This is a genomic window from Aeromicrobium sp. UC242_57 (genome assembly GCF_044452305.1).
GTDB lineage: Bacteria > Actinomycetota > Actinomycetes > Propionibacteriales > Nocardioidaceae > Aeromicrobium.
Genome location: NZ_JBIOAM010000001.1, coordinates 1 through 111,455 on the forward strand (window position 1 = coordinate 1; position 111,455 = coordinate 111,455).

General features: G+C 67.6%; 110 protein-coding genes, 1 tRNA gene and 33 pseudogenes (1 of these 144 running past the window's edge). 88 read left to right on the plus strand and 56 right to left on the minus strand.

From position 1 onward, the window contains the following. Window positions 1–111: 111 nt before the first annotated feature. Both ACHMWU_RS00005 and murF read right to left on the minus strand, forming a co-directional pair. Window positions 112–618 (minus strand): acyltransferase family protein, encoded by a 507-nt coding sequence (locus ACHMWU_RS00005; protein ID WP_396041094.1) that lies wholly within the window; start codon window positions 616–618, stop codon window positions 112–114. A gap of 67 nt (window positions 619–685) precedes the next feature. After that, on the minus strand, window positions 686–2,527 hold the full coding sequence (murF, locus tag ACHMWU_RS00010) for a UDP-N-acetylmuramoyl-tripeptide--D-alanyl-D-alanine ligase (protein WP_396041095.1): 1,842 nt from the start codon (window positions 2,525–2,527) through the stop codon (window positions 686–688). 128 nt (window positions 2,528–2,655) lie between these two features. Here murF and ACHMWU_RS00015 point away from each other — a divergent pair. The 4 genes and pseudogenes from ACHMWU_RS00015 to ACHMWU_RS00030 all read left to right on the plus strand — a co-directional run. Next, window positions 2,656–3,321: pseudogene (locus tag ACHMWU_RS00015) on the plus strand (alanine racemase); the annotation flags it as partial. A 94-nt stretch (window positions 3,322–3,415) separates the two neighbouring features. Then, window positions 3,416–3,817 (plus strand): alanine racemase, encoded by a 402-nt coding sequence (locus ACHMWU_RS00020; RefSeq protein WP_396041097.1) that lies wholly within the window; start codon window positions 3,416–3,418, stop codon window positions 3,815–3,817. After that, window positions 3,814–3,936: pseudogene (locus ACHMWU_RS00025) on the plus strand (hypothetical protein); the annotation flags it as partial. The gene ACHMWU_RS00020 and the pseudogene ACHMWU_RS00025, both read left to right, overlap by 4 nt. A 124-nt stretch (window positions 3,937–4,060) precedes the next feature. Continuing rightward, window positions 4,061–4,762, plus strand: a complete 702-nt coding sequence (locus ACHMWU_RS00030; RefSeq protein ID WP_396041098.1) for an ATP-grasp domain-containing protein — start codon at window positions 4,061–4,063, stop codon at window positions 4,760–4,762. Here the strand turns inward: ACHMWU_RS00030 and ACHMWU_RS00035 are convergent. Then, the gene (locus ACHMWU_RS00035) at window positions 4,737–5,321 is read right to left on the minus strand and encodes a hypothetical protein (RefSeq protein ID WP_396041099.1); all 585 of its coding nucleotides are present in this window, start codon (window positions 5,319–5,321) and stop codon (window positions 4,737–4,739) included. The genes ACHMWU_RS00030 and ACHMWU_RS00035 overlap by 26 nt on opposite strands. A gap of 110 nt (window positions 5,322–5,431) precedes the next feature. Here ACHMWU_RS00035 and ACHMWU_RS00040 point away from each other — a divergent pair, with 110 nt between their 5' ends. The 8 genes and pseudogenes from ACHMWU_RS00040 to ACHMWU_RS00075 all read left to right on the plus strand — a co-directional run bounded on the left by ACHMWU_RS00040 (window position 5,432) and on the right by ACHMWU_RS00075 (window position 13,184). Beyond that, a complete protein-coding gene (locus tag ACHMWU_RS00040) occupies window positions 5,432–6,115 on the plus strand; it encodes a sensor histidine kinase (protein ID WP_396041101.1) in 684 nt (227 codons plus the stop codon). Then, a complete protein-coding gene (locus ACHMWU_RS00045) occupies window positions 6,112–6,774 on the plus strand; it encodes a response regulator (protein ID WP_396041102.1) in 663 nt (220 codons plus the stop codon). The genes ACHMWU_RS00040 and ACHMWU_RS00045 overlap by 4 nt, the downstream gene beginning before the upstream one ends. Before the next feature lie 131 nt (window positions 6,775–6,905). Next, window positions 6,906–8,350, plus strand: a pseudogene (locus ACHMWU_RS00050) (SulP family inorganic anion transporter). 141 nt (window positions 8,351–8,491) lie between these two features. Further along, window positions 8,492–10,033 (plus strand): annotated as a pseudogene (locus ACHMWU_RS00055) (phosphoenolpyruvate carboxykinase domain-containing protein); the annotation flags it as partial. A 98-nt stretch (window positions 10,034–10,131) separates the two neighbouring features. After that, window positions 10,132–10,326, plus strand: coding sequence for a phosphoenolpyruvate carboxykinase domain-containing protein (locus ACHMWU_RS00060; RefSeq protein ID WP_396041793.1), 195 nt, complete (start codon window positions 10,132–10,134; stop codon window positions 10,324–10,326). Window positions 10,327–10,458: 132 nt separating this feature from the next. Further along, window positions 10,459–10,964, plus strand: a pseudogene (locus ACHMWU_RS00065) (Fur family transcriptional regulator). After that, the gene (gene katG, locus ACHMWU_RS00070) at window positions 10,925–13,105 is read left to right on the plus strand and encodes a catalase/peroxidase HPI (RefSeq protein ID WP_396041103.1); all 2,181 of its coding nucleotides are present in this window, start codon (window positions 10,925–10,927) and stop codon (window positions 13,103–13,105) included. The pseudogene ACHMWU_RS00065 and the gene katG overlap by 40 nt, the downstream one beginning before the upstream one ends. Beyond that, a complete protein-coding gene (locus tag ACHMWU_RS00075; RefSeq protein WP_396041104.1) occupies window positions 13,050–13,184 on the plus strand; it encodes a hypothetical protein in 135 nt (44 codons plus the stop codon). Before katG ends, ACHMWU_RS00075 begins: the two co-directional genes overlap by 56 nt. Before the next feature lie 182 nt (window positions 13,185–13,366). Here the strand turns inward: ACHMWU_RS00075 and ACHMWU_RS00080 are convergent, their stop codons facing one another. Then, window positions 13,367–13,519, minus strand: a complete 153-nt coding sequence (locus tag ACHMWU_RS00080; RefSeq protein ID WP_396041794.1) for a helix-turn-helix domain-containing protein — start codon at window positions 13,517–13,519, stop codon at window positions 13,367–13,369. Window positions 13,520–13,577: 58 nt separating this feature from the next. Next, a complete protein-coding gene (locus ACHMWU_RS00085) occupies window positions 13,578–13,994 on the minus strand; it encodes a hypothetical protein (protein WP_396041795.1) in 417 nt (138 codons plus the stop codon). 104 nt (window positions 13,995–14,098) lie between these two features. Here ACHMWU_RS00085 and ACHMWU_RS00090 point away from each other — a divergent pair, with 104 nt between their 5' ends. Further along, entirely contained in the window at window positions 14,099–14,332 is a 234-nt protein-coding gene (locus ACHMWU_RS00090) for a hypothetical protein (protein WP_396041106.1), read from the plus strand. A 311-nt stretch (window positions 14,333–14,643) separates the two neighbouring features. Here the strand turns inward: ACHMWU_RS00090 and ACHMWU_RS00095 are convergent, their stop codons facing one another. After that, window positions 14,644–14,886: a hypothetical protein gene (locus ACHMWU_RS00095; protein ID WP_396041107.1), complete on the minus strand. Its 243-nt coding sequence runs from the start codon at window positions 14,884–14,886 to the stop codon at window positions 14,644–14,646. Window positions 14,887–15,013: 127 nt separating this feature from the next. Here ACHMWU_RS00095 and ACHMWU_RS00100 point away from each other — a divergent pair, with 127 nt between their 5' ends. The 13 genes and pseudogenes from ACHMWU_RS00100 to ACHMWU_RS00160 all read left to right on the plus strand — a co-directional run bounded on the left by ACHMWU_RS00100 (window position 15,014) and on the right by ACHMWU_RS00160 (window position 22,575). Beyond that, window positions 15,014–15,244, plus strand: a complete 231-nt coding sequence (locus tag ACHMWU_RS00100) for an aldehyde dehydrogenase family protein (RefSeq protein WP_396041108.1) — start codon at window positions 15,014–15,016, stop codon at window positions 15,242–15,244. Between the two features lie 168 nt (window positions 15,245–15,412). Next, a pseudogene (mmsA, locus tag ACHMWU_RS00105) lies at window positions 15,413–16,527 on the plus strand (CoA-acylating methylmalonate-semialdehyde dehydrogenase). A 62-nt stretch (window positions 16,528–16,589) separates the two neighbouring features. Beyond that, complete coding sequence (locus ACHMWU_RS00110) at window positions 16,590–17,576, plus strand: NAD(P)/FAD-dependent oxidoreductase (RefSeq protein WP_396041110.1); 987 nt, start codon at window positions 16,590–16,592, stop codon at window positions 17,574–17,576. 169 nt (window positions 17,577–17,745) lie between these two features. Continuing rightward, entirely contained in the window at window positions 17,746–17,952 is a 207-nt protein-coding gene (locus tag ACHMWU_RS00115) for a hypothetical protein (protein ID WP_396041111.1), read from the plus strand. Next, a complete protein-coding gene (locus ACHMWU_RS00120) occupies window positions 17,949–18,335 on the plus strand; it encodes a cupin domain-containing protein (RefSeq protein WP_396041112.1) in 387 nt (128 codons plus the stop codon). Before ACHMWU_RS00115 ends, ACHMWU_RS00120 begins: the two co-directional genes overlap by 4 nt. A 106-nt stretch (window positions 18,336–18,441) precedes the next feature. After that, window positions 18,442–18,519, plus strand: a pseudogene (locus ACHMWU_RS00125) (hypothetical protein); the annotation flags it as partial. Next, complete coding sequence (locus ACHMWU_RS00130) at window positions 18,501–18,773, plus strand: hypothetical protein (protein ID WP_396041114.1); 273 nt, start codon at window positions 18,501–18,503, stop codon at window positions 18,771–18,773. The pseudogene ACHMWU_RS00125 and the gene ACHMWU_RS00130, both read left to right, overlap by 19 nt. Further along, window positions 18,713–19,759 (plus strand): annotated as a pseudogene (locus ACHMWU_RS00135) (aldehyde dehydrogenase family protein); the annotation flags it as partial. The gene ACHMWU_RS00130 and the pseudogene ACHMWU_RS00135, both read left to right, overlap by 61 nt. Before the next feature lie 56 nt (window positions 19,760–19,815). Continuing rightward, a pseudogene (locus tag ACHMWU_RS00140) lies at window positions 19,816–20,631 on the plus strand (flavin monoamine oxidase family protein); the annotation flags it as partial. Between the two features lie 83 nt (window positions 20,632–20,714). Then, complete coding sequence (locus tag ACHMWU_RS00145) at window positions 20,715–21,107, plus strand: FAD-dependent oxidoreductase (protein WP_396041116.1); 393 nt, start codon at window positions 20,715–20,717, stop codon at window positions 21,105–21,107. A 79-nt stretch (window positions 21,108–21,186) separates the two neighbouring features. Next, window positions 21,187–21,621: pseudogene (locus ACHMWU_RS00150) on the plus strand (aminotransferase class III-fold pyridoxal phosphate-dependent enzyme); the annotation flags it as partial. A gap of 61 nt (window positions 21,622–21,682) precedes the next feature. Continuing rightward, window positions 21,683–21,907: an aminotransferase class III-fold pyridoxal phosphate-dependent enzyme gene (locus tag ACHMWU_RS00155; RefSeq protein ID WP_396041796.1), complete on the plus strand. Its 225-nt coding sequence runs from the start codon at window positions 21,683–21,685 to the stop codon at window positions 21,905–21,907. Beyond that, window positions 21,907–22,575 carry an aminotransferase class III-fold pyridoxal phosphate-dependent enzyme gene (locus tag ACHMWU_RS00160; protein WP_396041797.1) on the plus strand — a complete coding sequence of 223 codons (669 nt, stop codon included), beginning with the start codon at window positions 21,907–21,909 and terminating at the stop codon, window positions 22,573–22,575. Before ACHMWU_RS00155 ends, ACHMWU_RS00160 begins: the two co-directional genes overlap by 1 nt. A 109-nt stretch (window positions 22,576–22,684) precedes the next feature. Here ACHMWU_RS00160 and ACHMWU_RS00165 read toward each other — a convergent pair whose 3' ends face one another. Continuing rightward, window positions 22,685–23,308, minus strand: a complete 624-nt coding sequence (locus ACHMWU_RS00165) for a PhzF family phenazine biosynthesis protein (protein WP_396041117.1) — start codon at window positions 23,306–23,308, stop codon at window positions 22,685–22,687. A 344-nt stretch (window positions 23,309–23,652) separates the two neighbouring features. On the opposite strand from ACHMWU_RS00165, the gene ACHMWU_RS00170 reads away from it, so the two are divergent. From ACHMWU_RS00170 to ACHMWU_RS00185, 4 genes are all read left to right on the plus strand, one after another. Next, complete coding sequence (locus ACHMWU_RS00170; RefSeq protein ID WP_396041118.1) at window positions 23,653–24,054, plus strand: DUF222 domain-containing protein; 402 nt, start codon at window positions 23,653–23,655, stop codon at window positions 24,052–24,054. 76 nt (window positions 24,055–24,130) lie between these two features. Beyond that, on the plus strand, window positions 24,131–24,616 hold the full coding sequence (locus tag ACHMWU_RS00175; RefSeq protein ID WP_396041119.1) for an HNH endonuclease: 486 nt from the start codon (window positions 24,131–24,133) through the stop codon (window positions 24,614–24,616). Window positions 24,617–24,986: 370 nt separating this feature from the next. Next, window positions 24,987–25,217: a hypothetical protein gene (locus ACHMWU_RS00180; protein WP_396041120.1), complete on the plus strand. Its 231-nt coding sequence runs from the start codon at window positions 24,987–24,989 to the stop codon at window positions 25,215–25,217. A 903-nt stretch (window positions 25,218–26,120) separates the two neighbouring features. After that, window positions 26,121–26,537 carry a hypothetical protein gene (locus ACHMWU_RS00185; RefSeq protein WP_396041121.1) on the plus strand — a complete coding sequence of 139 codons (417 nt, stop codon included), beginning with the start codon at window positions 26,121–26,123 and terminating at the stop codon, window positions 26,535–26,537. Between the two features lie 1,278 nt (window positions 26,538–27,815). Here the strand turns inward: ACHMWU_RS00185 and ACHMWU_RS00190 are convergent. Both ACHMWU_RS00190 and ACHMWU_RS00195 read right to left on the minus strand, forming a co-directional pair. Then, window positions 27,816–28,151, minus strand: a complete 336-nt coding sequence (locus tag ACHMWU_RS00190; RefSeq protein WP_396041122.1) for a nuclear transport factor 2 family protein — start codon at window positions 28,149–28,151, stop codon at window positions 27,816–27,818. Window positions 28,152–28,498: 347 nt separating this feature from the next. Continuing rightward, entirely contained in the window at window positions 28,499–28,990 is a 492-nt protein-coding gene (locus ACHMWU_RS00195) for an Lrp/AsnC family transcriptional regulator (RefSeq protein WP_396041123.1), read from the minus strand. Between the two features lie 152 nt (window positions 28,991–29,142). Here ACHMWU_RS00195 and hppD point away from each other — a divergent pair, with 152 nt between their 5' ends. The 7 genes from hppD (at window position 29,143) to ACHMWU_RS00230 (ending at window position 34,243) form a co-directional block, all read left to right on the plus strand. Further along, window positions 29,143–30,312: a 4-hydroxyphenylpyruvate dioxygenase gene (hppD, locus tag ACHMWU_RS00200; RefSeq protein WP_396041124.1), complete on the plus strand. Its 1,170-nt coding sequence runs from the start codon at window positions 29,143–29,145 to the stop codon at window positions 30,310–30,312. 19 nt (window positions 30,313–30,331) lie between these two features. After that, the gene (locus ACHMWU_RS00205) at window positions 30,332–30,517 is read left to right on the plus strand and encodes a hypothetical protein (RefSeq protein ID WP_396041125.1); all 186 of its coding nucleotides are present in this window, start codon (window positions 30,332–30,334) and stop codon (window positions 30,515–30,517) included. Further along, window positions 30,471–31,511 (plus strand): homogentisate 1,2-dioxygenase, encoded by a 1,041-nt coding sequence (locus ACHMWU_RS00210; protein ID WP_396041127.1) that lies wholly within the window; start codon window positions 30,471–30,473, stop codon window positions 31,509–31,511. Before ACHMWU_RS00205 ends, ACHMWU_RS00210 begins: the two co-directional genes overlap by 47 nt. Before the next feature lie 229 nt (window positions 31,512–31,740). After that, on the plus strand, window positions 31,741–32,193 hold the full coding sequence (locus tag ACHMWU_RS00215; RefSeq protein ID WP_396041128.1) for a hypothetical protein: 453 nt from the start codon (window positions 31,741–31,743) through the stop codon (window positions 32,191–32,193). Next, window positions 32,190–32,756, plus strand: coding sequence for a hypothetical protein (locus ACHMWU_RS00220; RefSeq protein ID WP_396041129.1), 567 nt, complete (start codon window positions 32,190–32,192; stop codon window positions 32,754–32,756). Before ACHMWU_RS00215 ends, ACHMWU_RS00220 begins: the two co-directional genes overlap by 4 nt. Further along, a complete protein-coding gene (locus ACHMWU_RS00225) occupies window positions 32,651–33,337 on the plus strand; it encodes a fumarylacetoacetate hydrolase family protein (RefSeq protein ID WP_396041798.1) in 687 nt (228 codons plus the stop codon). The genes ACHMWU_RS00220 and ACHMWU_RS00225 overlap by 106 nt, the downstream gene beginning before the upstream one ends. 18 nt (window positions 33,338–33,355) lie before the next feature. Beyond that, window positions 33,356–34,243, plus strand: a complete 888-nt coding sequence (locus ACHMWU_RS00230) for a phenylalanine 4-monooxygenase (protein ID WP_396041131.1) — start codon at window positions 33,356–33,358, stop codon at window positions 34,241–34,243. Here the strand turns inward: ACHMWU_RS00230 and ACHMWU_RS00235 are convergent. After that, the gene (locus ACHMWU_RS00235; protein ID WP_396041132.1) at window positions 34,218–34,448 is read right to left on the minus strand and encodes a hypothetical protein; all 231 of its coding nucleotides are present in this window, start codon (window positions 34,446–34,448) and stop codon (window positions 34,218–34,220) included. The two genes, ACHMWU_RS00230 and ACHMWU_RS00235, sit on opposite strands and share 26 nt — an antisense overlap. Before the next feature lie 87 nt (window positions 34,449–34,535). On the opposite strand from ACHMWU_RS00235, the gene ACHMWU_RS00240 reads away from it, so the two are divergent. Together ACHMWU_RS00240 and ACHMWU_RS00245 are read left to right on the plus strand one after the other, a co-directional pair. After that, window positions 34,536–34,772 (plus strand): hypothetical protein, encoded by a 237-nt coding sequence (locus ACHMWU_RS00240; protein WP_396041133.1) that lies wholly within the window; start codon window positions 34,536–34,538, stop codon window positions 34,770–34,772. 27 nt (window positions 34,773–34,799) lie between these two features. Further along, window positions 34,800–34,979, plus strand: coding sequence for a hypothetical protein (locus ACHMWU_RS00245; RefSeq protein ID WP_396041134.1), 180 nt, complete (start codon window positions 34,800–34,802; stop codon window positions 34,977–34,979). 162 nt (window positions 34,980–35,141) lie between these two features. Here the strand turns inward: ACHMWU_RS00245 and ACHMWU_RS00250 are convergent, their stop codons facing one another. Both ACHMWU_RS00250 and ACHMWU_RS00255 read right to left on the minus strand, forming a co-directional pair. Further along, complete coding sequence (locus ACHMWU_RS00250) at window positions 35,142–36,710, minus strand: hypothetical protein (RefSeq protein ID WP_396041135.1); 1,569 nt, start codon at window positions 36,708–36,710, stop codon at window positions 35,142–35,144. An 8-nt stretch (window positions 36,711–36,718) separates the two neighbouring features. Next, window positions 36,719–37,204 (minus strand): hypothetical protein, encoded by a 486-nt coding sequence (locus ACHMWU_RS00255; RefSeq protein WP_396041137.1) that lies wholly within the window; start codon window positions 37,202–37,204, stop codon window positions 36,719–36,721. Window positions 37,205–37,264: 60 nt separating this feature from the next. Between ACHMWU_RS00255 and ACHMWU_RS00260 the strand changes: the two genes are divergently transcribed. Further along, the gene (locus ACHMWU_RS00260; RefSeq protein ID WP_396041138.1) at window positions 37,265–37,462 is read left to right on the plus strand and encodes a hypothetical protein; all 198 of its coding nucleotides are present in this window, start codon (window positions 37,265–37,267) and stop codon (window positions 37,460–37,462) included. Next, window positions 37,431–38,123, plus strand: coding sequence for a hypothetical protein (locus ACHMWU_RS00265; RefSeq protein WP_396041140.1), 693 nt, complete (start codon window positions 37,431–37,433; stop codon window positions 38,121–38,123). Before ACHMWU_RS00260 ends, ACHMWU_RS00265 begins: the two co-directional genes overlap by 32 nt. Before the next feature lie 12 nt (window positions 38,124–38,135). Here the strand turns inward: ACHMWU_RS00265 and ACHMWU_RS00270 are convergent, their stop codons facing one another. From ACHMWU_RS00270 to ACHMWU_RS00320, 11 genes and pseudogenes are all read right to left on the minus strand, one after another. Further along, complete coding sequence (locus ACHMWU_RS00270) at window positions 38,136–38,408, minus strand: hypothetical protein (protein ID WP_396041858.1); 273 nt, start codon at window positions 38,406–38,408, stop codon at window positions 38,136–38,138. 23 nt (window positions 38,409–38,431) lie between these two features. Next, a complete protein-coding gene (locus ACHMWU_RS00275; RefSeq protein WP_396041799.1) occupies window positions 38,432–38,545 on the minus strand; it encodes a peptide chain release factor-like protein in 114 nt (37 codons plus the stop codon). Further along, window positions 38,542–38,721: a hypothetical protein gene (locus ACHMWU_RS00280; protein WP_396041859.1), complete on the minus strand. Its 180-nt coding sequence runs from the start codon at window positions 38,719–38,721 to the stop codon at window positions 38,542–38,544. The genes ACHMWU_RS00275 and ACHMWU_RS00280 overlap by 4 nt, the downstream gene beginning before the upstream one ends. Before the next feature lie 119 nt (window positions 38,722–38,840). After that, window positions 38,841–39,176: pseudogene (locus tag ACHMWU_RS00285) on the minus strand (PadR family transcriptional regulator); the annotation flags it as partial. A gap of 155 nt (window positions 39,177–39,331) precedes the next feature. Then, entirely contained in the window at window positions 39,332–40,549 is a 1,218-nt protein-coding gene (locus ACHMWU_RS00290) for an IS30 family transposase (RefSeq protein ID WP_396041141.1), read from the minus strand. 92 nt (window positions 40,550–40,641) lie between these two features. Next, window positions 40,642–41,073, minus strand: coding sequence for a CBS domain-containing protein (locus ACHMWU_RS00295; protein ID WP_396041143.1), 432 nt, complete (start codon window positions 41,071–41,073; stop codon window positions 40,642–40,644). Between the two features lie 61 nt (window positions 41,074–41,134). Further along, a pseudogene (locus ACHMWU_RS00300) lies at window positions 41,135–42,032 on the minus strand (inositol monophosphatase family protein). 48 nt (window positions 42,033–42,080) lie between these two features. Then, the gene (gene rsgA / locus ACHMWU_RS00305) at window positions 42,081–43,082 is read right to left on the minus strand and encodes a ribosome small subunit-dependent GTPase A (RefSeq protein WP_396041145.1); all 1,002 of its coding nucleotides are present in this window, start codon (window positions 43,080–43,082) and stop codon (window positions 42,081–42,083) included. A gap of 10 nt (window positions 43,083–43,092) precedes the next feature. Continuing rightward, on the minus strand, window positions 43,093–44,370 hold the full coding sequence (gene aroA, locus ACHMWU_RS00310; RefSeq protein WP_396041800.1) for a 3-phosphoshikimate 1-carboxyvinyltransferase: 1,278 nt from the start codon (window positions 44,368–44,370) through the stop codon (window positions 43,093–43,095). A gap of 249 nt (window positions 44,371–44,619) precedes the next feature. Beyond that, a pseudogene (locus ACHMWU_RS00315) lies at window positions 44,620–44,892 on the minus strand (DoxX family membrane protein); the annotation flags it as partial. Window positions 44,893–45,012: 120 nt separating this feature from the next. Further along, the gene (locus ACHMWU_RS00320) at window positions 45,013–46,596 is read right to left on the minus strand and encodes a sigma-70 family RNA polymerase sigma factor (RefSeq protein WP_396041146.1); all 1,584 of its coding nucleotides are present in this window, start codon (window positions 46,594–46,596) and stop codon (window positions 45,013–45,015) included. A gap of 245 nt (window positions 46,597–46,841) precedes the next feature. On the opposite strand from ACHMWU_RS00320, the gene ACHMWU_RS00325 reads away from it, so the two are divergent. The 6 genes from ACHMWU_RS00325 to rsrA all read left to right on the plus strand — a co-directional run bounded on the left by ACHMWU_RS00325 (window position 46,842) and on the right by rsrA (window position 49,198). Next, window positions 46,842–47,186, plus strand: coding sequence for a hypothetical protein (locus ACHMWU_RS00325; RefSeq protein WP_396041147.1), 345 nt, complete (start codon window positions 46,842–46,844; stop codon window positions 47,184–47,186). A 1-nt stretch (window position 47,187) separates the two neighbouring features. Further along, window positions 47,188–47,412: a hypothetical protein gene (locus tag ACHMWU_RS00330; protein ID WP_396041149.1), complete on the plus strand. Its 225-nt coding sequence runs from the start codon at window positions 47,188–47,190 to the stop codon at window positions 47,410–47,412. A gap of 52 nt (window positions 47,413–47,464) precedes the next feature. Continuing rightward, window positions 47,465–47,956 carry an SOS response-associated peptidase gene (locus tag ACHMWU_RS00335; protein WP_396041150.1) on the plus strand — a complete coding sequence of 164 codons (492 nt, stop codon included), beginning with the start codon at window positions 47,465–47,467 and terminating at the stop codon, window positions 47,954–47,956. Further along, window positions 47,887–48,186 carry an SOS response-associated peptidase gene (locus tag ACHMWU_RS00340; protein ID WP_396041151.1) on the plus strand — a complete coding sequence of 100 codons (300 nt, stop codon included), beginning with the start codon at window positions 47,887–47,889 and terminating at the stop codon, window positions 48,184–48,186. Before ACHMWU_RS00335 ends, ACHMWU_RS00340 begins: the two co-directional genes overlap by 70 nt. A gap of 119 nt (window positions 48,187–48,305) precedes the next feature. Next, window positions 48,306–48,932, plus strand: a complete 627-nt coding sequence (locus ACHMWU_RS00345; RefSeq protein ID WP_396041801.1) for a sigma-70 family RNA polymerase sigma factor — start codon at window positions 48,306–48,308, stop codon at window positions 48,930–48,932. Continuing rightward, entirely contained in the window at window positions 48,929–49,198 is a 270-nt protein-coding gene (rsrA, locus tag ACHMWU_RS00350) for a mycothiol system anti-sigma-R factor (RefSeq protein WP_396041152.1), read from the plus strand. The genes ACHMWU_RS00345 and rsrA overlap by 4 nt, the downstream gene beginning before the upstream one ends. A 71-nt stretch (window positions 49,199–49,269) precedes the next feature. Here rsrA and ACHMWU_RS00355 read toward each other — a convergent pair whose 3' ends face one another. The 9 genes and pseudogenes from ACHMWU_RS00355 to ACHMWU_RS00395 form a co-directional block, all read right to left on the minus strand. Continuing rightward, window positions 49,270–49,344 carry a 50S ribosomal protein bL37 gene (locus ACHMWU_RS00355; RefSeq protein ID WP_369759046.1) on the minus strand — a complete coding sequence of 25 codons (75 nt, stop codon included), beginning with the start codon at window positions 49,342–49,344 and terminating at the stop codon, window positions 49,270–49,272. 26 nt (window positions 49,345–49,370) lie between these two features. Then, a complete protein-coding gene (locus tag ACHMWU_RS00360) occupies window positions 49,371–49,742 on the minus strand; it encodes a thioesterase family protein (RefSeq protein ID WP_396041153.1) in 372 nt (123 codons plus the stop codon). A 19-nt stretch (window positions 49,743–49,761) separates the two neighbouring features. Beyond that, window positions 49,762–51,516, minus strand: a complete 1,755-nt coding sequence (locus tag ACHMWU_RS00365) for an ABC transporter ATP-binding protein (protein ID WP_396041155.1) — start codon at window positions 51,514–51,516, stop codon at window positions 49,762–49,764. After that, window positions 51,513–52,493, minus strand: coding sequence for an ATP-binding cassette domain-containing protein (locus tag ACHMWU_RS00370; RefSeq protein WP_396041156.1), 981 nt, complete (start codon window positions 52,491–52,493; stop codon window positions 51,513–51,515). Before ACHMWU_RS00370 ends, ACHMWU_RS00365 begins: the two co-directional genes overlap by 4 nt. A gap of 52 nt (window positions 52,494–52,545) precedes the next feature. Continuing rightward, a pseudogene (locus tag ACHMWU_RS00375) lies at window positions 52,546–53,097 on the minus strand (ABC transporter transmembrane domain-containing protein); the annotation flags it as partial. 140 nt (window positions 53,098–53,237) lie between these two features. Next, window positions 53,238–53,735, minus strand: a complete 498-nt coding sequence (locus tag ACHMWU_RS00380; RefSeq protein WP_396041802.1) for a thiamine pyrophosphate-dependent enzyme — start codon at window positions 53,733–53,735, stop codon at window positions 53,238–53,240. Window positions 53,736–53,995: 260 nt separating this feature from the next. Next, window positions 53,996–54,811, minus strand: a pseudogene (locus tag ACHMWU_RS00385) (thiamine pyrophosphate-binding protein); the annotation flags it as partial. Further along, window positions 54,753–54,935, minus strand: a pseudogene (locus ACHMWU_RS00390) (hypothetical protein); the annotation flags it as partial. The pseudogenes ACHMWU_RS00385 and ACHMWU_RS00390, both read right to left, overlap by 59 nt. Window positions 54,936–54,976: 41 nt before the next feature. Continuing rightward, window positions 54,977–55,894: a DUF2785 domain-containing protein gene (locus tag ACHMWU_RS00395; protein ID WP_396041157.1), complete on the minus strand. Its 918-nt coding sequence runs from the start codon at window positions 55,892–55,894 to the stop codon at window positions 54,977–54,979. 93 nt (window positions 55,895–55,987) lie between these two features. Between ACHMWU_RS00395 and ACHMWU_RS00400 the strand changes: the two are divergent. Both ACHMWU_RS00400 and ACHMWU_RS00405 read left to right on the plus strand, forming a co-directional pair. Then, window positions 55,988–56,313 (plus strand): annotated as a pseudogene (locus ACHMWU_RS00400) (histidine kinase N-terminal domain-containing protein); the annotation flags it as partial. 201 nt (window positions 56,314–56,514) lie between these two features. Next, window positions 56,515–57,387, plus strand: coding sequence for a sensor histidine kinase (locus ACHMWU_RS00405; protein ID WP_396041803.1), 873 nt, complete (start codon window positions 56,515–56,517; stop codon window positions 57,385–57,387). A 106-nt stretch (window positions 57,388–57,493) separates the two neighbouring features. Here ACHMWU_RS00405 and ACHMWU_RS00410 read toward each other — a convergent pair. Further along, window positions 57,494–57,744, minus strand: a pseudogene (locus tag ACHMWU_RS00410) (WhiB family transcriptional regulator). Window positions 57,745–57,904: 160 nt separating this feature from the next. On the opposite strand from ACHMWU_RS00410, the gene ACHMWU_RS00415 reads away from it, so the two are divergent. From ACHMWU_RS00415 to ACHMWU_RS00425, 3 genes and pseudogenes are all read left to right on the plus strand, one after another. Continuing rightward, window positions 57,905–58,300 (plus strand): hypothetical protein, encoded by a 396-nt coding sequence (locus tag ACHMWU_RS00415; RefSeq protein ID WP_396041158.1) that lies wholly within the window; start codon window positions 57,905–57,907, stop codon window positions 58,298–58,300. A gap of 129 nt (window positions 58,301–58,429) precedes the next feature. After that, window positions 58,430–59,629, plus strand: a pseudogene (locus ACHMWU_RS00420) (NADP-dependent malic enzyme). Window positions 59,630–59,658: 29 nt separating this feature from the next. Next, window positions 59,659–60,626: pseudogene (locus ACHMWU_RS00425) on the plus strand (zinc-binding dehydrogenase). Between the two features lie 306 nt (window positions 60,627–60,932). Here ACHMWU_RS00425 and ACHMWU_RS00430 read toward each other — a convergent pair. The 6 genes and pseudogenes from ACHMWU_RS00430 to ACHMWU_RS00455 form a co-directional block, all read right to left on the minus strand. Further along, window positions 60,933–61,259, minus strand: a complete 327-nt coding sequence (locus tag ACHMWU_RS00430) for an AAA family ATPase (protein ID WP_396041159.1) — start codon at window positions 61,257–61,259, stop codon at window positions 60,933–60,935. Beyond that, complete coding sequence (locus ACHMWU_RS00435; RefSeq protein WP_396041160.1) at window positions 61,256–61,657, minus strand: AAA family ATPase; 402 nt, start codon at window positions 61,655–61,657, stop codon at window positions 61,256–61,258. Before ACHMWU_RS00435 ends, ACHMWU_RS00430 begins: the two co-directional genes overlap by 4 nt. A gap of 91 nt (window positions 61,658–61,748) precedes the next feature. Further along, window positions 61,749–61,926, minus strand: a pseudogene (locus tag ACHMWU_RS00440) (DUF6104 family protein). A 3-nt stretch (window positions 61,927–61,929) separates the two neighbouring features. After that, a pseudogene (locus ACHMWU_RS00445) lies at window positions 61,930–65,682 on the minus strand (multifunctional oxoglutarate decarboxylase/oxoglutarate dehydrogenase thiamine pyrophosphate-binding subunit/dihydrolipoyllysine-residue succinyltransferase subunit). Window positions 65,683–65,843: 161 nt separating this feature from the next. After that, complete coding sequence (locus ACHMWU_RS00450; protein ID WP_396041161.1) at window positions 65,844–66,887, minus strand: winged helix DNA-binding domain-containing protein; 1,044 nt, start codon at window positions 66,885–66,887, stop codon at window positions 65,844–65,846. After that, window positions 66,884–68,461 (minus strand): chitinase, encoded by a 1,578-nt coding sequence (locus ACHMWU_RS00455; RefSeq protein WP_396041163.1) that lies wholly within the window; start codon window positions 68,459–68,461, stop codon window positions 66,884–66,886. Before ACHMWU_RS00455 ends, ACHMWU_RS00450 begins: the two co-directional genes overlap by 4 nt. Before the next feature lie 830 nt (window positions 68,462–69,291). On the opposite strand from ACHMWU_RS00455, the gene ACHMWU_RS00460 reads away from it, so the two are divergent. Genes ACHMWU_RS00460 through ACHMWU_RS00475 form a run of 4 tightly spaced genes read left to right on the plus strand, consistent with a single transcriptional unit; the run spans window position 69,292 to window position 70,868 of the window. Continuing rightward, window positions 69,292–69,942: a glycosyltransferase family 2 protein gene (locus ACHMWU_RS00460; protein ID WP_396041165.1), complete on the plus strand. Its 651-nt coding sequence runs from the start codon at window positions 69,292–69,294 to the stop codon at window positions 69,940–69,942. After that, complete coding sequence (locus tag ACHMWU_RS00465) at window positions 69,902–70,261, plus strand: glycosyltransferase family 2 protein (RefSeq protein WP_396041167.1); 360 nt, start codon at window positions 69,902–69,904, stop codon at window positions 70,259–70,261. The genes ACHMWU_RS00460 and ACHMWU_RS00465 overlap by 41 nt, the downstream gene beginning before the upstream one ends. A gap of 32 nt (window positions 70,262–70,293) precedes the next feature. Further along, the gene (locus ACHMWU_RS00470) at window positions 70,294–70,707 is read left to right on the plus strand and encodes a hypothetical protein (RefSeq protein ID WP_396041168.1); all 414 of its coding nucleotides are present in this window, start codon (window positions 70,294–70,296) and stop codon (window positions 70,705–70,707) included. Further along, a complete protein-coding gene (locus ACHMWU_RS00475) occupies window positions 70,704–70,868 on the plus strand; it encodes a hypothetical protein (protein ID WP_396041170.1) in 165 nt (54 codons plus the stop codon). The genes ACHMWU_RS00470 and ACHMWU_RS00475 overlap by 4 nt, the downstream gene beginning before the upstream one ends. 6 nt (window positions 70,869–70,874) lie before the next feature. Here ACHMWU_RS00475 and ACHMWU_RS00480 read toward each other — a convergent pair whose 3' ends face one another. Together ACHMWU_RS00480 and ACHMWU_RS00485 are read right to left on the minus strand one after the other, a co-directional pair. Next, complete coding sequence (locus tag ACHMWU_RS00480; RefSeq protein ID WP_396041172.1) at window positions 70,875–72,014, minus strand: N(5)-(carboxyethyl)ornithine synthase; 1,140 nt, start codon at window positions 72,012–72,014, stop codon at window positions 70,875–70,877. Window positions 72,015–72,142: 128 nt separating this feature from the next. Continuing rightward, window positions 72,143–72,214: transfer RNA gene (locus ACHMWU_RS00485), tRNA-Arg, on the minus strand. Between the two features lie 53 nt (window positions 72,215–72,267). Between ACHMWU_RS00485 and ACHMWU_RS00490 the strand changes: the two genes are divergently transcribed. The 4 genes and pseudogenes from ACHMWU_RS00490 (at window position 72,268) to lysA (ending at window position 75,720) form a co-directional block, all read left to right on the plus strand. After that, the gene (locus tag ACHMWU_RS00490) at window positions 72,268–72,669 is read left to right on the plus strand and encodes a response regulator (protein ID WP_396041173.1); all 402 of its coding nucleotides are present in this window, start codon (window positions 72,268–72,270) and stop codon (window positions 72,667–72,669) included. A gap of 81 nt (window positions 72,670–72,750) precedes the next feature. Beyond that, window positions 72,751–73,749 (plus strand): arginine--tRNA ligase, encoded by a 999-nt coding sequence (gene argS / locus ACHMWU_RS00495; protein WP_396041174.1) that lies wholly within the window; start codon window positions 72,751–72,753, stop codon window positions 73,747–73,749. 44 nt (window positions 73,750–73,793) lie between these two features. Beyond that, the gene (locus tag ACHMWU_RS00500) at window positions 73,794–74,330 is read left to right on the plus strand and encodes a DALR anticodon-binding domain-containing protein (protein WP_396041175.1); all 537 of its coding nucleotides are present in this window, start codon (window positions 73,794–73,796) and stop codon (window positions 74,328–74,330) included. Further along, window positions 74,327–75,720, plus strand: a pseudogene (lysA, locus tag ACHMWU_RS00505) (diaminopimelate decarboxylase). The gene ACHMWU_RS00500 and the pseudogene lysA overlap by 4 nt, the downstream one beginning before the upstream one ends. Before the next feature lie 47 nt (window positions 75,721–75,767). On the opposite strand, the gene ACHMWU_RS00510 reads toward lysA, so the two are convergent. Beyond that, window positions 75,768–76,013 carry a hypothetical protein gene (locus tag ACHMWU_RS00510; RefSeq protein WP_396041176.1) on the minus strand — a complete coding sequence of 82 codons (246 nt, stop codon included), beginning with the start codon at window positions 76,011–76,013 and terminating at the stop codon, window positions 75,768–75,770. A gap of 492 nt (window positions 76,014–76,505) precedes the next feature. Between ACHMWU_RS00510 and ACHMWU_RS00515 the strand changes: the two genes are divergently transcribed. Next, a complete protein-coding gene (locus tag ACHMWU_RS00515) occupies window positions 76,506–77,276 on the plus strand; it encodes a helix-turn-helix transcriptional regulator (protein ID WP_396041804.1) in 771 nt (256 codons plus the stop codon). A 13-nt stretch (window positions 77,277–77,289) separates the two neighbouring features. On the opposite strand, the gene soxR is transcribed toward ACHMWU_RS00515, so the two are convergent. The 3 genes from soxR to ACHMWU_RS00530 form a co-directional block, all read right to left on the minus strand. Beyond that, entirely contained in the window at window positions 77,290–77,688 is a 399-nt protein-coding gene (gene soxR, locus ACHMWU_RS00520; RefSeq protein WP_396041178.1) for a redox-sensitive transcriptional activator SoxR, read from the minus strand. An 81-nt stretch (window positions 77,689–77,769) separates the two neighbouring features. Beyond that, window positions 77,770–78,081 carry an AzlD domain-containing protein gene (locus tag ACHMWU_RS00525; protein ID WP_396041180.1) on the minus strand — a complete coding sequence of 104 codons (312 nt, stop codon included), beginning with the start codon at window positions 78,079–78,081 and terminating at the stop codon, window positions 77,770–77,772. Continuing rightward, entirely contained in the window at window positions 78,078–78,779 is a 702-nt protein-coding gene (locus tag ACHMWU_RS00530) for an AzlC family ABC transporter permease (protein WP_396041181.1), read from the minus strand. Before ACHMWU_RS00530 ends, ACHMWU_RS00525 begins: the two co-directional genes overlap by 4 nt. A gap of 115 nt (window positions 78,780–78,894) precedes the next feature. Between ACHMWU_RS00530 and ACHMWU_RS00535 the strand changes: the two genes are divergently transcribed. Both ACHMWU_RS00535 and ACHMWU_RS00540 read left to right on the plus strand, forming a co-directional pair. Beyond that, the gene (locus ACHMWU_RS00535; protein ID WP_396041182.1) at window positions 78,895–79,851 is read left to right on the plus strand and encodes an alcohol dehydrogenase catalytic domain-containing protein; all 957 of its coding nucleotides are present in this window, start codon (window positions 78,895–78,897) and stop codon (window positions 79,849–79,851) included. 16 nt (window positions 79,852–79,867) lie between these two features. After that, the gene (locus tag ACHMWU_RS00540; protein WP_396041183.1) at window positions 79,868–81,373 is read left to right on the plus strand and encodes an MFS transporter; all 1,506 of its coding nucleotides are present in this window, start codon (window positions 79,868–79,870) and stop codon (window positions 81,371–81,373) included. Here the strand turns inward: ACHMWU_RS00540 and ACHMWU_RS00545 are convergent. From ACHMWU_RS00545 to ACHMWU_RS00555, 3 genes are all read right to left on the minus strand, one after another. Then, complete coding sequence (locus ACHMWU_RS00545) at window positions 81,366–82,922, minus strand: carboxypeptidase-like regulatory domain-containing protein (protein WP_396041184.1); 1,557 nt, start codon at window positions 82,920–82,922, stop codon at window positions 81,366–81,368. The genes ACHMWU_RS00540 and ACHMWU_RS00545 overlap by 8 nt on opposite strands. Window positions 82,923–83,081: 159 nt before the next feature. Further along, window positions 83,082–83,921 (minus strand): hypothetical protein, encoded by an 840-nt coding sequence (locus ACHMWU_RS00550; RefSeq protein WP_396041186.1) that lies wholly within the window; start codon window positions 83,919–83,921, stop codon window positions 83,082–83,084. 28 nt (window positions 83,922–83,949) lie between these two features. After that, window positions 83,950–84,369, minus strand: coding sequence for a hypothetical protein (locus ACHMWU_RS00555; protein ID WP_396041187.1), 420 nt, complete (start codon window positions 84,367–84,369; stop codon window positions 83,950–83,952). 302 nt (window positions 84,370–84,671) lie between these two features. On the opposite strand from ACHMWU_RS00555, the pseudogene ACHMWU_RS00560 reads away from it, so the two are divergent. The 4 genes and pseudogenes from ACHMWU_RS00560 to rho all read left to right on the plus strand — a co-directional run bounded on the left by ACHMWU_RS00560 (window position 84,672) and on the right by rho (window position 90,120). Then, window positions 84,672–85,993: pseudogene (locus ACHMWU_RS00560) on the plus strand (homoserine dehydrogenase). Continuing rightward, on the plus strand, window positions 85,993–87,057 hold the full coding sequence (thrC, locus tag ACHMWU_RS00565) for a threonine synthase (protein WP_396041189.1): 1,065 nt from the start codon (window positions 85,993–85,995) through the stop codon (window positions 87,055–87,057). The pseudogene ACHMWU_RS00560 and the gene thrC overlap by 1 nt, the downstream one beginning before the upstream one ends. Beyond that, the gene (gene thrB, locus ACHMWU_RS00570) at window positions 87,054–87,929 is read left to right on the plus strand and encodes a homoserine kinase (protein WP_396041191.1); all 876 of its coding nucleotides are present in this window, start codon (window positions 87,054–87,056) and stop codon (window positions 87,927–87,929) included. Before thrC ends, thrB begins: the two co-directional genes overlap by 4 nt. 205 nt (window positions 87,930–88,134) lie before the next feature. Then, window positions 88,135–90,120, plus strand: coding sequence for a transcription termination factor Rho (gene rho / locus ACHMWU_RS00575; protein ID WP_396041192.1), 1,986 nt, complete (start codon window positions 88,135–88,137; stop codon window positions 90,118–90,120). Window positions 90,121–90,201: 81 nt separating this feature from the next. Here rho and ACHMWU_RS00580 read toward each other — a convergent pair whose 3' ends face one another. After that, a complete protein-coding gene (locus ACHMWU_RS00580) occupies window positions 90,202–91,266 on the minus strand; it encodes an EAL domain-containing protein (protein ID WP_396041194.1) in 1,065 nt (354 codons plus the stop codon). Between the two features lie 4 nt (window positions 91,267–91,270). Continuing rightward, complete coding sequence (locus ACHMWU_RS00585) at window positions 91,271–91,447, minus strand: DUF1059 domain-containing protein (protein WP_396041195.1); 177 nt, start codon at window positions 91,445–91,447, stop codon at window positions 91,271–91,273. 160 nt (window positions 91,448–91,607) lie between these two features. Between ACHMWU_RS00585 and ACHMWU_RS00590 the strand changes: the two genes are divergently transcribed. Continuing rightward, window positions 91,608–92,090: a glutathione peroxidase gene (locus tag ACHMWU_RS00590; protein ID WP_396041197.1), complete on the plus strand. Its 483-nt coding sequence runs from the start codon at window positions 91,608–91,610 to the stop codon at window positions 92,088–92,090. A 22-nt stretch (window positions 92,091–92,112) separates the two neighbouring features. Here ACHMWU_RS00590 and ACHMWU_RS00595 read toward each other — a convergent pair whose 3' ends face one another. Beyond that, window positions 92,113–92,991, minus strand: a complete 879-nt coding sequence (locus ACHMWU_RS00595) for an MMPL family transporter (protein ID WP_396041805.1) — start codon at window positions 92,989–92,991, stop codon at window positions 92,113–92,115. Window positions 92,992–93,105: 114 nt separating this feature from the next. Further along, window positions 93,106–94,160 (minus strand): annotated as a pseudogene (locus ACHMWU_RS00600) (MMPL family transporter); the annotation flags it as partial. A 23-nt stretch (window positions 94,161–94,183) separates the two neighbouring features. Between ACHMWU_RS00600 and ACHMWU_RS00605 the strand changes: the two are divergent. Next, on the plus strand, window positions 94,184–94,711 hold the full coding sequence (locus tag ACHMWU_RS00605; protein ID WP_396041198.1) for a MarR family winged helix-turn-helix transcriptional regulator: 528 nt from the start codon (window positions 94,184–94,186) through the stop codon (window positions 94,709–94,711). Between the two features lie 141 nt (window positions 94,712–94,852). Here ACHMWU_RS00605 and ACHMWU_RS00610 read toward each other — a convergent pair whose 3' ends face one another. The 4 genes and pseudogenes from ACHMWU_RS00610 to ACHMWU_RS00625 form a co-directional block, all read right to left on the minus strand. Continuing rightward, on the minus strand, window positions 94,853–96,109 hold the full coding sequence (locus ACHMWU_RS00610; RefSeq protein WP_396041200.1) for an NAD-dependent epimerase/dehydratase family protein: 1,257 nt from the start codon (window positions 96,107–96,109) through the stop codon (window positions 94,853–94,855). Window positions 96,110–96,161: 52 nt separating this feature from the next. Further along, a complete protein-coding gene (locus ACHMWU_RS00615) occupies window positions 96,162–96,533 on the minus strand; it encodes a bile acid:sodium symporter family protein (RefSeq protein WP_396041806.1) in 372 nt (123 codons plus the stop codon). Window positions 96,534–96,807: 274 nt separating this feature from the next. Next, a pseudogene (locus ACHMWU_RS00620) lies at window positions 96,808–97,074 on the minus strand (NAD(P)/FAD-dependent oxidoreductase); the annotation flags it as partial. Window positions 97,075–97,163: 89 nt separating this feature from the next. Next, window positions 97,164–97,811 (minus strand): annotated as a pseudogene (locus ACHMWU_RS00625) (flavin-containing monooxygenase); the annotation flags it as partial. Between the two features lie 142 nt (window positions 97,812–97,953). On the opposite strand from ACHMWU_RS00625, the gene ACHMWU_RS00630 reads away from it, so the two are divergent. From ACHMWU_RS00630 to ACHMWU_RS00720, 19 genes and pseudogenes are all read left to right on the plus strand, one after another. Next, the gene (locus ACHMWU_RS00630; RefSeq protein ID WP_396041202.1) at window positions 97,954–98,556 is read left to right on the plus strand and encodes a type IV toxin-antitoxin system AbiEi family antitoxin; all 603 of its coding nucleotides are present in this window, start codon (window positions 97,954–97,956) and stop codon (window positions 98,554–98,556) included. Window positions 98,557–98,606: 50 nt separating this feature from the next. Continuing rightward, window positions 98,607–99,215: pseudogene (locus ACHMWU_RS00635) on the plus strand (nucleotidyl transferase AbiEii/AbiGii toxin family protein); the annotation flags it as partial. A gap of 252 nt (window positions 99,216–99,467) precedes the next feature. Beyond that, the gene (gene rpmE, locus ACHMWU_RS00640; RefSeq protein ID WP_309968218.1) at window positions 99,468–99,674 is read left to right on the plus strand and encodes a 50S ribosomal protein L31; all 207 of its coding nucleotides are present in this window, start codon (window positions 99,468–99,470) and stop codon (window positions 99,672–99,674) included. 105 nt (window positions 99,675–99,779) lie between these two features. Then, window positions 99,780–100,858 (plus strand): annotated as a pseudogene (prfA, locus tag ACHMWU_RS00645) (peptide chain release factor 1). Then, on the plus strand, window positions 100,855–101,703 hold the full coding sequence (gene prmC / locus ACHMWU_RS00650) for a peptide chain release factor N(5)-glutamine methyltransferase (RefSeq protein ID WP_396041203.1): 849 nt from the start codon (window positions 100,855–100,857) through the stop codon (window positions 101,701–101,703). The pseudogene prfA and the gene prmC overlap by 4 nt, the downstream one beginning before the upstream one ends. A gap of 11 nt (window positions 101,704–101,714) precedes the next feature. Next, complete coding sequence (locus ACHMWU_RS00655) at window positions 101,715–102,257, plus strand: hypothetical protein (RefSeq protein WP_396041205.1); 543 nt, start codon at window positions 101,715–101,717, stop codon at window positions 102,255–102,257. A 160-nt stretch (window positions 102,258–102,417) separates the two neighbouring features. Next, window positions 102,418–103,068, plus strand: coding sequence for an L-threonylcarbamoyladenylate synthase (locus ACHMWU_RS00660; RefSeq protein ID WP_396041207.1), 651 nt, complete (start codon window positions 102,418–102,420; stop codon window positions 103,066–103,068). Beyond that, window positions 103,069–104,190: pseudogene (locus ACHMWU_RS00665) on the plus strand (glycosyltransferase family 4 protein). Next, a complete protein-coding gene (locus ACHMWU_RS00670) occupies window positions 104,191–104,595 on the plus strand; it encodes a hypothetical protein (protein WP_396041209.1) in 405 nt (134 codons plus the stop codon). 303 nt (window positions 104,596–104,898) lie between these two features. Then, entirely contained in the window at window positions 104,899–105,273 is a 375-nt protein-coding gene (locus ACHMWU_RS00675; protein WP_396041210.1) for a F0F1 ATP synthase subunit A, read from the plus strand. Further along, window positions 105,198–105,701: a F0F1 ATP synthase subunit A gene (locus ACHMWU_RS00680; RefSeq protein WP_396041807.1), complete on the plus strand. Its 504-nt coding sequence runs from the start codon at window positions 105,198–105,200 to the stop codon at window positions 105,699–105,701. The genes ACHMWU_RS00675 and ACHMWU_RS00680 overlap by 76 nt, the downstream gene beginning before the upstream one ends. After that, window positions 105,698–105,885 (plus strand): annotated as a pseudogene (gene atpE, locus ACHMWU_RS00685) (ATP synthase F0 subunit C). Before ACHMWU_RS00680 ends, atpE begins: the two are co-directional and overlap by 4 nt. Window positions 105,886–105,908: 23 nt before the next feature. After that, window positions 105,909–106,451 carry a F0F1 ATP synthase subunit B gene (locus ACHMWU_RS00690; RefSeq protein WP_396041212.1) on the plus strand — a complete coding sequence of 181 codons (543 nt, stop codon included), beginning with the start codon at window positions 105,909–105,911 and terminating at the stop codon, window positions 106,449–106,451. Beyond that, a complete protein-coding gene (locus ACHMWU_RS00695; RefSeq protein WP_396041213.1) occupies window positions 106,451–107,170 on the plus strand; it encodes a F0F1 ATP synthase subunit delta in 720 nt (239 codons plus the stop codon). Before ACHMWU_RS00690 ends, ACHMWU_RS00695 begins: the two co-directional genes overlap by 1 nt. Then, on the plus strand, window positions 107,101–107,250 hold the full coding sequence (locus ACHMWU_RS00700) for a F0F1 ATP synthase subunit delta (protein ID WP_396041808.1): 150 nt from the start codon (window positions 107,101–107,103) through the stop codon (window positions 107,248–107,250). Before ACHMWU_RS00695 ends, ACHMWU_RS00700 begins: the two co-directional genes overlap by 70 nt. A 35-nt stretch (window positions 107,251–107,285) precedes the next feature. Continuing rightward, window positions 107,286–108,927: pseudogene (atpA, locus tag ACHMWU_RS00705) on the plus strand (F0F1 ATP synthase subunit alpha). 2 nt (window positions 108,928–108,929) lie between these two features. Continuing rightward, on the plus strand, window positions 108,930–109,862 hold the full coding sequence (locus ACHMWU_RS00710; protein ID WP_396041214.1) for a F0F1 ATP synthase subunit gamma: 933 nt from the start codon (window positions 108,930–108,932) through the stop codon (window positions 109,860–109,862). 5 nt (window positions 109,863–109,867) lie between these two features. Further along, a pseudogene (gene atpD, locus ACHMWU_RS00715) lies at window positions 109,868–111,315 on the plus strand (F0F1 ATP synthase subunit beta). After that, window positions 111,315–111,455, plus strand: the beginning of a protein-coding gene (locus ACHMWU_RS00720; protein WP_396041215.1) for a F0F1 ATP synthase subunit epsilon. The gene runs 252 nt beyond the window's last position; only the first 141 of its 393 coding nucleotides appear in the window; it begins with the start codon at window positions 111,315–111,317; its stop codon lies beyond the right edge, outside the window. The pseudogene atpD and the gene ACHMWU_RS00720 overlap by 1 nt, the downstream one beginning before the upstream one ends.

The following is a 111,455-nucleotide window of genomic DNA, read 5'->3' on the forward strand; positions in this document are numbered from 1 at the left end:
GCGGCCTCGCTGCAATTCACCAGCAGATGTGCCGCACGCAGCACGATGACAAAGCCCGGGAGACCGTCGTGATCGACGGTCTCCCCGGGCTTCTGTCGTGCTGGGCAGACATCACGAACGTGCTCGGGCTGCCGACCTCCAGGGCGCGGGCAGGTCGAGCAGGAAGCCCGCGCGTGCCAGGATCACGACCCGCTCGAGCACCAGGCACGTCGCCACGAGCGCGGCCGTCAGCAGCACCGGCCCGACGACGGCGAACCATGCGCCCGTCGGCTCGACGCCACGTCCGCGGACCAGCTCGTCGAAGCAGGCCAGCAGCGGCAGGTGCATGACGTAGATCGGCAAGGTCCGGCGTCCGATGGCCGACAGCCGTGCCGCGGTCCGTGGGGTGCCCCGTGCGGTCATGGCAGCGGCCGTGACGCCGAGCACGACGGCGGCGGCCGACACCGCTGGCCACACCCCCCACCATGCTTCGGCCCGGAGCGCCGTCATCGTGAGGACGGCGGCGGCGTAGACGAGCGCAGCCGCCAGCAACCGTCGGGTGTTGGCCTGAGCAGCCAGTCGTTCGACCTGAGGCCGCAGGTGCAGACCGGCCAGGAAGAAGAACACGTTCTGCAGCACCTGCCCGCGATTGCCGGCATTGGGAAGAAGGCCGAAGCAGCCGTCGCTGAGAGGATCAGGGCGGCTGTCAGCACCACGGCCGGGGGGAGAGGGCGGGTGAGGCGGGCGATCGCGAAGTAGAGCGCCAAGGCGTACAGGTACCAGAGGTTGGTCGGGCTGATCGCGGCTCGTCTCCACCAGCTTCCCAGGTGCTTCGTGCCCGGGCAGTGTCGATGTGTGGGGTCTGGCTCATGACCAGGGTGTGGATCAGCAACCACAGGAGGTAGAGGTAGGCGAACTTGGCGATCCGCGTGCGCATCAGCACCGGCAGCGGACGTCCGACAGCAGCCGCCGGCGAACATCCCCGAGACGGTGAAGAACAGCGGCATGCGCAGTGGCAGGAGCAGCCGCCCAAGGTTCCCCACGCACCTGAGATCGACAGGCCCGCGACCGTGACCTGCCAGTCGATCTGCTGGTAGTGCTTGGTCACGACGTGCCACAGCACGACCAGCAGGATGCATACGCCCTTCGCGACGTCGGGCCACACCTCGCGGTCGTCGGGTCCTGACGTGTGCGTCACGCGCGAGCCCTCGCTCCGCCGTGGGCGTGCACGAGCTGTTCGGCGACCTGCTCGAGCGATGCCTTGCGCGGCCCCTTGACCAGGACGGTGTCGCCGCTGCGGACGTCCGCCAGCCGAACGGCTCGCGGCTTCCGCGTCGTTGACGGTGATCGCAGCCGGGCCGAAGGCAGCCGCTGCTGGCGCCGCTGCTCCGATCGCCACGAGGACGTCGACCCCGACGTCACGGGCCACGGCACCGATCTCCTGGTGGGCCTCGAGCGTGAGCGAGCCGAGCTCCTGCATCTCGCCGAGGACTGCGATGATCCGTCCCGGACGTCCCTTGCCGGCCCGCGAGAGCACCTTGAGACTGGCCGCAGTCGACGTCGGGTTGCTGTTGTAGCAGTCATCGATCACGACGACGTCATCCGACGTCACGACCGTCTCGAGCCGGTGGCGCGAGACCGGTCGCGCGGCGTCGAGCCGATCCGCGATCGTCGCCAGGTCGACACCGGCGGTCAGGGCCAGTGCGGCGGCCGCGCATGCGTTGACGACCTGGTGCTCGCCAGGCAGCTGCAGGTGCACCGGCACCGAGCAGCCGTCGTGGTGCAGATCGAAGCGCGTCCCGCCCGAACCGTCGTCGTGCACGTTGTCGAACCTGACGTCACCGGTGCGTCCGAACGTGAAGATCCGTGCCGGGGTCAGCTCGGCCATCGTGATGACAGCCGGATCGTCGGCGTTCAACACGGCTGTGCCGGTTGCCGCAAGCGACTGGATCAGCTCTGACTTGGCAGCGCGCAGGAGGGCGGCCGAGCCGAACTCGCCGATGTGGGCGGTGCCGATCGACAGCACCGCGGCGACGTCGGGGCGCGCAATGTCGGCGAGCCACGCCAGGTGGCCAACCCCGCGAGCCCCCATCTCGACCACGAGCTCGGTGTCGCCGTGTCGCAGCTGCAGGCAGGTCAGCGGCACGCCGAGCTCGTTGTTGCGGTTTCCCTCGGTGGCGACGGCAGTCGGGAGCAGTCCGGCGAGCAGGTCTTTGGTCGTGGTCTTGCCCTGGGACCCGGTGATGGCAGTGATGCGCGGAGCGACGGTGCGCACGACGTGGCGGGCGAGCCGGCCGAGCGCCACGGCGGGATCGTCGACGATGACAGTTGGCCGGGCGGTGCTGCGTGAGCCGAGCACGGCGTGCGCGTCCTGCACGTGCTCGTGGCCGTCGACGCGTGCGCCCGCGATGGCCACGAACAGTCCTCGCGGCACAGGGCTGCGGCTGTCGAGGTAGGCCGGACCGTCCACGACGAGCTGTGGGTCGGCAGCAGGTGCGACAGTGCCGCCCGTGACGTGCGCGATCTGGCCGAGGGTCATGGGAATCATGCAGATCAGCCTGCCGCTGGTCGAGGCTGCTCCGCGTCAACCGCAAGGCCATTCGTCTGTACCTGAGGGCAGCCGACCGGTACCTCAGGTGGAGGTGCGGCCCTCCCGTGGTGCAGCACGGTGAAGACATGACGAATCCCCACCGAGCAGTCCAGGCCGTGCCGCAGCTGCCGCGACCGCAGCTGCACGTCGACCTGGCCGCGGTCGCCGCCAACGTCGAGCTGTTCGCCGCCACCGTCCCCGGACGTCTCATGGCGGTGGTCAAGGCCGACGGCTTCGGCCACGGCGCCGAGGACGTCGCCCGGACGGCGCTGGCTCACGGGGCCAGCTGGCTCGGAGTCACCTCGATCGATGAGGCGCTGCCGCTTCGTGCCGCGGGACTGTCCGTCCCGATCCTCAGCTGGCTCAACCACCCAGACGCCGACTTCGGTGCGGCCGTCGACGCCGACATCGATCTTGCGGTCAGCGACCGGGAACAGCTCGACGCGATCACGAGTGCTGCCGCCATGGCGGGGGGCCAGGCCCGGGTCCACCTGCACCTCGACACCGGCATGGCTCGTGGCGGATGCGCGGAGTCGGACTGGACCGCGTTGTGCCGAGCGACGCGTGCCGCACAGCTCCGGGGCACGATCGCGGTCGTCGGCGTCATGAGTCATCTGGCCCGTGCTGGGCAGCCGGGCCACCCGGCCAATGCGACGGCCCGCGCCGGCTTCGAGGCGGGGCTGGACGTCGTGCACGAGGAGGGCCTTCGACCGGAGCACTGGCACCTGGCCGCCACCGCAGCTGCGCTGACCGATCCGGCAAGCCACCACACGATGGTGCGGATCGGGGCAGGGCTGGTGGGCATCGACCCGTCCCGGCGGCACCCGGCTGCGTCGTGCGCTGACCTTGACGGCGCCGCTGGTCGACGTCCGCCAGGTACGCGCGGGCACCGCGGTCGGCTACGACCACACGTGGCGCGCCCCGACCAGCACGCGTCTCGGCCTGGTGGGTATCGGCTACGCCGACGGGCTGCCACGGAGTGCCTCGGGTCGCGCCGAGGTGATGGTGGCGGGACGCAGGTGCCCAGTCGTCGGCCTGATCTCGATGGATCAGGTCGTCATCGACCTGGGCGACCTGCCGGTGGGCGTGGGTGAGCCGGTCACCGTCATCGGCACGCGCGACGGTGCGCCGACCGCCGCCGAGTGGGCCGCCTGGGCAGACACCATCGAGCACGAGATCGTCACCGGCCTGCACGTCCGAGGTGCTGTTCGCACCGCCCGACCCTCACACCTACGGAGCATCACATGAACACCGTCAGCTCGATCACCAAGGTGCCGCTGCGCATCGCCGTCATCGGCGGTGGACGCAACTGCGAGCACGACGTGTCGATCGCCTCGGCGGCTGCCGTGGCCAGGGCCCTGACGGAGTGCGGGCACGACGTCGTGCCGTTGACGATCGACCGCGAGGGGCTGTGGCGCGAGCGCGAGCACCGGCCGATCGGGCTGGCCGGTGCCGTCCACGTGCTGGCGCAGCTGCGACGTCGCGGTGCCGATGCTGCACGGACCCCAGGGGGAGGACGGGACCGTCGCGGCCCTGTGCGAGCTCGCGGGCGTGCCGTACGTCGGTTCGGGGGTCACGGCGTCGGCGATCGCGATGGACAAGTGGGCCACGAAGGCCGTGGCCGAAGCCGTGGGCGTCAGGACCGCACCAGCCGTGCTGCTGACACCGCACGACGCCTCTGGCTACCGATGGACCCACCCGGTGGTGGTCAAGCCCGTCGCCGCCGGATCGAGCCACGGGGTGACCCTGGTGCGCGACCGCCACGCGCTCCGGGCTGCGCTCGACGCGGCGTTCTGCCTGGACACGAGAGTGCTCGTCGAGGACGTCGTCGTGGGCCGGGAGATCGACCTGGCAGTGCTCGGCGGGACCGGCCCTACGGTCGTGATGCCGGCCGCCGAGATCGTCGTGTCCCCGGGCACCGGACTGTTCGACCTGGCGACCAAGTACGACGGGAGCGCGGACATCCGTGTCCCGGCGCAGCTCTCCGACGTCGAGCGACACCAGCTCGAGACCGCCGCCGTCACGGTGTTCGATGCCCTCGGGTGCCAGGGCGTGGCACGGGTCGACTTCTTCCTGACCGAGACGGGCGTCGTCCTCAACGAGATCAACACGACGCCGGGCTTCACCGAGGAGTCGCAGGTGCCGCGGATGTTCGCTGCCGCCGGGGTCAACCTGCCGCAGTCGTCGACCTGATGGTGAGCGAGGTCGTGGCCGCGGCGGGCGGAGCACTGAAGTCTGCGTGACGTCGACGAGCCGACGCGTACGATCCATGTCCATGAGGTGGCGCGAGGTGAGCCGTGACTGGGCGCCCGATCTGGTCGTCGGCGCACTGGTCTGCGTGGTCGGACTGGTCGAGGCGTCCTCGGGCATCGTCTACTCGTACGAGGACCGCACACCGTACTTCCTGCTGGCCCTCGTCGTCGGGCTGGCGGTGTCGGTGGCCAGACACCTGCCCTCGCTGGGTCTCGCCCTGTTCTGGGGCATCGCCTTCGTGCAGGTCGACCAGCAGATGAACCTGCTGATGGTCGAGGCCGCTGTGGCCCTCGGTCGCCTTCGGCTGTGCGCGCTGGGGTCGGCTCGGCACCGTGATCGCCAGCGGTGCCTCGATCCCCATCGCGGCCGCCATCGGCATCGTGCTGGTCAGCTCGGCCGCCTCGACGCCGTGATGTACGGCCCGCAGAACAACATCCTGTTCGAGGCGACCCGCAACGTCGGCAGCTGCGTGGCAGATCGGCGCCGCCACCTCCGGCATGACGATCCTCGGCCTCCCGTGGTTCGCCGGCCTGGTGCTCCGCCTCGCCGAGCGGGTCCGGCAGTCCAAGCTTCTCCCAGGCCGAGGCCGAGGCCGAAGCGGCCGAAGCCGTGCGGGAGTCCGAGCAGGCGCGTGAGATCGCCCGGCTCCAGGAGGCGCAGGCGACGCTGGCTCACGACGTCCACGACGTCGTGGGGCACTCGTTGGCCGTCATCCTCGCGCAGGCCGAGACCGGGCCCTATCTCGACGACCCCGACGCCACGGTGCTCAACGAGAAGCTGCGCCGCACGATGGCGACGATCGCCGAGTCGGCCCGTGCCTCGCTCGGTGACGTGCGGCGGGTGCTGGTCGCGAGCCGGGACCAGTCGGTCGTCGTGCCGACCGGAGGCCTCGACGCGTTGGTGGCGAGTGTTGAACGCAGCGGCCAGGACGTGCGGTCGAGCGTGGCGGGGCAACCGCGTCCGCTCCCACCCGAGCTGGAGAGCGTCGCCTATCGAGTCCTGCAGGAGATGCTGACCAATGCGATGCGGCACGGTCGACGCGATGCGCCGATCTGGATCGAACGTCACTGGCCCGACGAGCACGGGGTGCCGCAGGGTCGCGGCGGGCTGCAGATGCAGGTGCGTAATCTCAAGGGGTTCGCGCCGCAGGTGCACGGTGGTCTCGGAGTCATCGGCATGCGGACCCGCCTGGAGTCGGTGGGCGGGCATCTGGACGTGCAGGAGAGCCAGGGGCCCGACGGCCAGGAGCACACGGTCACCGCCTGGGTGCCGGTGAGAGACGAGGCATCATGAGTCGCCGCATCCGGATCGTCCTGGTCGACGACCAAGACCTGTTCAGGGAGGGCGTGCGCGTGATCCTCGACGCGCACGACGACCTCGAGGTCGTCGGCACAGCGGCCGACGGGCTGGAGGCCGTGCGCCAGGTCGACGAGCACTCGCCCGACGTCGTCCTGATGGACGTGCGGATGCCGCAGCTCGACGGCGTCGAGGCGACCCGGCAGATCTTCTCGCCCGCACGGATCGCCCGACGCGCCGAGCCGGTGCGGGTCATCGTGCTGACGACCTTCGACCTCGACACCAGGGCGGCCATGGCGATCCGTCACGGAGCCAGCGGCTTCCTGCTCAAGGACACGACCCCGACCAGGCTGGTCGAGGCGATCCGCACGGTGCATGCCGGCAACGCGGTGCTCGCGCCAACCGACCTGTCGACCCTGCTCGACGAGCAGTTCCGTGCGCCGGCGCCGGTCCCGGCCAAGTACCTGGAGCTCACCGACAAGGAGCGGGACGTCTTCGCCGCAGTGGCGCGCGGGCTCTCGAACGTCGAGATCGCCGGAACGCTGTTCGCCAGCGAGTCAACGGTCAAGACCCATGTCGGCTCGATCCTGCGCAAGCTCGCCCTGCGCGACCGGGTGCAGATCGTGGTGTTCGCGCACGAGCACGCCCTGGTCTGAGCAGCCCGGCTCCAGGTCGGCCATTTTCGTGACAGGAGCTCACGGAGGTAGAGTCCCCTCGGACCTGTGCCCCTGAGCATGTGTTCGAGGGGAGCAAGGTGTCGTCTTCGGTGCCGACGGTTCGGGCCGCGCTGCGGTCGCCTCGCCTCCTGCGCACCGAGGTGCTCGGCGGGCTGGTCGTGGCCCTCGCGCTGATCCCCGAGGCCATCTCGTTCTCGATCATCGCCGGGGTCGATCCCCAGGTGGGGCTGTTCAGCGCCTTCACGATGGCCGTCTCGATCTCCTTCCTGGGCGGCCGGCCGGCCATGATCTCGGCTGCGACGGGTGCCGTCGCACTGGTGGTCGCGCCAGTCGTGCGCGACCACGGCCTGGACTACCTGATCGCGACGGTCCTGCTCGGCGGCATCATCCAGATGCTGCTCGCCGCAGCGGGCGTGACTCGGCTGCTGCGATTCATCCCGCGATCGGTCATGCTCGGCTTCGTCAATGCGTTGGCGATCTTGATCTTCATCGCCCAGATCGAGCACCTGGTCGACGTGCCCTGGCAGGTATATCCCATGGTCGCGGCAGGTGTCGCCGTGATCATCGCGATGCCTCGACTCACCAAGCTGGTCCCGCCGCCGCTGGTCGCGATCGTGCTGCTGACCGGCTTCGTGCTGGTGGCGGGTGTCTCGGTGCCAGACGTGGGCGACCAGGGCAGCCGCCCGACAGCCTGCCGACCCTGGGCCTGCCCGACATCCCCTGGACGTTCGAGACGTTGCAGATCATCGCGCCGTACGCGTTGGCCATGGCGCTGGTCGGCCTGCTCGAGTCGCTGATGACCGCGACGTTGGTCGACGAGATCACCGACACCCCGTCGTCCAAGACCCGCGAAGCCTGGGGACAGGGCGGCGCCAACCTCATCACGGGCTTCTTCGGCGGCATGGGCGGCTGCGCCATGATCGGGCAGACCATGATCAACGTGAAGTCGTCGGGAGCCCGGACCCGGTTGTCGACGTTCCTCGCCGGGGTCTTCCTGCTGATCTTGGTCGTAGGGCTCGGCGACGTCGTCGAGCTCATCCCGATGGCGGCGCTGGTCGCGGTGATGATCATGGTCGCCATCGGCAGCTTCGACTGGCGCAGCGTGCGACCCAGCACCTTGCGTCGGATGCCCAAGAGCGAGACGACCGTCATGGTCACGACGGTCGTCGTCATCGTGCTGACGCACAACCTCGCGATCGGTGTGGGGGTCGGAGTCCTGATCGCGATGACGTTGTTCGCCCGGCGGGTCGCCACGCTGGCCACGCTCGAACGCTCCGTCGAGGATCGCGACGGCCGCCAGACAGCCGTCTACACCGTGACGGGCGAGCTGTTCTTCGCCTCCAGCAGCGATCTGCCGGCCAAGTTCAGCTATGTCGACGATCCTGCCGACGTCGTCATCGACCTCACGGGCTCGCACGTGTGGGACGCCTCGACGGTCGCGGCCCTCGACGCGGTGACAGCCAAATACGCCGCGCTCGACAAGTCCGTGACGATGACCGGACTCAACGAGGCGAGCGCCTCGATGCACGAACGGCTGAGCGGTCGACTGTCATGAGGGTGCGAGCCTGAGCTGTCCGGACGGTACGCTCACCCGCAACAAATTAATCGGAATGCAACCCGAAGAAAGTTCGGGTTGCAATCTGGGTACCTTTGACGGGTAACACACACCGAGTAGTTCGAGAAGTCGGAGCAGTCCATGGCAAACGTTGAAGCGGTCCTGAATGCAGCAGGACTGACCAACCCCAAGGTCCACGAGTACGTCACGTACTGGGCCGAACTCACCGGCGCAGAGGCCGTTGAGGTCGTCAGTGCAGCCGACGACGCGCGACTGATCCAGGAGGCGCTGGCAGCAGGAGAGCTCGACCCGGCAGGTGACGGGCTGTACTACTCCCGCGGCTATCACAAGGACACCGCCCGCTCCGAGGAGCGGACGATCGTCGCGACCAGCAGCGAGGCCGACCAGGGCGTCTACAACAACTGGCGTCCCTCGTCGGAGATGAAGCCCCTGCTCGAGGACCGCATGCGCGGTGCCTCGAAGGGCAAGACGATGTACGTCATCCCGTACCTGATGTCGCCGGTCGGCAATGCACTTGCGCCCTATGCGACAGGTGTCGAGCTGACCGATGCGCGCACCGTGGTGCTGCACATGATCCGCATGGCGCGGGTCGGTGCGGAGTACCTCGAGAACCTGGATGATCCCAACCAGTTCGTGCGTGCGGTGCACGTGACCGGTGACCTGGAGAACCTGGGCCAGGGCACGCCCGACGACCAGCGCTACTTCGTCACGGTCGCCGACGAGCGCACGATCTTGCACTTCGGATCGTCGTACGGCGGAAACGCGCTGCTCGGCAAGATCGCCCACGGACTGCGGCAGGCAGCCTACGACGGCTGGGCCTCCAAGAAGTTCCTGGCCGAGCAGTACATGCTGATCGGCATCCACGACAAGCAGACCGGCAAGGACTACCACATCTGTGGTGGCTTCCCGAGTGCCTCGGGCAAGACCAACCTCGCGATGATGCTGGCACCCGACGCGCTGGGCGATCGGTACCACGTGTCGTTCTACGGCGACGACATCGCGTGGCTGTGGGTCGACGAGGCCAGCGGCAAGCTCTACGGCATGAACCCCGAGTACGGCGTGTTCGGTGTCGCCAAGGACACCAACGAGACGACGAACCCGACGGCTCTGGGATCGATCGCTCCGGGCACGCAGGCGATCTTCACCAACATCGCGTACAACCCGGTCAGCCGTGAGGTGTGGTGGAGGGCCGTACGCCCGCTCCGCCGGCCGATCCGACCAACTGGCTCGACTGGAAGGGCAACCCCATCTCGGAGCGCTCGGCCGACGAGGCCGGCGACCCGTGGGCGCACCCCGAACAGCCGGTTCACCACGACGCTCGACAACGTCCCGAACATCGCTGCCGACTACGACGCGGCGGCCGGTGTGCCGATCGACGCGATCATCTTCGGCGGACGCACGCGTGACCGTGAGCCGCTGATCCGGGCGATCCACGACCTGGCCGAGGGCGTCTACGACGGTCTGACGCTGGGCGCCGAGGCGACGTCGGCAGCCGAGGGCAAGGAAGGCGTCCTGCGCTACGACCCCATGTCGAACCGCCCGTTCATGGCGTACGGCGAGGGCGACTACGCGCAGCACTACCTCGACATCGTCGGTGCTGCGTCGGAGCCGCCGATCTTCGCGCACGTCAACTGGTTCCAGCGTGACCCCGAGGACGGCCACTTCCTGTGGCACGGCTACCGCGACAACCTGCGTCCGCTGCTGTGGCTGCTGCAGCTTAGAACGGCGAGGTCACGGGTCGGCAGACTCCGGTCGGCATCATCCCGACGGCCGACGAGCTCAACCTCGAAGGTGTCGAGATCAGCGACAAGGATCTCGAGACGATCTTGTCGATCGACGTCCCGCGCTGGCAGCAGGAGATGGGCTACCGCGAGGAGCACCTCAAGCAGTTCCGCGATCTGCCCGAGGCGATCTGGGAGGCCCACCGCCGAGTCGCGAGCGCGCTCGACGAGTAGTCCGGCTCGAGCCCTCTGGGCTTGACGAACGAATCGGGTTCTGTCCGCGATATCGCGGACAGAACCCGATTCTCATGTCACGGCAAGGTGAGCCTTTCTTGACTCGTTCAAGTTAAGCGTTATGGTTGGCATATGCCCACCCAGACAGATCTCGAGCAGCTGCTGCGCGGGGTCGATCTGCGGGTCACTCGACCTCGCCTGGCCGTGCTCGACGCGGTGTACTCGCACCCGCACGCCGACACCGACCTGGTCATCAGCACGGTGCGCCAGAACCTCGGCGACGTGTCGCACCAGGCCGTCTACGACGTCCTGAAGGCGCTGACGTCGGCTGGGCTGCTGCGCCGCATCCAGCCCTCGGGCTCGGTCGCCCGCTACGAGTCGCGGGTCGGCGACAACCACCACCACGTGGTGTGCCGCACGTGCGGCACGATCGCCGACATCGACTGCGCCGTCGGCGGTGCGCCCTGCCTGACGCCCTCGCACGACCACGGCTTCGCGATCGACGAGGCCGAGGTCATCTACGGGGCACCTGCCCCTCCTGCTCCGCCGCCACCGCGGTTGAAACACCTGTCAAACCCCCGTATCGGAAGGACCCCCCATGTCTTCTCACCATGACGACGCCGTGCTCGCCGACCTGAACGACACCCAGAACGCTCAGAACGCCGCGCCGGCCGAGGGCAAGTGCCCGGTGATCCACGGAACCGCGCACCCCACCGAGAGCGGAAGCAACAACCAGGGCTGGTGGCCCAAGCGGCTCAACCTGAAGATCCTCGCCAAGAACCCCGACGTCGCCAACCCGCTCGGCGCCGACTTCGACTACGCCGCAGCGTTCAACGCGCTCGACCTCGCTGCGGTCAAGGCCGACATCGCCGAGGTCCTCACGACGTCGCAGGACTGGTGGCCGGCCGACTTCGGCAACTACGGACCCTTCATGATCCGCATGGCCTGGCACAGCGCCGGCACCTACCGCGTGCAGGACGGCCGCGGCGGTGGCGGCACCGGCCAGCAGCGCTTCGCGCCGCTCAACAGCTGGCCCGACAACGTCAACCTCGACAAGGCCCGTCGCCTGCTGTGGCCGGTCAAGAAGAAGTACGGCCAGTCGATCTCGTGGGCCGACCTGATGATCCTGGCCGGCAACGTCTCGCTCGAGGAGATGGGCTTCGAGACGTTCGGATTCGGCGGCGGACGTGAAGACGTCTGGGAGCCCGACGAAGACGTCTACTGGGGTCCCGAGACCGAGTGGCTCGGCGGCGACGAGGGCGGCAAGCAGCGCTACTCCGGTGATCGCGACCTCGACAACCCGCTGGCGGCGGTCCAGATGGGTCTGATCTACGTCAACCCCGAAGGCCCCGAAGGCAACCCCGATCCGCTGGCCTCGGCCCGCGACATCCGCGACACGTTCGGCCGCATGGCCATGAACGACGAAGAGACCGTCGCGCTGATCGCCGGTGGACACACCTTCGGCAAGACGCACGGTGCCGGCTCGGCCGATCTCGTCGGCGACGAGCCCGAGGGCGCCGGCATCGAGCAGCAGGGTCTGGGCTGGAAGTCCAGCTACAGAGCGGCAAGGGCATCGACACCGTCAGCGGGCCTCGAGGTCACCTGGACCTACCACCGACGCGCTGGGACAACGAGTTCTTCCACATCCTGTTCGCCTACGACTGGGAGCTCAGCCTCTCGCCGGCCGGCGCACAGCAGTAGGCGCCCCAAGAACGGTGCGGGTGCCGACATGGTCCCCGAGGCCTTCGGTGACGGCAAGCAGGAACCCCGCATGCTGACGTCCGACCTGGCGCTGCGCTTCGACCCGATCTACGAGAAGATCTCGCGCCGCTTCAAGGAGAATCCGGCCGAGTTCGCCGACGCGTTCGCCCGCGCTTGGTACAAGCTGACGCACCGCGACATGGGCCCGGTCGTCCGCTACCTCGGCCCCGAGGTCCCCAGCGAAGAGCTGCTCTGGCAGGACCCGCTGCCGGCTCCGGCCGAGACGACCGTCAACGAGGCCGACGTCACGGCCCTCAAGGCCGCGATCACCGCGACCGGCCTGAGCGTCAGCGACCTGGTCAGCACCGCGTGGGCGTCGGCGTCCTCCTACCGCAACAGCGACATGCGCGGCGGCGCCAACGGTGCGCGCATCCGGCTCGAGCCGCAGGTGTCGTGGGAGGCCAACAACCCGGCCGAGCTGCGTCGCGTCCTGGCCGCCCTCGAAGGCGTCCAGAACGAGTTCAACGCGGCCGGCGGCACGCAGGTCTCGCTGGCCGACGTCATCGTCCTGGCTGGTGGCGTGGGCGTCGAGCAGGCAGCGAAGGCTGCCGGCCACGACATCACGGTGCCGTTCACACCGGGACGTGTCGACGCCACGCAGGAGCAGACCGATGTCGAGTCGTTCGCGTGGCTCGAGCCCAAGGCCGACGGCTTCCGCAACTACTACGCCAAGGGCAACCGCCTGCCGGCCGAGTACCTGCTGGTCGACAAGGCCAACCTGCTCGGCGTCAGCGCTTCCGAGATGACGGTGCTCGTCGGTGGCCTCCGGGTCCTCGGAGCCACCTATGACCGGTCCTCGCTGGGCGTCCTGACCGATGCCCCCGGCACGCTGACGAACGACTTCTTCGTCAACCTGCTGGAGCTCGGCCAGGAGTGGAAGGCCGTTGACGACACGCAGAGCGTCTTCGAGTCCCGTGACGCCGCAGGTGAGCTTGCTGTGGACCGGCACCCGCGCCGATCTCGTGTTCGGCTCGAACTCCGAGCTGCGGGCACTGGCCGAGGTCTACGCGAGCGATGACGCGAAGGACAGCTTCGTGTCCGACTTCGTCGACGCCTGGGTCACGGTCATGAACGCCGACCGCTTCGACCGGGTCTGACCTGACAGCTGCACCAAGCCCATCCGGGTGACGAAAGAATCTGGTTCTGTCCGCGAAGCTGCGGACAGAACCAGATTTTTTTTGTCACCCCGGGTGATCAGGGGTGGCAGTCGCTCGGATGTCGTGCACCATGAGGGCGACGCCCAGCGACAGGACCGAGTCGGCGTCGTCGAGGTCGACCGTCAGCACCTGCTCGGCTTCTTGAGCCGGGCGTACAGCGCCTGACGGCTGATGTGGGTGGCCTGCGCGAGGGCGGCCTTGTTGCCGCGCAGCTCGACGTACTTGCGCAGCAGGTCGAGCAGCCCGCCGGCGTGCTCAGCCTCATGGGCCAGCAGCGGCGCGAGCTTGACTCGGTGAAGCCCAGCACCCGCTCATCGTCCTGGAGCTGGGCGATCAGCCCGCGCAGCCGCACGTCGGTCGACCGGAACCACGGCAGCGACGACGCTGGCAGGGCTCGGGCGGCCTCGGCGATGTGCCGACGGTCGAGCGGACGCGAGCCGCCGCGCCAGCAAGGTGCGGCTGGTGCGGCCCGACGCCAAGCACGGGCGATCCGACGCCGACCTGCCCGGCGGTCGCCCGCGAGAGCGCCGTGAGGGTCGAGTCCTCGCCGGACTCTGAACGGATCGCCAGGATGACGCCGACGACGCCGTCGGCGATACCGCCTGCGATGCCAACGACCTGGGCGGCGTGCAGTGCCTCGGAGATCGACTCCAGGTGGCTGCGAGCCTGCTGCTGCCGGGCGATCTGGTCGGGCAGCGTCGTCGGCTCGAACAGCGCCACCACGGGCAGGTACAACGCTGAGGGACGCATCCCGAGGGCGCTGGCGCGGGCCAGGCCGTCGGCCTCGTCGAGGATCCGGCCCTCGATCAGCTTCTTGGAGCAGCGACTCCTGGGCCTGGAACTGCAACCGGGTCGTGTCACGCTCGACGAGCCGGGACAGCCGCAACGCCTGGGCGGCCCGCTGCATCACGACGGCGGTGCTGACTCGGTCGTCGATCCGGCCGGGTGCGACGATGCGGCCCCAGGGTGAGCCGCGCAGGCCAACCGGGCAGGTCAGCCAGTCCTCGGGCCGGACGTACCCGGCTCGTCGAGGATGGGGGCGCGGCGCGACCGTTCCTCCACGTGCGCAGGAGCCGCCGGACGCCTGACCGTGCTGGGCGATCGCGACGACGCGGTGGCCCGCATCCTCCAGCAGCACCGGCCCGTTGATCATGCTGGCCGCCTCGTGCAGGATCGTCGGTGCATCGGCGCTGTCGAGGCTCAGGTTGGTGAACACCTCGTGCGTCCGCTGTGCGAACTCAAGACCCTGGTACTGCTCGCCGACGATCAACCGGTGGACGGTCTCGGTGATCGACACGAACCGTACGGGGAGCGCAGGGCGACGACCGGGACGCCGAGCCGTCTGGCGTCAGCGACGAGCTCGGCCGGCAGCTGCGGCAACCGCGGTCCGAGCCGACGATCAGCCCGCACGCTGGCGTTGGCGAGCTGCTGGATGAACCGCGCGGATCGGCCGAGGCGCCGGTGATCGGCAAGCCGGTCGTGAGCACGACCTCGTGGCCACCCAGGATGTCGTCGATGTCGTCGGCTCGGTGACGTGCACCCACCGGACCGGACGATCGACCAGGTCGTCGCCGGCCACGATCTCGGGTCGTCCCGTGGCGAGGACGTCGAGGTCGAGCATCGTGCGCAAGGTCAACGGCATGACTCGAGCCTACCGGGTCTGCTTGACACAGTGTCAGGTCTGACACCCAGATTCATGACATGCTGATCGTGGCTTCAGCCGTGTGCAACGGCGAGGATGGACAGGTCGACCCCGCCGAAGGAGCAGCATGACCGTCACGATCTCCCACTGGTCCGCCGGGAAGCCCTTCGAAGGGGCACCTCAGGGCTTCGCGCCGGTCACGAACCCAGCCACGGGACAGGTCACCGGGCAGGTGGCGCTCGCCTCACCGGCCGATGCCCAGCACGTCATCGACCAGGCTGCTGCTGCCGCTCCGGCGTGGGCTGCGCTGTCGGTCGCCAAGCGCACCCAGGTCATGTTCGCCTTCCGTGGCTGCTGAACTCGCGCAGCGAGGAGGTCGCCGAGATCATCACCCGCGAGCACGGCAAGGTGCTGTCGGACGCCCGCGGCGAGGTGGCGCGCGGCCAAGAGGTCGTCGAGTTCGCGTGCGGTGTCGGCCACCTGCTCAGGGGCAAGCTTCTCGGGCAGCGCCTCGACCGGCATCGACGTGCACTCGCTGCGACAGCCCCTGGGCGTCGTCGGCATCATCAGCCCGTTCAACTTCCCGGCGATGGTGCCGATGCGGTTCTTCCCGATCGCGATCGCCGCAGGCAATGCGGTCATCGTCAAGCCCAGCGAGAAAGATCCGTCCGCGACGTTGTGGATGGCGCAGCTGTGGAAGGAAGCAGGTCTGCCCGACGGCGTCTTCAACGTCCTGCAGGGCGACAAGGTCGCCGTCGACGCGCTGCTCGACAGCCCCGACGTCGCGTCGATCAGCTTCGTCGGATCGACGCCGATCGCGCAGTACGTGTACGAGCGGGCCAGCTCCCGAGGCAAGCGGGTCCAGGCCCTCGGCGGTGCCAAGAACCACATGATCGTGCTGTCCGATGCAGACCTCGACCTGGCTGCCGACTCGGCGGTCAACGCCGGCTACGGCAGCGCCGGTGAACGGTGCATGGCGATCAGCGTGCTCGTCGCGGTCGGCGACATCGCCGACGACCTGGTCGGTCGGATCGCCGACCGTACCCGCACCCTCGTGATCGGCGACGGTGCCGCCAGCGAGCAGGGCGAGGCCGACATGGGCCCTCTCGTCACCCGCGCGCATCGCGACCGGGTCGCCGACTTCGTGGCCTCGGCGAGAAGGCCGGCGCCACGGTCGTGATCGACGGTCGCGACGTCGCACCGCGCGGCGCCGACGACGGCTTCTGGCTGGGCCCGACCCTGTTCGACCACGTCACGACAGACATGGACATCTACACCGAGGAGATCTTCGGCCCCGTGCTCTCGGTCATCCGGGTCGAGACGTATGACGAGGCGATGCGGCTGATCCGCGAGAACCCGTACGGCAACGGCACTGCGATCTTCACGACCGACGGGGGCGCTGCCCGCAAGTTCAGCAACGAGGTCGAGGTCGGCATGGTGGGCATCAACGTCCCGGTCCCGGTGCCTGTTGCCTACTACTCGTTCGGCGGCTGGAAGGCCTCGTTGTTCGGTGACAGCCACGCCCACGGCACCGAGGGCATCAACTTCTTCACCCGCGGCAAGGTCATCACCTCACGGTGGGCCGATCCGTCGGTCGCACGCACCAGCGGCCTCGAGCTGGCATTTCCGAGCACGCAATGAGCCGGGGGACGGGAAGTCGTCACAGCACAGTCTTCGAACGGGAGGCGCCGAGCGCCGGTGCCGTGACAGTGGCGCTCGCCGGTTCTGAGCATCGGGTCTTCTGGCTCGACGACGCTCCGGGGGAGTCGTACCGCCAGCTCGAAGGCAGCCACACGGCCGATCTGACGGTCGTCGGCGGCGGCTACTGCGGTCTCTGGACGGCCGTGCTGGCCAAGCGCCGGGACCCCGGGGCACGGGTCGTGCTGCTGGAAGCGGAGACGATCGGCTGGGCCGCATCGGGTCGCAATGGCGGATTCGTCGAGGCAAGCCTGACGCATGGCGAGGAGAACGGCCGCAGCCGTTGGCCCGACGAGTACGACACCCTCGCACGTCTCGGCTCGGCCAATCTCGATGCGATGGAACGCGACCTGGTCGAGCTGGGCATCCACGCCGAGCTCGAGCGCACCGGAGTGCTGTCCGTCGCCTACGAGCCGCACCAAGTCAGGTGGCTGGAGGAGATGTCCGAGGGCGAGCTGCTCGACGAGCGCGCCGTCCAGGCCGAGATCTCCAGCCCGATCTACCGTGCAGGCCGGTGGGTCAAGGAAGACAGCGCACTGGTGCACCCGGCGCGACTGGCGCACGGGCTCGCCCTCGCCGCAGCCAAGCTGGGCGTCGAGGTCCACGAGCACTCCGCCGTGACGAGCCTGCGCTCGGTCCGCCGCGGCACCGTCGATGTGCGCACGGCGCGAGGACTGGTCCGCAGCAAGCAGGTCGCCCTGGCCACCAACGTGTTCCGTCCGCTGCTGCGCCGCACCCGACTCATGACGGTCCCCGTCTACGACTACGTCCTGATGACCGAGCCGTTGAGCGACGCCCAGATGGCCGAGATCGGCTGGCAGCACCGTCAGGGCGTCGGTGACCTGGCCAACCAGTTCCACTACTCGCGGCTGACCCGGGACAACCGGATCCTCTACGGCGGCTACGACGCGATCTACCATCCCGGACGCAAGGTCCGTCCCAGTACGAGGACCGGGACGAGTCGTTCCGGCGCCTGGCCTCGCACTTCCTGACGACGTACCCGCGCTCGACGGCCTGGGATTCAGCCACCGGTGGGCTGGTGCGATCGACACGTCGACGCAGTTCTGTGCCTTCCACGGCCTCGCCCGGCACGGCCGGGTCGCCTACGCCGCCGGGTTCACCGGACTCGGTGTCGGTGCAACCCGTTTCGCCGCCGAGGTCATGCTCGACCGGTTGGCTGGCACGCCCACCGAGCGCACCCAGATCGAGATGGTTCGCAAGAAGCCCCTGCCGTTCCCGCCCGAGCCGATCGCCACGGCCGGGATCGAGGCGACCCGGTGGTCGCTCGACCGGGCAGATCATCGCGAGGGGCGCCGCAACCTGCTGCTGCGCACGCTCGACAAGCTGGGACTGGGGTTCGACTCATGAACGACCGCATGCTGGCTGCTGACGTCTGGACCGCGGCGCTGACGACCGACGAACTGGACGCCAGCGACATCGTCCAGGGGACGCCCACCGCGTCATCGGCCACCTTGGCCGAGCTGGCCAGCGCCGAGATCGGCATCTGGCGGCTCACCGAAGGACAGGTCACCGACACCGAGGTCGACGAGGTGTTCATCGTGCTCGCCGGTCAAGGCCGGGTCGAGCTCGAGGACGGCTCGGTGCTGGAGCTGCAGCCCGGCACCGTTGCGCGGCTGCGCGCCGGCGAACGCACGGCCTGGACCATCACCGAGACCCTCCGCAAGATCTACATCATCGAGACGGGCACTCCCATCGAGACAGGCACACTCATCGAAACGAGCACGCTATGAGCGAACTCATCCAGAACTACGTCAACGGCGCGCTGGTCGACTCCGCCGCGACCGACTTCATCGAGCCGTCGACCCGACGACCGGCAAGGTCGACGGACGTTCTCCGATCTCGACGGCGGCCGAGGTCGACGAAGCCTTCGCAGCCGCGCTGACGGCGTCGAAGACGTGGAAGCGCACCACGCCGCGGCGTGCTCAGCTGGCGTTGCTGAAGCTCGCCGATGCCGTCGAGTCGGCCCGGGACGGCTCGTCGAGCTGCAGGCCCGTGACACCGGGCAGATCAAGGAGCACATCGCGACCGAAGAGATCGACCAAGGCGTCGACCAGCTGCGGTTCTTCGCCGGTGCTGCGCGGCTGCTCGAAGGCAAGGCCACGGGGAGTACGTCGAGGGACTCCAGTCGAGCATCCGGCGCGAACCCATCGGCGTCGTCGCGCAGGTGACGCCGTGGAACTACCCGTTCGCGATGGCGATCTGGAAGATTGCGCCTGCCTTGGCAGCGGGCAACACGATCGTGCTCAAGCCCAGCGACACGACGCCCCGGTCGACCGTCCGGCTGGCCGAGATCGCTGGCGAGATCCTGCCTGCCGGCGTCTTCAACGTCGTCAACGGCAATGCCGACACCGGCCGCCTGCTCGTGGAGCACGAGGTGCCGGGGCTGGTCGCGATCACCGGCTCGGTGCGGGCCGGTATCGAGGTCGCAGTGTCTGCGGCCAAGAACCTCAAGCGGGCCCACCTCGAGCTGGGCGGCAAGGCCCCAGCGGTGGTCTTCGCCGATGCCGACCTGACCGCAGCAGCCGAGGGCATCGCGATCGGCGGCTACTTCAACTCCGGTCAGGACTGCACCGCCGCGACCCGCGTCATCGTCCACGAGAGCGTCCACGACGGCTTGCTCGCGCTGCTGGTCGATCAGGCGCGCGCGGCCCGTCCTGGTCTGCCCGACGACACCGAGGCGACGTACGGCGCGCTCAACAACGCCGGCCACCTCGCCTCGGTCGAGCGGATGATCGCCGGGCTCGGCGACCACGCCACGATCGAGGCTGGGGGCCGTCGCGCTGCCGGCGACGGCTTCTACTTCGAGCCGACCGTGATCTCCGGCGTCCGCCAGGACGACCCGATCGTGCAGCAGGAGGTGTTCGGCCCGGTGCTGACGGTGCAGCCGTTCACGTCCGAGGAGCAGGCCGCCGAGCTCGCCAACGACGTGCCCTACGGACTGGCCGCCAGCGTCTGGACCAAGGACCACGGCCGAGCGTTGCGGATGACCGCCGAGCTCGACTTCGGCTGCGTCTGGGTCAACACCCACATCCCGTTCGTCTCCGAGATGCCGCACGGCGGATTCGGGGCCTCCGGGCACGGCAAGGACCTGTCGGCGTACGGGCTCGAGGAGTACACCCGGGTCAAGCACGTCATGAGTGCGGTGTCGTCATGAGTGACAAGACAGTTGACGTCCTGATCGTCGGTGCGGGAGCGACTGGGCTGTCGGCGGCGTACGCGCTGCAACGGGCAGGGCGCACCGTCACGGTGCTGGAGAGTCGCGAACGAGTCGGTGGACGACTGTGGACCGACGAGGTCGACGGCGTCGACCTCGAGCTCGGCGGCCAGTGGGTCTCGCCTGACCAAGAGGCATTGCTTGCAATGCTCGACGAGCTCGGCCTGGAGACGTTCGAGCGCCACCGCGAGGGTGAATCGGTGTACATCGGTCTCGACGGCGAACGGCGCACGTTCACCGGTGAGATCCTGCCGGTCCCGCCTGCCGTCGAGGCGGAGATGGACCGTCTGACGGCACTGCTCGACGAGCTCTCGGCGCAGATGGATCCCGCCCAGCCGTGGGCGATGCCCGGGGCCGCCGAGCTCGACCAGATCAGCTTCGCCGGGTGGCTCGACGCCAACACCAGCGAGCCCGAGGCCCGCGACAACATCGCGATGTTCATCGCCCAGGCGATGCTGACCAAGCCCGCCCACGCCTTCTCGGCGCTGCAGGCAGTCTTGATGGCGGCCAGCGCCGGCAGTTTCAGCAACCTGGTCGACTCGGAGTTCATCCTCGACAAGCGGGTCATCGGCGGGCTGCAGCGGGTGCCACTGCGACTCGCCGAACGGCTCGGCGACGCGGTGCACACGCGCCGTGACGTCGAGAAGGTCGTCTGGAACGAGCAGGGGGTGCAGGTCATCAGCGGCGATCTGCGAGTCAGCGCCCGACACCTGATCCTCGCGATCCCGCCGACGGCCGTGACGCGTGTGCGGTTCGAGCCGCCGCTGCCGTCGATCCAGCGCGAGACCCGCCAGCACCAGTCGTTCGGGCAGGTCATCAAGGTGCACGCAACCTACGAGACGCCGTTCTGGCGCGACGCCGGGCTGTCCGGCACGGCGTTCAGCCCCATCTGGTGGTGCACGAGGCCTACGACAACACCAATCACGGTGACGACCGCGGCACCCTGGTCGCGTTCGTCTCCGATGTTCAGGCTGACGAGGTGCTCCGGCTCGACGCGGACGAACGCCAGGCCACGATCCTGGCCAGCCTGGCGAGGTACTTCGGTCCCGAGGCCGAACAGCCGCTGACCTACTTCGAGAGCGACTGGACGTCCGAAGAGCTTGGCAGCGGGGCGTACGGCGCGGCTTCGACCTCGGTGGTCTCACCCGGTTCGGGCCCCGCCTGCGCGAACCGGCCGGCCCGATCCAGATCGGCAGCTCCGACGTCGCCGGACTCGGCTTCCAGCACGTCGACGGCGCGCTGCGCGTCGGTGCCGAGCTCCGCCGACCACATCCTGACCAGCTCCTAGACCCTGCTCAGCTCCTAGAAAGAGGTGCACTCCATGAACCAGCCGAATCCGGACCACGATCGCCTTCAGCAGTCCGCGCATGACCACCTGGTCATGCACTTCTCCAAGCAGGAAGCTTGACAACCTCCTCGTCCTCGACCGCGGGGAGGGGCCGTACGTCTTCGACACGCAGGGCCGCCGCTACATCGACGCGCTGTCGAGCCTGTTCTGCGCCCAGCTGGGCTACTCCTACGCCGACGAGATCGCCGACGTCGCCGCAGCGCAGATGCGTCAGCTGCCGTTCAACACCAACTGGGCCACAGCCCACCCCGCGGCGATCGACCTGGCCGAGAAGATGAGCCAGCTGGCGCCGGCCGACGACTACAAGGTCTTCTTCACCGGCGGAGGCTCGGAGTCGGTCGAGTCGGCCTGGAAGATGGTGCGCGAGCACTTCATCGCGATCGGTCAGCCGCAGCGCACCAAGGCCATCGCCCGCGACCGCGCCTATCACGGCGTGACGCTGGGGGCGCTGTCGTTCACCGGCGTTCGCGGGGTTCAAGGACGACTTCGGCACGCCGCCGATCGACGTGACCCATGTGTCGAACACCAACGAGTACCGCCTCGACCCCGACAACGACCCCGCCGCGTTCTGCCAGCGGCTGCTGGCCGAGGTGGAAGAGGCGATCATCGCTGCGGGTGTCGACGAGGTTGCCCTCATCATCGCCGAGCCGGTGCAGAACTCCGGCGGTTGCTTCGTGCCGCCGCCCGGCTACTGGGCCGGGTTGCGGGCGCTGGCCGACAAGTACGGCGCGCGCTGCTGATGGCCGACGAGGTCATCACGGCCTTCGGCCGGATCGGCGAATGGTTCGCCATCTCTCGCGAGGACGTCGCCCCCGACCTGATCAGCGTCGCGAAGGGGCTGACCTCGGCGTATGCGCCGATGGGTGCCGTGCTGGTCCGCAAGCACGTCCTCGCACCGTTGGTCGACGGCAGCCGGGTGTTCCGCCACGGCATCACCTTCGGTGGACATCCCCTCAGCGCGGCGATCGCGTTGCGCAACATCGAGATCATCGAACGCGACCAGGTGCTGGAGAACGTCCGGGCTCTGGCCGGACCGCTGCACGACAAGCTGCAGCGGCTGCTCGACCTGCCGATCGTCGGCGACGTCCGCGGCGCCGGCTTCTTCTGGGCGATGGGCTCGTCAGGGACGCCGACGGCACGCGGTTCGAGAAGGCCGAGCGTGACGCCTGCCGCGGTCGTTCCTGCCGCGGCGGTTGCGCGAGGCCGGCATCATCGCCCGCTGCGACGACCGCGGCGACGCGGCGCTGCAGATCGCTCCGCCGCTGATCGCCGACGAGGCGCTGCTCGACGACATCGTCGCCGGACTCGAGGACGTCCTGCGCGATGCGGGCAAGCACATGAACGTGGCGTGACGCCCCTCCTCTGGGGTCAGAGAGCGAGGGTTCCGGCGACGCCGACCGTCGTGTGACCGCCGACCCAGAGGTCGTCGCCGACCAGGTCGACGTGCACGCGACCCTTGCGCTGGAGCCGGGTGCCCGGCGCCGCGACGTACGACGCGGGCGCCCGTCCGGTCGACGTCAGCCACTGGCCGATGGAGGCGTTGAGGTTTCCGGTGACCGGATCCTCGCCGACCCCGCCGGGAAGAACGCCCGCACCTCGAACGCGGTCTCCGAGCCGAGGGAGTGCGGGCCGACGACGCCGACCTTGTCGAGCACGCCGAACGTCGCGTCGGCGGCGTCGATCGCGAGCACCGACTCGGCGCTGTCGAGCAGCAGCGCGACCCAGCCGGGTCCGTTGTCGGCCCAGGTGGCATCGACCACGACGTCGGGGTCGAGCCCCAGCACGGTGACGGCTTCGGCCAGGTCGATGGGGTCGACTGGTCCTTCGCGCAGCAACGGTGGTGCCGCGAAGGCGAGACGGTCGCCGTCGATGCGAACCCTGACGAGCCCCGCGCCGCACTCCTGCACCAGCCTCTCTTGGCCGCTCGACTGTCCGTCGGCGGCCAGCCAGGCGCGAGCCGATCCGAGCGTGGGATGACCGGCGAACGGCAGCTCGCCGCCCGGGGTGAAGATGCGGAGCCGGTAGTCGGCGTCTGGGGTCGTCGGTTGCAGCAGGAACGTCGTCTCCGACATATTGGTCCAGCGGGCAAAGGCAGCCATCTGCTCGTCGGTCAGGTCGTCGGCGTCGTGCACGACGGCCACGGGATTGCCGTAGGCGGCTCGTCAGCGAACACGTCGACCTGGGTGAAACGGTGCATGCTGAGACGCTACCAGCGGGCCGAGATCGTTTCATTAAAACACTGCTATTTCAGTGAATTCTCCTTGAGATCGAACATCTGTTCGAGTAGATTTGAGTCATGAATCCGAGCCCCCACAATCGAGGTAATGCGTGATACGGCGCGTGTGCTCAGGGTGGGTGATGTGCGTGATTCGTTGCGTTCGTTGCAGGGTCTGCAGGATGCGATTGACTCGGTGAAGGCTGAGTTGTTGGTCGAGCTCGACGCGACCAAGGATTTTGAGGTTGATGGTGTGTCGACGTTGAGCACGTGGGTGCGAACGGCTTGCGGTTGAATGCGCGTCAGGCGTCGGTGTTGGTCAAGAATGCGGCGGTGCTGCGTGATCTGCCGTTGGTGGCTGAGGCGGCGCGGGCGGGCAAGATCAGCGCAGCGCATGTGCAGGTGTTCGCCGACGGGCTCAAGCATGTGGGCTTGGAGGCGATGCGGGAGTTCGAAGAGGCGTTCGTCGCCGTCGCGGTTGATCGTGATCCGGGTGAGTTGTTCGAGGTGGTCAAGCATTTGCGTGACACCTTGTACCCCGAAGACTTGGATGAGGCCTGGAAGGACGGGATGGACAAAGAAGACATCGCCGTTGACGCGGTGCCTGATGGTTGGCATGTGACGGGGTTCTTGAACACGGTCACGGGTGCGAAGCTGAAAGAAGGCGCTTGATTCGGTGTCGGCGCCTCGTGACAAGGACGACACCCGGTCGGGGTCGGAGCGTCGGGTCCAGGGTTTGGACGGCTTGTTGTCCAAGATCCTGGGTGCGGGGTTGCCGGCTGACAAGGGGGTACGTCCGCATGTGTCGGTGTTCGCTGACGCGGACACGGTCGCTGCGGCGGCCGCGCATGCTGAACGGCAGCACACTCAGCCAGAGCACACCCAGTCGGAGCCTGCCTCGTCTGATGAGACGCCGAAGAGGCAGCCGGTGGAGCCAGCGACGTTGGCTGGACACGGCCATATCGGCCCGCTGTTGATGTACCTGTTCTGCCTGGCTGATGTCACCGCATTTGCAATGAAGAACGGCAAAGGGCTCAAGCAGGATCAGGTGCTCAATGTGGGCACGACCCGCCACGACCCGAGCCTGAAGCAGCGCAGGGCGGTGATCGCGAGGCAGCAGGGGGTGTGTGCGGCACCGGGGTGCAAGCACACTCATCTGGAGGTGCATCACACGATCTTCTGGTCCCACGGCGGACCCACCGACCTCGATCTACTGATCGGGCTCTGCAACTAGACGCCACCATTTGTTGCATCGGGGCGGGTTGAACATCACCGGCGACGCAGTCGATGGGTTCGTATTCACCAGACGCGACGGCAAACCCGTCCGCCGACAACGAAGAGCCCGCCTCCGCCAACCCGCCTGACCCGCCGGTCGAGCCGCCCGCTGCCCGTTGGCTTGTCGAATCGGCGGTGGGGTACTGGCCTGCGCGAGTGCGGCATTCCGCCCACTTAGAGGCAGCCGCTCGCCGTCCAGCGAATCGCAATCGTCTGTACTTTCCAGCCGCTGCGCCGCCTCTCTGTAAGCATGTGGACATGAACTGGATCAGCGGTATCGGCGTGTCTGGATATCGGCTTTCGGCGCCGAAATGCAGTACCTCACTCATATGAGCAAACTGAACTTCATCGCCGGACAAAACAACGCAGGCAAGTCGAATGTGCTCCGTTTCATCTCTCAGGCGGTGAACGCACCCAGCTTTGGAGAGTTGGACCAGCATGGAATGCAGATGGACATGCCTGTTCGCATCGCCTTGGAATACAAGTCCGAGGTCTGGGAAGACTGGCTGTCGAACGTCCAAATCCTGAATTTGTCCGAGACGCTCTTCGACGGCCACTAGATCGGTTACAGGACGGAAGTCTCTGGCTAGAACGGGAGTTAGTAGACGGAAAATGGCAATACACAGACCAGATACTCCGAGAGATTGCAGCCCGGTCTGACAGAGGAGCGATCTCTCAGATCTCAAGTTGGATTTCAAATGTGAGCGGAGGAGCCGAGCTGAGACGACATACGGCGAGTTATCACATGGCTGCCGACTAGCGGCGCGTTCTCGAAGGCCGAGACAATCCCAGCGTTCAGACAGATTCGCGACGAAGGTAGCGACGAGCTTGCTATTGACGGAGCAGGTGTCGTACGGGGTTTGCAGCGGCTTGCGAACCCGACACTGCAGGACCAAGCGGACCGCGCCAGATTTGAAAGCGTACAGCGGTTCGTGCGGGTTGTCCTCGAGGACCCGAACGTCTCGATTGAGATACCGCACGACGCTCAGCAGATTCTGATTCGACAGCGAAATCTCTTCTGCTACCGCTCTCAAGTTTGGGCACTGGCATCGAACAAGCAGTCATCCTTGGGGCAGCCGTTGCTTTCGAGGCCGGAGTCGTTGATCCTGATGGAGGAGCCAGAGATTCACTTGCACCCCAGGCTTCAGCGAAGCTGAATTCGCTACCTCGCATCGGACACTCCGAACCAGTTCGTTATCGCAACTCACTCGGCCCATCTCCTGGACTATCGGGACGCCTCAGTCCATCACATCAGGCGAAGTCCAAATGGCAGCGTAGTCTCGCTCGCACTAGAGCCTAAGCAACGATCCGTCCTCTGTGACGATCTCGGATATCAGGTGTCTGACCTCATGCAGACGAACGTAGTCATTTGGGTCGAGGGGCCCCCCGAATAGGACTCCACCTTCGCCATTGGCTGTCTCTGACGGATCTCAGGCCTGATCGAGCAAGTAGACTACTCGATCATGTTCTACGGAGGGGCGCTCCTCAGTCACCTTTCGGGCGAGCACCACGCGCTGGACGATCGAAAAGTGCAGGAGTTCATTTCGCTAAGACGTCTAAATCGCCACATGGCGATTTTGATCGACTCGGATCGCAAGAAGGCGCGCGCTCGCATCAACCAGACGAAAGCCCGGTTGATCGACGAGATGAAGAACCACGATGAACTTGCACTGGGTCTCGTGGGCTACACCGTCGAAAACTACATTCCGGTGGGCGTACTAAACGCGGCAATCAAGGTCATCCACCCGAAGGCCACTCCTGCCTGGACGGGTGATCGTTACTCGAATCCGCTGTCGGGGACTGGCAGCCAGCCCCGTAAAGACGAGCATCGCTCGGGAGGTAGTCGTGAACTGGCCAGCCGAGGCCCCCTGGGAGGGTGACCTCTCAAAGCGTCTGCAGGAGTTGGTGGCCTTCATACGGGCTAGCCAATGCCCGCTGACAGGTCTATTTCGTCGGCGGGACTCGTTGTCTCGTCGATAACGCCTTTCCGATCTCGAGGGTCCTGACGAGGCGGTTCATGGAGTGGCAAGTCCATTAGGAGGGCCTACGGGTTGGGCCCTACGCGTTCAGTCGAGTCCGTTCGGCTGCGATCGAAGGCTGTTTGATTGCCGTGTGTCCACTTGCAGGCGTTCCCTCGCGAGTCTTGGGGCCTGCGTCTTTTCCACCGCGAGCACTTCAGTCCCAGCGAGCGTCAGCACCGCGTACTCGTTTCACGCCTCATTTAGCGACTTCGCAGGCGTCTTGCCGTCGTGCTCGTTGTGAAACTGATGCGACGTGTTCCGGAGGAACATCCAGACCGTGTTCACCAAGTCGGTCTATTCGGTGTCGGTGATGGCGGACTGAATTTCGAGTCTTATGTATCGAGTCATGTCACGATAGTGATGCAGCCATCGAAGCGCAGCAATGCCTGGTGTCATCTCACCGCCTGACGTGCATCGACAACGCCTTTGGACTCACAAAGTTCGACACCGACGTGAACTCACCGGCCGCTAGTACTCAGCGAGAAATTGATTTGCTCCGTCGTAGTCTCGCGTAGAACTGCGAACCGTCCTCTCGTGTGCAGAACACATCGTTGTTCCAATTGTCGTCGTAGGACGTGACGTCGGCGCATTTGCCCGCGGGGGGAGTGAGTGACTGCTCTTGTTCGTACTCACGCTGCTGCCGCTCAAAATCTGCAGGGGGGCCGGTGGGCTCTGGTTCCTCGTAGTAACGATCAGACGGCGTGTAGTCATCCTCTAGCGTCCTACTGGACAGGTCGCAGCCGCCGACTAGGAAGGGGGACGCGGCGAGAAGCAGAGCAACGGCGCTGGCGCATGGGTGGCAGCCTATGAGTCATCGGTGATGTTAGGAGTTCGAATCGAGAACTTCGCCTGCTTTCAAAGACGTGGTTTCAAGCCTGGGTCGAGCAAGGCGGATGCTGCGCCCTTGCGTCATTCCTCCGCGATTGACCGCGTGATCTGAGAAGTACTCCAAGACGCTTGAGGACCCGGCAAGGGGCACGCCGTGCCCCAAATTGCTCGCAGGCGCCATCCCTCGGCAAATCAGACCGTGGTGGTCGCGGTGCTCCGCTCGATGCTGCTCGCCTGGATCACGAGCTGGGCACCACAGCTCGCCTCGATCCTGAGCACGTCCGGGCGAGTAGGGCGGACCGGAGCGTGTCAGCGGAAGAGAGCCTCGACCGCGCGCGAGTCGGCGTACTCCTCGAACCGGGCGATCCGACCGTTCTCGACAATCACGACCAGGCAGTTGGGGATGCGTACGGGATCACCGTCGGCGGTGGTGCCCACTGTGGTGGCTTGGAAGACCCAGCCGCCATCGAAGACCTTGATCTGCGGGTTCTCCACCCGCAGGTCGGCGCCGGCCGCGTTGGCCCGGGTACGCGACGGGTCTGTTGGATCTTCGAGACTGTCTCGCTGGTGTTGTGCCAGGTCGCCACGTCCTCGGCGTACACGTCGTCGTCGGCCCGGCGCCCCGCCAGGAAGGCCGGCAGCCACCTCTGCGCCAACGCGTACGCCTCGGCGATTCCGTCAGCCGAGGGGACCTCGATCAGTTCACTCATGGTGACATCCTCTCCCGGGTAACTGCCACACCTCACGCCCCATGGGTTTTCAACGCGAAACTACGGGCGGAGTCAAGCGGTGGTCGCAACTTCTTCGAGGTGAGCCCAACGGCGAGTGCGGTCAACTAGCGCTCTCATCCCCCCCGGCGAGCTGGCGCAGGCTCGCAAGCAGTCACGAGTGTCTGCTCCGCATCGCAAGGTGCCTCTTACCTCCGCAAATGAGGTTCGAAGGTGAGTATGTCTCGGCTGAGGAGCAACCCCAGCGGCCTAGCTTGGATGCTCCTACGCCCTAAAAGCTGGCGACCGGCTCGGCCCGTCGTCGGCGCCCTTGCGCAGCATCGGCAGCACCCGCGGTGGCACGAGCTCCGACAGGACGATGACACTGGTCGATCGGGCCACTGATGCGGACTGGCTGATGTGCAGCAGGGTGTCCTTGAGGTCTTCGAGCGAGGTCGCGGCGATCTTGCAGATGACGTCGGCGTTGCCGCTCGTGATGTAGGCCTCCAGCACGTTGGGCAGCGAGGTCAGCTCAGCCGTCACGTCATCGAGCGAGCCCTGCACGATCTCCAACGTTGCGAAGGTGATGACGGGGTGCCCGGCGGCCACCAGGTCGATGTCGGGTCCGTAGCCCGTGATGACGCCGGCGTCCTCCAGCTTGGTCAACCGTGACTGGACGGTGGCGCGGGCGACCTGCGTGATCCGTGAGAGCTCGAGGTCGCCGACGCGGGGGTTGGCGTGCATGGCTTCGATGAGCGCGACATCGAGCTGGTCCATCTGTCCTCCAACTAGTCAGATTGCCTGGATTCTTCTTCTCATGATGCGCTCAGATGGCAGGTTTGACCACCCCCCGATGGGCCGGTTGCCCACTGGGTCAGGGTGCGGTGTGCTGGGTCACATGACGATCGACCTGACTGACGACGAACGCCTTGCCGAGCTCGACCTCGCCCAGCTCCAGCAGCTGGTCGGACTGGTCGAGTACGACGCTGCCTCCGACCCGTTCCCGGTCACCGGCTGGGACGCCGTGGTGTGGGCCGTCGGCAATGCGACCCCAGGCCGCGCACTTCTACATGTCGGCCTTCGGGATGGACCTCGTCGCCTACTCCGGTCCGTCGACAGGCAACCGCGACCACCACGCCTACGTCCTCAAGAGCGGTGCTGTGCGGTTCGTGCTGAAGGGCGGCGTCGCACCCGACAGCCCCGTGCTCGATCACCACAGGCTCCACGGCGACGGCATCACCGACATCGCGCTGGAGGTGCCGGACGTCGACACGTGCATCGAGCACGCTCGCGCCGAAGGCGCCACGATCCTGAGCGAGCCGCACGACCTCACCGACGAGCACGGGACGGTGCGGGTCGCAGCGATTGCGGCCTATGGCGACACTCGGCACACCCTGGTCGACCGCAGCCGGTACGACGGGCCTTACCTGCCCGGCTACGTCGAGCGGACGTCAACGCTGACTCGACCCGCCGATGCGCCCAAGCGGATCTTCCAGGCACTCGACCACGTCGTCGGCAACGTCGAGATGGGCCACATGGACGAGTGGGTCGACTTCTACAACCGGATCATGGGTTTCACCAACATGGCCGAGTTCGTCGGCGACGACATCGCCACCGAGTACTCCGCCCTGATGAGCAAGGTCGTGGCCAGCGGCAACCACCGGGTCAAGTTTCCGCTCAACGAGCCCGCGATCGGCAAGAAGAAGTCGCAGATCGACGAGTACCTGGAGTTCTACCAAGGTCCCGGCGCCCAGCACCTGGCCCTCGCGACAGGCGACATCCTCGACACCGTCGACCGGCTGCGCGCCGCCGGCATCGAGTTCCTCGCGACCCCCGACTCGTACTACACCGACCCTGCGCTGCGGGAGCGCATCGGCGAGGTGCGCGTCCCGATCGACGAGCTGCAGAAGCGCGGCATCCTCGTCGACCGCGACGAGGACGGCTACCTGCTGCAGATCTTCACCAAGCCGATCGGCGACCGGCCCACGGTGTTCTTCGAGCCCATCCAGCGCCACGGCTCGCTGGGCTTCGGCAAGGGCAACTTCCAGGCGCTGTTCGAGGCCATCGAGCGCGAGCAGGCACTCCGCGGAAACTTCTGACGTGAGGAGGAGCTGACCCATGGCCCACTACCGACGCGCCGGAGACATCCCACCCAAACGGCACACACAGCACCGTTCGCCCGACGGTGCGCTGTACCGCGAAGAGCTGATGGGCGAAGAGGGCTTCTCGTCCGACTCGTCGCTGCTCTACCACCGGGGTGTCCCGTCGGCGATCGTCGACGTGCGGCCATGGGAGTCTGCCTGATCGCTCGACCACCCCCAACGAGCCGCTGCTGGCGCGGCACCTGAAGCTGCACGACCTGTTCGACGGTGGCGCGGGCCATGACCTGGTCACGGGCAGGCGGCTCGTGCTGGGCAATGCGGACGTCCGCATCTCGTACGTCGTCGCAGCCGAGACGTCGCCGCTGTACCGCAACGCGATCGGCGACGAGTGCGTCTTCATCGAGGACGGCACCGGGACGCTGGAGACCGTGTTCGGGCACATCCCGTTCGGTCCCGGCGATTACCTGATCGTGCCGCGGGCGACGACGCACCGGTGGGTCACGGATGGGACAGTCCGGGCCTACGGCATCGAGGCCAGCAGCCACATCTTGCCACCGAAGCGTTACCTGTCGCGGTTCGGCCAGCTGCTGGAGCACGCGCCCTACTGCGAACGCGACCTCCGCGGCCCCAGTGAGCCGGAGATCCGCGACGAGACCGATGTCGAGGTCCACATCCTGCACCGCGGATCCGGCCCGGGCGGGGTCAGCGGCACGGTCCACGTCGTCCCGCAGCATCCCTTCGACGTCATCGGCTGGGACGGCTGCCTGTACCCGTACGCCTTCAATGTCGCCGACTTCGAGCCCATCACCGGGCGGGTGCACCAACCGCCGCCGGTGCACCAGGTGTTCGAGGGCAGCAACTTCGTGATCTGCAACTTCGTGCCCCGCAAGGTCGACTACCACCCGCTCGCGATCCCGGTGCCGTACTTCCACTCCAACGTCGACTCGGACGAGGTCATGTTCTACGTCGCGGGCAACTACGAGGCCCGCAAGGGCTCGGGCATCGGCCCCGGCTCGATCTCGTTGCACCCCGGCGGTCACTCGCACGGCCCGCACCCGTCCGCGATCGAGGCCAGCCTGGGCATCGAGGCGGTCGACGAGCTCGCCGTCATGGTCGACACGTTCCGCCCGCTCGAGCTCGGCGAGGCCGGCACCGCATCCGACGACGGGAAGTACGCGTGGTCATGGAACCAGTGAAGTTCGACGCCTTCTTCGACGACGCGGCCCTGTTCCCGCCGGGCAATGCGCCGATGGCCGAGGCCGTCAACGTGCACCTCAAACGACGCGCGACGCCTGACGGGGCCTATGTCGGTCCGTTCGTGTGCCCTGCCGAGCGGCTCGACGAGCTGGCGGCGGCTCTCGACGGTGACCGGGTCGACGTGGCGGTCGGTGGGGGGTCCCGACGCTGCCGCTGCCGGCGGGCACGGTGCTGGCCGCGGTCGAGCTTCGCGGTCCTGTCAACGCGCTGCCTAAGCTGCCGCCGGGCGTGCGGATCTTCGTCGAGCAGCCGTGGGGCAGTGGCTTCGACATCCCGGCTGGAACCCTGCTCAAGCTGCGTTGCGGCGGTGCCGTGGTGCCCACGATCGGCCAGCTCGGAGCGGCGATCGCGCACTGCGTCGAGCACACGCTGCCGTTCAAGCTCACTGCCGGGCTGCACCACGCCGTCGTCAGCGACACCGGGCACGGCTTCGTCAACGTGCTCGCAGCCGTCGACGCCGCACTGGCGGGGGAGGACCCCGTCCCGGTCCTGGCGCAGCGCGACCCCGAGGGGCTGTTCGTCCGCGACCCGGCGGCCGTGCGCCGGCTGTTCCTGTCGATAGGGACGTGCGACATCGACGAGCCCCTGACCGATCTACGCGCACTGGGATGGCTCGCATGAACGACTTCGGACGCTCCACGCTGCCGTACTGCTCCTTTGTCCGGCCCCTCGAGGGACGGCCACGAGTCGGGGTCGGCATCGAGACCCAGGTGATCGACTTGACGGCCCTCGCCCCCGACCTCGTTCCGCAGCACGCGGCACTGTTCGAGGACGGTTCCCTCGACAGGTTCTTGGCCGCCGGGCCGAGCGCGTGGGCCGAGGTGCGAGCGGCCCTGGTGGCGGCGGTCGACACGTGTCCCACCGAGCCGGTGTCGGCCGTCGAGCTCGTGCTGCCGTTCGCGGTCGCCGACTACGTCGACTTCTACGCCTCCGAGCACCACGCCACCAACCTCGGTCGGATGTTCCGACCTGACGGCGAGGCGTTGATGCCCAACTGGAAGCACCTGCCGGTCGGGTATCACGGTCGGCCGGCACCGTCGTTGCCTCGGGGACGACGGTGCGGCGCCCGTCCGGGCAGATCCGCGGGCCCGACGGGATCGGGTTCGGTCCGAGCGAACGTCTCGACATCGAGGCTGAGATCGGCTTCGTCGTCGGTGCAGGTTCACCGATGGGTCGCTCCGTGACCGTCGACGCATTCGACCAGCACGTGTTCGGCATCTGCGTCGTCAACGACTGGTCGGCGCGCGACATCCAGGCCTGGGAGTACGTCCCGCTCGGGCCCTTCCTCGGAAAGTCGTTCGCGACGTCGATCTCACCGTGGATCGTCCCGCTCGCAGCTCTCCAGGACGCCAGGGTCGAACCGCCGGCCCGTGACGTCGAGCTGCTGACATACCTGCGTGACGAAGCGCCGTGGGGGCTCGACCTCGAGCTCGTCGTGACCCTCAACGGGCACGAGATCTCCCGGCCGCCGTTCGCCTCCATGTACTGGACGGGCGCGCAGATGCTCGCGCACATGACCGTCAACGGGGCCAGCCTGCGTCCCGGCGACCTGTTCGCGTCAGGGACGGTCAGCGGCCCCGATGCCAGCCAGCGCGGGTCGTTGATCGAGCTGTCGTGGAATGGCGAGACGCCCCTGCAGCTCGGCGACGGCACGAGCCGGACGTTCCTGCTCGACGGTGACCGGGTCTCGATCGGCGCATCGGCGCGCACGGCCGACGGGGGACGGATCTGGCTGGGCCAGGTCGACGGGACAGTCAGCGCATGATCGTCACGAGGAGGAACTATGTTCGATGAGGGCCAGTACTTCGCACCCGTCGTCGCCAAGCACGACGGCAGCCTGACGGTGCAGCTCGGTGAAGGCCATCCGGGGCTCGACGACCCGGTCTACCGCGAGCGCCGTGACCTCATCGCGACGACCGCAGACCGCTGGACGCCCGGGGATCCTGCGCCCGAGGTCGCCTACACCGACGAGGAGCACGAGGTGTGGCGAGTCGTGTGCGACGACCTGCGCGGGCAAGCACGAGACCTGATGCCTGCCGGGAGTTCCTCGACGGCAAGGCGGCGCTCGACCTGCCGGTCGACCGGGTGCCGCAGCTCGAGGAGCTTGTCCGACCTGATCGAGCCGATGACCGGATTTCGGTACCGACCTGCGGCGGGGCTCGTGCCGCTGCGCGAGTTCTACGGCGCGCTGGCCGAGCACGGCTTCTGGGCAACGCAGTACGTCCGGCACCACTCGGTGCCGCTGTACACGCCCGAGCCCGATGTCCTGCACGAGGTCGTCGGGCACGGCAACACCCTGGCCGACCGCCGGTTCACCCGGTTGGTACGAGGCCGCCGGTGCTGCGGCCCGTCGGGTCGAGTCGGATGCCGCGCTGGAGTTCGTCAGCAAGGTCTTCTGGTTCACGCTCGAATCGGCGTCGTGCACGAGGCCGACGGGCTCAAGGCCTACGGAGCGGGAATCTTGTCGAGTCCCGGCGAGATCGAGGAATTTCGCGGGATGACGATCCGCCCGCTCGATCTCACCGCGATGGGCACCACGACCTACGACATCACCCACTACCAGGAGGTGCTGTTCGCGGCGAGCTCGTTCGGCCAGGTCGAGGACGTCGTCGGCGGCTTCTGGGACAGCCGCGACGACGACTCGATCAGGCGGCTGGTCGACGCCGCGTGACGAGGTCCCAGCCGAAGGCGAGTCCCGCCGCGATGAGCGCGATGATGCCGACCGTGACGGTGCCGTCGCGCAGCAGGCTGGTGAGCTGCCGGTAGTAGGCGTGCACCGCATCGGTGGAGGCGACGTCGGACGGCACCTGCGCCGCTGCGACTCCTGCACCCAGCTTGACCGCGATCCACAGCACCAGCATGCTCGCGGCCAGCATGAGTGCGGACGGAACAGGGGCCGCGGCACCCGGCCGCGTACAAGGATGCTGGCGGCCAGCACGACGAGGCTCAGGATCGGCAGCACCGTGGCCAGCCGGTCGAGCCAGGTCACCGCCGTGCGGGCCTTCTCGACGTCCTCGGCGTCGGCTACGTCGACGACCAACGTGATCGGGGGCAGCGACGTCACGACCGTCAGCCCGGCCGCTGACAGGCGGTCGACGGCAGCATCGACGACCCCCGACAAGTTGAGCGTCAGGCGCCCGTTCTCGACCGCGACGCTGCCGGAGTCGTCGTCGGTCAGCAGCCGGACCAGGTCACGGTGACCGATGCGGTTGATCTCCAGCCACAGCTTGGCGAAGGCATCGCTGCGGGTCAGCGCCTGGGCCTGGCGTTCGACGACCGGCGCGATGGTGTCACCGAGACCTGCGCGGCGAGCGTCGACCCGAGCGGTGATCTCCCGGGTGACCTTGTCGGCGATCTCGTCCTGGATCACCGGGTCGTCGGCCAGGGGTGCGACGCTGCTGAGGTAGCGGTCGGTGTCGAGGATCTGGTTGCGGCTCCACACCGCGACGACGCTCGTGATGGCCAGGAGGCAACCGATGATGGCCAGTACCAGGGCTGTGACGCGGCGAAAGCTCGATGTCTGCACAGGTCATCCCACCTTGTTCATGGCGTCGATGCTGCCGAACAGGTCACCGCGGTCGAAGTTGTCGACCGCCACGAAGTTGGGCAGCATCGAGCGTTCCTTCTGGCACTTCTCGAGCCGGGTCAGCAGCACATCGCGGGCATTGACGACGGTGGCGTCGGCGACGCGCGTCCGGTAGTTGCTCAGCCAGTGGTTGACCAGGAACAGTGGGGCGGTCTTCTCGCCGCGGAACTCCTCGCACGTGAACTGCTTGGCTGAGCGGAACGAGAACGGGGTGTCCTGGACCCGACGTGTCACCGTCGAGCATCCAGGGGTACTTCTCGCCGCCACCGACGTTCTCCATCAGGACGACGAGCCGCTTGCCCGACGAGATCATCGAACCGAGTGTCGGCCACGGGCTGCCCGTCTTCTGGGTGTGGACGAACGGCATCAGGCCGGCGTTCTCGATGGCCTTCGCAGTGTCGGCAGGGCTCACCTCGTCCTGGATGAAGAAAGGTGACGACCTCGCGGGGGTGGGCGTCCATCCACGCTCGCACCCGCTCCAGCTCTCGGGCTCGAACTCGGTCGAGCCCAGCTCGCACAGGGCGTGGCACAGGTAGGACCGCAGCGGACCGGACGGAGTCAGGTTGAGCGAGTCGCGCAGGCGCAGAGCGGACTCGACGACCGCCGGTCCGTACGTCTCCTGGGCTTCCTCGAGCGCCGCAGCGCGGCCGCTCTCGGCCGTTGCCACGATGCCCGGACGTTGGGTGTTCTGGCCGTACCAGGTGTCGATCAGGAAGACCCTGACCCCGGCGTCGAGCTGGCCGATCATGCCGGTCGGCTGCTCGGCCAGGAACCAGCCGGGCTCGTCGCCGGCCGACATCGAGTTGTGGGTCGCGGCGTACGACACCTGGTCGTACGTGCGGGTCGCACAGCTCGTCGTGCCCGTTGCAGGCCGTGCCGAACTCTTCGGGCGACACGACGGGCATCTGGTTCGCGGCCGGCCAGGCAGCAGCCGTTGCTGCACCGCCGAGCACGAGGATCGCGGCGGCCGCGGCGACAGATCGGGTGGCGGCGGGCGACCACCGCAGCCGACTCGGACGTGCTGCGGTCCGGCGAGCTTTTCGCGGCGCCGCGGACGACGTCTTCGAGGCCGGTGATGACGGCGAGGGCGCCGACGGCCACGATCACCGCGGAGATGACCGTGACGGGGTGCAGCGCCATCAGGACGCCGAAGGCGACGAGGCTGAGGCCGCGGCCGAGGAGCCCGCGGACCGACGTCGGGGAGGTCAGCAGGTGGGCTCGTCCGAGGTTGAGGAGGTCGGACAGGTCCGGGAACCTTCTCGGCACGCTGGGTCAGCCACAGCACGGTTCCGGCGACACCGGCGATGAGCGCCGAACGCCAGAAGCTGCCGCTCAGCACGTCCCAGGTCGCAGCCGAGATCGCACCGGCGAGGGTTCCGCGATCGAGGCGCGAGGCGATGGCTGCGGCGATCACGAGCAGCACCGCCATCGCGACCGCGACCCACAGCAGGCTGCGTCCCACTGCGGCCAGCACGTCGCGCAGGTGGCGTCGTCGGACCAAGGCCGAGGCGATGACGAGCAAGATGCCGAGCAGCGGCAGCAGCCAGGCCAAGGTCGTGGTCAGCGGGCCAGCTCGATGATGTCGGCACTGCCTTGCTGGCTGCCGAACGCCGACAGGTGGATCGCCAGGTCGTCGGGGATCGGTGCGCTCTGCTGCGGTGCGAGGGTCGTGACGGCAGCGGCCACGACCGCGCCGAGGTCGGCCAGCCGGAACACGACCTGGTCGTTGCTGTCGGATACCAGCGCGCGGTGCAGGGGAGTCACGGTCGACCGGATGACCGGGCCCAGCGCACGGCTGGAGACGGTTGCCGAGGCCGCTGACTCGATGAGGGGGCGCAGGCCGACGAGCTCGGGGTTCGCCTCGATGATCTCGTTGCTCAGCAGCGAGCCGACCTCGCGGGCGACGTCGGCGTCGGCGCGGATCGCGTCGACGTGCTCGGCGAACCTGTTGCCGTCGATGACCTCGCGGTTGACGACCCCGGCGGTCAGGCCGAGGAGCAGCAGGAGGGAGCCGAGGGCGAACAGTGCTCGGGACAACCAGGTCATGGCGCCAAGATAGTGCCTGGGTCGGCTCGCTAGTCTCGTGACGTGCGTGCGCCAAGAGAATTGCCGATCTCGTGGCGGCGACTGTGGCTGCAGATCGGCGATCCGGTGCTCGTCACCTCGCCGACCGAGATGCGCCGCGAGCTCGCCGACATCTGGGCGGCTGCCCACGCGGCGAGTCAGCTCGGGCACGGCGTCGACGTCGTCTGCGCGAGAGCTCCAGCTGCGCGTGTGCGAGCTGGCTGTCGCCTCGCTCGCTGACCCGCATTCCTTCGACGACGGGTACTGGCCATCGGCGCTTGAGCGCGCCCGCGCTGTCGTGCCGGGTCCTGTGCCGCAGGTCGAGGTCCCGGACATCGAGCCCCACGACGTGTCTCCGGTCGCAGCTGATGGCCAGATCATGTCGCGGGTCGCTCCGCGTCGCAGCGGTGTCGTCGTCCCGGTCGTTGACGCGATCGCGAAGGTCGAACGTTCCCGACCCGGGTGGCGCCTCAGCGGTCTGCCCGAGCAGGTCGCGCTGCCGGCTGCCTCGACCCATCTTGGGGTCTTCGCGATCGACGAGGGCGACAACGAGGTGCTGGCGATCGTCCCGGTCGGTGCTGTCGCTGCCGTCGTCGACCTGACCGAGGACAACGTCATCACGGGCCTGCACGAGCGGGCTTGGCTGATGGACCGGTTGGCCGTTGCGGCGTTGGTGGACGTGCTGCGCTCGCTCGAGGCGCCGGCCGGTGAGGCCGAGGGGTTCAGCCGGGCGAGGGCTCATGCGGCAGTCCAGGCGGCTGTGGTCTCGCTCGACCAGCAGCAGCTGACGGTGCGGGCCACCGCGGTGTCCGCGGCGGTGACGTATGTCGCGTCACTCGTCGGCGACGATCTACGTCTTGACCGTGACTGGCACCTGACCCGTCTGGTCACGTTGTTGTAGGGCCAGGTGGGGCTAGTCCCAGCTGCCGCGACGCGACTGCTTGAGGCTGCTCCGCGCCTTCTTGGCCTCCTGCTGACGACGCTGGGAGGCCTTGCTGGGGCGGGTCTTCCTGCGGGTTCGCTCAGGGACGATGGCTGCGGCGACGAGCCTTCCGAGGCGCACCCGCGCGGCCTCGCGGTTGCGATGCTGTGACCGGTACTGCGACGACACCACCGTGATCGTCCCGCCGACCAGTCGGTTGCTCAGCCGGATCGCGGCGAGCTCCTTCTGGGCGGGGGAGAGCACGGTGGTGTCGGTGAGCGACCAGATCAGCCGACCCTGGTGTCGGTCGTGTTGACGTGCTGGCCGCCCGCACCCGAAGAGCGAGAGAACCGCCAGGTCATCTCGCTCTCGGGGATCGTCGGTCGTCCGTGATGAGTCATGGGACGACCAGACTAGTCGTCCGACCTGCTGAGCCGTCGGCCAAGATGTGGTAGATCGCCTTGCGTGCGTCCTCGACCACCGCGGTGGCCTTTTCGCGCTGCTCGGGCGTGCCGGCCTGGGCGACCTGCTTCCAGGCGTTGATGAAGCCCTTGAGGCTGTTGGCGTACTCGTGCATCTCGCGACGGGGGTCGCCTTGGGCGGCCGTCCACGGGGTGCCGAGTCGTCACGGTGCTCGTCGATGTAGGCGTTTCCTTCGTCGGTGAGGGTGGCGGTCTTGCGACCATCGACCCGCTCGAACGTCAGGAGTCCTTCGTCCTCGAGCTGTTGGAGCACGGGGTAGATGGATCCGGGGCTGGGCGTCCAGGCGCCTTCGCTGCGTTCAGCGATCTCCTGGATCAGCTGGTAGCCGTGCCGGGGACCCTCGGAGAGGATCAGCAGGGCTGCTGCGCGGACGTCGCCGCCGCGCCCGCCACGACGGCGGCCGCGGGGGCGGCCGGGGCCGCCCATTCCGGGGCCGAAGCCGAGGTCGAACTCGCGACCGAAGTCGCCGCCGAACCCACGGTCCGGATGAGGCCTGCCGCGCCGACGATCGGCCGGGCGACGGTTCTGTGAAAAGTCATTGCTTCGCATGGGGGTGACCCACTTTCTGTTCTAACATCGACATGTTGTCGATGCATTAACGATATATCGATAATGCATCGAATGTCAACACGCAGAAATGCGAGTGGTGCACAATGGCCGGTTTCCACACGGCAAAGTCAATGGGTGGTGGCAACGGGTTGGTTTCACGCGGCCTCTTTGAGGAGCGTGTTCAGCGCTTGGGCTGGGGTCTTGAGGTTCAGCGTCGGGCGGGGACGGCGGTTCAGGGTCGCTGCGACGCGGGCGAGGTCCTCAGCGCTATGGACGGACAGGTCGCTTCCCTTCTCGAACCAGAACCGCAGCAGACGGTTGGTGTTCTCGTTCGTGCCGCGCTGCCAGGGCGAGTGCGGGTCACAGAAGAACAACTTCGTGTCCAACGCGAGCTGGATGTCTTCATAGGCCGCGACTCGGGACCCGCGGTCCCAGGTGATCGACTGCCGCAAGTGTTTGGGCAGGTCACGCATCGCGTCGATCATCGCCGCCGCGACGGTCTGCGAGTCATGGCGATCTGGCAGGTGCAGCAAGATCGTGAACCGGGTTGTGCGCTCGACCAACGTCCCGATCGCGGACTTCGAAGCCGGTCCAACGATCAGGTCACCTTCCCAATGACCCGGAACAGCACGGTCGTCGACCTCAGCGGGCCGGTCGCTGATCGTGAAGGCCTCCTTGTAGGGACTGCTGGCCTTGCGATCACGGGTCTGTGGTCGCCGGTTCGCGCGTTTCAGGCTGAGGTTGCGGTGCAGGTCAGCGCGCAGCTCGCCACGGGTCTGGACGTAGAGGGCCTGATAGATCGTCTCGTGGGACACCCTCCAAGTGTGATCGTCACCGAACGTCTTCGTGAGCATCCCGGCGATCAAGCCCGGCGACCAGCCCTCGTCCATCGCGGCCTCGATGAACCGGCACAACGGCCCGTTCGTAGCGAGCTTGAAGGCCTTGGGCCGGCGCCGCAGCTCGGCTGCCAACCGGTGAGCGACCGACGCGTAATAGACCCCGTCCGGGCTCGACGACCGGTTGACCTCACGCCAGACCACCGACTTGTCCCGGCCGATGAAGATCCCGATCTGCGCGTACGACATCTGCAAACACCGACCGGCCTGAATCAACGACCTATCCATCATCGACAACGATCGACGGCAAGACGATGAGGACTTTCCTGGCAATGACGGTGGGATCGGGGCCACCAGACCGCCGCCATCTTTGCGACCGACAACGAGAGCAAGTTCCATCCGCCCAGACTGGCGCCACCAACGCGTCGCGGATCCAACCGACGCGCCGACACTCTGAGCCGCCGCCAGCAGCGACATCCCGCCACACACCGAATCAACGAAACGCTCACGCGTCCCAGGTTCGAACAACTTCACCATGACAACACTCCAATTCAACAAGCGTTGTCACGACCATATGAATCTGCCCACTGGAAACCGGCCATTGCGCACCACTCGCGGAGGTGGGTTGCCTAGCCGCCTGCGACGTAGTTGTTGAGCTGGTCGCGCTCGAACTCGAGCTGCTCCATGCGGTGCTTGACCGCGTCGCCGATGCTCAGCACGCCGACCAGCTGGCCGTCCTGCAGCACCGGCACGTGACGTACCCGCTGATCGGTCATCGTCGTCATGAGCGAGCTGAACGAGTCGTCAGGCGAGCACACCGAGACATCGGTCGTCATGATCTGCGAGACCGGGACGCTGAGCGCGTTGTCGATGCGTCGCAGCTTGCGGACGATGTCGCGCTCCGACACGATGCCGAGCATCGTGGTGCCGTCGTCGCTGACGACGAGCGCCCCGACGTTGTGCTCGGCGAGCATGTCCATCAGCGCGTCCACCGTTGCGTCGGGCGCAATCGTGTAGACCGTGCTGCTTCCCTTGGATGCCAGAACTTCGTTGACGCGCATGGTCAGACCCCACTCTCAGTGTCCTTGCACTGTAACGCGGGTCACATGCGTCAAGCGAGAGCTACAGGTCTTCGTCCGCCGGCTCGCGACCGAACGTCAACGAGCGGACGTTGCTCGGCTCTGCCTCGGGCTCGTCGGCCCACGACTCGTCGTGCGGTCCCTGGTCGGGGAAGTGGCCGACGTACGCCATGGCCGAGTCGTGCAGCCTCGTGTTGGTCGCCAAGGCATTGTCGCCCCACGGACCGGGTGCACCGGCCAGGCTCGTGAACGTGCCGCCGGCCTCCCGCACGACGATGTCGAGCGCTGCCATGTCCCACAGCTTGAGCTCGGGCTCTGCGGCGATGTCGACGGCTCCTTCGGCCAGCAGCATGTACGACCAGAAGTCGCCGTACGCGCGGGTGCGCCAGCAGCGACGCATCAGGGCCGCGAAGGCCTCTCCTCGGCCGATCACGTCCCAGCCGCCCAACGAGGCGTACGACAACGACGCGCTCTCGAGATCGGCGACCTGCGAGACCTTGATCTGGCGTGATGACATGAATGACTTGCCCGTGAAGGCGCCGGTGCCCTTGCTTGCCCACCAGCGGCGCCCGAGAGCCGGCGCGGAGACGCAGCCGGCGACGATCTCGCCGTCTTCTTCCAGAGCGATGAGAGTGGCCCAGACCGGGACGCCACGCACGAAGTTGGACGTGCCGTCGATCGGGTCGATGATCCAGGCGCCGCCCGCCGATGCCCTCGCCCTCGCCCTGCTCCTCACCGAGCACGATGTCGCGGGTGCGGGCTGACTTCAGGGTGCGCCGGATGGCGGCTTCAACAGCCTGGTCGGACTCGGTCACGTACGTCATGTCGGGCTTCGTGGCGACCTCGAGATCGATGGCGCCGAACCGGTCCATCGAGAGATTGTCGGCATTGTCAGCCAGCACGTGAGCGAGGCGCAAGTCGTCGTTGTACGAGTGAGCCATGGCGTCAGACTACGGCGTGTCGGGGGCGGGCCGACGTGCGGCGCTCCGTCAGTACTCGTCGAGCTGGTCGCGGCTGGCCAGGATGCGGCGGAACGACTCGACCCGCTCGGGCGCAAGGGTGCCAGCGGCGATCGCGATGTCGAGCGCGCACTCGGGCTCGGTCGCCGAGTGCAGGCAGCCTCGCGGGCAGTCGCGGGCCGCGTCCTGCAGATCGGGGAACGCCTTGATCAGGTTGTCGATCTCGACATGGGCCAGGCCGAACGACCGGATGCCGGGGGTGTCGATGATCCATCCGCCGAAGGGCAGCTCGAGGCTGATCGCCGACGTCGACGTGTGCCGACCGCGACCCGTGATCGCGTTGACGTAGCTGACCGACCGGTGCGCGTCGGGCACCAGGGCGTTGACGAGCGTCGACTTGCCGACGCCGCTGTGACCGACCAGGACGCTGGTCCGGTCGCGCAGGGCGTCGCGCACGGTGTCGAGGTCGCCGCCCTGTCGGGTCACCACGACACGGACCCCGAGCGGCGTCAGCATCGCGACCAGGTCGTCGGCCGAGCCCAGGTCGGACTTGGTCAGGCACACGAGCGGTTCCATGCCGGCGTCGAAGGCGGCGACGAGGCACCGGTCGATGAGCCCCGGACGTGGGGGCGGATCGGCCAGGGCCGCGACGATCACGAGCTGGTCGGCATTGGCCACGATGATCCGCTCGATCGGGTCGTCGTCGTCGGCGGTGCGCCGCAGCACCGTGCGGCGGGGGTGCACCTCGACGATGCGCGCCAGCGATCCGTCGTCACCGCTGACGTCGCCGACGACCTTGACCTCGTCGCCGACGATGACGCCCTTGCGGCCGAGGTTGCGTGACTTCATGGCCGTGATCGTGCGCCCGTCGCCAGAGCCGGTCGGAGAAGTGATCGTCACGGTGTAGCGACCGCGGTCGATCGTCACGACGCGTGCGGTGTCGGCCTCGTCGTAGTTGGGCCGGACCTTGGTGCGCGGCTTGGTGTGGCGCCGCGGGCGCTCGAACCGCGCGTGGTCGTCGTCGTTCCTCATGGCATCACGTTCATGACATCAGGCGTTCCCAGACCGGGGCGAAGTTGGGATAGGTCTTGACCGTCGTGGCGACGTTCTCGACGTACGTGTCGGGGATGCGCAGTGCCAGCACGACGCCGGCGTGGGCCATGCGGTGGTCGTCATAGGTGTGGAACGTCTCGGCGTGCAGCGGGCGGGGTCGGATCAGCAGGCCGTCGTCGAGCTCTTCTGCATCGCCGCCGAACCGGTTGATCTCGGCGACGAGTGCGGCCAGCCGGTCTGTCTCGTGACCGCGCAGGTGCGCGACGCCGGTCAGCCGCGACGGGGTCGTCGCGAGCGCCGCCATCGCAGCCACGACGGGGGTCAGCTCGCCAACGTCGTGCAGGTCGAGCTCGACACCACGCAGCTCGGTTCCGGCGGAGAAGACCAGGTCGGTGCCGTCCTCGACGACGGTGCCACCGAAGGCAGGCACGATCTCGCGCCACGCGTCACCAGCCTGGTCGGTCTGCTGGGGCCAGCTGCGGATCCGCACGCTGCCGCCGGTGACCAAGGCTCCGGCGATGAAGACGCCGGCATTGGACAGGTCGGGCTCGATCTCGACGTCGAGCGCGCTGACGGTGCCGGGATGCACGATCCACCGGCCGGGCTCGTCGGTGTCTACCTGGACGCCGCGGCGTCGCAGCTCGGCGACCGTCATCTCGATGTGCGGCATCGAGGGCAGCGAGGCACCGACGTGACGCAGGTCGAGGCCCTTGTCGAAGTGGGCACCGACCAGCAGCAGCGCCGAGATGAACTGGCTGGACGACGACGAGTCGATCTCGATGGGCCCGCCGGCGACCTGTCCGGTGCCGTGCACCGTGAATGGCAGCGAACCGCGTCCGTCGTCGTCGACCTGGACGCCCAGGCTCCGCAGGGTCGCGATCGTGGTCGCCATGGGACGCACGCGCGCATGCTCGTCGCCGTCGAACGTCACGGGTGCGCTGCCGAGGGCTGCGAGCAGGGGCACGAAACGCATGACGGTGCCGGCCAGGCCGCAGTCGACCGTGACCGGGGCCGTGCCGCTCGTCGTCGGCGGGGTCACGGTCCACGTCATCGCGTCGCGGTCGATCGTGGCGCCCAGCGCGGTCAGCGCCGCTGCCATGAGCTGGGTGTCACGAGATCCGAGCGGTCGGGTCAGGACCGACGGCGCATCGCCCAGCGCGGCGAGGATCAGGGTCCGGTTGGTCAGCGACTTGGAGCCGGGTACCAGGACGTCGCCGGTGAACGGTGTGTCGCGGTAGGGCGCGAGCCAGGGGAGCGGGGCAGTCATCGCGTCCAGCCTATCGCCCCAGCGCGGCGGGGGATCTAGCTGACGCAGGTGCTCGATCTGGTCGGCGACCGACGAGGCGGCGCCGGTGACCTTGTCCTTGGCACGACGACCGATGAACTTCTTGTGCGGCTCAGGATCGAGGGTGGCCATCAGCAGCCCGCCGGTCATCGAGAGGTTCTTGAGGAAGTGGATGCGCTGGTTGGCGCGCGCTGCCGGGTCGGTCTCGTTCCAGTAGGCGTGGCCAGCCACCGTGGTCGCCGGCATCGTGGAGGCCAGGACGAACGAGGCGATGCGGGGAAGGTGACCTGTCGCGAGGGCGACACCGCCGACCAGCTGGACCGCGCCGTTGAGGCGGGTCAGGTTGGCGCCGGTCACCGGAAGGTCGGGTGCGACCTTCTTGAGCAGGTCTGCGGTCGGCTGCGCCTTGGCGGCGCGGGGGCCGGGCGACTTGAGCGCCGTGGCGCCGCCGACGATGAACATGGATGCCAGCAGGGGACGGGCGACGGTTCGCAACAAGGTCATGAGTCAATTCATACCCGACGGGGGCGCCGAGGCAAGTCGTGATCGCCTATCCGACGTACTGATAGGGCGGTGACTGGAACGACACGCTGTCGTTGCCGGGGTGCGGGTCGTCGGTCGCGGTCACCGTGATGCTGCCGGCTGGCAGGAGTCCTCGGGCCTTCGCGATGAACGTCGTGCCGTGGCCTGCCGGAAGCGTCGTGGTGCAGACCAGCTCTGAGAGACGCTCGTTGCGGGTCGCCGAGCCGCAGTCCCAGCCGCCGCTGGCCACGCCCCGGAACGTGACTCGCTGGGTGAACCGCATCGTGACGGTGACGGCTTGATCGACCGGACGACCGGCGTTGGCGGCCGTGATCGGGACGGTGAAGCGACGCTGCAAGAAGGTGTCGTCCGACGTGATCGCGGGCGCTGTGACTCCGTAGTCGGTCGGTGTGACGGCGGGTTCGGGCGGCTCTGACGGGGTGGGGGTCGGCGTCGGTCGGCCGGGCGGAGCGGGACTCGACGGGGGAGCCCCGGTCTTCGGGGTGCCGGTAGGCATGGCGGCGGCAGGAGCGGAGGGCGTCGTGGTGCCCGGCGCGACGGCGCCGAAGGGATGCCAGGTGTCGGGGTGGTGGGCACCGAGGAGGTGCGAGGTGCCCGAGGGGCGGCCGCCTCGTCGACGACTGGCGAGGAGCCGCTCGGGTCGGTGGACGCCGGAGTGTCGGCAGGGCCCGCCGCGGTCACGGACGTCCGCTGCCCGGCGGTGTTGAAGTCGGTTGTGACGGCGATCGTCCCGGCGGCCGCGACGCTGGTCACGACCGCAGCAGCGACCACTCCCTGGACCGCCGAGCCGGACACCGACGCGCTCAGCGTCTTGACCGGCGCGGCCAAGAGCTTGAGCCCGACGGCCGCCGAGCTGGCGCCCGCACCGGCAGCCGCGTAGCCGGCGAACGCCGGCCCCAGCAGCGCCGGACCGATCAGGCCGGACAGGTTGCCGTTGACTTCCACGAGCTCGAGGTGCAGTCCTGCGCACCGGCTGCAGTCCTCGAGGTGCAGGTCGACCTTCTTCGCGTCACGCTTCGACAGGCCGTCACGGACGTACGCACCGAGCAGCCCGGTCGTCGTGCGGCACTCGCCGCGAAGCGCGGGTGCCAGGTGCTGCTGCAGGTAGGCCTGACGCAGTCCCTCGCGTGCTCGATAGGCCAGCGCAGAGACGCTGTTGGGGCTCATGCCGAGCAACGGTGCGATGTCGGCGGGCCTGTTTCCCTCGACGTCGAGGTGCCACAGGACGAGCTGCCAGCGTTCGGGCAGGGCCGCGAAGGCTGCGGCCGCAGCACTCTGCTCGAAGTGCATCTCGGCCGGGTCGACGAACTCGACCTCTCGGTCGAGCTCGGACTCGTCGCCGGTCGGCCTGGTCCGTTGCTCGGCCCGCAGGCGGTCGACGTGGAGCCGCCGGATCGCAGTCAGCAGGTAGGCGCGGAAGAACTCGTCGGGGCCCTTGCCGTTCTGCAACGTCGCCAGGACCCGGATGAACGACTCGGCGACCAGGTCGTCGGCATCAGGTCCCCGGACCAGCTGGCGGGCGAGGCGCATCGCGGCCTCGCGATGACGGTCGAACAGGGTGCCGTACGCCTGTGTGTCGCCGGAGCGCACGGCATCGATGAGCTCGACGTCGGTGGCCCCGCCGCCCTCATCGAGACGTTCGGAGCCGCTGAGTAGTTCTGACACGTGTGTTCCTCCACCGCAGTCAACGATCTGCCGCCGATACAGTCACGTCCAGGCCCCGGATTTTAGCCACATAATCTTTTCCGAAACCGCGTCATGTGCGGTGGTTGACCACGTCTCATCCATGTCCGATCACGCGGTGTTCGATGAAGGAAGGGGTGCGAGTGTTCGACTCGGGTTTGAACGAAGCACTCCTACGCGATGCCGTCCGCGACGGCCGATCGGATGTGGTCGACGTTGCACACGAGGTGGGAGCGAGTGCAGCGCAGCTGGGCGTTCCGCTCCACGAGGTCCTGGACCACGTGGAGCGGGCCTACGCCCCGAACGAGCCAGCCGCCGCAGCGACCCGCGCGGCAGCCGTGGCCTGGGCCGAACGGGCGTTGATCCACCACGCGGACATCGCGTGCGAAGATCCGCTGACGTCGTTGGCGACCGTGCCGTACGTCCGAACCCGTCTGGCCGAGATCTACCGTGGCGCCGAGAGCGTCGGTCGTCGTGCCACCGACTCCAGCGCGCTGGTCGTGGTCGAGCTTCCCGCGGCTGTTGCAGGGTCACGAGCTCGAGGTGTCGTTGCGGGCGCTCGAGATCGCTGACGTGTTCCGTCTCGTCTACACCGGAGACGAGACGATCGCGCAGCTGTCGAGCCGACGGTTCGCGGCTCTGGTCGGACGCGAGCGCACCGACGAGGTCACGATGAGCCTGCTGCGGCTGCTGGTCGAGAAGGCCACGCAGGACACGCAACACGTCCGGATCTGGGTCGAGCACCTGCCGGCTTCCGAGGATGGCATCGCGCATGTCCTCGCGACCCTGTCCGAGTAGCCCCGTGCCAGTAGCCCCGTGCGAGTAGCAGTGCCTGTGGCACGCTTGCTGCATGTGCGGACGGTACGCAACCACCCAGACCGCGGCGACCCTCAACCAGGCGTTCGAGGTCGACCTGGCACGGGCGACTGTCGAGCTCGAGCCTGACTACAACGTCGCCCCGACCAAGCTGGCCCCCGTCGTCATCGGTCGACGCAGCGACGACGGTCCGGCAGTGCAGCGCGAGCTGCTGACCGCGCGGTGGGGCCTGATCCCCAGCTGGGCCAAGGACCCGTCGATCGGCAGCCGGATGATCAACGCCCGTACTGAGACCGTGGCCGAGAAACCGTCGTTCAAGAACGCCTTTGCCAAGCGACGGGCACTGGTGCCAGCCGACGGCTACTACGAGTGGTACACCGCCCAGCTGCAGCCGGGGAGAAGAAGGCCAAGAAGCAGCCGTTCTACATCACGCCCAAGGACGAGTCGATCCTCGCGATGGCCGGCCTGTACGAGTTCTGGAAGGACCGCGAGGCCGATGAGTGGATCGTCAGCTTCACGATCCTGACGACGTCAGCCGAGGATGCGCTGGGACACGTCCACGACCGGATGCCGCTGTTCCTGCCGCCCGATGCGTTCGGCGCCTGGCTCGACCCGTCCCCGCGGCCGACCGACGAGCTGCTCGACCTGCTAATCCCGGCGGCGCCCGGTCGGTTGGATGCCTTCGCGGTCTCGACCGCCGTCAACAACGTGCGCAACAACGGTCCCGAGCTGATCGAGCCTCTCCCAGCGGAATAGCGCGGCGCGATGGGTCGTTGTACTGAGCAGGAGGTCAGATGACGAACAATGCCGCGTGCCTGGAGCCGACGATCACGCCACTGCGCCAACGTCCACAGCCGGGAGTAGGGTGGGACGCAATGACAGCGACGCCCGACATCCCCGAAGTCCCTGACGAGCGGGAGACCGAGACCTCGGAGCAGCGACAGGCTCGCTTCGAGGCCGACGCGCTGCCGTTCCTCGACCAGCTCTACTCGGCGGCACTGCGCATGACGCGCAATCCGCATGATGCCGAAGATCTCGTGCAGGAGACGTTCTCCAAGGCGTTCACCGCCTTCCACCAGTTCCGGCCCGGCACGAACCTCAAGGCGTGGCTCTACCGCATCTTGACCAACACCTACATCAACTCGTACCGCAAGAAGCAGCGTCAGCCGCAGCAGGTCACCGACGAGATCGAGGACTGGCAGATCGCGCGGGCTGAGTCGCACGGCTCGTCCGGTCTGAAGTCCGCCGAGATGGAGGCGCTCGAGCACCTGCCTGACAGCGACGTCAAGGACGCGCTGCAGGCCCTCCCTGAAGACTTCCGCATGGCGGTCTACCTCGCCGACGTCGAGGGCTTTCCCTACAAGGAGATCGCCGAGATCATGGAGACGCCGATCGGTACCGTCATGTCCCGGTTGCACCGTGGTCGCCGGCTGCTGCGCGAGATGCTGGCCGACTACGCGCGCGATCGCGGCATGGTCGTGACGGGGGTGGGTGAGAAATGAACCCGTGCGAAGGACCCGACTGCGAGCAGGCACTGGAAAATCTCTACCTGTTCATCGATCAGGAGATCGACACCGCCAGCTGCGCTGAGATCGAGAGTCACATCAGCGAGTGCACTCCGTGCCTGAGCGAGTACGAGCTCGAGCGGGTCGTGAAGTCGCTCGTGTCGCGTTCGTGCTCCGAGGTGGCGCCTGAGCCGTTGCGGGCCAAGGTGCTGATGTCGATCCGCACGGTGCAGATCCAGATCACCGAGACCAAGCTGCGCTAGCAGCGCGCACGCGCACGACAAAGCCCCCGTCCATGAGGATGGGGGCTTTGTTCTTGCTTGGTGCGTTCAGCTCACGCGTTGGGGCGCTTGCCGTGGTTTGCGCCCTTCTTCTTGCGTGCACGACGCTTACGTCCGGTCTTGCCCATGGTGTTCCTCCTCAGAAGTCGTCGCCTCAGTCTCCCACAGGCGTGATGCGCGACAGAAATCGCTCCCGGTCTACGACGACTCGACGCACTTCGCCGTTCGCCAGGAGGGTGCCGGCGGCGTCGTGGGCGACGACCTGGAACCGGAGGAGTCGGCCGTCTTCGTAGACGACAGTTGCCGTCGCCGTGACGACGGCGCCGACCGGGCTCGCAGCGAGGTGCTCGATCTCGACCCGGGTGCCCACGCTGGTCTGCTCAGGTGGCAGGTCAAGTGCCGCGCACGTGGCTTGTTCGCACCAGGCCAGCACCCGCGGAGTCCCCAGGACGTCCAGATCGCCTGATCCGAGGGCCCGGGCAGTGTCCGCAGGGGTGACGGTGTGGGTGATGCTCGCCGACGTCATCTGGCCACCCTAGCGTCGGTCAGGACGACCAGGCCTGCCACAAGGTGGCGTAGCGCGAGCCCGCAGCGACGAGGGCGTCATGGGTTCCGTGCTCGACGATGCGGCCCTCGTGCATGACGATGATGCGGTCGGCGGTCTGGGCCTGCGTCAGGCGGTGGGCGACGAGCAGCGACATCCGGTTCTCGGTCACGGCAAGGGCCGCCTGCTCCAGGTCGCGTGCGCCGGCCGAGCCGGCCTCTGCGGTCGCTTCGTCGAGGACGACGAGCAGCGGGTCGAGCAGCACGACCCGGGCGAGGGCGAGCTGCTGCGCCTGCGACGGGGTGAGCGTCGTGCCCAGCTCGCCGACCCGGGTGTCGAGGCCGTCCGGCAACGCTCGAGCCCACCGCTGCGAGCCCGTGACCTCGAGGGCGGCCCACAGGCTGTCGTCGTCGGCATCTCCAGCTGCGAGCAGGAGGTTCTCGCGCAGCGTCCCGGCGAAGACGTGCACCTCTTGCGAGACGAGCGCGATGTGCCGTCGGATGTCGGCCTCGTGCGCGGTCGACACGTCGAGCTGGCCGAGTCGGACGGTTCCGCCGGTTGGCGAGATAGCCCCGGCGATGATGCCGCCGAGAGTCGTCTTTCCGGCGCCTGTGGCCCCGACGACGGCAACCCGCTCGCCGGGCCTGATCTCCAGGTGGACGTCGGCGAGCACCTCCCGGCCGGACTCGTACGCATGGTGCACGTCGGCCAGGTGCAGGTGGGCGGCATCACCCGGATGCTGATGGGTCCTGACCGGTGCCGGGATCAACGCCACCCCGGCCAGCCGTGCGAGGGCAGCGCCGCTCGACTGGACTGCGTCGAAGACGAACAACAGCGCGCCGATCGGGTTGAACAGCCGATGGAAGAACAGCGCCGCAGTCGTCGCTTCGCCCACCGACACGATGTCGGACCGGACGAGCAGGAACCCCGACGTCAGCACGAGGGCGAGACCGACGAGCTCGGAGCTGTTCATCCGAGAGCCGAAACGGGTGTAGAGCTTGAACACCGACATCGCGATCTCGAGGGCATGACGGGACGTGCTGTGGATCTGACCGAGCGCCTCGTGCTCACGTCCGAACGCCCGCAGGGTCGGCGCCCCGTGCACCCCGTTGACCAGCGCTTCGGCGCGTGCGCCTTGGGCGGTGCGCTCGTCGCGGTAGTACGGCGCAGAGCGCGGCAGGTACCAGCGCAGGGCCAGGACGTAGCTGGGCGCCGCGGCGAGCCCGGCCAGGCCGAGACGCCAGTCGAGGGCGAACAGCCCGCCGGCGGTGAAGATGATCGCGGCGAGCGAGTTGATCAGCAGCGGAACGGCCTCGTCGAGGGACTCGGTCAGGTGGCGGACGTCGTCGCCGACGCGCGAGACGACGTCGCCGATGCCGGCGGCCTCGATCCGTTGGGTCTCGAGGTGCAGCGCGCGGTCGAGCACGTCCTCGCGCAGGCTTGCGAGAGCAGGGGCGGCCGCATGGGCGAGGGCCGTCGTGGACAGGGTCGCGAACAGTCCGCCGAGCAGGGCGGAGGCCACCATGATGATGACGTAGCGCTGGACGTCACCGCTGCTGGCATCGTCACGGACGGCGTCGATGACGCGGCCGATCATCCAGACCGGCACGACGCCGGCGAGGCCGACGGCGAGGAAGGACGTGATCGTCAGGGCGAGGCTTGCCTTGCGGGCGGCGACGAGTCGCCATGCGAGCCGGGCGGTGTCGCGGGCCGAGGCGACGGGCAGGAGGTCGTGCTGGGCCGAGGGCGAGCTCATCGCAGGACCGCCCCTCGGTACACCGGGTCGGTCATGAGATCGGCATGGGTGCCGCTGCTCACGAGGCGGCCCGACTGGATGAAGAGCACCCGGTCGGCACGTTGCAGCAGGGCGGGGCTCGACGTGATGAGGATCGTTGCGCCGACCGGCTTGCGGGCTGTGTGCAGGCCATCGGCGATCGCCTGCTCGGTGACGGAGTCGACGGCACTGGTGGGATCTTGCAGCACCAGGACGGGCTTGTGCGCGGCGAGTGCTCTGGCGAGGGCCAGTCGTTGGCGCTGCCCGCCGGACAGGCTGAGCCCACCGGGCCGCACCGCCCGTTCGAGTCCTTCGGGATGCAGTGCGACGACGTCGTCGGCGGCTGAGGCGGCGAGAACGGCGGCCAGGTCGTCGTCACCGAGCGTCGCGTCGGGATCGACGATGTTCCGCAGCGTCCCGGCGAACAGCTCGGTGTGATGGGCATTGACCAGGACGAACGTCTGGCGCGCCGCGATCGAGATGTCATCGAGTCGGACGTCGCCGAGCAGCACCTGCCCGTGATCGGCGGTGCGGTTGCCGGAGAGCAGGTTGACCACGGTGTCGGAGACGGCGGGATCGTCGATCACGAGGGCGAGCAGCTCGCCGTCGACGGTCTCGAAGCTGAGCGGTCCGAGGGGGCCTGCGAGCACCTGCTCGAAGGCGATCTGCGGACGCGTCTCGGTCGGCGTCCGGTCGCCGTCGGTGAGGAGCCGCGGGGTGTGCAGGAACGTGACGATGCGTGCAGCCGAGGCGCGGGAAGCGGCGAACTGGGCGCTGATCTCACCGAGGCCCGCAATGGGCTCGGCCAGAAACTGTGTCAGGCCCACCAGGGCGATGAGCTGGCCGACCGTGATGCCGCCGTCGAGGGCGCGGGTGCCAGCGACCAAGGCCACGGCGGCCAGCAGCAGGCCGCTGAGCCCGGTCGTGAGCCCGGCGAGATAGCCCCATGAACGTGCCACGGCGATCGTGTCGTCCCGCGCTCGTGTGCTGGCGCGCCGATAGCCTGCGCAGGGCGATGTCCTCACCGCCGATGCCCTTCAGTGGCCGAAGTCCTTGGACGAGGTCGCCGGCCAGTCCGCTGGCAGCGGCGGTGCTCTCCTGCTGGCGGGTCGTGCGCCGGGCGACCAACGGCGTCACGACCTGGATGATCAGGACGACGGCAGGAACGCCGAGCAGGATCAGCAGCCCGAGCACGACGTCGACCTGCAGCACGTAGACGGCGACGGCCAGCATGCTGAGCAGTGCGGCGGTCGCAAAGGCGAGCTGACGCAGCACGACGGCGACGAGGTCGGCGTCGGACGTCGCGAGCGAGAGGGTCTCGCCCGACAACGTCGTGGTCTTGGCACCGCGGGGATCGAGGACGTGCTCGGCGATCTCGCTGCGCAGCAGGTGTGCTTCTTCCTGCACGCTCCTGACGACGAAGCGGCTGCCGTAGCGGTACGAGTTGCTCAAGACGGCGAAGAGCGCCGCGAGCAGCAGCAGCGACAGCCCGAAGCTGCTGACATCGCCGGTGGCCACGCCCCGGTCGATGATCACGCCGATCACGACCGGGACGAGGGTCTCGGCACAGCTGCCACAGGATGATCAACGGATAACCACAGGCGAGGCGGCGCTGGTGTCGCCGCAGCGCCCGTCCGATCAGCCCCGATCCGGTCGTCGGAAGCTCGATGGTCGGTCACCGGATAAGGGTACCCTCACCAGCCTCAGATGCCGGTCGTGGCTCGGGGGTAGGCGGCGTTGACGTCGGTCATGATGTTGACGAGGTACGGGATGCCCGACGCGAAGGCACGGTCGATCGCCGGACCGATGTCCTTCGGATCGGTGACCAGCTCGCCGCCACCGCCCAGGGCCGTCACGACCTGGTCGTAACGGGTCTGCGGAGCCAGGTCAGCGGCGACGTCGTAGCCGTACAGCCACTGCATGGGGCCCTTCTCGAGGCCCCAGGCGGAGTTGTTGCCGACGATCATGACGACCGGCAGGTTGTGCCGCACCAGGGTGTCGACGTCCATCAACGACATGCCCGCCGCGCCGTCGCCGTACAGCAGGACGACCTGGCTCGACGGTCGGGCGATCCGCGCGGCGATCGCGGCGCCGAGCCCGGCGCCGAGGCAGCCGTACGGACCGGGATCGAGCCATCCGCCGGGACGCTTCGGCTCGACGAACTTGCCGGCGAACGAGACGAAGTCGCCACCGTCGCCGATGACGACCGCGTCGTCGGCGAGGCGAGGGAGCGGTCGCCGTAGATGCGGGCGGGGTGGATCGGATCGGCCTCAGCGGTCAGCAGCTCGCTGTCGCGGGCCGTCGCGGCAGCGACCTCGTCCTGCAGCGACGACAGCCAGGGCGACCAGTCGGGCCTGGCACCGGGGGTCGTCTGCAGCGCAGACAGGATCCCGGCGAAGACGGCCGTCAGGTCTCCGCTGGCCGAGCCGGCGAGCTCGGCATGCCCCGAGAGCTGGTCGGGGGAGTCGGCCAGGTGGACGGTCCGGGCCGGGGTGGTGCCGTCCTTCCCGCCGAACACTCCGTAGCCGAGGCGGAAGTCGAGCGGCGTGCCGACGACGATCACGAGATCGGCGCGGTTGAACGACGTCGACCTGGCCTTGGTGACGAGCTGGGGGTGCCCGCCCGGGACGATCCCACGGCCCATGCCGTTGGAGATCACCGGCACACCGGTCTCGGTGACGAAGTGCAGGGCGGCGACCTCGGCGCTGTCGGCCCAGACATCGGTGCCCAGCACGAGCACGGGCCGTTCTGAGCCGGCGAGCAGCTCGGCGACGTGCCGCAGCGCGTCACCGTCCGGCTCGAGGGGATCGGCAGGACGCCCGGTCGAGGCGTAGGTCGAGGCCCCGCTGTTGAAGAACTCGTCCATGGGGATGTCGACGAACGTAGGTCCGCGGTGCGACGAGCCCGCCAGCGTGAACGCCGCGTCGACGGTCGGCGCGATGTCGGCGAGCTGGCTCGCGGTCGTCGAGGACTTCGTGATCGACTCGAACACCGGCGGGTGGTCGAACTCCTGGAGGCTTCCGGTGCCCCAGCGGTTGTTCGGGGCACGCCCGCCGATCACGACGAGCGGGGAGCCGGAGAAGCTCGCCTGGGCAACCGGGCTGACGCCGTTCGTGACGCCCGGCCCCGCAGTCAGGACGGCCAGGCCCGGCTTGCGGGTGCAGCTTGCCGATCGCCTCGGCGGCGAACACTGCGGTGGGCTCGTGACGTACGTCGATGATCGGCATGGCCGGCTCGGCCTTGACCGCGGCGTCGTACATCGGGAAGACGTGCGCACCGGACAGGGTGAACATCGATTCCACGCCGTGGGCGCGAGCGACGTCGAAGGCGTGGATGCCGCCATGGGTGGGGGCCGGCGAGGTCCCCTCCGGCGTGGTCGGTTCAGATGTGTTCTGCGTCATGTGACGCAGGTTACCCGGCAGTAGGTCACCGCGCAGGGGAGTCAGGCCAACGGACGCGCGCGTGTCGTCGGACGGTAGAGCCACGGCTGTTCGGCCCGGATCTGGTCGAGCACCGCCAGCAGCAGGTCAGCCCGGTGGGCCGGCTGCTCGGCAAACAGCGCCGCATCGGCCCGCAGGTCGTCGCGACCCTGCACCCCGAGTGCCAGCTGCAGGTGCAGGGCACGCAGGAACGACGACGTGTTGCGGACGTTGGGCGACGGCCACTCGGCCTCAAGGTGCCCGCGCGTGCGCGGCGGCTTGATGCCGGCGCCCAGCCGGACCAGCCAGGGCTCGACGAGCCCTGGATCGAGCTCGTTGCGGTGCAGCAACGTCATGACGGCGTAGGCGAGCCGATCGTCCTCGCCGTGCCGCCAGATGTACGCCGTCGGCGCGAGCACCCGGTCGGCGATGACGTCGAGCAGCACCGTCAGCTCGAGCGGGCCGAAGTGGCGTGAGCGGGCAAGGGCGGCGAGCAGATCGGCGCCGTGGGCGATCGCATTCGCCCAGCCGACCTCGGGGATCCATCCGCGATGATCCTGCTCCCGCACGTACCAGGCCGTGGCGCGGTCACCCCAGTCGAGCACCGAGGCCGAGGTCATGAGGTGCTCGTTGTTGTCGCGGCCGATGATCTCGGCCAGCATCAGCGCGCTGTACGAGCGGCGCAGCACCGATACGTCGCCGTCGTGGCCGAGGCCATGTCGCAGGCCCGGAGCGATGCCGTCGCCAAGGCCTGACAGCAGCTGGTCGTACACGCCGCGGGTGATCCAGGTCGTCAGCAGGGGATAGGCGAGGTCTTCGCGGACGCGGGGATTCGGCGCGCCCAGCATCTCGACGAGCTCGACCGTGCACTCGTCGAGTCCGCGATGCGCCGGGAGCTGCATCCCGTTCTGCATGACCGACTGCCAGTACGCTTCAGACACTCAGCCATCGTGTCACGCAGAGGCCACTAGTCTGAAGGTGTGCCCTCCTTGGATGACATCGCACGTTCGCAGACCTCGCTGGACTCCGTCGACGTGGCCTGGCTCCACGCGCTGGTAGCCGACTGGCAGATCATCGCCGACCTGTCGTTCTCCGATCTCGTCCTGTGGGTGCCGATGCAGAGTCCAAGGGTCTGTGGGCGGCCGCCCAGATCCGGCCGACGACAGGCCCGACCACGCTCCTGGAGGACATCGCCGGCACGTTCATGCCCGCGGGCCGCGTCGAGCAGCTCGAGAACGCGTTCGCGACGGGCGAGTCGGGGCCCGAACGTCTGGGCGAGCAGCCCGACGGGACGCGCACCCGCTACACCGTCGTCCCCGTCCGGCGGGAGGGACGCACGATCGCGGTGGTCTCGCGGCGCAGCGCCGAGACAGGGGTACGCACCGTCAGCACGTTGGAGAACGCCTACTTCGAGGCCGCCGGTGAGCTCTCCGAGATGATCCGCCGTGGCGAGTTCCCGCTGCCCGGCGACCGTTCCGACCTGGCGGACTCGTTGCGCGTAGGAGACGGGTTCGTCCGGACCGACGCCCGGGGCGTGGTGCGGTACGCGAGCCCCAACGCGATGTCGGCCTACCGGCGGCTGGGACTCGTCGGCGACCTGGTCGGGACGCCGTTGGGCGATGTGACGACTGGGCTCGTCGACCGTCGGCCTACCGACCGCAGCGTCCGGGGGGTGCTCCGCGGCGACGGCGACAGCGAGACCGAGATCGAGAACGCCAAGGCCTCGCTGCTCCTGCGCATCATCCCGCTGCGGTCGGCTGGCCGGCGCAGCGGTGCGCTGATCTTGTTGCGTGACGTCACCGAGCTGCGGCTGCGCGAGCGCGAGCTCGTCTCGAAGGAGGCGACGATCCGCGAGATCCACCACCGGGTCAAGAACAACCTGCAGACCGTCGCGGCGCTGCTGCGCTTGCAGGGGCGCCGCATGGAGAATCCCGAGGCGCGCGCGGCGCTGGAGGAGGCCGTCCGGCGGGTCGGATCGATCGCGCTGGTGCACGAGACGTTGAGCCAGTCCTTCACCGACTTCGTCGACTTCGACGAGATCGCCGACCGGCTGTTGCGGACCGTGCTCGACGTCTCGGGCGGACCTGCTGCCGCCAACCGGATCCAGCCAGATCGCTTCGGCAGCTTCGGCATGCTGCCCGGAGAGGTCGCGACGCCATTGGCGATGGTGCTCACCGAGCTGATCCAGAACGCCGCCGAGCATGCGTACGGCGAGGAAGGCGGCACGCTGTCGATGGCCGTCAACCGGATCCGCGATCGCATCCGGCTGCGCGTCAGCGACGAAGGGGTGGGCCTGCCCGACGACTTCGACCCCGCCGCAAGCCTGGGACTGTCGATCGTGACGACCCTCGTCGAAGGAGAGCTCGGCGGAACGTTGGAGTTCGAGCGGCGCACCGGCGGCGGCACCACGGTGGCGATCACGCTGTCGGTCTGACCAGGTGCTGGCAGAAACACCGGCCGGAGGCAGAAACACCGGTCGGAGGCAGAAACAAAGAACCCCGCGGCCAGGGGCCACGGGGTTCACCGATACGTGCGTACGTTCAGGCAGTACGAATACGTGCCCGAGCATTGCGACGCTTCAGCGTACGACGTTCGTCTTCGCTCAAGCCTCCCCACACACCATGATCCTGTCCGGATTCCAGAGCCCACTGAAGGCACTGCTCGCGGACATCACAGCGGCGGCATACGACCTTGGCCTCTTCGATCTGCAAGATGGCAGGACCCGTGTTGCCGATGGGGAAGAAGAGCCAGGGTCCTCGTCAAGACATGCCGACTTGTGGCGCCAGTCCATGTGGGGACACTCCTTCCCGTTCGGTGTTGCGCCCTCGAACAAGTCTGTTTGACCTGCTCTGGGGCATTGGTTTCCATGCTTTCAACATTTGACATTGTTTACAAGGGCAACGAGCCACCGCGAATTGTCGTATCGGTCACATGGCACCTACGCTGGCGCGGTGACGTCTCTCGGACGGCCGTCTGGAACGGCCAAGACCCTGCTCATCGTGGCCGCCGCAATCGTTTCGCTCGAGGCGCTGACCTTCGCCGTGCTGGCCGTCCTCGAGCTGGTCAACGTGACCTCCGGCCGGGTCGGTTTCGGCATCGGCGTGACGCTGTTCTTCCTCGTGTTCTCCGCCGGTCTGTTCTGGGCTGCGTGGCACGTGGCCCGGGGTGACTCGCGGGCTCGAAGCCCGCTCGTCTTCGCCCAGCTGATCGGCCTCGGCCTGGCCTGGAACTTCAAGGCAGATTCCGTGGCGATCGCGTTGGCCGTCGCCGTTCCGGCAGCAGTGGCGCTGGCGTGCTTGTTGGCTCCTCCGGTGACCCGGGCACTGAGCGACGAAGATCCTGTGTGAGACACTGAGAGCCGGGCACAACCCGTTACTCCCGCTTCGAGCGGGTCAGCATGATGCGGCTGAGCCGCGCCGGCAACCGGATCGGTGCCGATGACCACCAACGGAAACGTCCCCGAGGATCTCACCTTCATGGTTGCCACTGATATTGACCTGCACACCGACTCAGCAGACGCTGAGGATCCTGTCTTCGCGCTGCACCGCGGCGGGAAGATGGCCATTGCCGCGACCGTCCCCTTGCGTGACGCGGACGACCTCTCGATGTCGTACACCCCCGGCGTTGCCCGGGTGTGCGAGGCGATCGCGGCCGATCCCGAAGCAGCCCACGACTACACCTGGGTCTCCAACACGGTCGCCGTGATCACCGACGGCACCGCAGTGCTGGGCCTCGGTGACATCGGCCCGGCCGCCTCGATGCCCGTCATGGAGGGCAAGGCGATCCTGTTCAAGCAGTTCGGCGGCGTCGACGCGATCCCGGTCGCGCTGGCCACGACCGATGTCGACGAGATCGTCGAGACGATCGTCCGCATGGCCCCGACCTTCGGCGGCGTCAACCTCGAGGACATCTCGAGCCCCCGCTGCTTCGAGATCGAGCGCCAGCTCATCGAACGCCTCGACATCCCGGTCTTCCACGACGACCAGCACGGCACGGCTGTTGTGACCTTGGCGGCGCTCATCAACGCAGCGCGGCTGACCGACCGCGGCTCGACGACCTCAAGGTCGTCATCTCCGGAGCCGGAGCAGCCGGCGTGGCGATCATGAAGATCCTGCGCACGGCAGGCGTCCGCAAGATCGCGATCGTCGACCGCACCGGCGTCATCCATCCTGACCGCGAGAACCTCGACGAGCTGAAGACCTGGCTCGCCGAGCAGACTGCCGACTGGGCGCGTCCCGGTTCGATCTCCGACGCGCTGGTCGGCGCCGACGTGTTCATCGGTGTCTCCGGCGGCACGGTGCCAGAAGAGGCCGTGGCGCAGATGGCGCCTGACGCGATCGTCTTCGCGATGGCCAACCCCCATCCTGAGGTGCATCCCGACGTCGCACACAGAGTACGCCCGCGTCGTGGCCACCGGACGTTCGGACTTCCCCAACCAGATCAACAACGTGCTGGTCTTCCCAGGAATCTTCCGCGGCGCGCTCGACGTCCGGGCGACGCGCATCTCCGAGGGCATGAAGCTGGCTGCGGCCAACGCGATCGCCGACCTGGTCGGCGAGGACGTCAGCGAGACGTACGTCATCCCGTCGCCGTTCGACCCGCGCGTGGCCACGGCCGTCGCACGGGCCGTGACCGACACCGCGCGTCGCGAGGGCCTGGCCCGTCGTCCGTACTGACCTGCTCTGACTGACCTCTGAGGAGTCACATGTTTGCCGTCTACGCCGGATCGTTCAGCTCGACAGATCCACTCGACTCGCTCGTCGTGGGAGAGCGGCCCGACCCGGTCGTCCCCGACGGCTGGACGACCGTCACGGTCAAGGCCGCGTCGATCAACCACCACGACGTGTGGAGCCTGCGCGGTGTCGGTCTGCGCGAGGAGGCCCTGCCGATGATCCTCGGCTGCGATGCGGCCGGATACGACGAGGACGGCAACGAGGTTCTCGTGCACGCAGTGATCAGCGATCCGGCGTGGCGAGGCGACGAGACCCTCGACCCCCGACGGTCGCTGCTGTCGGAGCGTCACCAGGGGACGTTTGCCGAGAAGGTCGCCGTCCCCACCCGCAACGTCATCGCGAAGCCGGCCGGTCTGTCGTTCGCCGAGGCCGCCTGCCTGCCGACCGCGTGGTTGACGGCCTACCGGATGCTGTTCACGCAGTCGGGCCTCCATCCCGGCGACAGCGTGCTGGTGCAGGGCGCCGGAGGCGGCGTCGCGACGGCGCTCATCACCTTGGCCCGAGGCGCCGGTTTCAGGGTCTACGCGACGAGCCGCGACGAGGACAAGCGCGCCAAGGCGCTCGAGATCGGTGCCCACGAGGTCTTCGAGTCGGGAGAGCGCCTGCCCGTCAAGGTCGACGCGGTGATGGAGACCGTCGGGGCTGCGACGTGGTCGCACTCGATCAAGTCGATGCGCCCGGGCGGGACGCTCGTGATCTCGGGTGCCACCTCGGGCGATGCACCGAGCCACGCCGGCTGACCCGCATCTTCTTCCAGCAGATGAAGGTGCACGGATCGACGATGGGAACCCGCGACGAGCTGCACGCGCTGGCGCAGTTCATGGACGTCACCGGCACCAGGCCGCTGATCGACCGGGAGATCCCGATGGACCAGGCAGCGTCGGGTCTGCAGTCGGTCATCGACGGCAGCGTCTTCGGCAAGATCGTCCTGACGCTCTGACCTGGCCGCCCGTGGCGCGGTGGTTTATCAACCTCATTCGGCCGTTCGACGGTGGGTCGGTGGATCGTCAACCTCATAGGTCGATCTGCCCCGTGGCGCGGTGGTTTATCAACCTCATTCGGCCGTTCGACGGTGGGGCGGTGGATCGTCAACCTCATAGGTCGATCTGCCCCGTGGCGCGGTGGTTTATCAACCTCATTCGGCCGTTTGAGGTTGATAAACCACCGTCCCAGGGGGATGAGGTTGCGGATCCACCGTCCCAGGGGGGGTGAGGTTGCGGATCCACCGCCACGGCGCGCGCGGGCGTCAGTCGGCCAGGGTGTGCCGTAGATAGCGGCCCGGGGCGTCGAGGTAGGCCTTCCAGTGCCTGACGAGCTCGAGGTCGTCCCAGGCCGTCTCACGAACGCCCCAGTCGCCGACCTCGAGGATGTGGGCGCCGGGCATCGAGGCCAAGATCGGGGAGTGGGTCGCGCACAGCACCTGACCGCCTTCGGCCACGACGTCGTGCAGCACCCGGATCAGGGTCAGCGTCGACCGGAACGACAGCGCTGCCTCGGGCTCGTCGAGGCAGTAGAAGCTCGACGAGTCGAACTTGCGCTTGAGCACCTCGAGGAATGACTCCCCGTGGCTCATGCGGTGATAGTCGGGCTCACCAGGGGCCCGATGATCATCCATGTAGGAGTACCAGCCGTGCATCGTCTCGGCTCGCAGGAAGAACCCCCACCGGCCGGTGCCGATGCCGCGCTGGAGCCGCAGGCTCTGGTGCAGCGACGACTCGCTCGCACGGGTCGTGTGCTGGCCGTGCGCCTGCCGCCCTCGGGGGAGAGGCCGTAGGCGATCGCCACGGCCTCGACCAGCGTCGACTTGCCCGATCCGTTCTCGCCGACCAAGAAGGTCACGCCAGGAGGCAGGTCGAGCCCGTCGGTCATGACCTGGTCGACGGCAGGAATCGTGAACGGCCACGTCGACCGGTCCCAGTCGGCATGAGGATCGCGGGAGACCCGGACGACGGGCGGTTGGTCGAAGTTCACGCTGCCACCTTGTCACCTGAGCATGACAAAACCCGGCGGGCCACCACGCAAGGTGACGCCACCGGGTCTTGATCATCGGGCGCGGGCGCCCTCAGTCTTCTTCGTCGTCGAGCCGGGCCAACCAGGTCGCGAGCCGTTCGACCGGAATCTCAAAATCGGGATTCAGGTCGACGAACGTGCTGAGCTGCTCCGCGAGCCAGGCAAAGGTGACCTCTTCGTCACCTCGCCGGCTCTGGAGCTCCCTCGATACCGCGATCAGTGAAGTACATGGCTCAGCTGAATGCCTGCTGCATCAGCGTCGCCTGCTCCTCGACGTGACGGCTGTGCGAGCCGACAGACGGCGCCGACGACTCCGGTCGCGAGACCCGGACCAGAGGCAGTCCGTCGAACTCGCCGCTGAAGTGCAGCGCGACGTGCGGCCACGGGCCCTGGTTGGCGGGCTCGTCCTGCACCCAACGGACCTCGCGGGCGTTGGTGTCTGGCGATCTCGGCGTTGAGCTCGGCGACCGGACGGGGGTAGATCTGCTCGACCCGGACGATCGCGGTCCGCGACTGTCCGGCTTCGCGCTTCTCCCGCTCGGCCATGAGGTCCCAGGTGATCCGTCCGGAGCAGACGAGCACGCGCTCGACCGAAGCCGGATCGGCTCCGCCGTCTCCGTACGCTGCGTCGCCGATGACCGGGCGGAACGTGCCGCTCGTGAAGTCGTCGGGCTGCGATGCGGCGGCCTTGCTGCGGAGCATCGACTTCGGGGTGAAGACGATGAGCGGGCGGTGCTCACTCTCCAGCGCCTGGCGACGCAGCAGGTGGAAGTACGACGCGGGAGACGACGGCTGGGCCACCGTCATCGCGTCATCTGCACACAGCTCGAGGAACCGCTCGATACGAGCCGACGAGTGATCGGGGCCCTGGCCTTCGTAGCCGTGCGGCAGCAGCAGCACGACGCCGGACTTCTGGCCCCACTTGGTCTCGCCCGAGGAGATGTACTCGTCGATGACCGACTGGGCGCCGTTGACGAAGTCGCCGAACTGAGCCTCCCACAGGGTCAACGCCTCGGGGCGGGCCACCGAGTAGCCGTACTCGAAGCCGAGCGCGGCGTACTCGCTGAGCAGCGAGTCGTAGATGTAGAACGTCGACTGCTCGTCGCCCACGTGGGACAGCGGAGTCCACTCGCTCGCGTTGTTGCGGTCGATGATCGTCGCGAAGCGGGACGAGAACGTGCCGCGACGCGAGTCCTGACCGGCCATGCGTACTGGACGTCCGTCGAGCAGCAGCGAGCCGAGGGCCAGGATCTCGCCCGTGCCCCAGTCGATCGGGCCGGCGGAGATGGACTGCGCGCGGCGCTGCAGCTGCGGAAGCACCTTGGGATGGACCGTGAAACCGTCGGGCACGTTGGTGTACGCGTCGGCGACGGCCTTCATGGCCTCGGGGCTGATCGCCGTGACGAGGGTGTCAGCGGCAATCGGCTTCTCGGGGTAGTCAGGCGTGCGGCTGTAGTCGAGGTCGGTGTCGGCCCGCTTGACCTCGGCGAAGTTGCGCTCGAGCTGTGCCTGGTAGTCGCTCAGGGCGGCCTCGGCCTCTTCGAGCGTGATGTCGCCACGTCCGACCAGGGCCTCGGTGTAAAGCTTGCGCACCGACTTCTTGGCGTTGATCGTGTCGTACATCAGGGGCTGGGTGAAGCTGGGGTCGTCGCCCTCGTTGTGACCGCGACGGCGGTAGCAGACGAGGTCGATCACGACGTCCTTGTGGAACGTGCGGCGGTACTCGTACGCCAGCTGTGCCACGCGGATGCAGGCCTCGGGATCGTCGCCGTTGACGTGGAACACCGGTGCCTGGATCATGCGGGCGACATCGGTGCAGTACGTCGACGAGCGCGAGGACGACGGCGAGGTCGTGAAGCCGACCTGGTTGTTGACGATCAGGTGGATCGTGCCGCCGGTTCGGTAGCCGCGCAGCTGCGACAGGTTGAGCGTCTCGGCCACGACACCCTGGCCGGCGAAGGCCGCGTCACCGTGCACGAGGACCGGCAGGACCGGGAACTCCTCGCCGCGATTGAGGCGGTCCTGCTTGGCGCGGGTGATGCCTTCGAGGACCGGGTCGACGACCTCGAGGTGCGACGGGTTGGCCGCGATCGAGACCTTGACCTTGTCGCCGTTGCCTGAGGTGAACTCGCCCTCGACGCCGAGGTGGTACTTGACGTCGCCGGAGCCCTGGACGGTGCGGGGGTCGATGTTGCCCTCGAACTCGCGGAACACCTGGCTCGGACGCTTGCCGGCGATGTTGACCAGTGCATTGAGGCGGCCACGGTGGGCCATGCCGATGCAGACCTCTTCGAGCTTGTCGGCGGCGGCTGCCTCACAGATCTCGTCGAGGAACGGGATCGTGGTCTCGCCACCTTCGAGGCTGAACCGCTTCTGACCGACGAACTTGGTCTGCAGGAACGTCTCGAAGGCTTCGGCCTGGTTCAGCTTCTGCAGGATGCGCCAGCTGCTCCTCGCGCGGCGGCTTGGTGTGCGGACGCTCGATGCGCTCCTGGAACCACTCACGCTCGGTGGGCGACTGGATGTGCATGTACTCGACGCCGATCGTGCGGGCGTACGAGTCGCGCAGGATCCCGAGGATCTCGCGCAGCTGCATGAACCGCTTCTCGCTCTTGAACGAGCCGGTCGCGAACTCGCGATCGAGGTCCCACAGGGTGAGGCCGTGCGAGGCGGTGTCGAGGTCGGGGTGCATGCGCGGCGACGCGTCGAGCGGGTTGGTGTCGGCCATGAGGTGGCCGCGCACCCGGAACGCGTGGATCAGCTCGAGGACGCGTGCCTGCTTGTGCACCTCGTCGTCGTGGCTGACCGGGATGTCCCGAGCCCAACGGATCGGCTCGTACGGGATCTTGAGCGCGCGGAAGATCTCGTCGTAGAAGTCGTCCTCGCCGAGCAGCAGCGCGTGGATCCGCTTGAGGAACTCGCCGGACTGCGCGCCCTGGATTACCCGGTGGTCGTAGGTCGACGTGAGGGTCATCATCTTGGAGATGGCCATCTGGGCGAGGGTGTGCTCGGACGCGCCCTGGAACTCGGGCGGGTACTCCATCGAGCCGACGCCGATGATGACGCCCTGGCCCTGCATCAGACGCGGGATGGAGTGGTTGGTGCCGATGCCGCCGGGGTTGGTCAGGCTGACCGTGGTGCCCTGGAAGTCGGCGACCGTGAGCTTGTTGTCACGCGCCTTGGCGACCATGGTCTCGTCAGGCGGCCCAGAACTGGGCGAACGTCATGGTCTCGGCGGCCTTGATCGACGGCACGAGGAGTGTGCGCGAGCCGTCGGGCTTCTTCAGGTCGATCGCCAGGCCGAAGTTGACGTGCTCGGGCTTGAGCTGGTTGGGCTTGCCGTCGACGACCTCGAAGCCCGTGTTCATCTCGGGCATGGCCTTGAGCGCCTTGACGATGGCCCAGCCGATGAGGTGGGTGAACGAGACCTTGCCGCCTCGTGCCCGCGCCAGGTGGTTGTTGATCACGATGCGCTGGTCGAACAGCAGCTTGACCGGGACCGAGCGGACGCTCGTCGCGGTCGGGACGGCCAGCGAGGCATCCATGTTGGCGACGGTGCGCGAGGCAGCGCCCCGCAGGACGACCTTCTGGACCTCGCCGGGTCCGGCGGGAGCCGCGTCGGCGGCCGGCTTGGCTGCGGCCGGCTTGGCGGCAGCGGCAGCGGGCTTGGCCTCGGCGGGAGCGGCGGCCGGCTTGGCTGCTGCTGGCTTGGCCTCGGCCGGGGCAGGGGCCTTGGCGGCGGGCGCCTCGGCCTTCTGCTGCGGAGCCGCGGGCTTGTCGGCGACTGGCTTCGCGGCTGAGGTGGCCGCAGGCGCAGCGCTGCCGTTCAGCGAAGCTCCGTCACCAGTCGTGAAGAACGTGACCCACGTCGCATCAACGGACGCAGGGTCCGCCTTGAAGCGGTCGTACATCTCTTCTACGAGCCACTGGTTCGTGCCGAAATCAGGAGTTGAATGGTCTTGTGAGGACTCGGCCACAGCCTCGATCGCCTCTTCCAATTGTGTGCTGGCGCGCGGGTAAAAACGTCGCTTAACAGGGTAACGCGACGGTCTAGTCGACTGCAGGCAGGCTCGACCGTTGAACCTGCTGTACCCACTCTCACGCGCGCGGATCCCCTCGGGGGAGGGCAAACGTGGTCGGGCGCGGCTCAGTTCGTGACCAACAACACAGGCTCGCGAGCCATGAACGTCCCGAACCGGTCGGCTTCGGCGGTCAGTGCGCGCCGGGCTCGAGGTGTCAGGGGCCGGGACGCCTCGACGGTGATCTCGACGGTCGAGGCGGTGACCGAGCGTCCCCACGCCCCGGCGAGCCGTCCGTCGAGCAGCAGTAGTCCGCTGCGCCGCATCAGGAGGTCGCGGCTGCCGACGAGATCGGTGTAGTCCGCCTCGTCGCGGGCGTACGAGATGTACTCGTCGAAGTTGGACAGCAGGGTGACGGCGGGGATCTCGACGTCGACCGGGTCGTCGAGCGTCCAGTACGTCACGTGGTCGACGTCGAGCGGACGGAGCTCGCCTAGCGTGATCGCTCGGCGGCTGTCGGTGAGCGTCAGGCCTGTCCACCACGCCAGGTCCTTGTCGCGGTAGGGACCGTGGCCGGTCGCGTAGCGACGTGCGATGCGGGCCAGGAGCTCGTCGCGGGTCTCGGTGGTCGCGCGGGGCGGCAACGCTCGGTAGGTCTGCTGCTTGCCCCGCACGGACCCGTTGACGACCAAGGCGCTGATCTCGGCGTTCATCACCAGGTCGCCCAGGGGTTGTCCCGTGCTGGGGAGCCCGGCGTCGGCGAGAGCGGCACCCAGCTCGGCTCGGGTGTGATCGGCTCCGTCGGCCACCGTCTGGGCGATGACCTCGGCAGATCGCTCGAGCAGGTCGAACGATCCGGCTGCCTGTGCGCTGGCGGCGATGAGCCGTCTGATGCGTGGTGCCGTGAGGCTCAGCATCCAGTGGATGTCGTCGGGGTCGACGAAGTGCCAGGTGGGGCGCAAGATGTGCGTCCGCAGGAAGTCTCCGCGGTCGAAGGCCTCCTGCACGTCGACGAGGGTTGCCGTACGAGTGCGTCGTGCGACTGACCACAGCGCCATGTCGTGCAGCTGCGACTGGACGCAGCCGAGATGTCGGACGACCTCAGCGGCAGTGTCGAACCGCGGCGCGGCGACGCCCTGGGCGTGCAGTCGACCAGGGACCGACGGCTTCACTTCTTGTCTGCCGCCGCGGTCGCCTTGCGGATCTCGGCCTCGGTCAGCTTGCGCCACGGCGACGGTTCGTCCTGTGTCGCCCGAGCGTCGGGGCTGATCCCGACGGAGTACCACTTGGCGCTGAAGGCCGTGCCGTCGAGCATGACCCGCTCGCCCTTGCGGTACGCCTTCGCCCGGTCCCACGCCGGATATGTGCCAGCGGGCAGGGTCTGTTCCTTGATCGGCTTCTCGCCCGGGAGCACAGGGCCGATCAGGCGCCAGGGGGAGGAGGCCTCGTCGACGACCGGGTCGTCGGGCACGTCACCGAGCGTCCACCACTTCGCGACGTAGGCATTGCGATGCCACACGATGCGGGTGCCCTCGACGTACGTGGCGGTCTCGTCCCAGATCGGGTAGGGGCTCGTGGCCGGATCGTCCGTCAGGGCCTTGCCGGACTCCTGGCGTCCGCCGGTGGCCTCGGGCTCGACCGGGGTGACCTCGGTGAGGTCGGGGCTGCCGGTCATGGCGCCGCGCAGCACCTGGGCGAAGGTCTCGTCGCCCTGCTCGACACCGCTGCACGAGTTGGACACGATCGTGACGTCGGGGTAGTTCTCGCCGCAGGTGCGGTCGCGGTTGACCGACCACATCGACATCCGGCCGAGCCCCTTCTCCTTGGCGAAGGCGCCCAGGCTGCGTGCCGCGTCGAGGCTGAAGACCTCTCCGGCGACATCGTTCTGACCGATCATCGGGGTCGCGCCCATGCGCCGCCACAGCGTCGCCGAGCCGATGTCGATGCCGGCTCGTGCGTAGATCTGGCCCAGCTGCCCGTGCGTCGCGTTCAGCGCGTCGGTCGAGGCGTCGAGCATCGACTGCCCCTTCTCTCGACTTCCGCCGTAGTCCATCGTCATGAGGTTGACCCCGGACAGGTCGACCTTGCCCTCGAGCATCGCGCTGACGACCTGCTTGCCCTCGGCCGTCAGACCGGTGGGGGCCACGGGCAGCGTCAACCAGATGCGCAGGTCCTTGCCGGCGGCCTTGCGCTCGTCCTGCAGGGTCTTCATCGCGGCAGCCCGACGTCCGGAGGCGGCGGTGTCGCTCAGTGCCTCGCCCTCGATGTCGAGATCGATCGTGCGCAGGTCGTAGCGCTCGACGACCGACCGGTACGCGTCGACCAGGTCGTCGGCGTCGGTGCACGACGTCGACAGCTCGGAGTTGATCGCGCCGCCGAACGACACGGCGATGTTGCCGTCACGTTGGCGCAGCCGCGCGATCCGGCGGTCGAGGTCGAGGTCTTCGGATGCCGCGTCGAGGGAGTAGGCACCGCCCCAGGTGGGTTCGCAGCCCTTGGCCGGATCAGCCACGATGAACGACAGCACGACGTTGCGGGTCGCCTTCGACACCGGCTGCTCGAAGGCGTACAGCGGTGTCACCGTCGCGTCGACGTAGCCGGCGTACCAGGAGGTGCTGTTCGACGCGGCCTTGGAGTCTTGGTGCTGGCGCCAGCCCGACGTTCCGGCGAGGCACAGCGCCACGACGATGCCCACCAGGATCGTGAGTCGCGGAAGCGAGAGTCGGCGTCCGTCGAATCGCCCCACGGGCACACCCATTTCTGATAGTTGATCGAGTAAGACATGGTGCCACTTATCGCAGCGCCACACTGACTGACTTCCCGAAGGCCGCTACTGTGGCGCGTGTGACACCCGAAGAAGGTCGTGGACTGTGGGGCTGAAGAACGGGTCTGTCGACTCCAAGCCCCGACGGCAGTGGGGCGCCGAACGTCGGTCGGAGCCGCTGTCCATCGTGCACCCCCGGCCAAGCGCCGCCAAGATCACGTGGGGTCGGGTCGGCATCGTCGTGACGATCCTCTCGTGGTTCGGCTACGTGGTGTCCACGATCCTGAGGCAGTTCCTCGACTACGGCGGTGGATTCCGGTTCACGATGGAGGCGCTGTCCTACCTCGTCGTGGTGAGCTTCCTGACGTTCTCCGCGCTGATGTACCTCGTTGCTCGACAAGGTGCGATGCTGCGGTTCCGCGACCATGCGAGAGTTCCCCGCGGCATGCTCGACCGGCACTTCGCCGAGACGCGCAGCGAGCGGCTCACAGTGCTGATCCCGTCGTACGCCGAGGAGCCCGACGTCGTCCGGCTGACCTTGTGGAGCGCCGCGCTGCAGGAGTATCCCGATCTGCACGTCGTGCTGCTGATCGACGATCCGCCGACGCCGACCGACCCGCAGGTACTCGCCAAGCTCGAGGCCACCCGCCAGCTCGCTCCTGACATCGTCACGGCGCTGCGGGAGCCGCGACAGCGGTTCGACGCGGCGCTGGACGATGCCGAGCAGCGCCTGGCGTCAGGTGAGTCGACCGTCGAGGACGTCCACGTCCTGGTCGCGGAGTACCGGGGCCGCAGCCGCCTGGCTCGACGACATGGCAGCGGCCGAGGAGATCATCGACCACGTCAGCGAGTTCTTCGTCGACCAGGTGCTGGTGGGACTGTCGAACGAGCTGAGGTTGACGACCATCGCGCTCGAGGCGGCGCTCGACCAGGGCGACGTCCCGACGGCGTCCCGTCTGGTCGAGCGGCACCGCAGGTTGGCGTGGATCTTCCGGGCCGACCTGACGAACTTCGAGCGCAAGGCCTACGCCTCGCTGTCGCGCGAGGCCAACAAGGCCATGAACGTCAACTCGTACCTGGGTCTGATGGGGCACGTCTGGCGACCCAACCGCACCGCCGCCGGCGTCATGCTCGACGAGGTCGAGACGGCGGAGCCGGGCGACCTCGAGATCCCCGACTCGTACTACGTCCTGACGCTCGACGCCGACTCGCAGCTGCTGCGCGACTACTGCATCCGGCTGGTCTACCTGCTGGAGCAGAGCGAGAACCACCGGGTCGCGATCGTCCAGACGCCGTACTCGTCGTTCCGTGGTGCACCGACTCGCATCGAGCGCATCGCGGGCGCCACGACCGATCTGCAGCACATCCTGCACCAGGGCAAGACCTTCCACAACGCGACGTTCTGGGTCGGCGCGAAACGCGGTGATCCGCAAGCCCGCGCTGGAGGACATCGTCGAGGTTGAGAACGTCGGCGGCTACGACATCAAGACCTACATCCAGGACCGGACCGTCATCGAGGACACCGAGTCGAGCATCGACATCGGCACGGCCGGCTGGACGCTGGTCAACTATCCCGAGCGACTCAGCTACAGCGCGACGCCACCTGACTACGGCTCGCTCGTGGTGCAGCGGCGACGCTGGGCCAATGGTGGGTTGCTGATCCTGCCCGAGCTGTGGGAGCAGGTGCGGCACCGCAGGTTCAGCCGCGAGCGGGTGCACCTGCTCGAGCTGGCGCTGCGGGTCAACTACATGGCCTCGATCGCCTGGGCGGCTTCGGCCTGATCTTCCTGCTGTTCTACCCGTACGACAGTCGTTTGCTGAGCCCGCTCGTGCTCGGCGCGGCGGTGCCGTACTTCTTGGCGATGGGCAGCGACCTGCGGGACTGCGGTCACCGGTTCGGCGACATCTTCCGCATCTACGGCTTCAACCTGGTGCTGCTGCCGGTCAACCTCGCCGGTGTCCTCAAGTCGATCCAGCAGGCGTTCACGGGGGAGAAGATCCCGTTCGCCCGCACGCCGAAGGTGCGCGACCGCACGGCCGCCCCCGCGCTGCACGTGCTGGTGCCGTACCTCATCGTGATCTTCTCGATCGTGACGGCGTGGCGCGACTACAACCAGCAGAACTGGGCAACTTCGCCTTCGCTGTGTTCAACGCGGTGCTCGCTGCGGGTGCGATCCGTGCCTACATCGGCGTGCGGGCCTCGCTGGTCGACATGGGGCTGGGCGTGACGAACTGGCTGTTCGTCGAGCGCAAGCCCAAGAAGGCCGCTGAGGCCAAGCCCGTCGATGCCACGATCGATTGGGAGTCGATCCTGTACTACGGCGATCGGCGGCTGGCCCGGGACCTGCGTCGCCGTGGTGACCGCCGCCGCAAGGTCGGCAAGCGCTGACCAGCGTCAGGCCGCGTGGTGCGGGAAGTCGGCCGAACGGTCCTGGAAGGCGAGGATGTCGGCGTTCTGGATGACGCCCTCGCGGATCTCGATCGCGCGGCGCACGGTCGCGTCGGCGTCCCACGCCGTCGGGCCGGCCAGGACTGTGCCCAGGTAGGGCAGCAGCGCCTGGCTGATCTCCCACGTCGCGGAGTTCCACAGGTACGACGGGCTGTGGTCGACGGCGTAGTACGTCACGCCGTTGCCGACCGTGAACGTCGGGTCGTCGAAGGTCGTCGGGCGGGCCCACTCGAAGCCCATGCCCTCGTCGCAGGAGACGTCGACGACGAGGGTGCCGGAGGGCAGGGTCGGCAGGTCGACGTCCATCAGGAACGACATGGGGGAGTTGGGGTCCTGCAGGACGCAGTTCACGATGACGTCGTGACCGGCGAGCAGGGCCGGCATCGGTGCCCATTCCTGGTCGACGAAGGCGCGGCTCTCGGCCGGGGACGCGGCGGGGTCGAAGTGCACGATGCGGGCCGAGTGGATCGGCGCGCTGACGGCCGCGACGCCGCGCTGGGTGAAGATGTCGACGTCGTGGATGCCGTGTGCGCTGAGCGCCGTCACAGCGCCGCGGGCCGTTGCACCGAAGCCGATCACGGCGGCGCTGAGCCGGCGCCCGTAGTTGCCGGTGAGACCGGCGATCTCCATCGCGTGCAGCACCGAGCAGTAGCCCGCGAGCTCGTTGTTCTTGTGGAAGGTGTGCAGCAGGAAGTTGCCCTCGCCGCTCCAGTGGTTCATGGCCTCCCAGGCGATGAGCGTGAGCCTGCGATCGATCGCGGCCTGGGTCAGCGCCGCGTCCTGGACGCAGTGCGGCCAGCCCCACAGAGTCTGGCCCTCGCGCAGCTCCAACAGGTCGGCGGCGCTCGGCTTGGTCAGCAAGATGACGTCGCAGCGGGCGATCAGCTCGGCGCGGGTCAGCAGGCCGGCGACCAAGGGACGGAGCTCGTCGTCGGAGTAGCCGAAGCCCTCGCCGTAGCCTTCTTCGAGGAAGACGAACGGCCGCACCGCGTCGCTCAGACGTTCGAGGTGCCGGGGATGAATCGGCAGGCGCCGTTCGTTCTCCTTGGCCGTGCGGGCGATGACACCGAGAGTGAGCTGGTCCACGTGGACTCCAGAGCTGGGTCTTCCACAGGGAAACGGCTGCTCCGGTCGTGCGACTCCCACTGTAGTGCCAGTTGGGTTGCGTCGGCTCGCCAGACGGCGGCGCTTCAGAGTGCCACTTCTAGGAATTGTGCCCCCGGCAGGATTCGAACCTGCGCTTCCGCCTCCGGAGGGCGGCGCTCTATCCCCTGAGCGACGGGGGCCAATACGGCCAACTGCGGTGTGAGCCTACCGCACGGCGGCTAAGGTCATTCGCATGCCCAGAGTGCTCGTCGTGGACGACACCCCGTCCATTCGATTCCTGATCCGGACGAACCTGGAAATTGCAGGCTTCGAGGTCGACGAGGCCGTCGACGGCGTCGACTGCCTCGAGGTGCTCAACCGTCTGGAGGTGCTGCCAGACGTCATCACGGTCGACGTCATGATGCCCCGGCTCGACGGCATCGCGACGGTGACGACGCTGCGGGCCGATCCCCGGTTCCGACAGATCGCCGTCGTGATGGTCACGACGCAGAGCCACCCGGCCGACATCCAGCGCGCCAACGAGGCCGGGGTCGACGCGTACGTCATCAAGCCCTTCGACCCCGACGTCCTGGTCACCACGGTGCGTGACGTCGTGGGTGGCGCGCAGCGGCGCGACGATACCCTGGACGCGTGACCCCCGAGCAGCTTTTCCACGACGATCATCGGCGCCCTGACCTCCCTCATCGAGTCGGGCGCCATCACCTTGCCGGACGGCGTGCCGTCTGACGTCGTGGTCGAGCGACCCAAGGTCAAGGAGCACGGCGACTACGCGACCAACATCGCCTTGCAGCTGGGCAAGAAGGCCGGCATGAACCCGCGTGAGTTCGCCCAGCTCCTGGCTGACCAGCTGGCCTCCGCCGAAGGCATCGCGAGCGCCGAGATCGCGGGCCCAGGGTTCCTCAACATCCGCGTCGACGCGGGCGCCCAGGGTGCCTTGGCGGCTCAGGTCGTCGCGGCCGGTGCGGCCTACGGCACGAGCGACCTGTACGCCGGCCAGAAGGTCAACCTCGAGTTCGTCAGCGCCAACCCCACCGGGCCGATCCACATCGGCGGCGTGCGCTGGGCCGCGGTCGGCGACTCGCTCGGACGCATCCTGAGCGCGATCGGCGCCGAGGTGACCCGCGAGTACTACTTCAACGACCACGGCGTCCAGATCGATCGGTTCGCCCGGTCCCTGCTGGCCGATGCCCGAGGTCAGGACGCCCCCGAGGACGGCTATGGCGGCCAGTACATCTCCGACATCGCCGCGACCGTCGTCGCCAAGGTGCCCGACGTGCTCGACCAGTCCGACGAGGCAGCGCTCGAGACGTTCCGCGCCGAGGGCGTCGAGCTGATGTTCACCGAGATCAAGGCGAGCCTGCACGACTTCGGCGTCGACTTCGACGTGTACTTCCACGAGAACGACCTGCACGAGTCGGGTGCCGTCGACCGGGCTATCGCGCGGCTCGACGAGCTCGGGATGATGTACGACAAGGACGATGCACGCTGGCTCAAGACGTCGGAGTTCGGCGACGACAAGGACCGGGTCGTCATCAAGTCCGACGGTCAGCCGGCCTACATCTCCGGTGACCTGGCCTACTACCTCGACAAGCGCGAGCGGGGCTTCGACCGCTGCCTCATCATGCTGGGGGCCGACCACCACGGCTACGTCTCGCGGATGATGGCGATGTGCGCGGCCTTCGGTGACACTCCCAAGGTCAACCTCGGCTGCTGATCGGCCAGCTCGTCAACCTGGTCCGTGACGGCCAGCCGTTGCGGATGAGCAAGCGCGCCGGAACCGTCCTGACGTTGGAAGACCTCGTCGAGGCGATCGGTGTCGACGCAGCCCGCTACGCGCTCGCGCGCTACTCGATGGACTCGATGATCGACCTCGATCTCGACCTGTGGGCCAAGCAGGGCAGCGACAACCCCGTCTACTACGTGCAGTACGCCCATGCGCGGCTCTCATCGATCCTGCGCAATGCGGTCGACCTCGGGGTGACGATCGACGAGGCGACGTTCGATCCCTCGCTGCTGGCGCTGGAGCAGGAGGGGGCGCTGCTGCGTTCGCTCGCCGACTACCCGCACGTCGTCGCGCGAGCCGCCGAGCTGCGCGAGCCCCACCGGGTCGCGCGCTACCTCGAGGACACGGCCGGGGCCTTCCACAAGTTCTACGACGTCGCCCACGTGCTGCCCAAGGGCGACGAGGAGCCGTCCGACCTGCATCGGGCCCGCCTGATGCTGGTCGCTGCGACCCGCCAGGTCATCGCCAACGGGCTCGGCCTGCTGGGCGTCACGGCACCGGAGCGGATGTGAGAAGCCACGAGGCGGGTGCGATCCACGGCCAGGCTGGCGATCGCGGTCCGGCCTGGCTCAAGAGCCCCGAGGACGCCAACCAGCTCGTTCCGCACCTGTGGTCCGACGGGGTCTCCAAGGTCGACGGCGTCCTGACCGTCGCGGGGGAGTCCGCGACCGACCTGGCGGCAGGGTTCGGCACGCCGCTCTACGTCGTCGACGAGGATGACTTCCGACGTCGTGCACGCGGCTTCAAGGACGCGTTCGTCGGCGCTGACGTCTACTACGCGGGCAAGGCGTTCTTGTGCGTCGCTGCCGCCCGCTGGATCGAGGAAGAAGGGCTCAACCTCGACGTGTGCACCGGCGGCGAGCTCGCCGTGGCGCTCAAGGCAGGCTTCCCGGCCGGACGCATCGGCCTGCACGGCAACAACAAGTCGGTCGCCGAGCTTCGCCGCGCGCTCGAAGCAGGCGTCGGACGGATCATCATCGACTCGGTCCTCGAGATCGAGCGGCTCCGTGACCTGACGGCAGAGCTGGGGGTCACGGCTCCGGTCATGATCCGGGTGACGGCCGGTGTCGAGGCGCACACCCACGAGTACATCTCGACCTCGCACGAAGACCAGAAGTTCGGCTTCTCGATCAGCAGCGGAGACGCGCTCGATGCCGCCCGCCGGGTGCTGGCCGAGCCAGGTCTCGAGCTGCGCGGACTGCACTCGCACATCGGCTCGCAGATCTTCGTGACCGATGGCTTCGAGGTCGCGGCGCGGCGTGTGCTGCGCCTGCACGCCGAGATCGAGAAGAGCTGGGGCTCGCGATGCCGGAGTTCGATCTCGGTGGCGGCTTCGGCATCGCCTACACGACCCAGGACGATCCATCGTCCGCGGCCGACCTGGCCCGCGGCATGCTGAAGATCGTCGACGAGGAGTGCCGAGCACTCGATATCGCCGTCCCGCACTTGTCGATCGAGCCCGGACGTGCGATCGCCGGCCCGTCGACGTTCACGTTGTACGAGGTCGGCACGACCAAGTCGGTCGCGCTCGACGGCGGTGCGGCGCGACGCTATGTGTCGGTCGATGGCGGCATGAGCGACAACGTCCGTCCGGCGTTGTACGGCGCCGACTACTCGTGCACCCTCGCGTCTCGTGAGTCGCAGGCACCTGCCGTGCTGAGCCGGGTCGTCGGCAAGCACTGCGAGTCCGGCGACATCGTGGTCAAGGACGAGTTCCTGCCCGACGACGTCGCCGCGGGCGACTTGCTGGCGGTGCCCGGCACCGGCGCGTACTGCCGTTCGCTGGCCAGCAACTACAACCACGTCCCGCGTGCCGCCGTGGTGGCCGTGCGTGACGGCGAGGCGCGGGTCATCCTGCGCCGCGAGACCGAGGACGACCTCCTGCGCCTCGACATCGGCTAGGTGCGAAGCGGGACGGCTTCATGATCCACGCTGACGCTCCCTGCAGGTCACCTGGCTCTTGACGCCGCTGACTGGATGACCGTGGCAAGGTCGCCGGCGCGGCTCCACATCGGCCAGTGGCCCGTCGGGAGGTCGATGACGTCGAGGTTTTCGAGGTTCGCGACCTCGGCGAACATGGGGTGTCCTTCTCGGGCCATGCCAAGAACCTGCGTGCTCGGGATCGAGCAGCACACCAACGTGGTCGGGACGGCGTTTCGGGCTGGGTTCGTGAGCTCGATGCTCTGGCGGAGCACGGGACCGGGCTCGGGAACTGCCCGAGCCGGAAACGCTCGAGTGCCTCGGGGCTCAGGCCTTCTAGGCTCGCCTGTTGCGCGAGCACGTCGAACGGCGGGAGCGGCAGTTCTTCCACGTCTTCCGGGAGCTCGGCGGCGAAGGCGCTTCCAGTCGCCATCGGACCGGAGTCGACCCACACCACCTGACGAACGAGCTCGGGGTGCCGGTCGAGGACGAGGCTGACGGGAGCGTTCGCACCGCTGTGAGCGACGAGTGTCGCTGGTTCGTCCTCGGAGACACCAAGTCGAGCCAGGGTCTCTTCGATCGCTTCGGCTTGGTCATCGACGTTCTTGGTCGACCGCGCCGGGTCGTCTCTGTCCAGGCCGGGCAGCGTGATCGCGATGGCGCGGGAGTGGTCGGTATCCAGATGTACGAGGACCTCGTCCCACGCCCAAGCGCCCAGCCAGGGGCCGGCAATGAGAATGATGGTGGGACTGGTGTGCAGAGTTGTCATGTCTCCACCTTGGTGGCTCCTATGGACAGCTGCATGTCACTATTTGTGTCATGAATGTGAAGTGCGTCGAGAGGTGAAGCGAGCCGAACGACTTCATGCCCTGTCCGAGATGCTGCGACGGAACGGGCCACGGGGTTGCTCCGCTGAGCGGCTGGCGAGAGAGTTCGGCGTGTCCGTGCGCACCGTCAAGCGAGATCTCGATGCGCTCGAACGCAGTGGCGCGCCGATCTGGTCGCGTCCGGGTCCAGGCGGTGGCTACGGCGTCGTGGTGGGGGCTTCCTTGCCTCCGGTCAGCCTGTCTGCGGCTCAGGCCGTGGCGCTCATGGCGGCCGTGTCCGCCGCACCTGATGCCCCCTACTCCGATCTGGCAGCAGCCGGGATCCAGAAGATCCTCGACGTCCTCGATCCCAAGACCCGAGCCAAAGCCGACGCGCTGGCCGACCGTGTCTGGGTCAACGCGCCCCCCTCGGCTCCGCGCGGCATCAGGTCGGCACTGGAGGAGGCGATGACCGAGCAGCGAGTCGTCCGCATTCGCTACGTGTCAAGAGATGGGGATGCGACCACCCGCGACGTCGAGCCCGTGCTCTTCGCTTCCTCGAACGGCCAGTGGTACCTCATTGGATGGTGCCGCCTGCGCGACGCGATGAGATGGTTCACCGTGTCGCGCATCGAGGGAGCCAGCGTGACCAAGATGGCCTGTGGAGGCCACACCATCCACGAGGTCGGTGAGCCCCCAGACGAATGCCAGGCCGGTCCATGGGCGGGGTGAGCGAGTCCTTCCATCAGCTTCCCCGGTCAGTCGACCTAGAGGCGCTGGGGGCCCGCTCCTCGGGGCGGCGCTCGTCATTCGTGTTGTAGAGCGAGCAAGCCCGCAACGACAGGCAGCCGCAGCCGATGCAGCCGTCGAGGTCGTCGCGCAGTCGCTGGAGCTGGTCGATGCGGGCCTCCAGGTCGGCGCGCCACCCACGTGAGAGCCGTGACCAGTCGGCCTTGGTCGGCACGCGGTCGTCGGGCAGCGTGTCGAGAGCCTCGCTGATCCGCGACAGCGGGATGCCCAGGCGCTGCGACACCCGGATGAACGCGATACGACGCAGCACGTCGCGGTGGTAGCGCCGCTGGTTGCCCGTCGTGCGGGTGCTGCTGATGAGTCCTTCGCGCTCGTAGAAGTGCAGCGCGGACACGGCGACCCCGGAGCGCTCGGCGACCTCCTTGGGCGCGAGCTCGGGTGCTTGGACGTCATGACCTCAACGATACTTGAGGTCTCAAGACAGGTACCGGATGGCGGCGGTGACGGCGACTGCGACCACGACCGCGAGAAGCACCTGGCGGCGAAGAAGCAGGACCAGGCCGCCGGCCGCGACTCCGGCCGTGTTGGCGCCGATCTGCCAGGTGTCGCCGTCGGCCAGCGCGTTGGTGACGACGAGTGCCGCGAGCAGCGCCGGCGCCATCATGGCGATCATGCCGTTCAGCCGTGGTGGCAGGTCGCGACCACCGAGGGCGACCGGTCCGACGGCCTTGATGGCGATCGTCACGACCGTGCACCCCGCGATGGTCCACCAGATGGTCGGGCTCATCCGGCCTCTCCTGTCCTTCGACGCAGCCCCCACAGGGCGACGAGGCTGGCAGCCAGGACCGGGACGCCCGGCGGGGCGACCTCGACGAGGCTGAGTGCCACGAGAGCTCCGGCCATCGCGATCACGAGCGTCGTGCGGTCCTTGATCTCGGTCGCGAGCAGCGCCAGGAAGAACGTCGGGAAGATCGCATCGAGGCCCCACTTGTCGGGATCGGAGAACAGGCTGTTGCCCAGCGCCCCGAAGATCGTCCCGCCGAGCCACATCGCGTACTGCGGGGCGGTGGCGCCGAACAGGAACCATCGGTCGAAGGTGCCGTCGCCGCGGCTCGACATGGCCCACGACGCGTCCACGACGGCTTGCCCCTGGGTGGCTCGCCAGGCGGCCCGGCCCGGGAGCGAGGGAGCCAAGGCGATACCCATCGGCAGGAATCGCGAGTTCATGAGGGCTGCCGCGGCGATGGCAGCACCGGCGGTCCCTCCCGAGGCGATGATCGCGACGGCGGCGAACTGTGCCGAGCCGGCGAACACGATCGCGGACATGATGATCGCGGCCTCGGCATGGAACCCGGCCTGCAGGGCCAGGATGCCGAAGGACATCGACATCAGGAAGCTCACCGCAGCGTAGGGGATGGAGGCTCGGGCGCCGGCCAGCAGCGACGCGCGGCGTGCGGCGCGGTCGGGTGTTTCGTGATTCGGCACCGCTCCACCTTCGCACCCTGCTTCGGGGCTGGATCGACGACCCTCGGGCCACGTGATTTGACCTCAAGTGCGCTTGAGGTTGTGGAGTGGTGGAAACACCGCGAGAAGGAGCAGCATGCATGCAATTCGGCAGTACGAGCACGGCGGACCCGAGGTTCTTCTGCACCAAGAGATCCCCGACCTCGTGGCAGGAGAGGGGCAGGTGCGCATGGCCGTGGAGGCGTGCGGGGTCCACTACCTCGACACCGTGCTGCGTCAGGGGTTTACGAGTGCGGTCCATCAGCCGCAACGGCCCATGACTCCTGGACGTGAGGTTTCCGGGCAGGTCGACGAGATCGGACCGGGCGTCGATCCCGCCTGGCTGGGCAAGCGCGTCGTCGCGCACCTCGGCCTGGCGAGCGGAGGATACGCCGAGCAGGCCGTGACCGCGGTCGCGAACCTGCACGAGCTGCCGCACGCCATGGCGGCGACGGCGGCAGTCGCCGCGATCGGCACGGGACGGACTGCCGTTGGCATCCTCGACCTCGTCCCGATCGGACCCGATGACATCGTGCTGGTGACGGCCGCAGCCGGCGGCCTGGGCGTACTGCTGATCCAGGCCGCCCGGGAGTCCGGGGCAACCGTCGTCGCGCTGGCAGGCGGGGCCGACAAGCTCACGATCGCTCGCGAGCAGGGGGCACATCTTGCAGCCGACTACCGCACCGAGGGATGGGACAGCGAGGTCCGTCGCGAGCTCGGCGGTGATGTGGCGACGATCGTGTTCGATGCCGTCGGCGGAGCCGCGGGCAGTGCGGCCTACGGCTGCTTGCCCGGGGGGACGCGTCGCCCAGTACGGCTGGTTCAGCGACGACCCGCCGGTCTACGACGATCCGACCAAGATCGCGACGATGGTGCTCGGCCCGCAGATGCTCGCACGGCCCGGCGGACTGCGGTCGCTGGAGACCGAGGCGCTCGCGCGCGCAGCCGACGGGTCGCGGGTGCCTCTCGTGGACTCCCGGTTCGCCCTGTCCGATGCGAGCGGCGCCCACCCGGGCGATGGAAGCACGGGCGACGCACGGCAAGGTCGTCCTGATCCCGGACGCACTGCGGTGACGACGACCTCCACGAGGCCGGAACGGCTCTGGTTCGGCCCGCACGGTCCGGTCGTGGCCGGCATCTTCGCCCTTGCCTTCCTCGTCGCCTTCGAGGCGCTGGCCGTCGCGACGGTCATGCCCGAGGTGGCGAGACAGCTCGACGGGCTCCAGCTGTACGCCCTGGCATTCGCCGCGCCGATCGCCGTCGGCATCGTGTCGATGACGGTGGCCGGTCCCGAGATCGACCGGCACGGTCCGGGGCGTGCGCTGCGCACCGGCGTGGCGGTCTTCTCGGCGGGTCTTTTCGTGGCAGGACTCTCGACCACGATGCCGATGTTCTTGTTCGGGCGGATCGTGCAGGGGCTGGGTATGGGGCTGGTCTCCGTGGGGCTGTACGTCGTGATCGGTCGGACGTTCCCCGAGCACCTGCGTGCGCGGGTCTTCACCGTCCTGACGAGCGCGTGGCTGTTACCAGCGCTGGTCGGCCCCGTGATCGCGGGATTCATCGCGGAGGCAGTCGGATGGCGGTGGGTCTTCCTGGCCGTTCCGGGGCTCGCGGTCGTCGCGATGATCCTGATCCGCTCTGCCCTCGGCGCCATCGATGGTGATCCTCACGTGCGTCCTGCCCACCGGCAGACGTGGTGGTCGGTGCTGATCGCCGGGGGCATCCTGGCAGTCAGCGTCGCCGGCCAGCGCACGTACGTCTGGTGGCCAGCCCTGCTCGTCGGCGGCTTCCTGCTCGTCGTGGTCAACGCGCCGCGACTGCTCCCGCCCGGGACCTGGCGCGGCCGTCGTGGCCTGCCCAGCGTCATCGCGGTGCGCGGTCTGCTGAGTGCGGGCTACTTCAGCGCCGAGACGTACGTGCCGCTGTCGCTCGTCGAGCACCGCGGCCTGACGGTGACCCAGGCTGGTCTGTTCCTGACCTCGGCGGCTGTCCTCTGGTTCACCGGGTCCTGGCTGGCTGCCCACGTGCCCGCGTTGGCTTCCAAGGCCTTGCGCGTGCGTCTGGGCGCGCTGGGGGGTGCTCGTGGCGATCGGCGCCTCGTTCCTGACCCTGGACTCGTCAGTTCCGCTGGCGGCCGCCGCGGCGCTGTGGAGCGTCGGAGGCCTCGGCATGGGAATGGCAGCGCCGACTCTCGGGGTCCTGCTGCTGGATCACTCCGCGCCGCAGGAGCAGGGCGCCAACAGTGCGGCGATGCAGACCAACGAAGCGGTCGTGCAGTCGCTCGTGCTCGCGATCGGCAGCGTCGTCTTCGCCGTGATGCTGACGATCGACGCGATGACGGGTTATGTCCTGGTGCTTGCGATCGCCGCGATCGCGGCGGTGACGGCCGCAGCGCTGGCCACACGCGTGACGGTTCACAGCGGCACGCCATGACACAGCACCCCATGACACAGCACAGGCGTTTGATCACACCAAGGAGCCAGCGTGATCAAACGCCTGTGCACATGAAGACGATCAGCGCGTCTGTTCATGACGCGTGCCGCAGTATTTTTCTTGGGACCGCCCCGGCTACTTGACCTTGCCAGTCTTCGCGCTGAGCTTGCTGGCCGTCAGGTACGACGTCTTGGACTGGTAGACGCGCACCGAGATGCGCTTGCCCTTGTCGGCCTTGCGCAGCTTGTAGTACCGGTTCGTCTGACCCGAGATCGCCTTGCCGTTGCGGTACCAGCGGTACTTCAGCTTGACCGGCTTGGCGCCCCATGCAGCTGTGTCGGCGCGCAGCTTCTTGCTGACCTTGCGGGTGCCGGTGACCGTGACCTTTTTCGGAGACAGAACTCCAGTGACTTTGGCAGTCACAGCTGAGGTCTCGGTGCGGGTGGCCGAGTCGGCTGTCTTGCCAGTGATCCTGACCGCGACAGCTTTGCCGGCCTGCGTGTTGGTGAGCTTGAATGTCGACTTGGTGGCGCCGCGCACTGCCGCACCTCCGGCGGTCCACTGGTAGGTCAGATCGGTCTTCAACTGGCTGCCAGGGCTGGGCTTGGCAGCCAGCGCCTTGCCTGCCCGGACCGTTCCGCTGACCGTCGGGGCCGGATCGAGCTTGATCTCGATGTTCCGTACCTGGCGATCGGTGGTCTTGACGACCGTGGCGGCGGCTTCGCTGTAGGCGCCGTCGAACCACTTCGTCGTGCCACCGACGCTGGCCGGGGGAGTGATGAAGAACTTGTACTCGTCACCGATGCGGGTTGTCTTGCGGAAGACACCCTTGCTGTCAGTCGTGTTGGGTCCTGCTTGATACGGGCCCCATGTTCCGTTGTACTTCACCCAGATGCCGACGTTGGTGTTGGCCAGGGGCCTGCCCGCGGCATCCTTGACGGTCAGTCGGATGCGGGGTGCGACGTCAAGGGTGAAGTTGATACCACCAGTGGTCGCGCCGGGAGTCACGTTCACGGGAGTAGCTGTGCCGTACGACGTGGCGTTCTGCCAGTACTCCTGCTCGTGCGAAGGAGTGTCCGGGTTGCCCGAGTAGGGGTAGTGGCTCGCGGCTACCCGAAAAGCACCCTTGACGAGGCCGCCCCCGAAGATGTTGGTCGAGGAGTACTCGCCGTTGGCGTTTGTGGACACCCCGAACGATCCGCCGTCAGAAGTGCGCTCGAAAGACACAGTGGCATTGGCAAGCGGCTGACCTGCGGCATCTGTGACGCGGCCTGAAATTTGACCAGCGGGTTCGAGCACCATCTTGTCGACAGTCTTGACGCCGGTTGAGACCGCGATGGCCGTCGCGTCATAGATGTACTCGGCGTCGTTGTAGTGCTCCCGTTGGTAGCGTCCACCGTCGACAGCTTCGACGCCGGCGATCTCGAACTTGTAGTTGCCGGCCTTCAGACCGCTCAGAGTGAACGTGTTTCCAACGAACTGAAAGGAATCTGTGAGTGGTGTGGACGGGTTGCGGTCGACGCTCGAATAGTAGCCGTCACTTCCCTGGCGATACAGGTAGATGTAGCCGGACTTGACAGCGACTTCGGCTCCGCCGACCGCCTTGGTGAAGACCTTGCCCGTGATCGACCCCGTGTCAGCGGCCTGCGCCGACTGGATCGTCATGCCGGTGAAGATCAGGCAGGCGGTCACGACCGCGGCGATCAGGCCAGTAGCTCCTCGGCGGCGCGTGTGCATGGGCGCAGAACTGTTCATGGTGCTCCCCGAATCGAAAATCAGCGGGGCCCTGCGACCCCCGTCGCTCCCGATCCTATGCAGACATTGTGTCTGCGCAGGATCGGGGGCGCTCGATCAGTGCTTGCGTGGAGTGCGGGTCCGGTTGGCTGCGAAGGCGATCCCCGCGCCCGCCACGATCAGCGAACCTGCCAGCGCGAGCAGCAGCGGCGACAGCGGGCCGCCGGTGTCGGGCAGGGTCTCGTCGTCGGACTCGGAGGTCTCCTCGGTCGTGTCATCGTCCTCCTCGTCGGTCGGCTGCTGCGTCGTGGGCGCAGGTGTCGTCGGCGCGGTCGTGGTGGGGGCCGTCGGCGCAGGTGTCGTCGGCGTGACCACGGGGGCTGCGGCGAACGTCGCCGTGGCCGAGGAACGCACGGCGGCCTGCTGATCGGTGTAGAACGCGGCGAAGACCTGGCAGGCCTTGTCGTCGACCACGGTCGGGCTCTGGTTCCAGCCGATGTGCGTCGTCGAGGCGGGCTCAGCCTCGGCCACGAGGGCGATCGTCCCGGCCGCAGTCGCCTCAGCGCACAAGGTGATGGTCCGCGCGGCCGTCGAACCGCTCGACGGCACCGTCAAGGTGCCGTCGGTCAAGGTCGCGGCTCCCTCGCACACCGTCAGCGTCGTGGTTGCGGTGCCTGTTTTCGTGATGTCGATCGGCTGGCCGAACAGGTTGGTCGTGAGAGTGAACTTTGCGGTGTCCCCGACGGCCAGCGTGGCGCCGCCCGGGCTGAAGGCGAGGGTGATCGTCGGATTCTCCGGAACCAGCGCGAGGATGCGGGCCTGCTCGGCGGCATCCATCGAGCGGGCGCAGGTGGCGAGCAGGTCCGATCCGGCCGGAGGCGTGTCGCTGACGCACCAGATGAGCGACTGCAGAGCCATGCGCTTGTTGCTGTCTTCGTTCGCGACTGCTGTGGTCACGCCGCCCCACGACTGGTTGCCGACGCCGTCATAGGAGTGGCCGTGCTGGACCAGGTAGGCGATGACCTTCTCCTGGTCGGCGGTGAGGCGGGGGATTCGTGGCCTTCTTCTCGAGCGGGTCCACGGGGGTCGAGCCCTCCGTCAGGTTGCCGTCCTCGTCGGTGTCGCCACACACATGTGACTTCAGATCGGTGCAGAACATCCACTCCGACACGGGACCGCCAGCCGACGCGACGTAGCGGACGCCGCACAGGGGCGGGTAGGCGCCGGTGGCGTACCCCGACGAGTCGTACAGCGGCACGACACCGCCCGCGTTGTAGGCGGCCAGCCGTCCTCCGAACACGCTCAACAGGTTGTCGACGTCGCCGTCTCCGGTGGCGGGGTCTCGGCTCGTCGTCCCGTCGCAGCGGGGAGCGTCGAAGGCGGCGGCGACGGCGGGAGAGGGCACGTCGGCGACGGCTGGCGCAACGCTCGACAGGGGAGACACGGCAATGGCTACGAGCGCTCCCAGGAGGGCAGCAGCTGCGACGGGGGGACACGAACACGAATACTCCGAACATCAGGCGGCCTTGAGGTCCAGAGGGGACGCTCCGTGCCGCGCGCAATGACTGCGCTCGGGGATGAGACGAGCGTGTCTGTGGATCGTGACGACAGAATCGGGCAACCGTTTTCTCGGTCCTACCCGTCGCACGTCTCATGACGGAATCGGGGAGTGGTCCGTGGCAGTCCGCGCGCCGATACCCTTGACCCGTGAGCGCATCCTCGTGGTCCCCCGGTCGTCCGCTCCGTGTTGCCCTGCTGGGCTGCGGTGTCGTGGGCACGGAAGTCGCCCGACTGCTCACGCGTGACGCCGATCGGCTGGCCCAGCGCGTCGGCGCGCCGCTCGAGCTGGCCGGCATCGCAGTACGTCGTCTGGGGCGCGAACGTGACCTCGACGTCCCCGACGAGCTGTTCACGACCGACGCGGTCGGACTCGTCTCGCGCGGCGACATCGACGTCGTGATCGAGGTCATCGGCGGCATCGAACCGGCACGCGAGCTGATCCTCACCGCACTCGAGAACGGCGCATCCGTCGTCACCGCGAACAAGGCGCTGCTCGCCGAGGACGGCGCGACGCTGTTCGAGGCAGCCCGCAAGGCCGAACGCGATCTCTACTTCGAGGCTGCTGTCGCCGGCGCCATCCCGATCGTCCGACCGCTGCGCGAGTCGCTGGCCGGCGACCGGGTCGAGCGTGTCCTCGGCATCGTCAACGGCACCACCAACTTCATCCTCGACGCCATGACCACCACCGGGCAGGGCTTCTCCGAGGCCCTCGACGAGGCACAGCGCCTGGGCTACGCCGAGGCCGATCCGACCGCCGACATCGAGGGATTCGACGCTGCGGCGAAGGCCGCGATCCTGGCCGGGCTGGCATTCCACACGCGGGTCACGATCGCCGACGTCCACCGCGAGGGCATCACCGACGTCACTGCCGCCGACGTCCGCTCGGCCGATGCCATGGGGTGTGTCGTCAAGCTGCTCGCGATCTGCGAGAAGCGCCAGACCCCCGACGGCGCCGCGGTCTCTGCCCCGCGTGCATCCCCGCCATGATCCCACTGACCCACCCCCTGGCCAGCGTCCACGGCGCGTACAACGCGGTGTTCGTCGAGAGCGAGGCTGCCGGCCGGCTGACGTTCTACGGCCCGGGTGCCGGCGGTTCGCCGACGGCCAGCGCCGTCCTGGGCGACGTCGTGTCGGTCGCGCGGAACCGCCGCAGCGACGTCTTCGGGCCAGGCGAGTCGACCCATGCAGACCTCGAGGTCCTCGACATGGGCCGGGCCCGCACCCGCTACCACGTGTCGATCGACGTCGACGACCGTGCCGGTGTGCTCGCTTCGGTCGCGAACGCCTTCGCAGCGTTCGACGTATCGATCAAGACTGTTCGGCAAGAAGGCAGCGGGTCAGATGCCCAGCTGGTCATCGTGACCCACGAGGCCGAGGATGCGGCGCTGTCAGCGACCGTCGACTCGCTGCGTGGGCTCGACATGGTGCGTGACGTGACATCGGTGATGCGCGTCGAGGGAGGATTCTGATGGCTCACCTGTGGCGTGGCGTGATCGAGGAGTACCGCGAGTGGCTCCCGGTCACCGCCGAGACTCCCGTGGTCACGCTGGGTGAAGGCGGTACGCCGCTCGTCCACTCGGCCTGGCTGTCGGGCATCGTCCGCGGCGACGTCTGGGTCAAGGTCGAGGGCAACAACCCGACCGGCTCGTTCAAGGATCGCGGCATGACAGCCGCAGTGTCGGTCGCGCTCGGCGAAGGTGCGAAGGCCGTCGTGTGCGCCTCCACCGGCAACACCTCCGCCTCCATGACGGCGTACGCCGCGCAGGCGGGGCTGACCCCCATCGTGCTGGTCCCGCACGGCAAGATCGCAGCCGGCAAGATGGCGCAGGCCGTCATGCACGGTGCCGAGGTCATCCAGGTCAAGGGCGGCTTCGACGAGTGCCTGCAGCTGTCACGTGCGCTGGCCGACAAGTACCCCGTCGCGCTGGTCAACTCGGTCAACCCGGTGCGTCTGCAGGGTCAGAAGACGGCGGCGTTCGAGATCGTCGACGCGCTCGGAGCCACCCCCGACCTGCACGTCCTGCCGGTCGGCAACGCCGGCAACATCTCGGCCTACTGGCTGGGCTACCGCGAGTACGCCGAGGCGGGCATCGCGAGCAAGACTCCCGAGATGTGGGGCTTCCAGGCCAAGGGCTCCGACCCCATCGTGCAGGGCGCCCCGATCCCGCACCCCGAGACGATCGCTACCGCGATCCGCATCGGCAACCCGGCGTCCTGGCATCTCGCCGAGGCCGCCCGCGACGACTCAGGCGGCTTGATCGACTCGGTCAGCGACGAGCAGATCCTGCAGGCGCAGCGCGACCTTGCCTCGAACGAAGGCATCTTCGTCGAGCCGGGCTCGGCTGCCAGCGTCGCAGGCCTGCTGGCCAAGGCAGCAGCCGGCAAGGTCGAGGCCGGACAGACCATCGCGGTCACCGTCACCGGCCACGGGCTCAAGGACATCGACACGGCGTTGTCGGGCATCGGCACGTTGGTCGACGCGGTCATCGAGGCCGACGTCGACGCTGCCGCAGCGGCCGCCGGCCTGCTGTGACGTTCGTCAGCGGACCGGTCACGGTCGAGGTGCCGGCGTCGAGTGCCAACCTCGGCCCGGGCTTCGACGCCCTCGGCCTGGCGCTCGACCTCTACGACACCGTCACGGCCGAGACGATCGACAGCGGACTGGAGATCAGGGTCACCGGCGAGGGCAGCAACGGCGTGCCGCTCGACGAGACCCATCTGGTCGTCCAGGCCATGCACGCGACCTTTGACCTGATCGGCGGGCGCCCCGACGGGCTGCGCCTGACCTGCACCAACGTGATCCCCCACGGGCGAGGACTGGGCTCGTCGTCCGCCGCGATCGTCGGCGGCATCGTGCTGGCCCGGGCGCTCGTCGAGGGCGGTGGCTTGCTGCTCGACGACGCGTCGGCGTTCCAGCTCGCGGTCGACATCGAAGGACATCCCGACAACGTCGCGGCCGCCCTGTTCGGCGGACTCACGATCGCGTGGACCGATGGCGCTGCTGCCGAGGTCGAGCGGTTGCAGACCGAGGTCGACGTGACGGTCTTCGTCCCGCCTGCGGCCGTGTCGACCGAGAAGGCGCGTGGACTGCTGCCCGAGCTGGTTCCGCACCGCGATGCCGCCGCCAATGCGGGGCGAGCTGCCCTGTTGATCGCGGCCCTGACGGTGGCGCCGAACCGGCTGATCTCGGCGACGGAGGACTGGCTGCACCAGTCGTACCGCGCGGAGGCGATGCCCGATTCGTACAAGCTGTTGCGTCAGCTGCGGGTCGAGGGCATCCCGGCGATCATCTCGGGTGCAGGCCCGACGGTCCTGGCATTCGCACGAGGTGTGGCCGATCACGCCCCCGAGGGCTGGGCCGTGCACGAGCTGACGGTCGATCAGCCGGGCGCTCGGGTCATCTGACACCAGGGTGCCGACGTCTGCCCCAAGGGCCGGACTGCCGGACCTCATGGTGTTATGGTGGATGAGTCGGAGTTGAGTTCATCTCCCCGACAGTGATCACGCAAGTGCGCAGTGTCGTACGAGGCGCCCGTTCATACGAGTCAAGCCTTGATGCGTTCCGGTTTCCCGGATCACTGGCCTTGTGCCCCCATCAAAAGGAACCCACGTGACTGATACCACCACGACACCTGACATTTCCGCGCCTTCGGCCGCGGCCAGCGCCCCCAAGCGAACCGGGGGAGGGCTGGGTGGAAAGGTGCTCGCCGAGCTGCAGGAGATTGCCGCCGAGCTCGGCATCACCGGAGCGCAGAAGATGCGCAAGGGTGCATTGATCGATGCGATCAAGATCGCCCGCGGTGACGCTGGCACCTCGACCAAGGCCGCTGTGAAGGCAGCCTCGAGCCCGGCAGTCGTCGACGCCCCGACCAACGCTCCGGTGCTGCCCGAGACCAAGAGCGAGCCGGCCGCCGAGAAGGCGTCGGCCCCGGCTGACAACGCCGCTGCCGGCGATGCGCCGGTCAAGGCGACCCGCGCCCCGCGCAAGCGCAAGCCTGCCGCGAAGGACGACGCTGCCGAGGCCACGGCAGACGATGCCAAGCCCGCCAAGGCTGATGCGCCGAAGGCCGAGGTTGCCAAGGCTGACGCGCCCAAGGCTGCTGCCAAGAAGGATGCGCCGAAGGCCGAGGCACCCGCCGTCGACGAGGCCAAGGACGACGAGAGCGAGGGCGGACGCAACCGCAACCGCAACCGCAACCAGAACAACCAGAACGGCCAGAACAACAACGAAGGTCGTAACGCGGGTCGCAACGCTGGTCGCAACAACGACAACCAGAACCGCGGTGACAACCAGAACCGCAACCAGAACAACCCGCAGAACCAGCAGGGACAGGCCGCTGCAGCGGCTGTCGCCGACGACGATGAAGACGGAAACGGACGTCGTCGCAACCGCCGCGGGCGCAACCGTTCAGGCGGTCGCACGGGCCTCGACGTCGACACCTCCTACACCGAGGACGACATCCTGGTGCCCGCTGCCGGCATCCTCGACATCCTCGACAACTACGCATTCGTCCGCACGACGGGCTACCTGCCCAGCGAGAACGATGTGTACGTCTCGCTGTCGATGGTCCGCAAGTGGGGCCTTCGTCGCGGCGACGCGGTCGTCGGCCAGGTGCGCCAGCCCCGTGAGGGCGAGCGCAAGGAGAAGTTCAACCCGATGGTCAAGATCGACTCGGTCAACGGGATGACGCTCGACGAGGCCAACAAGCGCGTCGAGTTCTCCAAGCTGACCCCGTTGTACCCGTCGGAGCGCCTGCGCCTTGAGAGCGATGCCGCCGGCCTGACCGGACGGATCATCGACCTGGTCTCGCCGATCGGCAAGGGTCAGCGTGGCCTGATCGTCTCGCCGCCGAAGGCCGGCAAGACCATGATCATGCAGCAGATCGCCAACGCGATCACGACCAACAACCCCGAGTGCCACCTGATGATCGTCTTGGTCGACGAGCGTCCCGAAGAGGTCACCGACTTCCAGCGCACCGTCAAGGGCGAGGTCATCGCGTCGACGTTCGATCGACCGGTCACCGACCACACGACGGTTGCCGAGCTGGCGATCGAGCGCGCCAAGCGTCTCGTCGAGCTGGGTCACGACGTCGTGCTGCTGCTCGACGGCATCACCCGTCTCGGCCGTGCCTACAACCAGGCAGCACCGGCCTCGGGCCGGGTCATGTCCGGTGGCGTCGACGCATCGGCGCTCTACCCGCCGAAGAAGTTCTTCGGCGCGGCACGCAACATCGAGGACGGCGGGTCGCTGACGATCCTGGCCACCGCGCTGGTCGAGACCGGTTCGCGGATGGACGAGGTCATCTTCGAGGAGTTCAAGGGCACCGGCAACTGGGAGCTGCGTCTGCGCCGCGACCTGGCCGACAAGCGCACCTTCCCGGCTGTCGACGTCAACGCGTCCAGCACCCGTCGTGAAGAGCTGCTGATGAGCGCCGACGAGCTGGCCGTGGTCTGGAAGCTCCGTCGGGTGCTGGCCAACCTCGAGGGCCCGCAGGCGCTCGAGCTCGTGCTCGACAAGCTCAAGAAGTCGCCGACCAACGCCGAGTTCCTGCTGCAGATCAACAAGACGGTGCCTGCCGAAGGCGCTGCTAGCTGATACCAGGCTGACGCTGAGCTGAATCACGATGAGCTTGATTCATGATGAGGGGTGCATCCGGTCACGGGTGCACCCCTCGCGTCATGCTCCGGTCAGGTGGGTCACGACGTCCTCGATCTTGAGGATGCCGAGGAAGCGGCCGGCCGCGTCGGTGCACACCAGCGGGAGGAATCGGGTCTCGGGCGGGCGACTCATCGCCCGGGAGACGGCTTCGGCGACCGGGGTGTCGACGTGGATCGTCAGGACCGCCGTGGGCTCCCAGCGTCCGAACGTGCCACGGGTCAGCAGCGAGACGGGCCGACGGGTGTCGTCGATGACGACGACGGACTCGTAGCCGCTGGCTTCGGGAAGCACGTGCTCGGCGGCAGCTTGGTCGGTCGTCGTGTAGGCCTGTCGCAGGAGGGCGCGCAGCTGTCCGTCGGAGGCTGATGGGGCATGGGGCAGGACCCTGATCGTGGCCTCGTCGATGTCGGCCCACACGGACTGGGCCTGGCCGATGAACGGCCCCTGCGCCAGGGGGACGCCGAGCTCGGAGAGCGCACGCAGCTCGGCGCCGGTGCTGACCGCTTCGGCCAGGATCCATGCGTCGAGCTGCGCCGTGAGACGTCCGGTGACCTCGATCGCGGTGCGCTTGGTCGCTGACTGGTCGAGGTCGGCGATCCAGGCGTGACCGAGTCGGACGATCGACGGACGGAGCCGGATGATGCTGCCCAGCTCGGGCTGCGCCGTCTCACGGCCGCCGACGGACAGCAGTGCCCCTGCGGCTCGCACGTCGTCGAGCGCGACCTCGGTGGCTGGACTGATCGTGGGGGTGAAGTCGGTGATGTCGAGCACGATCCCGGCCAGGTCGCCATGCTGTCGCAGGGCGTCGCGGACGAGCGGATCGCCGAGGCGGTGCAACGGGATCGGTATCGAGATGAAGGTGTTGGTGGGCAGCTGCCAGAAGGCTGACAGAGCGGCCCGGATGATGGCGACCGTGTTGTCTCGGCTCGTGGCCGGCCCGTCGAGTGCGACGGCCTGGTAGCCGGCGGGCGAGCCGCGTGCGACGTCGAGGATCGGCGAGTAGCCGACTGCGACGTCCGGATCGCTGCGCGCCGTGAGCTGGGGGTCGGCGTTCGGATCGGCATCGCGAAGGATGCGGTCCATGGCGTCAGCTCACGGTGGTGATGTTCGCTCGTACGGCGGCGACGAGCTCGGCCGAGACCTCGAGCAAGCCGTGGTCGGCGGCGGCATGTGCCGCGACGTTGCTCAAGATGTCGTCGTCGGTGGAGCAGACCCAGCTCGCTTCACAGCCTGGCACGACGTCACCGCAGGAAAACTTCTTCATGGTCGGACCTCCCAATCCGGCGGACCCAGCTCCTCGTGACTGACCAGACGGTCGCGAATCCGTTGATACCCAGAGTACGTCAACCCACGAACTTCGTTGCGGCTATGGGCAAATGTGCGATTCGGAGAGCAGGTTCCGCTCTGGCCGATATTCTCTATTCATGACCACTGCCTATGACTTCTCCGCCACCGCGATCGACGGCACCGAGCGCCTTCTCGCTGACTACAAGGGCAAGGTCCTGCTTGTCGTCAACACCGCGACGCAATGTGGGTTCACGCCTCAGTTCAAGGGCCTCGAAGCGGTCTACCAGGAGTACGTCGACCGCGGTCTGGTCGTGCTGGGATTTCCGTGCGACCAGTTCGGCCACCAGAACCCCGACGGCGACGAGGAGACGGCAACGTTCTGCGAGAAGAACTTCGGCGTCACGTTCCCGCTGTTCTCCGAGATCGAGGTCAACGGTGACGGTGCGCATCCGCTGTACCAGTGGCTCAAGGAGGAGAAGGGCGGCTTGGGGCCGTCGAAGATCAAGTGGAACTTCACCAAGTTCCTGATCGACACCGACGGCAAGGTCGTCAAGCGTTACGGCTCGGCCACCAAGCCGGAGAAGATCCGCGGCGACATCGAGAAGTTGCTGCCTGCCTGATCATCCCGCTCCTGGTCGGTGATCAGGGCTTCGGGCGCCCGGGCCACCAGAAGCGCTCGCCCAGCAGCGTGGCGAGCGCTGGGACGAGCAGGCTCCGCACCACGAGCGTGTCGAGCAGGACGCCGAGACCCACGATGATGCCGACCTGCGTCAGCATGATCAGCGGCAGGACGCCGAGCACCGCGAACACCGATGCCAGCAGGATGCCGGCGCTCGTGATGACTCCGCCCGTCACGGCCAGGGCCGTCGTCATGGCGCCGGCCACTGGTTGGGTCCGGGCCTCCTCGCGGGCCCGCGTGGTCAAGAAGATGTTGTAGTCGACGCCGAGCGCGACCAAGAAGATGAACGCGAACAGCGGTACTCCCAGGTCGAGCGCCGGGAATCCGAACAGGTGCTCCGAGATGAACCAGCCCAGCCCGATCGCCGAGACGTAGGTGGCGACGACCGTCAGCACCAGCACGATCGCGGCCACGACAGACCTCAGCAGCAGGAGCAGGATCAGGAGCACGCAGGCAAGCACCAGCGGCGCGATCAGGGTGAAGTCGTTGATCGTCGCGGAGCGGGAGTCGAGATCCTGCGCATCGGGTCCACCGACGAGCTCGGTGTCGCTCAGCTCGGCGCGTATCGCCTTGATCGTGTCGGAAGACTGCTCCGATCCCCGTTCGGAGCTTAGGACGACGTCGAGCTGGGCGCGGGTCTCACTGGCGGGGCCGGGACGCACCGACGCGACACCGTCGACTCCTTGCAGCTGCCCGACGACCCGGTCGACCCGGTCAGGGGTCGTGAGGACCACGGTGGGTTCGGCAGCGCCAGCCGGGAATCCCTTCGCGAGAGTCTCCTGAGCGGTCACCGCTTCGGGTGTCTCGCGGAACCGGTCGTTCTGCGACAGTCCGATGTTCACGCCGACGGCACCGATCGCCAGCAACAGCAGCAGGGCCAGGCTGCCCAGGGCGACCCGACCGGGACGGGCGACGACGTGCGCTCCGATCTTCGACCACAGGCCCGTGCGGGCCGGATCGGCCTCGCCGACCCGAGGGACGAACGGCCAGAACAACCGGCGCCCGAACAGCACCATGGCCGCAGGAAGCATGACCAGCCCGTAGATCGCGGCGACGGCGATGCCGATCGAGGCGGAGTAGCCCAGCACCCGGTTCGAGGGGGAGTCGGCGAGAGTCAGGACGAGCAGCGCGAGGATCACGGTGCCGGCGCTGGCGAGGATCGCGGGGGCGGCCTGCCGCCAGGCCGATCGCATCGCGGCGTGACGGTCGTCGTGGCGGCGCAGCCTTCGCGGTACCGCGCGATCAGCAGCAGCGCGTAGTTGGTTCCGGCGCCGAAGACGAGCACCGACGTGATGCCGATCGTGGAGCCGTCGACCGAGAAGCCGAACAGCTTGGTCGCCCCCGCCACCGCGGTCACGGCGACCCGGTCTGCGACGGCGACCACGGTCAGCGGGACCAGCCAGAGCCACGGGCTGCGGTAGGTGATGAGCAGCAGCAGCGCGACGACGGACGCCGTCGTGATGAGCAGTCGCACGTCGGCGCCGGCGAAGACGTCGGAGAAGTCGGACTGGAAGGCGGGGGCACCGGTCACCTGGGCCGTGACGGAGTCGGGGACGGCTGCGGCGACGGTTGTCCGCAGCTCGTCGATCTGCTCCTTGCCGGACACGGCGTCCAGCGGAACCGCGATCAACCCGATCGTCGAGTCGTCCGAGAAGACAGCGGTGAGTGGCTCGTCGGCCACGGAGAACTTCTGCAGCGCCGAGGTCGCAGCCTTGGCGGCGGCGTCGCCGTCGGCGCGCAGGGTCTCCTTGTCGGCGCTGAGGACGACGAAGGCCGGTGACGTGGCGCTGGTCGGGAGGCTGCGCTGCAGCTCGACGACCTTGGTCGACTCGCCTGAGTCGGGGAGCAGGGCCGTCGGGGCATTGTTCTCGCGTGCGGTGAGTCCCGCCGTGAGCAGCACGCCCGACACGAGCAGGAACAGGGCGATGACGAGGAACTTCGATCGCGGCCCGATCAGAGCGTGGAGCACCTTCCCAGACGACCGGGTATTTCCATCATCGAATGATTCCATGAAAGAAATAGTATGCTGTCCTCGTGGATGACGCAGCGCGAGACCAGGACGATGCCCTGAGCGTGGTGCGAGAGCTGCGCACGTTCGTCAACAGCGTCGAGCGCTACATGGCCGAGATGAGTCATCTCCACACGATGCACCGGACCGATCTGACGGCGCTGTCGCTCATCATGGAAGGCAAGGCGTCCAGCCCCAAGGAGCTCAGCGACGTCCTGGCCCTGAGCCCCCCGGCGACCTCGGCGATGCTGACCCGGCTCGAGCAGGCCGGTCACATCGAGCGTTCCCAGCTGCCGCTCGATCGCCGGGCGGTGCACATCGAGATGACCGAGTCGGCCCGCTCCGTCGGAGTCTCGATGTTCGGTGTACTGGCCCGGCACATGCACCCGGTGCTGGAGGCAGCCGACCCCGCCGACCTGCGCACGTTCGCCGCCTTGCTGGAGCAGCTGCATCGCTGCCACCGATGCCGCCAGGGCAGAGGCGTCCGAAGGGTAACCGGCATGGCTAGTCAGGATGGCTGTCGCGCCAGGCCGCGAACGCCTCGCGTGACGTGAGCTCAGGGGTGAAGCCGAAGACTTCCTTCAACCGGGTGTTGTCGAGCACTGGCCGATGCTGCAGGAACATCGTCTGCTCCGGGCCGTACTCAGTCAGTCCCAGCGGCTTCGCGATCGCCGAGTGCCGTGCGCAGCAGGCGCTCAGGCAGGACGAGCGTCGGGCGTCCCATCGCTCGTGCGATCTCGTCGATCGTCATGGCGCCGTCGCCGGCGACGTTGAACGTGCCGGTCACGTCGCCGGTGACGGCGCGCACCATGATCGCGACCAGGTCGTCGTCCCAGATGAAGACGAAGGGGGAGTCCGCGCCGGCGATCTTGAGCAACCGCTTGCGGCGGAACAGGTCGGTGATCTGGTTGTCGACGCTCTGGCCGAGGATCGTGCCGATGCGCAGCACGACCTGCTCCAGCTCGGGTGATCGCGGCGGGTGGACGCCAGCAGTCCTCGACGAGTCGCTTGTGCCGGCTGTAGGCGAACACGTCGTTGCCGCGCACCGGCTGGTCCTCGGTGATCCAGGCCGGGTTGTCGGCGTGGTAACCGTAGGCCGCGCCGCTCGACGACACGACGATCCGGCGCACCCCGTGCGCCACGCATCCTTCGACGACGTGCCGCGAACCGTCGACGTCCACGCGGTAGGCGATCGAGTCGGACATGCCCTTGCCAGGGTTGACGATCGAGGCGAGATGGACGACGGTGTCGACCTGGTGTCGTGCCAGTGCCTCACCGACCTGGACAGCGTCGGTCACGTCGACGATCTCGTGCACGACGCCGGGGGCCGACGACTCGGGCAGAGCGATGTCGGTGCTGACGACGTGATCCAGCCCGCACGCCGCCAGGCCCCGGACCACCGAGCGCCCCAGGAAGCCGTTGCCGCCGGTCACCAGCACCCGTGACGCGCTCATGCGTCGACCCGTTCGCGCTCGGGGGAGCGGCGGGCCCACCAGGTCGCGAGGGCGAGACCGGCGATGATGTCCCCAGATGCCCCACCACGCGGCGACGAGCGCCATGCCGCCGAGGCCGTCGAAGAACTCGAACACCAGCAGGAGGCCGAGGCCGGCGTTGCGGATGCCGACCTCGAACGTCATCGCCCGGCGGCTGTAGTCGCTCAAGCCCGAGCCGCGCGCGATCCCGTACCCGAGAGCCAGCGCAAGCGCGTCGTGCAGGAACACCGCGAGCAGCACGATGCCGATGTAGTCGATGAAGATGTCCCAGTTCTTGGCGACGCCGACCACGATGATCGCGGCCAGGCCCAGGAAGGCGATCTTGCTGACTGCCCGGTGTGCCGCTCGGGCGACCTGCGGCCAGACGTGCGCAACCGTCAGGCCGAGCACGAATGGCACGCCGATCACGAGCACGACCTCGCTCAGCATGTCCCACGGCGTCACGTCGATGTCACGCAAGAACTCGTCCCGGTCGGGTGCCAGCCGCCCCAGAGGGCAAAGTTGAGCGGCATCAGGAAGATCGCCAGGACGTTGAGACGGCCGTCATCGACACCGACAGCGCCACGTCGCCCTTGGCGCGGTGGGTCAGGATGTTCGACACGTTGCCCGGCGGGCAGCAGGCGACCAGGATCATCCCGAGCGCGACCGAGCCGCGCACGTCGAGCACCAGGGTCAGCACGAACGTGATCGCGGGCAGCAGGACGAACTGGCCGGCGATCGCGACCGCCATCGCCCGCGGCTTGCGCAGGGCGTCGCGGAAGTCCGAGATCTGCGTGTCGAGGGCGATCCCGAACAGGATCGTCGCAATCACGATCTTGAGCAGCGTCAACGAGCTCTCGTTGAACGCGATGTTGATGGTGTCGACGTCTGCCGCAGAGATCATGTGTCCAGCCCTCGATGGCCTCGCCGACGGCGCGGCGGTAGGCGTCCTTGTTGACGTAGTACGACATGCGTTCGAGCCCGAGGTACTTGTAGCCGCCGCTCAGGTCTGGTCGCGGACCGTGGATCTGCTGGTCGAAGGCGGCGGACCGACCCTGCTCTCGTGCCCGGATGTAGGCCGCGACGAGCTCAGCCTGCTCGTAGCGGCCCTGCCAGCCGATGCCGGAGGCCTCGATCATGCCGAGGACGAACACGTTGTCGTGGACGGGCGTGAAGATGTTGAGGTGCAGATCGGGTGCGTCGCCGGTCCAGCTGAGGTGGCGTCGGTCGATGAACGGATAGTGCAGGTGGTAGCCCGTCGCGAGCACGATCAGGTCGTACGCATCTGAGCTTCCGTCCGCGAAGTGCACCGTGTCGCCGTCGAAGCGGTTGATGTCCTTGCGCACGTGCACGTCACCGTGACCGATGTGGTGCAGCACCAGCGTGTTGACGATGGGGTGCGACTCGTAGATCCGGTAGTCGGGCCTCGGGAAGCCGAACCGCACGGGATCGCCGGTGAACAGCTGAGCACCCGGCTGTCGACGGCCTGCTTGATCCGGGCGGGCAGCGGACGCCCCTGGTTGAGGGTGTCGGCCGGTTTGCCGAACAGGTACTTCGGCACGAAGTAGTAGCCCCGTCGCACGCTGAGGTCGACTGATGCTGCGTAGTGGACCGCATCGACGGCGATGTCGCAGCCGCTGTTGCCGGCGCCGATGATCAGGACCCGCTTGCCGGCGAAGATCTCGGCCGACTTGTAGGCGCTGGTGTGGATGATCTCGCCGGTGAACTCACCGGCGAACGTCGGGATGTTCGGCTCCGACAACGTGCCGTTGGCCAGGATGAGCCCGGCGAACCGCTCGGTGACCTCCCCGTCGGGGCTGCGGCTCGTCACGTCCCAGCCTCCGTCGGCGGGCTCGACCAGGATGACCTCGGTGCCGAACCGGAAGCGGTCGCGCAGCCCGAACGTGTCGGCGAAGTCGCGGAAGTACGCCAGCAGCGCCCGATGGTCGGGGTAGTCGGGGACGTCCTCGCGCATCGGGAACTCGGTGAACTGCGTCGTCGTCCGCGACGAGATCAGATGGGCTGACTGGTACACCGTGCTGCGTGGCCCGTCGATGTTCCACAGGCCACCGACGTCGGCGCCCAGCTCGAATCCCACCCAGGGGATGCCACGGCGGTCGAGGTTGCGTGCGCCGGCCAGCCCAGACGGTCCGGCGCCGATGATGGCGTAGGGGAGAGGCATCCGTGCAGTGTCCCACCGTTCGGGGGCGTCTTCAGCGCTGTCTTGCCGTTGAACTGCCAGCAGTTCCCGCTACCGGTATGCGAATTGTCATCTAATTGACTACAATTTGCATAGTGAAAGGATCGCCATGGTTCGAGCCCCGATGGAGCTGACGCAAGCCCCTCTGCGTACGGTGCGCCCTAAAGATCTCGCAGATCGCTATGTGAACCCACGCGCAGCACTCGCTCGAATGGCGACTCAGGGGGCAGTCGTTCGCCTGGCGCATGGCTATTTCGTGGCCACTCCCGATGATCAAAGCGCTCATTGGAAACCGACCATGGAAGCAGCAGCAGCCGGGATCGCGTCGGCCATCTTCGGACAGCGCGACATCGTCCTCATGGGGATCACCGCAGCACGCATCCACCACGCCATTCCCAGGGCTTTGGGAAGCGCTGTCGTCGCGAGTCCGCGGCAGCACCGGCCAGTGGCGCTCGATGGCGGAGGACGCGTGATCTTCGTGGCTCGCGACACGATAGCGCTGGATGCTCGCCTGGAAGCCTTGGAGACTGGGCGGGCGCTGGTGACGACGCCAGAGCAAACGTTGTTGGACCTGGCGAAACGGCCAGACCTCGGGGGAGCGAGGGACGAAGCCTTGAGTGCGTTGAGCAACCTGGCATCCAGGGTGACCTGGGACAAGGTCGACAGGCTTGTCGACGAGCAGCATTTCGGGAAGACCACGTTGGCGCGAGTTGCGGCCTTGCGATGACCTCACCCAAGCGGCGGTCGATCGGCCTTGACGTTGCTGAGAGCGAAGTCATGCAGCGCCGGTACGGGGTGGGGCCAGCGCAGGTCCGGCGCGACCACCTCATTTCTCATGTCCTCGGGGCACTGAGCAGATTGCCTGAACGCGACGATCTGACCTTTTTCGGTGGCACCGCGCTGAGCCGCACGTTGTTGCCCGATCTCCGGCTCAGCGAGGACATCGATCTCCTGGTGACCGGAAACCGAGTCCAGATGTGCATGGCCATCACGGAGCGTCTTGAATCAGCGTTGTCACGCACCCACGGCGTGGTTGAGTGGTTCCCGCCCTTGGCGCAGACAAATGGTGCGCAACCGGCGGTCCTGAGGGTCGAGGGTGTTGTACAGGTGCAGGTTCAGGTGATCTCCGACGTGGGCTACCCGAGTTGGCCCACTGAGCTGACCAGCCTCCATCAGCGGTACTCCGATGCTCCGCCGGCGGAGCTCAAGGTGCTCACGCCACCGGCCTTTGTCGCGGCCAAGATGTCTGCATGGCATGACCGGCGAGCCTCTCGCGACTTGTACGATCTATGGGCCCTGAGTCGTGCGGGTCTCGTCGATGCGGCCGCGCTCGACTTGTACGTCAAGCACGGACCGACTGGACGCGCGCCTGCGCGGCACGATTTCACAAGGTGCCCGAGCCGGCAGGAATGGCGAACCTCGTTGAGCCACCAAGGTCGGATCCCGGGTCGAGCCCGGCGATGCGGCTCGCGAGGTAGGGCGTGCTTGGCGCAGCCTGGGATAGCCCGAGGGCCCTGTCCGGGGAATAACTTCGGCCCCGATTTCCTTGTAGAGGGTGCCAACTGGCACAATTCATCCTTGGTTCTGGTTCACGCACCGCATCCCGCGATACGACCCAGCGACCGCCGAGAGGACATCATGAAGCAAGGCATTCACCCCGATTACGTCGAGACCCAGGTCACCTGCACCTGCGGCAACTCGTTCACGACCAAGAGCACCGCTCCTGAAGGCGTTCTGCGCGCAGACGTCTGCTCGGCCTGCCACCCGTTCTACACGGGCAAGCAGAAGATTCTCGACACCGGCGGCCGCGTGGCTCGCTTCGAGAAGCGTTACGCCAAGAAGTAGCGACCTCACAGCGCCGACCCCTGCCCTCCGGGCTCGGGTCGGCGTTGTTGTTTGTCGTCCAGCAGCCCGTCGTTCCGAGTTGTTCCGCCCCACCAGGAGGCCTAGATGTTCGAGGCAGTCGAGACACTCGTGTCCGAGCACGCCGAGCTCGAGGAACGGATGGCCGACCCGTCGGTGCACTCCGACCCCAAGCTGGCCAAGAAGCTCGGTCAGCGGTACGCCGAGCTGACGGCGATCGTCAAGACCTATCGCGACTACCAGCAGACGACCGACGACCTCGAGGCTGCGCGCGAGCTGGCCGCTGAGGACGCCGGGTTTGCCGACGAGGTCACGGCGCTCGAGCCCCGGCTGCACGGCTGTCCGAGCGCCTGCAACGGCTGCTCGTGCCGCGCGACCCCGCCGACTCCAAGGACATCCTGCTGGAGATCAAGGGCGGCGAGGGTGGCGAGGAGTCGGCTCTGTTCGCCGGTGACCTGCAGCGGATGTACGCGCGCTACGCCGAGCACCGTGGGTGGAAGACCGAGATCATCGACGCGACCGAGTCGGCGCTGGGTGGCTACAAGTCCGTCACGATGGCCGTCAAGGCCAAGGGCACCCCTGAACCAGGCGAGGCTCCGCACGCCCTGCTGAAGTTCGAAGGCGGAGTGCACCGCGTGCAGCGTGTCCCGGTGACCGAGTCGCAGGGCCGGATCCACACCTCGGCCGCTGGCGTCCTGGTCCTGGCCGAGGCTGAGGACATCGACGTCGAGATCAACGACAGCGATCTGCGCATCGACGTCTACCGGTCGTCGGGTCCCGGCGGCCAGAGCGTCAACACGACCGACTCGGCGGTGCGCATCACGCATGTGCCGACCGGGGTCGTCGCGAGCTGCCAGAACGAGAAGAGCCAGCTGCAGAACAAGGAGCAGGCGATGCGCATCCTGCGGGCGCGTCTGCTCGAGGCCGCGCAGGCCGCCGCCGACGCCGAGGCGTCCGATGCCCGCAAGTCGCAGATCCGCACCGTCGATCGCTCGGAGCGCATCCGCACGTACAACTACCCCGAGAACCGGCTGTCCGACCACCGCACCGGGTTCAAGGCCTACAACCTCGACCAGGTCATGGACGGCGCGCTCGACGACGTCATCAAGTCGCTCGTCGATGCCGAGCTCGCCGAGCGTCTCGCTGCCGTCGAAAGCGGACAATGACCCTGCGCACCCAGGCAGAACGGCTGTTGGAACAGGCCACGATCGACCTTGAAGCCGGGGGAGTGGCATCACCGCGCCACGACGCCGAGATCCTGCTCAGCCATGTCACCGGCGTGCCGCGCATGATGCTGCTCGGCAAGGCCAAGCCCGACGGGCGGCAGGTGCAGGACTTCCAGACGATGGTGGCCGCACGGGCGTCCCGCACCCCGCTGCAGCACCTGACCGGCAGCGCCGCCTTCCGGTACGTCGACGTCGAGGTCGGTCCCGGGGTCTTCGTGCCACGACCCGAGACCGAGCTGCTGGCCGGCTGGGCGATCGATCACGCCAAGACGATCGAGAATCCGGTCGTCGTCGAGCTGTGCGCCGGCGCCGGCGCCATCTCGTTGTCGGTCGTCCACGAGGTGCCGGGTGCGCAGGTCCATGCTGTCGAGCTCGACGAGCCCGCGTTCGAGTGGGCACAACGCAACCTGGCCGGCACCGGCGTCGACCTGCGTCTCGGCGACATGGCCGAGGCGTTCGGCGACCTCGACGGCCAGGTCGACGTCGTCGTGGCCAATCCGCCGTACATCCCGTTGGACGCCTGGGAGTCGGTTGCCCCGGAGGCCCGTGACCACGACCCTGCGTTGGCGCTCTGGTCAGGTGACGACGGGCTCGACGCGATGCGAGTGGTCGATCAGGTGGCCTGGCGGTTGCTGAAGCCCGGCGGAGTCGTCGGAGCAGAGCATGCTGACGCGCAGGGCGAGTCCGCTCCGGCGGTCTTCCTGCCCCGTTGGGTCGAGGTGCGTGACCACGCCGACCTCGCCGACCGGCCACGCTTCGTCACTGCCACCAAGCCCCGAGGCTAGGCTTCTGCATCATGGGCGGTGAAGAACTGGCACTGATAGGTGTCGCATTCGCCGTAGGTATCGGGGCGGCGCTACTGCCGATGTTCGTCAACGCCGAGGTCTACGTCGTGGCTACGGGGGCCACGGTCAACAGTCGCCCCTTCCTCGCGTTCTTGATCCTGGTGCACGTCTTTGCGACCACGATCGGCAAGGGCTTCGTGTTCCAGCTGGCCCGTAGCGGCACCAACAAGATCCGCATGGTCAAGCCGGAGAAGCCGCGCAACGCCTTCTCCGCCTCGACCCGCCAGCTCGGTCGGCGACTGGGCCGCACGAAGTTCTTCCAGCTGGTCAAGAGGGTCAACGACTGGCTCCTGACCTTGCTGGACAGGCCCTATTCCGGCGGTCTCACGGTGTTCATGTCGTCGCTGATCATGGTGCCCCCGCTCGCGATCGTGACGATCCTGGCCGGGGCGTCGAAGCAGCCGCAGTGGCTGTTCCTGACCATGGTGTTCTGCGGTCGCCTCATCCAGTTCCTCGCCATCGCCTTCATATTCCACCAAGTCAGCTGGTTCTGACGGGACGCAAGTCCGCCCTCAACCCAGACCGAGCAGGCGCCCCGACCATGGGCCGAGCGAGCGAAGCGAGCGAAGGCTGACGCCTGGGCGAAGCCCAGCCGGCGCGAGGAACGAGCGACGGGGGCGGCGACGAAGGAGCCGCGCGGCCTAGGATGAACTCGTGAAGTTCGACTGCAGCGTGGAAGAGGAGCTCGACCGGGGGCTGCTGGCAGCCCAGGCGGCGCTCGAGGAGGGCAAGCTCGTCGTCCTGCCGACCGACACCGTCTACGGACTGGCAGCTGATGCCTTCTCGCCGCAGGCCGTGCAGAACCTGCTGAACGCCAAGGGGCGGGGGCGTGACATGCCGCCACCGGTCTTGGTCAGCTCGGCGACCACGCTCGAGGCGCTTGCGGTCGACATCCCGTCCTGGCTCCGCACGATGGTCGAGTCGCTGTGGCCCGGTCCGCTGACCGTGATCTTGCGGCAGCAGCCCTCCTTGACCTGGGATCTTGGCGAGACCCACAACACCGTCGCGGTGCGCATGCCCGACGATGCGCGTGCGCTTGCGCTGATCAAGCAGACCGGCCCGCTCGCGGTCAGCAGCGCCAACCGCACGGGCGAACCGGCCGCGCTCGACGTCGACCAGGCGCAGGACATGCTGGGCGGACGGGTCGCGGTCTACCTCGACGGGGGGCCGTCGCAGTCCGACGTGCCGTCGACGATCCTCGACGTCACCGGCACCACACCGCGGGTCCTGCGACAGGGCGCCATCTCGCTGGAGACGCTCCACACGTTCAACAACACGATCGAACCGGCCGGGGACCCGGCGTAGATGCGCGAGTACCTGGTCGTCTTCGGCGTCGCCCTCGGGGTCACGTACCTCCTGGCCTCGATCGCCCGGGCAGCTCGCGCACCGTTTCGGTGCCGTGGCGCGGGTGCGTGACCGCGACGTCCACGCGATCCCGACGCCCTACTTCGGCGGACCGGCGATGCTGGGCGGGCTCATCGCGGCCTACCTGGTGGCCACCAGCCTGCCGTTCCTGTCGCTGGCCGACGACGGGGTCTTCAAGGATGCTCGTGCTGTCATCCTCGGCGGCGTCGTCATCTGCGTGGTCGGCATCGTCGACGACCTCTACGGCTCGACGCTCTCAGCAAGTTCGCCGGTCAGGTGCTGGCCGGCGTCATCGTGGTGGCACAAGGTGTCCAGTTCGTCTACCTGCCGCTGTACGGCAACTACATCGGGCTCGACCAGATCCAGGCCATGATCTTCACGGTGCTGCTGATCGTCGGCACGGCCAACGCCGTCAACTTCGTCGACGGCCTCGACGGTCTTGCTGCTGGCATGGTCGCGATCGGCGCCGTGGCCTTCTTCGCGTACGCGTTCATCCTCGCCGTCGAGAACGGCGAGACTCGTGCCATCGCCGCAGCCCTGCTCACCGCGGCCCTGGCCGGAGCCTGCATCGGCATCCTGCCGCACAACTTCTTCCCGGCCCGGATGTTCATCGGCGACTCCGGCTCGATGCTGATCGGCTTCGTGCTGGCCTGCTCGTCGATCAGCCTGACCGGTCAGTTCCCGGCCACGGCCCTGAGCGAGGGCATCGGGGGAGCCGAGGTCAGCTTCCTGCCGGCGCTGCTGCCGTTGATCCTGCCCTTCACGATCCTCCTGGTGCCGTTCGTCGACCTGGCGCTGGCCGTGGTCCGTCGCACGCGGGCCGGTCGGTCGCCGTTCAGCCCCGACAAGATGCACATCCATCACCGGTTGCTCGAGATCGGTCACTCCCACCGTCGCGCGGTCCTGCTGATGTACGCCTTCGCCGGCCTGGTCGCCTTCGGGAGCGTCGTGATCAGCCTGTTCAGCGGCTGGCAGTCCATCGCCGGGTTCAGCGTCCTGGCGGTCGTCACGATCGCCGCGGTGTTCCTCCTGCCCAAGTTCGAAGAAAAGGTCTGGTCGTAAGTGCAGCAGGTTCTCAAAGTCCTGCCGTGGGTCGTCGTGGTGGTGGCGGTCTGCGCCGTCGTCGCGGGCATCGCCCAAGGCTCCGCGGGTGCGCTGGGCGCCCTGTTCGGCGGGGGCCTCGTGTGCGTCTTCTTCTCGTCGAGCCCGCTGGCGCTCGGCCCCATCACGAAGGTCAGCCCGCACCTGTCGCTGCTCGTCGCGATGATGTTCTTCCTGACCAAGGTCGTCGCGCTGCTGGCGCTGTTCACGGTCCTGGCCGACAGCGACCTGGCGGGCGACCGGCTCGACCCCAAGAGCCTGGCGGGCACCGTGATAGTCGCCACACTCGCGTGGACGTTCTTTCAGATCAGGGCAGCCAAACGTCAGCGGCTGCCGATGTACGACCTGGGCAACGACGCTCCGTAGTAGCCTGATAGCCTGATGCCGCAACAACGGGATGGCTCGAATTATTTCGGCTGCCCGTGCGCTGTGGTTAAGGCAGCAGTGTGGGAGCCTTCGGGCACCAACGGTTCGCTAGAACCGCATCGCAATGACGCAGGCCGTAGCCGGACTGAGTAATCGACCGCGCCATCTGAAGGGTTATGTGAGTGACGAACGTCAGCTTCGCTGTTCATCGCATCGGAGTCCGAGGGGTTCATCGCCCCGGGACCAGGCAGCTTCCAGCTTCCGCCCGCCTTCCACATCGGTGACTTCGGTGTCACGAAGTCGATGCTCCTGCTCACGTTCTCGGCGGTGCTGATCATCGTCCTGACGTATGCAGCGTCGCGCAAGGCCGAGGTCGTCCCCGGACGCCTGCAGTTCGCCGGCGAGGCGGTCTACGGATTCGTCCGCAACGGCATCGCGCGCGACTCGATCGGCAGCCACGACTTCATGAAGTTCGTGCCCTACCTGTTCTCGCTGTTCCTGTTCCTCTTCGTGAACAACTACTACGGCGTGATCCCGTTCCTGCAGTTCCCGAGCTCTCGCGCATCAGCTACGTCTACGGACTCGCTGCACTGGCCTGGATCATCTACAACGGCGCAGGCATCGCCAAGCACGGCGCGCTCGGCTACCTCAAGCACCAGACTGTGCCCAGCGGCATGAAGGGCCCGATCCTGGTCCTGCTGATCCCGCTCGAGTTCATGTCGAACATCTTGGTCCGCCCCGTCACGCTGGCACTGCGACTCTTCGCCAACCTGTTCGCCGGGCACCTGCTGCTGATCCTGTTCTCCACGGGCGCGGCCTACCTGGTGTTCGAGTCCGACAAGCTCGCCTACGTGCCGGTCGGCATCTTGTCCCTGATCCTGGGCATCCTGGTCAGCTTCCTCGCAGCTGCTGGTCATGTTCCTGCAGGCCTACGTCTTCACGCTCCTCACTGCTATGTACATCGGCAGCGCCATCGCCGACGAGCACTGAGCACCCGCCTCACCCCAAGCACGACCCAGACCTACAACTTCATACGTCTTTCACCACATCGACGCGCATCTGCGTCACAACGAAAGGAACTGCCGTGGACGGCAACCTCAACATGATCGGCTACGGCCTCGCTGCTGTCGGTCCTGGCATCGGTATCGGTCTGATCTTCGCTGCGTACATCAACGGTGTCTCGCACGTCAGCCCGAGGCGCAGGCTCGCCTGCAGGCGATCGCCATCCTGGGCTTCGCCCTCGCCGAGGCACTTGCCATCATCGGCATCGCCCTCGCCTTCGTTCTTTGACCCAGTAGCGGACAGGAATCGCCATGTACAAGACTCTGCTGGCCGCATCGGCCGCGGGCGAGGAACACAGCCCGCTTGCCGTGGTCTGGAGCGAGCTCGTTCTCGGTCTGATCGTCTTCGCGATCGTCGTGTTCGCCATCTGGAAGTTCGTCGTTCCGAACTTCGAGAAGGCCTACGCCGAGCGCACTGCTGCCATTGAAGGCGGCATCGAAGATGCTCAGGCAGCTCAGAAGGAGGCCAAGGCCGCCCTCGACGAGTACACCGCCCAGCTGGCAGGTGCGCGCCACGAAGCCGCGGCTATCCGTGAGGAAGCCAAGGAGCAGGGCGCACAGATCATCGCCGAGCTGCGGGCCCAGGCCCAGGCTGAGGCAGATCGCATCACCTCGACCGCGCACGCGCAGGTCGAAGCCGAGCGCTCGCAGGTCTTGGCTCAGCTCAAGGGTGAGGTCGGAGCAATGGCCACCGCACTTGCTGGTCGCATCGTCGGAGAAGAGCTTTCCGACTCTGCCGCCCAGAAGCGCACGGTCGAACGCTTCATCGCCGAGCTCGAGGAGTCGGCGAACTGATGCGAGGGATTTCTGCGAGGTCGCTTGACGAGGTTCTGGCCGCCGTCAACGCGGTCAAGGGCTCGTCGGTCGAGCTCGGCGCCGAGCTGTTTGACGTCGTCGCAGTGCTCGACCGCGAGCCGGCGCTTCGACGGGTCCTCACCGACCCGTCGACCGAGGCGTCGGCCAAGGCACTGCTGGCCAAGCAGGTCTTCGGCAGCCAGCGCAGCAAAGATGCACTGGCAGTCGTCGAGACTGCCGCCAGCGGACGCTGGGCGTCGGGGCGCGATCTCACCGACGGGCTGGAGACAGCGGGAGTGACTGCACTGGTCGCTGCCGCCGACAGCGCCGGTGGGCTCGACGCGGTCGAGACCGAGCTGTTCGAGGTCGAGCGCCTGGTGCGTTCTGACGCCGAGCTGCGCCAGGTCGTGTCCGACCGGGCACTTCCGGCCTCAGCCAAGGGCGAGCTGCTCAGCACGCTGCTGAGCGGCAAGGTCACCGCGACGACACTGGCCCTTGCGGCTCAGGCGTCCGTTGCGCGTACCGGATCGTTCGAGAAGGCACTGACCTCGTTCGGCGAGACTGCAGCGGCCCGCCGCAGCCGTCTTGTGGCCGAGGTGCGCGTCGCCCACGGCTCGACGATGACCAGAAGAACCGCCTGGCCACTGCGCTGGGCAGCAAGTACGGACACGAAGTCCACCTCAACATCGTCGTCGATCCTTCGGTCATCGGAGGCCTGACGGTCTCTGTCGCCGACGAGGTTGTCGACGGCTCCATGTCCACTCGCCTCGAAGTCGCCCGTCGGCGACTCGCAGGCTAGAAACACTCTCCCCAGACAAGAAGGCAGGCACACACATGGCGGAACTCACGATCCGTCCGGACGAGATCCGCGACGCATTGCAGAAGTTCGTGGCTGACTACAAGCCCAGCGCTGCAGCGACCGAAGAGGTCGGCATCGTGGCGAGCGCCGGTGACGGCATCGCCCGCGTCGAGGGCCTCCCGTCGGCGATGGCCAACGAGCTCCTCGAGTTCGAGGACGGCACGCTCGGCCTCGCGCTCAACCTTGACGTCCGCGAAATCGGTGTCGTCATCCTGGGGTGAGTTCTCCGGCATCGAAGAGGGCCAAACTGTTCGCCGTACCGGCGAGGTCCTCTCGGTTCCCGTCGGTGATGCCTACCTCGGTCGCGTCGTCGACCCGCTGGGTGCGCCGATCGATGGTCTCGGTGAGATCAAGACCGACAAGCGTCGTGCGCTCGAGCTCCAGGCCCCCAACGTCATGCAGCGCAAGAGCGTGCACGAGCCGTTGATGACCGGCCTCAAGGCCATCGACTCCCTGACGCCGATCGGTCGCGGTCAGCGTCAGCTGATCATCGGTGACCGCCAGACCGGCAAGACGGCCATCGCGATCGACACGATCATCAACCAGAAGGAGTTCTGGGAGTCGGGCGATCCGAGCAAGCAGGTTCGTTGCATCTACGTCGCGATCGGCCAGAAGGGCTCGACGATCGCCTCGGTGCGCGGCGCCCTCGAAGAGGCCGGCGCGCTGGAGTACACGACGATCGTCGCTGCTCCCGCCTCCGACTCGGCTGGCTTCAGGTACCTCGCCCCGTACACCGGCTCGGCCATCGGCCAGGAGTGGATGTACGCCGGCAAGCACGTTCTGATCATCTTTGACGATCTGTCGAAGCAGGCCGAGGCATACCGCGCCGTGTCGCTGCTGCTGCGTCGCCCGCCGGGCCGCGAGGCTTACCCGGGTGACGTCTTCTACCTGCACTCGCGGTTGCTCGAGCGTTGCGCCGAGCTGAGCGACGAGCTCGGTGCCGGCTCGATGACGGGTCTGCCGATCATCGAGACCAAGGCCAATGACGTCTCGGCGTACATCCCGACCAACGTCATCTCGATCACCGACGGCCAGATCTTCTTGCAGTCCGATCTGTTCAACGCCAACCAGCGTCCCGCAGTCGACGTCGGCATCTCGGTGTCGCGAGTCGGCGGTGCAGCGATGCAGAAGTCGATGAAGGCCGTCACCGGTTCGCTCAAGGTCGAGCTGGCTGAGTACCGCGCGATGGAAGCGTTCGCCATGTTCGCCTCCGACCTCGATGCCGCTTCCAAGCAGCAGCTCGCTCGTGGTCAGCGCATCATGGAGCTGTTCAAGCAGGGCCAGTACGCTCCGTTCCCGGTCGAGAACCAGGTCGTCTCGATCTGGGCCGCCTCGACGGGCAAGCTCGACGCCGTCCCGGTCGAGGACGTCAGCCGTTTCGAGACCGAGTTCCTCGACTTCCTGAAGCGTTCGCACAGCGATGTTCTCGCCGCGATCCGTGAGACGGGCAAGTTCGAGGACGACAACGCGCAGGCCCTGACGGCTGCGTACGACTCCTTCACCGATCAGTTCGAGACTTCGACGGGCGGCTCGATCAAGGCCGGCCACGAAGAGTTCGACGCCCTCGCCGACGAAGACGTCGAGCAGGAGCAGATCGTCAAGCAGAAGCGGGGCTGACGATGGCGGCATCGGTACGCGAACTACGCGCGAAGATCAGGTCGACACAGGCGACCAAGAAGATCACGCGCGCCATGGAGCTCATCGCAGCGTCACGCATCATCAAGGCGCAGCAGCGGGCGGCGGCGGCAGCGCCGTACGCCCGTGAGCTCACGCGCGCCGTGTCTGCCGTCGCCACCTTCTCCAACGTCGACCACCCGTTGACGACCGAGAAGGAGAACCCGAAGAAGGCGGCGGTTCTGGTCATCGCGAGCGATCGCGGTCTGGCTGGCGCCTACTCGTCCTCGGTGATGAAGGAAGCAGAGCGTCTCGTCGAGAAGCTGCGCGCTGAAGGCAAGGAGGTCGACCTCTACCTGGCCGGCCGCAAGGCCGAGGCGTACTACAACTTCCGCAGCCGTCCCTTCATCGAGTCGTGGACCGGATTCTCGGACAAGCCGGAGTACTCGCACGCTCGCGAGATCGGCAACACCCTGGTCCGTACCTTCCACATCGACGAGACCGATGAAGAGGCTCTCGACCCGGCCCTGGCCGCGGACGAGCTGCACGTCGTCTTCACCCGGTTCAAGTCGATGATGACGCAGGAGCCCGACGTGATTCGTCTACTCCCGCTCGAGGTCGTCGAGGGAACCGAGGCGCCAGAGGACGAAGACCTGCTGCCGCTCTACGAGTTCGAGCCGTCGGCACACGAGGTCCTCGATGCGTTGCTGCCCAAGTACATCCACAGCCGCATCTACTACTGCCTGCTGCAGGCTTCGGCTTCGGGGCTCGCGGCACGTCAGAAGGCCATGAAGTCGGCCACTGACAACGCGCAGGACCTCATCGAGAAGTACACCCGGACAGCCAACCAGGCCCGCCAGGCGGGTATTACCCAGGAAATCAGCGAGATTGTCGGTGGAGCCAACGCTCTGGCCGATGCCACCGCTGGGAGTGAGTGAGAGAGATGCCTACCAATACCGCTGAGAACACCACGCTGGCCACGGGCCGCGTCGCTCGGGTCATCGGCCCGGTGCTCGACATCGAGTTCCCGAGCGATGCCATCCCCGACATGTACAACGCGCTGAAGGTCGACACCACGATCGAAGGTGTCACCGAGACGCTGACGCTCGAGGTCGCACTCCACATCGGTGACGGCCTGGTCCGCGCGATCAGCCTGCGCCCGACCGACGGCATCGTCCGCGGCGCGACGGTCATCAACACCGGTGAGCCCATCACGGTTCCCGTCGGCGACCAGACGCTCGGCAAGGTGTTCAACACCACCGGTGACGTCATGAACCTCGCCGAGGGCGAGGTCTGGGAGGTCAAGGAACGTCGTGGCATCCACGGCAAGGCTCCGGCCTTCGACCAGCTCGAGTCCAAGACCGAGATGTTCCAGACCGGCATCAAGGTCATCGACCTGCTGACGCCTTACGTGCAGGGCGGAAAGATCGGCCTCTTCGGTGGTGCAGGCGTCGGCAAGACGGTGCTCATCCAGGAGATGATCGCCCGTGTTGCTCGTGACCACGGTGGTGTGTCGGTGTTCGCCGGTGTCGGCGAGCGTACGCGTGAGGGCAACGACCTCATCGTCGAGATGGAAGAGGCCGGCGTCCTCGGACAGACCGCCCTCGTGTTCGGTCAGATGGATGCAGCCGCCGGGAGCGCGTCTTCGCGTCGCCCTGTCGGCCCTGACGATGGCCGAGTACTTCCGCGACGTGCAGAAGCAGGACGTGCTGCTGTTCATCGACAACATCTTCCCGCTTCACGCAGGCCGGCTCTGAGGTCTCCACGCTGCTCGGCCGCATGCCGTCGGCCGTGGGCTACCAGCCGACGCTGGCCGACGAGATGGGTGTGCTCCAGGAGCGCATCACCTCGACGCGTGGTCACTCGATCACCTCGCTGCAGGCGATCTACGTCCCGGCCGATGACTACACCGACCCGGCTCCTGCCACGACGTTCGCGCACCTCGACGCAACGACCGAGCTCAACCGTGAGATCGCGTCGATGGGTATCTACCCGGCCGTCGACCCGCTGACCTCGACGTCGCGCATCCTCGATCCCCGTTACATCGCGGCAGATCACTACAACACCGCCAACCGGGTCAAGAGCATCCTGCAGCGCAACAAGGAGCTCCAGGACATCATCGCGATCCTCGGTGTCGACGAGCTCAGCGAAGAGGACAAGACCCTCGTGTCTCGTGCTCGCCGCATCCAGCGCTTCCTGTCGCAGAACACCTACGTGGCCAAGCAGTTCACGGGCATCGAAGGTTCGACGGTCTCCATCGACGAGACGATCGACGGCTTCACCAAGATCTGTGACGGCGACTACGATCACGTTGCAGAGCAGGCCTTCTTCATGTGCGGCGGTCTCGAAGACGTCGACAAGAAGTGGGCGGAAATCCAGAAGTCGCTCTGATGGCGAACAAAGAAGCATCTGCCGCGCTGCAGATCGAGCTGGTTGCCGCCGACCGCGTCGTGTGGTCGGGGCAGGCCAGCGAGGTTCTCGCGCGCACCGTCGATGGTGACTTGGGCGTCCTGGCGAATCACTCGCCGCTG

Bases quoted from the DNA above. Each gene is read 5' to 3' on its own strand.
- ACHMWU_RS00695 (WP_396041213.1), top strand. From the start codon at position 106,451: ATGCGAGGGATTTCTGCGAGGTCGCTTGACGAGGTTCTGGCCGCCGTC.
- ACHMWU_RS00580 (WP_396041194.1), bottom strand. From the start codon at position 91,266: ATGGACCGCATCCTTCGCGATGCCGATCCGAACGCCGACCCCCAGCTC.
- ACHMWU_RS00095 (WP_396041107.1), bottom strand. From the start codon at position 14,886: ATGCCGTTGACCTTGCGCACGATGCTCGACCTCGACGTCCTCGCCACG.
- prmC (WP_396041203.1), top strand. From the start codon at position 100,855: ATGACCCTGCGCACCCAGGCAGAACGGCTGTTGGAACAGGCCACGATC.
- ACHMWU_RS00160 (WP_396041797.1), top strand. From the start codon at position 21,907: ATGGCCGACGAGGTCATCACGGCCTTCGGCCGGATCGGCGAATGGTTC.
- ACHMWU_RS00120 (WP_396041112.1), top strand. From the start codon at position 17,949: ATGAACGACCGCATGCTGGCTGCTGACGTCTGGACCGCGGCGCTGACG.
- ACHMWU_RS00490 (WP_396041173.1), top strand. From the start codon at position 72,268: ATGCCCAGAGTGCTCGTCGTGGACGACACCCCGTCCATTCGATTCCTG.
- ACHMWU_RS00515 (WP_396041804.1), top strand. From the start codon at position 76,506: ATGTCTCCACCTTGGTGGCTCCTATGGACAGCTGCATGTCACTATTTG.
- ACHMWU_RS00405 (WP_396041803.1), top strand. From the start codon at position 56,515: ATGTCGGCCTACCGGCGGCTGGGACTCGTCGGCGACCTGGTCGGGACG.
- ACHMWU_RS00340 (WP_396041151.1), top strand. From the start codon at position 47,887: ATGGCCGGCCTGTACGAGTTCTGGAAGGACCGCGAGGCCGATGAGTGG.
- thrC (WP_396041189.1), top strand. From the start codon at position 85,993: ATGGCTCACCTGTGGCGTGGCGTGATCGAGGAGTACCGCGAGTGGCTC.
- ACHMWU_RS00295 (WP_396041143.1), bottom strand. From the start codon at position 41,073: ATGCGCGTCAACGAAGTTCTGGCATCCAAGGGAAGCAGCACGGTCTAC.
- ACHMWU_RS00185 (WP_396041121.1), top strand. From the start codon at position 26,121: ATGTTCTACGGAGGGGCGCTCCTCAGTCACCTTTCGGGCGAGCACCAC.
- ACHMWU_RS00675 (WP_396041210.1), top strand. From the start codon at position 104,899: ATGCTCCTGCTCACGTTCTCGGCGGTGCTGATCATCGTCCTGACGTAT.
- ACHMWU_RS00100 (WP_396041108.1), top strand. From the start codon at position 15,014: ATGACCGTCACGATCTCCCACTGGTCCGCCGGGAAGCCCTTCGAAGGG.
- ACHMWU_RS00585 (WP_396041195.1), bottom strand. From the start codon at position 91,447: ATGAAGAAGTTTTCCTGCGGTGACGTCGTGCCAGGCTGTGAAGCGAGC.
- ACHMWU_RS00045 (WP_396041102.1), top strand. From the start codon at position 6,112: ATGAGTCGCCGCATCCGGATCGTCCTGGTCGACGACCAAGACCTGTTC.
- rpmE (WP_309968218.1), top strand. From the start codon at position 99,468: ATGAAGCAAGGCATTCACCCCGATTACGTCGAGACCCAGGTCACCTGC.
- ACHMWU_RS00280 (WP_396041859.1), bottom strand. From the start codon at position 38,721: ATGCACGAGTACGCCAACAGCCTCAAGGGCTTCATCAACGCCTGGAAG.
- aroA (WP_396041800.1), bottom strand. From the start codon at position 44,370: ATGACTGCCCCGCTCCCCTGGCTCGCGCCCTACCGCGACACACCGTTC.
- ACHMWU_RS00235 (WP_396041132.1), bottom strand. From the start codon at position 34,448: ATGCTGGCCGCGAGCATGCTGGTGCTGTGGATCGCGGTCAAGCTGGGT.
- ACHMWU_RS00710 (WP_396041214.1), top strand. From the start codon at position 108,930: ATGGCGGCATCGGTACGCGAACTACGCGCGAAGATCAGGTCGACACAG.
- ACHMWU_RS00195 (WP_396041123.1), bottom strand. From the start codon at position 28,990: ATGGACCAGCTCGATGTCGCGCTCATCGAAGCCATGCACGCCAACCCC.
- ACHMWU_RS00085 (WP_396041795.1), bottom strand. From the start codon at position 13,994: ATGCGTCCCTCAGCGTTGTACCTGCCCGTGGTGGCGCTGTTCGAGCCG.
- ACHMWU_RS00335 (WP_396041150.1), top strand. From the start codon at position 47,465: ATGTGCGGACGGTACGCAACCACCCAGACCGCGGCGACCCTCAACCAG.
- katG (WP_396041103.1), top strand. From the start codon at position 10,925: ATGTCTTCTCACCATGACGACGCCGTGCTCGCCGACCTGAACGACACC.
- ACHMWU_RS00180 (WP_396041120.1), top strand. From the start codon at position 24,987: ATGAGCAAACTGAACTTCATCGCCGGACAAAACAACGCAGGCAAGTCG.
- ACHMWU_RS00115 (WP_396041111.1), top strand. From the start codon at position 17,746: ATGCTCGACCGGTTGGCTGGCACGCCCACCGAGCGCACCCAGATCGAG.
- ACHMWU_RS00205 (WP_396041125.1), top strand. From the start codon at position 30,332: ATGGCCCACTACCGACGCGCCGGAGACATCCCACCCAAACGGCACACA.
- ACHMWU_RS00220 (WP_396041129.1), top strand. From the start codon at position 32,190: ATGAACGACTTCGGACGCTCCACGCTGCCGTACTGCTCCTTTGTCCGG.
- ACHMWU_RS00275 (WP_396041799.1), bottom strand. From the start codon at position 38,545: ATGACTCATCACGGACGACCGACGATCCCCGAGAGCGAGATGACCTGG.
- ACHMWU_RS00360 (WP_396041153.1), bottom strand. From the start codon at position 49,742: ATGACGTCGGCGAGCATCACCCACACCGTCACCCCTGCGGACACTGCC.
- ACHMWU_RS00535 (WP_396041182.1), top strand. From the start codon at position 78,895: ATGCATGCAATTCGGCAGTACGAGCACGGCGGACCCGAGGTTCTTCTG.
- ACHMWU_RS00365 (WP_396041155.1), bottom strand. From the start codon at position 51,516: ATGAGCTCGCCCTCGGCCCAGCACGACCTCCTGCCCGTCGCCTCGGCC.
- ACHMWU_RS00590 (WP_396041197.1), top strand. From the start codon at position 91,608: ATGACCACTGCCTATGACTTCTCCGCCACCGCGATCGACGGCACCGAG.
- ACHMWU_RS00500 (WP_396041175.1), top strand. From the start codon at position 73,794: ATGAGCAAGCGCGCCGGAACCGTCCTGACGTTGGAAGACCTCGTCGAG.
- ACHMWU_RS00630 (WP_396041202.1), top strand. From the start codon at position 97,954: ATGGAGCTGACGCAAGCCCCTCTGCGTACGGTGCGCCCTAAAGATCTC.
- ACHMWU_RS00430 (WP_396041159.1), bottom strand. From the start codon at position 61,259: ATGAGCCACGGGGAGTCATTCCTCGAGGTGCTCAAGCGCAAGTTCGAC.
- rsrA (WP_396041152.1), top strand. From the start codon at position 48,929: ATGAACCCGTGCGAAGGACCCGACTGCGAGCAGGCACTGGAAAATCTC.
- ACHMWU_RS00290 (WP_396041141.1), bottom strand. From the start codon at position 40,549: ATGGTGAAGTTGTTCGAACCTGGGACGCGTGAGCGTTTCGTTGATTCG.
- ACHMWU_RS00030 (WP_396041098.1), top strand. From the start codon at position 4,061: ATGCTGCACGGACCCCAGGGGGAGGACGGGACCGTCGCGGCCCTGTGC.
- ACHMWU_RS00255 (WP_396041137.1), bottom strand. From the start codon at position 37,204: ATGACCTGGTTGTCCCGAGCACTGTTCGCCCTCGGCTCCCTCCTGCTG.
- ACHMWU_RS00035 (WP_396041099.1), bottom strand. From the start codon at position 5,321: ATGCCGGAGGTGGCGGCGCCGATCTGCCACGCAGCTGCCGACGTTGCG.
- ACHMWU_RS00615 (WP_396041806.1), bottom strand. From the start codon at position 96,533: ATGATCTCTGCGGCAGACGTCGACACCATCAACATCGCGTTCAACGAG.
- ACHMWU_RS00460 (WP_396041165.1), top strand. From the start codon at position 69,292: ATGGCAGCGGCCGAGGAGATCATCGACCACGTCAGCGAGTTCTTCGTC.
- murF (WP_396041095.1), bottom strand. From the start codon at position 2,527: ATGATTCCCATGACCCTCGGCCAGATCGCGCACGTCACGGGCGGCACT.
- ACHMWU_RS00525 (WP_396041180.1), bottom strand. From the start codon at position 78,081: ATGAGCCCGACCATCTGGTGGACCATCGCGGGGTGCACGGTCGTGACG.
- ACHMWU_RS00230 (WP_396041131.1), top strand. From the start codon at position 33,356: ATGTTCGATGAGGGCCAGTACTTCGCACCCGTCGTCGCCAAGCACGAC.
- ACHMWU_RS00345 (WP_396041801.1), top strand. From the start codon at position 48,306: ATGACAGCGACGCCCGACATCCCCGAAGTCCCTGACGAGCGGGAGACC.
- rsgA (WP_396041145.1), bottom strand. From the start codon at position 43,082: ATGAGGAACGACGACGACCACGCGCGGTTCGAGCGCCCGCGGCGCCAC.
- ACHMWU_RS00655 (WP_396041205.1), top strand. From the start codon at position 101,715: ATGGGCGGTGAAGAACTGGCACTGATAGGTGTCGCATTCGCCGTAGGT.
- ACHMWU_RS00690 (WP_396041212.1), top strand. From the start codon at position 105,909: ATGTACAAGACTCTGCTGGCCGCATCGGCCGCGGGCGAGGAACACAGC.